Source organism: Halodesulfovibrio oceani subsp. galateae, from assembly GCF_055397225.1.
This window is the reverse complement of the sequence record NZ_AP042453.1, coordinates 1671071-1786413: the sequence shown is the minus strand read 5'-3', so window position 1 is coordinate 1786413 and position 115343 is coordinate 1671071. Positions and strand designations below refer to the sequence as shown.

97 protein-coding genes, 2 tRNA genes, 1 other RNA gene and 1 riboswitch (2 of these 101 running past the window's edge) are annotated in these 115343 nt (G+C 43.6%); of the genes, 62 read left to right on the top strand and 38 right to left on the bottom strand.

Translation table 11 applies throughout. The features are described from left to right. The 3 genes in view from ACZ5V1_RS07880 to ACZ5V1_RS07870 are tightly spaced (at most 57 nt apart) and all read right to left on the bottom strand, a layout consistent with a single transcriptional unit that may run on beyond the window. Positions 1 to 486 carry the 5' portion of a type II secretion system protein GspJ gene (locus ACZ5V1_RS07880; RefSeq protein ID WP_464391390.1) on the bottom strand. Its footprint begins 195 nt before the window's first position, so the window shows 486 of its 681 coding nt (coding positions 1-486); it begins with the start codon at positions 484 to 486; its stop codon lies off the left edge, out of view. After that, positions 455 to 856 carry a prepilin-type N-terminal cleavage/methylation domain-containing protein gene (locus ACZ5V1_RS07875; RefSeq protein WP_464391389.1) on the bottom strand — a complete coding sequence of 134 codons (402 nt, stop codon included), beginning with the start codon at positions 854 to 856 and terminating at the stop codon, positions 455 to 457. Before ACZ5V1_RS07875 ends, ACZ5V1_RS07880 begins: the two co-directional genes overlap by 32 nt. A 57-nt stretch (positions 857 to 913) precedes the next feature. Continuing rightward, positions 914 to 2011 carry a glycosyltransferase gene (locus ACZ5V1_RS07870; protein ID WP_464391388.1) on the bottom strand — a complete coding sequence of 366 codons (1098 nt, stop codon included), beginning with the start codon at positions 2009 to 2011 and terminating at the stop codon, positions 914 to 916. Between the two features lie 173 nt (positions 2012 to 2184). On the opposite strand from ACZ5V1_RS07870, the gene ACZ5V1_RS07865 reads away from it, so the two are divergent. From ACZ5V1_RS07865 to gspN, 4 genes are read left to right on the top strand one after another with little or no spacing between them, the layout of a single operon-like run. Further along, positions 2185 to 3015, top strand: a complete 831-nt coding sequence (locus ACZ5V1_RS07865; RefSeq protein WP_464391387.1) for a type II secretion system protein N — start codon at positions 2185 to 2187, stop codon at positions 3013 to 3015. A gap of 20 nt (positions 3016 to 3035) precedes the next feature. Next, positions 3036 to 4976 (top strand): type II secretion system secretin GspD, encoded by a 1941-nt coding sequence (gene gspD, locus ACZ5V1_RS07860; protein ID WP_464391386.1) that lies wholly within the window; start codon positions 3036 to 3038, stop codon positions 4974 to 4976. 10 nt (positions 4977 to 4986) lie between these two features. Beyond that, positions 4987 to 6675: a type II secretion system ATPase GspE gene (gene gspE / locus ACZ5V1_RS07855; RefSeq protein ID WP_464391385.1), complete on the top strand. Its 1689-nt coding sequence runs from the start codon at positions 4987 to 4989 to the stop codon at positions 6673 to 6675. Positions 6676 to 6691: 16 nt separating this feature from the next. Next, positions 6692 to 7633 (top strand): type II secretion system protein GspN, encoded by a 942-nt coding sequence (gspN, locus tag ACZ5V1_RS07850; RefSeq protein WP_464391384.1) that lies wholly within the window; start codon positions 6692 to 6694, stop codon positions 7631 to 7633. Between the two features lie 68 nt (positions 7634 to 7701). Here the strand turns inward: gspN and ACZ5V1_RS07845 are convergent, their stop codons facing one another. The 12 genes from ACZ5V1_RS07845 to ACZ5V1_RS07790 all read right to left on the bottom strand — a co-directional run bounded on the left by ACZ5V1_RS07845 (position 7702) and on the right by ACZ5V1_RS07790 (position 21155). Further along, on the bottom strand, positions 7702 to 8862 hold the full coding sequence (locus ACZ5V1_RS07845; RefSeq protein WP_464391383.1) for a glycosyltransferase: 1161 nt from the start codon (positions 8860 to 8862) through the stop codon (positions 7702 to 7704). Between the two features lie 8 nt (positions 8863 to 8870). Beyond that, positions 8871 to 10109 (bottom strand): type II secretion system F family protein, encoded by a 1239-nt coding sequence (locus ACZ5V1_RS07840; RefSeq protein ID WP_464391382.1) that lies wholly within the window; start codon positions 10107 to 10109, stop codon positions 8871 to 8873. Positions 10110 to 10140: 31 nt separating this feature from the next. Next, positions 10141 to 10506, bottom strand: a complete 366-nt coding sequence (locus ACZ5V1_RS07835) for a DUF2304 domain-containing protein (RefSeq protein WP_464391381.1) — start codon at positions 10504 to 10506, stop codon at positions 10141 to 10143. After that, complete coding sequence (locus ACZ5V1_RS07830; protein ID WP_464391380.1) at positions 10503 to 11216, bottom strand: glycosyltransferase family 2 protein; 714 nt, start codon at positions 11214 to 11216, stop codon at positions 10503 to 10505. Before ACZ5V1_RS07830 ends, ACZ5V1_RS07835 begins: the two co-directional genes overlap by 4 nt. Further along, positions 11206 to 13071, bottom strand: a complete 1866-nt coding sequence (locus ACZ5V1_RS07825; RefSeq protein ID WP_464391379.1) for a glycosyltransferase family protein — start codon at positions 13069 to 13071, stop codon at positions 11206 to 11208. Before ACZ5V1_RS07825 ends, ACZ5V1_RS07830 begins: the two co-directional genes overlap by 11 nt. A gap of 275 nt (positions 13072 to 13346) precedes the next feature. After that, the gene (locus tag ACZ5V1_RS07820) at positions 13347 to 15377 is read right to left on the bottom strand and encodes a hypothetical protein (protein ID WP_464391378.1); all 2031 of its coding nucleotides are present in this window, start codon (positions 15375 to 15377) and stop codon (positions 13347 to 13349) included. 233 nt (positions 15378 to 15610) lie between these two features. Next, positions 15611 to 16558 (bottom strand): tetratricopeptide repeat protein, encoded by a 948-nt coding sequence (locus ACZ5V1_RS07815; RefSeq protein ID WP_464391377.1) that lies wholly within the window; start codon positions 16556 to 16558, stop codon positions 15611 to 15613. A gap of 68 nt (positions 16559 to 16626) precedes the next feature. Beyond that, positions 16627 to 17091 (bottom strand): pilus assembly FimT family protein, encoded by a 465-nt coding sequence (locus tag ACZ5V1_RS07810; RefSeq protein ID WP_464391376.1) that lies wholly within the window; start codon positions 17089 to 17091, stop codon positions 16627 to 16629. Continuing rightward, positions 17054 to 17512 (bottom strand): type II secretion system major pseudopilin GspG, encoded by a 459-nt coding sequence (gene gspG, locus ACZ5V1_RS07805; RefSeq protein WP_464391375.1) that lies wholly within the window; start codon positions 17510 to 17512, stop codon positions 17054 to 17056. Before gspG ends, ACZ5V1_RS07810 begins: the two co-directional genes overlap by 38 nt. Positions 17513 to 17522: 10 nt before the next feature. Then, the gene (locus tag ACZ5V1_RS07800; protein ID WP_464391374.1) at positions 17523 to 18932 is read right to left on the bottom strand and encodes an AAA family ATPase; all 1410 of its coding nucleotides are present in this window, start codon (positions 18930 to 18932) and stop codon (positions 17523 to 17525) included. A gap of 152 nt (positions 18933 to 19084) precedes the next feature. Then, positions 19085 to 19588 carry a hypothetical protein gene (locus ACZ5V1_RS07795; protein WP_464391373.1) on the bottom strand — a complete coding sequence of 168 codons (504 nt, stop codon included), beginning with the start codon at positions 19586 to 19588 and terminating at the stop codon, positions 19085 to 19087. Position 19589: 1 nt separating this feature from the next. Beyond that, positions 19590 to 21155 carry a PilN domain-containing protein gene (locus tag ACZ5V1_RS07790; protein WP_464391372.1) on the bottom strand — a complete coding sequence of 522 codons (1566 nt, stop codon included), beginning with the start codon at positions 21153 to 21155 and terminating at the stop codon, positions 19590 to 19592. Positions 21156 to 23801: 2646 nt separating this feature from the next. On the opposite strand from ACZ5V1_RS07790, the gene ACZ5V1_RS07785 reads away from it, so the two are divergent. The 8 genes from ACZ5V1_RS07785 (at position 23802) to ACZ5V1_RS07750 (ending at position 34047) form a co-directional block, all read left to right on the top strand. Further along, positions 23802 to 24986 (top strand): UTP--glucose-1-phosphate uridylyltransferase, encoded by a 1185-nt coding sequence (locus tag ACZ5V1_RS07785; protein ID WP_464391371.1) that lies wholly within the window; start codon positions 23802 to 23804, stop codon positions 24984 to 24986. Between the two features lie 131 nt (positions 24987 to 25117). After that, entirely contained in the window at positions 25118 to 26263 is a 1146-nt protein-coding gene (gene glf, locus ACZ5V1_RS07780; RefSeq protein ID WP_464391611.1) for a UDP-galactopyranose mutase, read from the top strand. An 82-nt stretch (positions 26264 to 26345) separates the two neighbouring features. Next, the gene (locus tag ACZ5V1_RS07775) at positions 26346 to 28649 is read left to right on the top strand and encodes a glycosyltransferase family 2 protein (protein ID WP_464391370.1); all 2304 of its coding nucleotides are present in this window, start codon (positions 26346 to 26348) and stop codon (positions 28647 to 28649) included. Positions 28650 to 29272: 623 nt separating this feature from the next. Continuing rightward, entirely contained in the window at positions 29273 to 30274 is a 1002-nt protein-coding gene (locus ACZ5V1_RS07770) for a glycosyltransferase family 2 protein (RefSeq protein ID WP_464391369.1), read from the top strand. Positions 30275 to 30288: 14 nt separating this feature from the next. Then, complete coding sequence (locus tag ACZ5V1_RS07765) at positions 30289 to 31059, top strand: ABC transporter permease (RefSeq protein ID WP_464391368.1); 771 nt, start codon at positions 30289 to 30291, stop codon at positions 31057 to 31059. Continuing rightward, complete coding sequence (locus tag ACZ5V1_RS07760; RefSeq protein ID WP_464391367.1) at positions 31056 to 31757, top strand: ABC transporter ATP-binding protein; 702 nt, start codon at positions 31056 to 31058, stop codon at positions 31755 to 31757. Before ACZ5V1_RS07765 ends, ACZ5V1_RS07760 begins: the two co-directional genes overlap by 4 nt. Before the next feature lie 137 nt (positions 31758 to 31894). Next, on the top strand, positions 31895 to 32959 hold the full coding sequence (locus ACZ5V1_RS07755) for a capsular polysaccharide export protein, LipB/KpsS family (RefSeq protein ID WP_464391366.1): 1065 nt from the start codon (positions 31895 to 31897) through the stop codon (positions 32957 to 32959). A gap of 59 nt (positions 32960 to 33018) precedes the next feature. Continuing rightward, a complete protein-coding gene (locus ACZ5V1_RS07750; RefSeq protein WP_464391365.1) occupies positions 33019 to 34047 on the top strand; it encodes a glycosyltransferase family 8 protein in 1029 nt (342 codons plus the stop codon). A gap of 148 nt (positions 34048 to 34195) precedes the next feature. On the opposite strand, the gene ACZ5V1_RS07745 is transcribed toward ACZ5V1_RS07750, so the two are convergent. From ACZ5V1_RS07745 to ACZ5V1_RS07735, 3 genes are all read right to left on the bottom strand, one after another. Continuing rightward, positions 34196 to 34272, bottom strand: a tRNA-Met gene (locus ACZ5V1_RS07745). Positions 34273 to 34296: 24 nt separating this feature from the next. Next, a tRNA-Met gene (locus ACZ5V1_RS07740) sits at positions 34297 to 34373 on the bottom strand. 103 nt (positions 34374 to 34476) lie between these two features. Next, on the bottom strand, positions 34477 to 35286 hold the full coding sequence (locus ACZ5V1_RS07735) for an undecaprenyl-diphosphate phosphatase (protein WP_464391364.1): 810 nt from the start codon (positions 35284 to 35286) through the stop codon (positions 34477 to 34479). A 157-nt stretch (positions 35287 to 35443) separates the two neighbouring features. Between ACZ5V1_RS07735 and ACZ5V1_RS07730 the strand changes: the two genes are divergently transcribed. The 36 genes from ACZ5V1_RS07730 (at position 35444) to ACZ5V1_RS07555 (ending at position 77720) form a co-directional block, all read left to right on the top strand. Beyond that, entirely contained in the window at positions 35444 to 35629 is a 186-nt protein-coding gene (locus ACZ5V1_RS07730) for a hypothetical protein (RefSeq protein ID WP_464386566.1), read from the top strand. Positions 35630 to 35704: 75 nt separating this feature from the next. Next, positions 35705 to 36832: an LptF/LptG family permease gene (locus tag ACZ5V1_RS07725; protein WP_464391363.1), complete on the top strand. Its 1128-nt coding sequence runs from the start codon at positions 35705 to 35707 to the stop codon at positions 36830 to 36832. Then, positions 36820 to 37935, top strand: coding sequence for an LptF/LptG family permease (locus ACZ5V1_RS07720; protein ID WP_464391362.1), 1116 nt, complete (start codon positions 36820 to 36822; stop codon positions 37933 to 37935). The genes ACZ5V1_RS07725 and ACZ5V1_RS07720 overlap by 13 nt, the downstream gene beginning before the upstream one ends. A gap of 59 nt (positions 37936 to 37994) precedes the next feature. Further along, positions 37995 to 38819 (top strand): hypothetical protein, encoded by an 825-nt coding sequence (locus ACZ5V1_RS07715; RefSeq protein ID WP_464391361.1) that lies wholly within the window; start codon positions 37995 to 37997, stop codon positions 38817 to 38819. Between the two features lie 27 nt (positions 38820 to 38846). Then, positions 38847 to 40886 carry an elongation factor G gene (gene fusA, locus ACZ5V1_RS07710; RefSeq protein WP_464391360.1) on the top strand — a complete coding sequence of 680 codons (2040 nt, stop codon included), beginning with the start codon at positions 38847 to 38849 and terminating at the stop codon, positions 40884 to 40886. Positions 40887 to 40909: 23 nt separating this feature from the next. Then, positions 40910 to 41431 (top strand): DUF2062 domain-containing protein, encoded by a 522-nt coding sequence (locus ACZ5V1_RS07705; protein WP_464391359.1) that lies wholly within the window; start codon positions 40910 to 40912, stop codon positions 41429 to 41431. After that, entirely contained in the window at positions 41409 to 42203 is a 795-nt protein-coding gene (otsB, locus tag ACZ5V1_RS07700) for a trehalose-phosphatase (protein WP_464391358.1), read from the top strand. Before ACZ5V1_RS07705 ends, otsB begins: the two co-directional genes overlap by 23 nt. A gap of 138 nt (positions 42204 to 42341) precedes the next feature. Further along, the gene (locus tag ACZ5V1_RS07695) at positions 42342 to 43772 is read left to right on the top strand and encodes an alpha,alpha-trehalose-phosphate synthase (UDP-forming) (RefSeq protein WP_464391357.1); all 1431 of its coding nucleotides are present in this window, start codon (positions 42342 to 42344) and stop codon (positions 43770 to 43772) included. A gap of 24 nt (positions 43773 to 43796) precedes the next feature. After that, positions 43797 to 44615, top strand: a complete 819-nt coding sequence (rsmA, locus tag ACZ5V1_RS07690; RefSeq protein WP_464391356.1) for a 16S rRNA (adenine(1518)-N(6)/adenine(1519)-N(6))-dimethyltransferase RsmA — start codon at positions 43797 to 43799, stop codon at positions 44613 to 44615. Positions 44616 to 44790: 175 nt separating this feature from the next. Beyond that, on the top strand, positions 44791 to 45063 hold the full coding sequence (locus ACZ5V1_RS07685; protein ID WP_160711562.1) for an HU family DNA-binding protein: 273 nt from the start codon (positions 44791 to 44793) through the stop codon (positions 45061 to 45063). A 15-nt stretch (positions 45064 to 45078) separates the two neighbouring features. Next, a complete protein-coding gene (locus ACZ5V1_RS07680; RefSeq protein WP_160710985.1) occupies positions 45079 to 45261 on the top strand; it encodes an RnfABCDGE type electron transport complex subunit D in 183 nt (60 codons plus the stop codon). 159 nt (positions 45262 to 45420) lie between these two features. After that, a complete protein-coding gene (rpsU, locus tag ACZ5V1_RS07675; RefSeq protein WP_020001651.1) occupies positions 45421 to 45624 on the top strand; it encodes a 30S ribosomal protein S21 in 204 nt (67 codons plus the stop codon). 105 nt (positions 45625 to 45729) lie between these two features. Further along, the gene (locus ACZ5V1_RS07670; RefSeq protein ID WP_464391355.1) at positions 45730 to 46173 is read left to right on the top strand and encodes a GatB/YqeY domain-containing protein; all 444 of its coding nucleotides are present in this window, start codon (positions 45730 to 45732) and stop codon (positions 46171 to 46173) included. A 4-nt stretch (positions 46174 to 46177) separates the two neighbouring features. Beyond that, complete coding sequence (locus ACZ5V1_RS07665; RefSeq protein WP_464391354.1) at positions 46178 to 48478, top strand: endonuclease MutS2; 2301 nt, start codon at positions 46178 to 46180, stop codon at positions 48476 to 48478. Between the two features lie 35 nt (positions 48479 to 48513). Continuing rightward, a complete protein-coding gene (gene dnaG, locus ACZ5V1_RS07660; RefSeq protein WP_464391353.1) occupies positions 48514 to 50301 on the top strand; it encodes a DNA primase in 1788 nt (595 codons plus the stop codon). Beyond that, complete coding sequence (rpoD, locus tag ACZ5V1_RS07655; protein ID WP_464386555.1) at positions 50288 to 52060, top strand: RNA polymerase sigma factor RpoD; 1773 nt, start codon at positions 50288 to 50290, stop codon at positions 52058 to 52060. Before dnaG ends, rpoD begins: the two co-directional genes overlap by 14 nt. 57 nt (positions 52061 to 52117) lie before the next feature. Then, positions 52118 to 52783: a thermonuclease family protein gene (locus tag ACZ5V1_RS07650; RefSeq protein WP_464391352.1), complete on the top strand. Its 666-nt coding sequence runs from the start codon at positions 52118 to 52120 to the stop codon at positions 52781 to 52783. Positions 52784 to 52851: 68 nt separating this feature from the next. Beyond that, the gene (locus ACZ5V1_RS07645) at positions 52852 to 53934 is read left to right on the top strand and encodes a GGDEF domain-containing protein (protein ID WP_464391351.1); all 1083 of its coding nucleotides are present in this window, start codon (positions 52852 to 52854) and stop codon (positions 53932 to 53934) included. Between the two features lie 70 nt (positions 53935 to 54004). Beyond that, a riboswitch (FMN riboswitch) is annotated at positions 54005 to 54146 on the top strand. Between the two features lie 106 nt (positions 54147 to 54252). Further along, the gene (ribB, locus tag ACZ5V1_RS07640) at positions 54253 to 54897 is read left to right on the top strand and encodes a 3,4-dihydroxy-2-butanone-4-phosphate synthase (RefSeq protein WP_464386552.1); all 645 of its coding nucleotides are present in this window, start codon (positions 54253 to 54255) and stop codon (positions 54895 to 54897) included. A 284-nt stretch (positions 54898 to 55181) separates the two neighbouring features. Next, on the top strand, positions 55182 to 55640 hold the full coding sequence (locus ACZ5V1_RS07635; RefSeq protein ID WP_464391350.1) for a C-GCAxxG-C-C family protein: 459 nt from the start codon (positions 55182 to 55184) through the stop codon (positions 55638 to 55640). After that, positions 55637 to 56251, top strand: a complete 615-nt coding sequence (locus ACZ5V1_RS07630; RefSeq protein ID WP_464391349.1) for a TetR/AcrR family transcriptional regulator — start codon at positions 55637 to 55639, stop codon at positions 56249 to 56251. The genes ACZ5V1_RS07635 and ACZ5V1_RS07630 overlap by 4 nt, the downstream gene beginning before the upstream one ends. A gap of 940 nt (positions 56252 to 57191) precedes the next feature. Further along, a complete protein-coding gene (tssB, locus tag ACZ5V1_RS07625; protein WP_464391348.1) occupies positions 57192 to 57746 on the top strand; it encodes a type VI secretion system contractile sheath small subunit in 555 nt (184 codons plus the stop codon). A 39-nt stretch (positions 57747 to 57785) separates the two neighbouring features. Next, entirely contained in the window at positions 57786 to 59261 is a 1476-nt protein-coding gene (tssC, locus tag ACZ5V1_RS07620; RefSeq protein WP_464391347.1) for a type VI secretion system contractile sheath large subunit, read from the top strand. Between the two features lie 2 nt (positions 59262 to 59263). Next, positions 59264 to 59698: a type VI secretion system baseplate subunit TssE gene (tssE, locus tag ACZ5V1_RS07615; protein WP_464391346.1), complete on the top strand. Its 435-nt coding sequence runs from the start codon at positions 59264 to 59266 to the stop codon at positions 59696 to 59698. Next, positions 59698 to 61461 (top strand): type VI secretion system baseplate subunit TssF, encoded by a 1764-nt coding sequence (gene tssF / locus ACZ5V1_RS07610; protein ID WP_464391345.1) that lies wholly within the window; start codon positions 59698 to 59700, stop codon positions 61459 to 61461. The genes tssE and tssF overlap by 1 nt, the downstream gene beginning before the upstream one ends. Beyond that, positions 61425 to 62429, top strand: a complete 1005-nt coding sequence (gene tssG / locus ACZ5V1_RS07605) for a type VI secretion system baseplate subunit TssG (RefSeq protein WP_464391344.1) — start codon at positions 61425 to 61427, stop codon at positions 62427 to 62429. The genes tssF and tssG overlap by 37 nt, the downstream gene beginning before the upstream one ends. Before the next feature lie 11 nt (positions 62430 to 62440). Continuing rightward, positions 62441 to 63790, top strand: coding sequence for a type VI secretion system-associated FHA domain protein TagH (tagH, locus tag ACZ5V1_RS07600; RefSeq protein ID WP_464391343.1), 1350 nt, complete (start codon positions 62441 to 62443; stop codon positions 63788 to 63790). 1 nt (position 63791) lies between these two features. Beyond that, on the top strand, positions 63792 to 64277 hold the full coding sequence (gene tssJ / locus ACZ5V1_RS07595; RefSeq protein ID WP_464391342.1) for a type VI secretion system lipoprotein TssJ: 486 nt from the start codon (positions 63792 to 63794) through the stop codon (positions 64275 to 64277). Between the two features lie 4 nt (positions 64278 to 64281). Continuing rightward, positions 64282 to 65616, top strand: coding sequence for a type VI secretion system baseplate subunit TssK (tssK, locus tag ACZ5V1_RS07590; protein ID WP_160711038.1), 1335 nt, complete (start codon positions 64282 to 64284; stop codon positions 65614 to 65616). Positions 65617 to 65618: 2 nt separating this feature from the next. Further along, positions 65619 to 66410, top strand: a complete 792-nt coding sequence (icmH, locus tag ACZ5V1_RS07585) for a type IVB secretion system protein IcmH/DotU (RefSeq protein WP_464391341.1) — start codon at positions 65619 to 65621, stop codon at positions 66408 to 66410. A 10-nt stretch (positions 66411 to 66420) separates the two neighbouring features. Continuing rightward, on the top strand, positions 66421 to 69189 hold the full coding sequence (tssH, locus tag ACZ5V1_RS07580; RefSeq protein WP_464391340.1) for a type VI secretion system ATPase TssH: 2769 nt from the start codon (positions 66421 to 66423) through the stop codon (positions 69187 to 69189). A gap of 5 nt (positions 69190 to 69194) precedes the next feature. Next, on the top strand, positions 69195 to 70736 hold the full coding sequence (locus ACZ5V1_RS07575; RefSeq protein WP_464391339.1) for a sigma-54 interaction domain-containing protein: 1542 nt from the start codon (positions 69195 to 69197) through the stop codon (positions 70734 to 70736). Positions 70737 to 70738: 2 nt separating this feature from the next. Beyond that, the gene (gene vasI, locus ACZ5V1_RS07570; protein WP_464391338.1) at positions 70739 to 71458 is read left to right on the top strand and encodes a type VI secretion system-associated protein VasI; all 720 of its coding nucleotides are present in this window, start codon (positions 70739 to 70741) and stop codon (positions 71456 to 71458) included. 9 nt (positions 71459 to 71467) lie between these two features. Further along, complete coding sequence (gene tssA / locus ACZ5V1_RS07565; RefSeq protein WP_464391337.1) at positions 71468 to 72874, top strand: type VI secretion system protein TssA; 1407 nt, start codon at positions 71468 to 71470, stop codon at positions 72872 to 72874. 16 nt (positions 72875 to 72890) lie between these two features. Beyond that, positions 72891 to 76436: a type VI secretion system membrane subunit TssM gene (gene tssM / locus ACZ5V1_RS07560; protein ID WP_464391336.1), complete on the top strand. Its 3546-nt coding sequence runs from the start codon at positions 72891 to 72893 to the stop codon at positions 76434 to 76436. Positions 76437 to 76484: 48 nt separating this feature from the next. Continuing rightward, entirely contained in the window at positions 76485 to 77720 is a 1236-nt protein-coding gene (locus ACZ5V1_RS07555; RefSeq protein WP_464391335.1) for a type VI secretion system ImpA family N-terminal domain-containing protein, read from the top strand. Between the two features lie 135 nt (positions 77721 to 77855). Here ACZ5V1_RS07555 and cimA read toward each other — a convergent pair whose 3' ends face one another. Genes cimA through ACZ5V1_RS07520 form a run of 7 tightly spaced genes read right to left on the bottom strand, consistent with a single transcriptional unit; the run spans position 77856 to position 84425 of the window. Then, complete coding sequence (gene cimA, locus ACZ5V1_RS07550; RefSeq protein WP_464391334.1) at positions 77856 to 79475, bottom strand: citramalate synthase; 1620 nt, start codon at positions 79473 to 79475, stop codon at positions 77856 to 77858. Between the two features lie 16 nt (positions 79476 to 79491). Further along, entirely contained in the window at positions 79492 to 80706 is a 1215-nt protein-coding gene (locus ACZ5V1_RS07545; protein WP_464391333.1) for an aspartate kinase, read from the bottom strand. A 58-nt stretch (positions 80707 to 80764) separates the two neighbouring features. Next, a complete protein-coding gene (gene tsaE, locus ACZ5V1_RS07540) occupies positions 80765 to 81256 on the bottom strand; it encodes a tRNA (adenosine(37)-N6)-threonylcarbamoyltransferase complex ATPase subunit type 1 TsaE (protein ID WP_464391332.1) in 492 nt (163 codons plus the stop codon). Between the two features lie 7 nt (positions 81257 to 81263). Beyond that, the gene (locus ACZ5V1_RS07535; protein WP_464391331.1) at positions 81264 to 81731 is read right to left on the bottom strand and encodes a CBS domain-containing protein; all 468 of its coding nucleotides are present in this window, start codon (positions 81729 to 81731) and stop codon (positions 81264 to 81266) included. Next, positions 81725 to 83275, bottom strand: a complete 1551-nt coding sequence (locus ACZ5V1_RS07530) for an NAD(P)H-hydrate dehydratase (protein WP_464391330.1) — start codon at positions 83273 to 83275, stop codon at positions 81725 to 81727. The genes ACZ5V1_RS07535 and ACZ5V1_RS07530 overlap by 7 nt, the downstream gene beginning before the upstream one ends. Positions 83276 to 83300: 25 nt before the next feature. Next, entirely contained in the window at positions 83301 to 83675 is a 375-nt protein-coding gene (locus tag ACZ5V1_RS07525) for a holo-[acyl-carrier-protein] synthase (RefSeq protein ID WP_464391329.1), read from the bottom strand. Between the two features lie 24 nt (positions 83676 to 83699). Further along, complete coding sequence (locus tag ACZ5V1_RS07520) at positions 83700 to 84425, bottom strand: pyridoxine 5'-phosphate synthase (protein WP_464391328.1); 726 nt, start codon at positions 84423 to 84425, stop codon at positions 83700 to 83702. A gap of 390 nt (positions 84426 to 84815) precedes the next feature. On the opposite strand from ACZ5V1_RS07520, the gene ACZ5V1_RS07515 reads away from it, so the two are divergent. After that, positions 84816 to 86150, top strand: coding sequence for a UDP-glucose dehydrogenase family protein (locus ACZ5V1_RS07515; RefSeq protein WP_464391327.1), 1335 nt, complete (start codon positions 84816 to 84818; stop codon positions 86148 to 86150). 260 nt (positions 86151 to 86410) lie between these two features. On the opposite strand, the gene ACZ5V1_RS07510 is transcribed toward ACZ5V1_RS07515, so the two are convergent. Then, positions 86411 to 86638: a hypothetical protein gene (locus ACZ5V1_RS07510; protein ID WP_160711063.1), complete on the bottom strand. Its 228-nt coding sequence runs from the start codon at positions 86636 to 86638 to the stop codon at positions 86411 to 86413. 201 nt (positions 86639 to 86839) lie between these two features. Between ACZ5V1_RS07510 and ACZ5V1_RS07505 the strand changes: the two genes are divergently transcribed. The 11 genes from ACZ5V1_RS07505 to ACZ5V1_RS07455 all read left to right on the top strand — a co-directional run bounded on the left by ACZ5V1_RS07505 (position 86840) and on the right by ACZ5V1_RS07455 (position 101603). After that, positions 86840 to 87316 carry a chemotaxis protein CheW gene (locus ACZ5V1_RS07505; RefSeq protein ID WP_160711065.1) on the top strand — a complete coding sequence of 159 codons (477 nt, stop codon included), beginning with the start codon at positions 86840 to 86842 and terminating at the stop codon, positions 87314 to 87316. 122 nt (positions 87317 to 87438) lie between these two features. Next, positions 87439 to 90900, top strand: a complete 3462-nt coding sequence (gene mfd, locus ACZ5V1_RS07500; RefSeq protein WP_464391326.1) for a transcription-repair coupling factor — start codon at positions 87439 to 87441, stop codon at positions 90898 to 90900. 9 nt (positions 90901 to 90909) lie between these two features. Next, entirely contained in the window at positions 90910 to 91938 is a 1029-nt protein-coding gene (locus ACZ5V1_RS07495; protein WP_464391325.1) for a peptidylprolyl isomerase, read from the top strand. A gap of 175 nt (positions 91939 to 92113) precedes the next feature. Further along, positions 92114 to 93046, top strand: coding sequence for a peptidyl-prolyl cis-trans isomerase (locus tag ACZ5V1_RS07490; RefSeq protein ID WP_464391324.1), 933 nt, complete (start codon positions 92114 to 92116; stop codon positions 93044 to 93046). A 12-nt stretch (positions 93047 to 93058) separates the two neighbouring features. Next, complete coding sequence (locus ACZ5V1_RS07485; protein WP_464391323.1) at positions 93059 to 93997, top strand: helix-turn-helix domain-containing protein; 939 nt, start codon at positions 93059 to 93061, stop codon at positions 93995 to 93997. Positions 93998 to 94002: 5 nt separating this feature from the next. Next, entirely contained in the window at positions 94003 to 94740 is a 738-nt protein-coding gene (gene recO, locus ACZ5V1_RS07480) for a DNA repair protein RecO (protein WP_464391322.1), read from the top strand. Positions 94741 to 94808: 68 nt separating this feature from the next. Beyond that, positions 94809 to 95690: a glycine--tRNA ligase subunit alpha gene (gene glyQ / locus ACZ5V1_RS07475; protein WP_464391321.1), complete on the top strand. Its 882-nt coding sequence runs from the start codon at positions 94809 to 94811 to the stop codon at positions 95688 to 95690. An 18-nt stretch (positions 95691 to 95708) separates the two neighbouring features. Continuing rightward, positions 95709 to 97799 carry a glycine--tRNA ligase subunit beta gene (gene glyS, locus ACZ5V1_RS07470; RefSeq protein WP_464391320.1) on the top strand — a complete coding sequence of 697 codons (2091 nt, stop codon included), beginning with the start codon at positions 95709 to 95711 and terminating at the stop codon, positions 97797 to 97799. Between the two features lie 144 nt (positions 97800 to 97943). Then, the gene (gene rpsT / locus ACZ5V1_RS07465) at positions 97944 to 98210 is read left to right on the top strand and encodes a 30S ribosomal protein S20 (RefSeq protein ID WP_160711079.1); all 267 of its coding nucleotides are present in this window, start codon (positions 97944 to 97946) and stop codon (positions 98208 to 98210) included. Between the two features lie 539 nt (positions 98211 to 98749). Continuing rightward, complete coding sequence (gene trkA, locus ACZ5V1_RS07460; RefSeq protein ID WP_464391319.1) at positions 98750 to 100147, top strand: Trk system potassium transporter TrkA; 1398 nt, start codon at positions 98750 to 98752, stop codon at positions 100145 to 100147. A gap of 7 nt (positions 100148 to 100154) precedes the next feature. After that, positions 100155 to 101603 carry a TrkH family potassium uptake protein gene (locus ACZ5V1_RS07455; RefSeq protein WP_464391318.1) on the top strand — a complete coding sequence of 483 codons (1449 nt, stop codon included), beginning with the start codon at positions 100155 to 100157 and terminating at the stop codon, positions 101601 to 101603. A gap of 120 nt (positions 101604 to 101723) precedes the next feature. Here ACZ5V1_RS07455 and ACZ5V1_RS07450 read toward each other — a convergent pair whose 3' ends face one another. The 7 genes from ACZ5V1_RS07450 to ACZ5V1_RS07420 all read right to left on the bottom strand — a co-directional run bounded on the left by ACZ5V1_RS07450 (position 101724) and on the right by ACZ5V1_RS07420 (position 108827). Then, positions 101724 to 103670 (bottom strand): mechanosensitive ion channel family protein, encoded by a 1947-nt coding sequence (locus ACZ5V1_RS07450; protein ID WP_464391317.1) that lies wholly within the window; start codon positions 103668 to 103670, stop codon positions 101724 to 101726. Positions 103671 to 103833: 163 nt separating this feature from the next. After that, on the bottom strand, positions 103834 to 104508 hold the full coding sequence (locus ACZ5V1_RS07445; RefSeq protein WP_464391316.1) for an adenylate kinase: 675 nt from the start codon (positions 104506 to 104508) through the stop codon (positions 103834 to 103836). A gap of 83 nt (positions 104509 to 104591) precedes the next feature. Next, entirely contained in the window at positions 104592 to 105611 is a 1020-nt protein-coding gene (gene tilS, locus ACZ5V1_RS07440) for a tRNA lysidine(34) synthetase TilS (RefSeq protein ID WP_464391315.1), read from the bottom strand. 24 nt (positions 105612 to 105635) lie between these two features. Further along, the gene (locus tag ACZ5V1_RS07435) at positions 105636 to 105971 is read right to left on the bottom strand and encodes a hypothetical protein (RefSeq protein ID WP_160711091.1); all 336 of its coding nucleotides are present in this window, start codon (positions 105969 to 105971) and stop codon (positions 105636 to 105638) included. A 48-nt stretch (positions 105972 to 106019) separates the two neighbouring features. Beyond that, complete coding sequence (gene hemA, locus ACZ5V1_RS07430; RefSeq protein WP_464391314.1) at positions 106020 to 107327, bottom strand: glutamyl-tRNA reductase; 1308 nt, start codon at positions 107325 to 107327, stop codon at positions 106020 to 106022. A gap of 5 nt (positions 107328 to 107332) precedes the next feature. Next, positions 107333 to 108151 (bottom strand): cytochrome C assembly family protein, encoded by an 819-nt coding sequence (locus tag ACZ5V1_RS07425; RefSeq protein WP_373793556.1) that lies wholly within the window; start codon positions 108149 to 108151, stop codon positions 107333 to 107335. After that, positions 108138 to 108827 carry a precorrin-2 dehydrogenase/sirohydrochlorin ferrochelatase family protein gene (locus ACZ5V1_RS07420; RefSeq protein ID WP_464391313.1) on the bottom strand — a complete coding sequence of 230 codons (690 nt, stop codon included), beginning with the start codon at positions 108825 to 108827 and terminating at the stop codon, positions 108138 to 108140. Before ACZ5V1_RS07420 ends, ACZ5V1_RS07425 begins: the two co-directional genes overlap by 14 nt. 190 nt (positions 108828 to 109017) lie before the next feature. Between ACZ5V1_RS07420 and ACZ5V1_RS07415 the strand changes: the two genes are divergently transcribed. Both ACZ5V1_RS07415 and ACZ5V1_RS07410 read left to right on the top strand, forming a co-directional pair. Beyond that, positions 109018 to 110238, top strand: coding sequence for a glycosyltransferase family 9 protein (locus ACZ5V1_RS07415; protein WP_464391312.1), 1221 nt, complete (start codon positions 109018 to 109020; stop codon positions 110236 to 110238). Further along, positions 110228 to 111256: a CgeB family protein gene (locus ACZ5V1_RS07410; protein ID WP_464391311.1), complete on the top strand. Its 1029-nt coding sequence runs from the start codon at positions 110228 to 110230 to the stop codon at positions 111254 to 111256. Before ACZ5V1_RS07415 ends, ACZ5V1_RS07410 begins: the two co-directional genes overlap by 11 nt. Before the next feature lie 92 nt (positions 111257 to 111348). On the opposite strand, the gene ispD is transcribed toward ACZ5V1_RS07410, so the two are convergent. From ispD to ACZ5V1_RS07385, 5 genes are all read right to left on the bottom strand, one after another. Next, complete coding sequence (ispD, locus tag ACZ5V1_RS07405) at positions 111349 to 112530, bottom strand: 2-C-methyl-D-erythritol 4-phosphate cytidylyltransferase (protein WP_464391310.1); 1182 nt, start codon at positions 112528 to 112530, stop codon at positions 111349 to 111351. Between the two features lie 84 nt (positions 112531 to 112614). Beyond that, positions 112615 to 112982: RNase P RNA component class A (gene rnpB, locus ACZ5V1_RS07400), an RNA gene on the bottom strand. 10 nt (positions 112983 to 112992) lie between these two features. Next, the gene (locus ACZ5V1_RS07395) at positions 112993 to 113754 is read right to left on the bottom strand and encodes a zinc ribbon domain-containing protein (RefSeq protein ID WP_464391309.1); all 762 of its coding nucleotides are present in this window, start codon (positions 113752 to 113754) and stop codon (positions 112993 to 112995) included. 54 nt (positions 113755 to 113808) lie between these two features. Beyond that, complete coding sequence (locus ACZ5V1_RS07390) at positions 113809 to 114813, bottom strand: Nif3-like dinuclear metal center hexameric protein (RefSeq protein WP_464391308.1); 1005 nt, start codon at positions 114811 to 114813, stop codon at positions 113809 to 113811. 398 nt (positions 114814 to 115211) lie between these two features. Continuing rightward, a protein-coding gene (locus ACZ5V1_RS07385; protein WP_160711107.1) for a hypothetical protein crosses the window boundary here: on the bottom strand, positions 115212 to 115343 show its 3' portion. 54 nt of this gene lie beyond the right edge of the window; the window shows 132 of its 186 coding nt (coding positions 55-186); the start codon falls outside the window, past its right edge — the gene reads right to left on this strand; it ends in the stop codon at positions 115212 to 115214.

Genomic DNA, 115343 nt, shown 5'->3' with positions numbered 1-115343 from the left:
TTTCAGTTCCTTAAAGTCCCCTGTAACTGTGGGGTTTGGGCGTTCTGTTCTGAGAAGTGTGAAGAGGTCGTTGTCTTGTTCTTTGAGGGAGTAGGTAACATATTGTAGCGAGCGGGTATGTTCATGAGTATGAAATGCGAGAGAAGACGTGCTGGCAAATCCAAGCAAGTCTTGTTCGCTAAATGTGTCGCTATCAAGGGTCGCATCAAACTTTAGTCCGCTAGTCTTCATATCAGGAAGCATATAGCGAAAATCATCCTCAACAATGCTTAAAATTGTTCTGCCGGCTTGATCGTAAGCCATACGCTTTCGAGCATGTTGTGATGCGTCTATTACATTGCCGAACAGTGCAAAAAGAGTTGTGATAATGGTCGCCATAAGCGTCATGGCGATGAGTAGTTCAAATAAGGTAAAGCCTGCCTGACCGTTCGATGGGGGAACCTGAATAGGCATCCTATTCTTTGAATAGTTTTTCAATGGTAACATCTCTGTCTTCCTCATCTCCCCATGAAACAGTCAATAGTAATCGATAGATCGCCGCTTTGTTTGTTGCATGCGCTGAAGCATTCCACGTAAACTCCGGATGTTCCGGACGAAAATCGCCAGACTTTCCTGTGCTTGCCGAAAAGCCGTCGTTTTCCAGTTCGAAGAGCTTTTCTCGTGCAAGAACAATTGCAGTGTCCTGCGAACGGGTCTGGGCAAGGTTGTCCTGATTTTGTGTGGTCAGGTTCACTGTCATCATGACTGCTACCCCTAGCAGTACTAAGGCAACCAAAACTTCAACGATGGTGAAACCTTCATTGCCGGAGGATTGTTTAGTGACGAAGTGAGCTTTGGCAGGCTGAATGCAGGGCATTTAATTCTCTTTTTCAAATAGTGCTGAGAACGTGATTAGAGCGTTCGGTTAGCGTTCTCAGATAAGACGCTTCATGGCATTAACGAATACCGAAGTGTCGAACTGTGCTGCCCGACCAAGACATGCTGTTTTCATGGATTTTGCTTTGCTGACTGAGAGTGAGTTTACGGCTTCAATAATGTCCCTGTCGTGAGGGTTTTTTGGTGTAAATACACCAGTCTCTCCATCGGTAACAGTTTCGAGAAGCCCACCCTCAGCAGCCACAATTACCGGTTTGCCAGCCGCCATTGATTCGATAGCGCACATGCCAAAATCTTCTTGCTTGGGAATGTAGATAGTTGCAATCGATTCTGCAATAGCTTTCTGAAGTTGTGTTTCGGATAGCTGCCCAGCAAATTTGATATTATCGCAGTTTGATGCAAGTTTTTTTAATTGTTCTTCAGAAGGTCCCGAAGAGGTGATCACTAATTTTTTCGTCGGCATTTCTTTAAATGCATTAATGATGACATCGATCCGTTTAAGAGGATCTAGCCTTCCCATTGAGAGGTAGTACCCTTGCGATTCTGCGTTATGATACTGTTCGGTATCACAAGGCGGATATACAATTGTCGAATCTTTGTGCAAAAATTTCTTGATGCGTTCTTGAACATTTTTTGAATTCGCTACAAATGTATGAATATGCGGTAGTGCATTTTCAAACTGTGGGGCATACCAGTTTATAAAACTGTTAAGAAGAGGTCTTGCAACAGCAGGAACTGTAGAAAGAAAAAAGTCACGTTCACCGTACACAAAACGGGGTGGAGTGTGACAATAGTAAATTCCACGCTGTCCCTCGAGGTGCTGTGCCGCGAGGGGGGCATAAAATCCGCTGAAAATGGTGGTGGGATATTTACGTATAAATTGAGTGTGCTTGCTGAAAGTGCGCGTAAGAATATATTGGCGCAGTAAAGGGATGTTAACTGCGCGCATTAGCGCTTGTTCTGCCCCAGATCCGTAAGGAGTTGCAAAGAAGGGGTGATCAGTACGGCGGAAACCATAATATAAGTCTGCACCAAGCTGTTTGCCCAGAATTGTGCAGAGCCTGCTGCCCCCGTCTGTATGCTCAATGTAGTCATGAAGTATGGCGAGTTGAGCTGTTATTTTATGTGTGTACATTGAGAGTTGTATTGAATTGTGTTTAAAAAGGCTGTATTTACTTTAGTCCGCTAATATCATTCACGTCTTGCCTTGTCATCGCAGCTATTTTATAGCCGTTGACAAGCATGGATTATACAGAATTTATTGGTTATTACTTGAAATATTTACAATTTTCAATTGACGAGAGCTAGATGACAGGCATTTTGACAGATAAAGTGAAAATTTTTATTGAATTGCTGGTAGTTACAGCAATTTCATATTTTATGGCTGATGCTTGTTATGCTCTCTTTTTTGTAGAACAGGACATAGCTCCCAAGTATGTGAGGCGCAATGTTGCTACTAAAAAAATATTAGAGAAACAGGTTGCATTAAGTTCTTTTAAACTTATTGAGCAACGAAATCTTCTTAAAGTAAAAAATGCTCCACCAGTTCCAAAGAAAAGAAAGTCTAAGAAAAAAACTACACCGCAGGCTCTTTCTATTAGTAAGCGTGGGTTTCATCTGCTCGGAACAATATTTGCTGAAAAGCCATCTGAAAGTTGGGCAATTGTTTTATATAAAAACAAACAATCACTGTATAGGAATGGCTCAAAAATCAGTGGCTGGAAAGTTGTAGAGATAAAGAGACGTGAGATAATTTTACAACGAGGAAAAGCCAAAGAGCGCCTTCTGATAGACGGAAAAAAAGCTACAGATTCTCGCGGAAGCTATGGGGGGCGTGTTGTTGCAAGAAGTTACATTAAAAAACAATTGAAAGATTTAAGTAAGGTCGCGAGCAGTATTAATATCATTCCTCAGACTAAGGGGGGAAGGAAAGGGCTGCATGTGCAGGCGTTACAGTCTGGAAGTTTCTTATATAATATGGGGTTGCGTAAAGGCGATTTGCTTGTAAAGGCAAATGGCAAGTCTTTAACATCCTTTGGTGATGCGGCTTCTTTAATGTCCATGTTAGATAAGAATAATATTTCTTTAAATATTATTCGGAAAGGAAAAAGCCAAACCTTGACGTTCAGGCTGAAGTAAAAATGATGATAGCGAATAAAATGATGCGTATACTTGGCGTAGTTTTGGTTGTCTGCATGCTTTCTGGTACCGCAGTCTGTCTTGGCAGTGCATCACAGCATGCATATATCAGTATGGATTTTAAAAAAGTTGAAATTCATGTACTGATTAAATTTATTAGCGAATTGACCGGAAAGAATTTCATCGTCGATAACCGTGTGGGGGGGAGGGTAACTATTTATTCTCCTTCAAAGGTAAGTGTGGAAGAAGCGTATCGTGTGTTTGAATCTGTTTTACAGGTGAACAACTTCACAATTGTTCCAAGTGGAAAAGTGTATAAAATTATGCCACTTGCCGTTGGTCGTAGTGAAGGAGTTCCTACTCTTACCACAGACTCTTCTTTAAAACAGCATAAGCCTACAGGTGATGAACTTGTTACCCTGCTCATTTCTTTGAAGCATTCTAGTGCGTCAGAGCTTGGAAAGGTTATTCCAAAGCTTATAGGTAAAAACGGGCTTGTAACCGTGTACCCACCTACAAACTCACTCATTATTACTGCGCCATTTGCTCGTATTCAAGAAGCTCAAAAAGTCATTAATGAGATAGACAAATCACAGTACGCACCACAGTTTAGACAGTTCCCATTAAAATTTGGTGACTCAAAAAGTGTGGCAGCAAATTTGAGTAAAATTTTAACTACACAAGTTAAAGAGCAGGAAAAATTTGGCAAAAAAGCCATGGCACTCGTGCAGGCAGACGAGAGAACAAACGTGGTGCTTGTGCTTGCTGATCCTGAAACTATGATGACTATCAAAACTATGATTAGAACATTGGACATCCCTACTCCAGCAGGTAAGGGTGATATTCATTTTATTTCGCTGGAAAATGCTAAAGCAGAAGATGTCGCTAAGGTTATTAATACGTTAGTCGAGCGTCAGGGGAGCACGAAGGAAGAGAAAGTTCTTTCTCGTGAGGTAAAAATTGTAGCTGATAAAGCTACAAACAGCCTTGTGATTACTGCACGTCCAGATGACTTTATGATTTTGAAGTCGACCATTGAAAAATTAGATGTTGAACGAAAACAAGTGTTCATTGAAGCTTTGCTTATGGAAGCCTCCAGTGATTCGAATTTTTCTTTCGGTGTAAACTGGGCTGCTGGGCAAACAGCTGGGAAAGTTTTCCTTTTTGGTTCTTCTAATCAAGGTGGTGGCACTGTTACGCTGCCATCGTCAAGCGATTCTGGCTTTCCGGCTTTTCCAGCTGGCGGTTCCATTGGTGCGATTATAGAAAATGCATTTTCCATTGGTGGGACAGAATACAGTATCCAGTCTATCTTGAGTGCCGTGAAAGGTGACAATGATTACACCATTCTTGCCACTCCACAGTTGCTTACTCTTGATAATGAAGAAGCACGTGTAGATGTTGTTGATAACATCCCTTTTGTAAAAGAGACTGTTGTTACTACTGCAACCGCCATTAATACTCAAAGTGTTGATTACAAAGACGTTGGTGTTAAGCTGAAAATTACACCGCGAATTGGACAGAACCAGACTCTTCAGCTTGACGTATTGCAGGAGGTAAGCCGAGTGCTTAACTCACTTGTAGCTGTTGGGGATGGACAGAGCCTTGTAGCACCGACAACCCGTAAACGTGTTGTAGAGACGACTATTCGTATGAAGGATGGGCAAACGGTTGTAATTGCAGGTTTGTTGAGTGAGGACGGTACGAAGAACAATAGTTCGACTCCAGGATTAGGTGATATTCCTTTGTTTGGTTGGTTGTTTAAGCAGAGGAAAAAAACTAATGCAAAGAGTAATTTATACATTTTTATTACGCCACATATCATCAACAGCTTTGATGAAGCTGAAAAACTTGCCGAGAACAAACGTTTGAGTGTCCATACGACCCGCGTAGGTAAGGATGGTTTAGGTTTACCTATGATGAGTGATCCAAGTCTGTTACCGCCTATTATCTTTCAGTAGGGCTTTGCATATGAGAACGTTAGAACATGCTCTTGTAGCAAAGCACCTAATTACAGCAGACGATATTGTATGGCTGGAACAAGAAGCTTCTGAGCAAGGAAAAACTTTTGAAGAAGTTGTACTAGAAAATGAAGTGCTCACAGAGGTTCAGTTTAAAAGTGCACAGGCTGATTTTTACGGGCTGGAAGTGCTTACTGCTGTTCCAGAGCAAATGGTTGATACGGAACTTATTTGCCGATTTACCATTACCTATTTAAAAAAACACCAGATTGTTCCGCTTAGAGGGGCAGATGGTGTTGTTGTAGGAATGGCCGATCCATATTCATTGAAGGTTCTTAACGATTTTTCTTTGCTGCTAGGTGGCGGAACTCCTTCACCTGTTCTTTTGCCTCGCAATGTGATCACCGGTTTAATCAACCGCGCTTTTGGTGACTTTCAAGAAGATGCCAATGTCAGTGATGTGTTGAGTGATGCGAATGACCTTGGCTTGGACGAAATTGATGAGGATACACTAAACGACTTGCTTGATGACACGAGTGATGCACCATTGATTAAGCTTGTTAACATGGTATTAACACAAGCAGTCCGAGCTGGGGCAAGTGATGTACACATCGAACCCTTTAAGGATTTTTTGCGTGTACGCTTTCGTCTGGATGGTGTTCTGTATAACAAACATAGTTTTGATAAGCGGTTTAGTGCAGCAATTGTTTCTCGTATTAAGATTCTCGCAAAGCTGAATATCGCAGAGAAAAGACTGCCACAGGATGGCCGTATTGCTCTAATTCTTGGCGGCCGAGAGGTCGATCTGCGTGTATCAACGTTGCCGACATCCCATGGGGAACGAGTGGTAATGCGTCTGCTGGAAAAGACATCGCGTGTGTTGAACCTGACGGAGCTTGGCCTCGGTTCTGCTGATCTGGACATTATGAAAAAAGTTACACGTATTGCCCACGGTATTATTCTTGTAACTGGTCCTACAGGTAGTGGTAAAACTACTTCTCTTTATGCAGCACTGAGTGACATTAATTCGCCGGATAAGAATATTATGACCATTGAAGATCCAGTTGAATATCAGCTGGAAGGGGTTGGTCAGATACAGGTGAATCAAAAGACAGGACTTACCTTTGCTGCAGGTTTGCGTTCAATTGTGCGTCAGGACCCTGATGTTATTCTTATTGGTGAGATCCGCGATAAAGAAACTGCAGATATTGCTATTCAGTCGGCACTTACCGGCCATTTGGTTTTTTCAACATTACATACAAACGATGCTGCCAGTGCTGTGACACGTCTTATTGATATGGGCGTAGAGCCATTTTTGCTTTCGTCCGTACTGCGAGCGGTGGTTGCCCAGCGTCTTGTGCGTATTCTTTGCCCGCATTGTAAAGAAGCATATACAGCTGCTCCCGAGGTTGTCGCGGAGTGTGGTGAAATGGCGAGCCAAATGGAAAATCAGACCTTACACCGTGCTGCGGGCTGTCCACACTGCATGGATACTGGGTATAAGGGACGACAGGCTGTGTATGAAATTATGCAGATTAGTGATCCTATAAAAAGCATGATTTTAAAGAACGCAGATTCAAACCAAATTCGTCGCGAATCAATTGTAGATGGTATGCGCACGCTGAAAGGTGATGGCTGCTTGAAAGTGTTGAGCGGAGTCACTTCTGTAGCGGAAGTGCTACGAGTTTCCAATTTATAAAAACTGTTGAGACTGTATGCGTTTTCTATCCGGCATAAGTGCTTTTTTTTCATTGGGGCTTGATTCAATTCGATCGGGATTGGAACGTAGCGGTATTACCAAAGTGGTTTGCTATGTTTTTTTTGGTTGCCTCACTTTTAGTTTGTTTTTAGGTGTGCATGTTGCTGAAGATGCACTTGAAATATCTTTTAATGAAGGTGTGCGCAGTATAAAGGCTGTTAAGATAGAGACAGAAGGCGTTTCTCTATCACTTCTTCCGCCGCGTATGAAATTAGACACGCTGCTCATAAGCGACGCCAAAAGTAAAAATCTTTTGTATGAGATGCAGCGAGTCGTTATTACCCCAAAATTTTCTGCATTACTGACAGGAACAGCTGAATTGAGTCTTACCTCTGCTTCGTATGGTGGGGGAGTGAGGCTTGATGTTTCTTCAGGCTCTTTTTTTGATTTTGAAACAATCGATGTTGATTTAAAAATAATGCAGCAATCGTTAGAGCGGATTCCTTTTGTTGCTGCGCTTGATTCCCGTGTTGGCGGAACTGGTGATCTTCACTTAGTATACTCTGGCTCTCCACAGAAGATAGAGCAAGGGCAGGGGACACTAAACGTTACTGGAAAAAACCTTCGAGTAACTAATCCTGTGCCATTAGTGAAAATTTCAGTTTTTGAAAAAATAGGTCTCACCGGAACCTTGGCTTACAACAAGGGCAACCTGAATATTAAATCAGTAAAGATAGCAGGAAAGCCCGTAAACGGTGAATTGCAGGGAACAGCAAAATTGAATTTGAAGAATCTCTACCGTTCAAATGTTGCGCTTCGCACCAGCCTTTTTGTACAGCCTAATAAGTTGGTACAAACACTTGTTGATAAAAAGTCATTGAATAAATTAAAGGCGGGTAAACGTGTGAAGATTGCTATAAACGGGCAAGTAACGAACCCCCGTTTTGCACTGAAGTAAAAAAACTACATAGAAGATATTATGAAGCTGCGCAGCGTATAGTTGCGCAGCTTTTTTTATATGCGGAGTTATGAAGGGGGGAGAAGTGAATTTTTGTATAGTTCTGCAATCTGTTTTGCAGTTGTGCTTATATGAAAATGGGAGAGAAGACGCTTTTTAGCGTTTTCTCCGAGTTCTGCTCTGAGAGTGGGGGCTTGTATAAGGCTGTTTATGGCGTTTGTAAGCTCTGAAACATTGTCAGGTGGAACCACAAGGCCACTGTTCATATGTTCGTTGACCCAACCTGTTGCAGAGCCTTTTAAGTCTGTACTGATGCATGGGGTTGAGTGGTGCATTGCTTCAAGTAAGACCATGCCGAATGCTTCAGTTCGCTCGATTGATGATAGGCAAAAGATATCTGCAGCAGCGAAAAGAGTATGGAGGTCCTGTATGCTTAGGCGGCCTGCAAGTGTTACTTTACTTTCAAGACGGCAAGCTTCTATTTGCTGCGATATGTTGTCAAATTCCTCTCCGTCCCCAACGATAACGAGACGCGCGTTCTGCACCAGCTTCATAGCTTCCACAAGGTTATGAAAACCCTTGTAATAAGAAAAACGTCCAACACTTATGATAAGTGTTTCATCGTTATTACAGTAGGCTTTGCGTAATTTTTCTATTTCCGCGTTGGAAGGTGCTGGAAGCGTGCTCGGATTAATTCCCAAAGGAATAATGTGGCATTTATGCTGATAGGCAGAAAGAGTCTGGCTATATTTTGCATATTCTTTTGAGGTCGTGATCACGCTTCGTGCTTTGCGCAGGAGCATGTTCTCGAAGGGGCGATAAAATACATACAGAAGATTATGGAGTTTTTTTTCTGGTGGGAAGGTTGTGTCTGCATGCCAGTGTATAACGATTGGGAGTGAACATGACGTGAGGATGTTCCACAATCCAGATGCATTGGGCATATGAATATGAATACAATCCGGCTTAAACTTGCGAATTGCACGCATCAAATAAAATAAGAAAGCTGGAGCAATCGGAACGTAACAAACTTGTCCGTAGGTTGGTACTCGTTCCACCGTGACGTTGGCTGATGTTTGCGCCACAGTCGGTTCTGAAGAATCCCATCTGTGGGCAAGAACGTAGGAAGTGACTCCTTCTTTTTCTAATGCGGATACGAGTTCGCCAAGATAGCTTTCCATGCCACCCGATGCGGGTGGAAAATATTTACCGATGTGAAGGACTCGCATAAAGTTGTTTACCCGACAAGGCTACTCATTTCAAAGATAGGAAGGATAATCGCCATAACAACAAACCCGACGAGGCCGCCCAGAATAAGGATCATGACTGGTTCCATAAGAGAAGTTAGCATCTGAAGTTTGGCGTTTACCTGATTGTCACAATCATCCGCGACTACAAGTAACATGTGCGCGAGTTGTCCACTTTTTTCACCTGCTGCTACCATCTGCACAGCAGTAGTTGGAAATACATCTGAGTGCCCCATAAATTCTGCAAGGCTCTTTCCTTCTTGTACTCCCTTGTTCATGTCTACGATGTTCTGCTCAAGAATGACGTTGCCCGCAACATTTCGGACGATTTTAAGTGACTCTACAAGAGTTACGCCGTTCTTCAGCAACATACCAAGAGTTCTGCATACTCGGCCAACAACCATCATACGAAGTAAACTCCCAAGAATGGGTACCCGCAAGATTTGAGCATGGTGAATTTTTTTGCCCTTAGGTGTGTTAATGAAGCGCTTGTATGACGTGACGAATAGCCCGATACCTCCTGCAATATACATCCAGTTATAACGCAGAGTATGACTTATCGTTAGCAAAATTTGTGTTGGGGTTGGTAAGGCGCGATCAAGATCCAGAAAAATTTGTGTAACTTTTGGGATAACAAAGGTCAGCAAGAAGACAACAACACCAAGCCCCACGATAAGCATGAGTGTAGGGTATGCCAACGTTCCTTGAACCTTACGGTTAAGAGCAATTTGTTGCTCGGCATGCTCTGCAAGTCGTTCCATAACAATTTCAAGCGTGCCAGAGGACTCGGCAGCCTTGATCATTGTGATAAATGTAGGGGTGAATATATGGGGAAATTCGGAGAACGCGGTGGCAAGGCCGGAACCTTCACGGATTTTGTCTCTAACCTGTGAAAGAACACTTCGTATTGGAGACTTACCGCCTTGCTCAATCATCGTGTTCAAGCAAATTTCAAGAGGAAGCCCTGCATTCAAAAGTGTCGCAAGTTGCCTAATGGTACTGGCAACAGTGCTTTTGGGGATACGTTGAAAGAATCGTGAAAAATCAAGGTTGAAAGAAGACTTTTGCTTTTTGTTAGTTGAGCTGCGTTTTCCTAGAGATTTCACTTCGAGAGGATATAGCCCCTTGTTGCGAAGTTTTCTCGCGGCGTGGGTGTCGTTGTCTGCCTCGAGAACGCCTTTAGTGTTACGACCGGAGGTGTTGACGGCTTTATATTTAAATGAAGGCATTGCTGGCAGTCCTTTTCAATCTGAAATGAGCCTAGCTATCTTGCACAGCTTGCTTTTCTTTTGTTTTTTCTAATTGAGTTTCGAGAATGGCGTTACGCTGTATAAGACGTCTAAAGCGAGATTCCTGACGTGAACGGTCAATGTCCATGAGAAGCACTTTTACAAAGAGAAGTGCAACTGCGCCTGTAAGAATAAGTGTTGGAGGATAGTTTACGCCTGCATATTTAGCTAAAATATCAGATGATTCCGGGAATGCTCCAAGAATAAGAATAATGACAGCAAGCCAGACCCACCAGAGCGCATAGCGGATATAAAGCATATTCTTTCTAATAAGTAAAAATATGCTTCCTGCAGTAACGATACCGAGAACAAGAGTCGTAAATTTGTAGGTGATCATTGGGTAGGCATCTTGGGTAAAGTTATTCTCTTATGACAGAGTACTAAAATGGTTGTCAGCACCATGTATTCTGCAACCTTATTCCACGAATTGAAGATTCTGGATTTGTCATTCAGTCGTTCGTTAATTGTTACTGAAATTTCAGACATCTTCATGCCTGCATTATGTAAAAGAAGCAATATGCCAAGGTCTTGATAGTCAATTAAACTTGCTTTTGAACTTGTAAGTATTGCATAGCTTTTGCGATTGTAAGCGCGAAATCCAGATGTAAGGTCTTTAATCTTAAGTCCAGATAGTTTGCGAAATAATGCCCATGCAATATGGCGTAAGGTTGTTCCCCGTCCTACACACGAACCAATTGCAACGTCACAGTTATCGTTGATGCAGTTCACTAATGTGCAGATACTTTCTGCTGGATGTTGGTTGTCTGCATCAAATGTAACAACTATCTCCACCTCTTCTTGCTGAGCATATCGCATTCCAGCTTGCATAGCCCCCCAGGCTCCAAGCTGAACTGGAAGGTCGATAACAATAGCGCCAGCATATTCTGCCAAACTTTTTGTTTCATCGATACTTGCATCGTTAACGACAATCACAATAGCGTCTGTATGTTTTTTAATCGTACAGATAACATTTGTGATTGTTGCCGCTTCATTGTGAGCAGGGATTATGATTGCAATTTTGCTTTCAGCCATGGTGTTAATCGACACGCCACACTCCTCCAATGAACGGGTTGTACTTTACAAGCGTAAAGCCGGGAGTTTTAGACGGATAAACAAAAAGTAATTTAAACGCTGTTGCATCAAAATATTTTTCTTGAATTGCGAAACCCTCAACGCTGTTCTGTACAAAGATACTGACGAATCCATGATGTTTGAATCTATCGTGACTGAGTGAAGAAGGAGTAACGTAATACATTCGAGAGCAGGGGAGATATTTTTTAGCTGAAAAAGCGACAATGCCTTGTTTTTGGTCAACCTGAACGCTTTGCAGTGGGATTGAAATAATTGGTGCACTTGGAGAACGTTGTGTCTTGGGATTCCACAATCCAATTGGAAGCCATGTGTTTTTTACAAGCATATCGCTGTAGAGCGAAAGATATACTTCTGGGTTTGGGAACAACCAGCTTTGCCAATTAATAGTGTCCGGTAGCTTATACCGCAGCGCTAAAGTAGGAACACTTTCGGGGTTACTAAGAGCCTGTTTTAAGAAAGCAACAGCTTTGGGCTTTGAATGCAAATAGGTTGTAATTTTACGTAACGCATACGGCTTGTCAGAAAAGAGTTTAATCCAGTTTCTGGCCAGTACAGGATTGCTCGTTGCAAGCGGTAAAGCAGAAATAAATGTTCGTTCTGGGGCTTGAAGTCCGCCGTCAATTTGAGTGGGCCGCTGTGCGTAATATTGTAAAAAGTACCCCGGGCTCCACCAGTTCCAAACTTTGGCGTTAGTAGAAGCATTTCTGTCAATTAATTTAGCAAGAAGAGCATCATTATGATTATAGGTTGGACGAAGTGTTTTATTAACATCAAGCCGTATCGGAATGATGAGCAAGCAGATAAATAGAGCGGCAATAATTTTAGTTGTAACAGCTGGTAATTTTTTAATTTTAGTTGAGATTTCGAATTCCATGAGTCCGACGATGAATGTTGCACAGAAAAAGCCGAATGCTGGTGCGGCAAACATTAAAAATCTGTTTCCAATAGTCACAGAGGCAAAAATAAAAAAAAGAAACGGCAAGGTGAAATAGAATGCTAATAATGCATTCTTTCGCCATGCTGCTGCTATACCAAATGGGATTGCGCAGAGAATGATCCAGTGCCCTGTAAGTCGTGATGGAAGTTTGCTGAATGTTAGTGGGGTAAGTTCAGCAATAGTGCTGCCAGTCCCTGTAAACATAGAGCTTTGCGTTTTCGCGCTTAATGCTAAATGTGAACGCAGACTGGACATGATTTCTTTTAGTGGAGATGGGATCAGGTCAAGTGCTCCAAAGAGAGTCCAGCCAACAAACAGTGCGCCACAAGCCAGAAGAACAAGCTTAAGAATTCGTGCTCGCTTATTAGACGGAATGCAGATACTGGCGGCATATATTCCCCACCATACTCCGGCGAAAGGCAGGCCTGCTTGTGGCCACCAGTAGTGGAGAAGAAGCGTGTTTAGCGCTGCTGCCCCCATCCAGACGGGGTATGTTTTTTTTGAAGAAGTATCCGCTTTATATAGGCATAGAGCAATTAACCAAAAAATACTGAGGTTGAGGCTGTCCGTATCAAAATACCCAAGCCTCGTGCGTGCATACCAAACCGGTGAAACGGCAGTGAATGCGGAGCAAGCAATAGCAGGAATAACGCCACTGTTAAGGACAATTCCTGACCATATTGTAATTATAAAAATGGTACATGCGAGTATAGGCGTGAGGTAAAATGCAACTTTTTCAAGTGAAATGTTGCTCATTGAAGATATTGCTCCAGCAATGATCGATAATGGCGGAACATGTGCTGGACGTGGTGCAAGTCGTAATTCGGGGGTACTTACATATGCTTCCTGTTGCCATTCCCGAGCGTACCGCATGAAAAAATACCCATCAGGAGTCGTGAGTAACGGTTCTCCTGCATACGTATTTAAACGGGATTCCGTGTATGCTGTATTATTTGCAATATGCAGATACGCTTGGAAAGCCAAAACAAGGCAGATCGCAAAGGTAATATTGCGAAAAGAAAGTGGAAAATAGTGAAATGATGATTGAGCTTGCATGGCGATAGTTCATTGTAATGAGTAAGAGTGGGCAATAGAAAAAAGGGCCATGCCGTAAGGCACAGCCCTTGAATTGGTCAGTCTATAAAAGACTAAGGTGCTTCAAAACGCAGTTTGAGAAGTGTTGGTGATTCGATGTTGTTGTCAGGATCGGAAGGATCCAACATGAATACCATTTTGATGTCATCGTTAGCGTTGTTGTAGTTGTAAATAAAGTTAGTTACGGTTGAGGTGAATTCAAAGTCTTCAGTCAAAGTAACTGGGATTTCAATGCGGTCAACAAGTACGTCGGATGCAGTGAAGAACACTTTATTACCAGTTTTGCTCATAAGAATGACTTTGCTATCTGTAGGAAGTGCAGTAATTCCGCCAGTTGTTGCTTTCGGATCTGCTTCTTTGACCCAGGTTTTGTAGGTACCAGTAAGGTCAATGCTTGGAATTATGTACTTTCCAGCTGCAGGTATCTCTTTTGAGAGAGTCAGAGGAGCAGTCAAGTTTACACCAGTAAGGTCATCTTTCTGGTCTTCCGGAACAAAGACAATGTCTTTAGTTGTCCGAGCGATTGTCTCACCGTCCTGATCAAGAACCTGAATACGAACTGTTTTAAAGCCTGCTTCTACATTCTCTTTAGCTATGAAGTTGGAGCCAACAGGAAGTGCTGCAGTGTAAGTTTTATCAGATTGAGTGAAGGACTTAACGGTTACTATATCTGCATTTTCAGATAAGTCGGTGAAAGTAAGTCCTAACGGTGCGATAAAACGAACATCCATATTACCTTCAGCTAAAGACAAATCAATAGAGTTAATGAGCTCTACGTCTGCAGCAAAAGTGTCGGCGGTAATAGCCGCAGTAGCGCCTTTAGCGATTTTTCCATCAGCAGTGCTAGGGGTGGCAAAAGCAAATAAGTCATCACCATCGTATACTACTTCTTTAACCGCAAATTCGCCTTCACCAATAAAGGTGATAGTGTAGGTGCGGCTAAAGGTAGGCATAGTGACGTCCCGTTCAACAGTTTTCAGTGTGAATGCTGCTGTGTATGGGAAAGTAGCATCTACTGGAATGTCAACAGTAAATGTCATATCTCGAGTTGCTGGCACATCTGAGTCTACGCCAACTTCCATATCATCTGAACCATCATTTAACGTACCATTCGCGATGGAAGTTAAATGAAGAGTCTGGGTTGCCACAGGAGAACCGTCACCTTTGGTGACTACTGCCTTAAAGGTTCTAGTAACAGTACTATCTGGGGTTCCTGGTGCATTTTCAGTGCTGCTTAAACCTGCAAAGTTTAATGCAGCAGGGTATTCTGACGTAATAGCTGGGATAGCATTTGCTTCAAGTTGAGCAAGGTCACCTAACTCACCAAGAGAATCCTTAGCTTCTTTAGCGATGGTCTTAGCTTCAGCAAAGACACAAGTGCAAAGGGAGCCACTATTGTAAGAGGAGTATGGACTTTCAGGCATTTTTTTAAGAACTTGAGAAAAAGTCATACCTGTACTCATCATCTCAGCAACAGTATTGATTTTTGCGGAAAATAACTTCATCGCCGTGCCGTCATTCTCATCGCCAGCACCAAGGAAGTGCATCAGGGCTTTTGCAACAATTTCAGACTGGTTAAGGTCGGTAAGAGGGTTGCCCAATAGATCTGGCATCTTGAGCCCCATTTCATATTTAAGCAAGCTTTCAACCTGTTGCTGTGCTTCGGAGAGATTACCTGATCTTTCAAAGAAAGCAGCGACAAGGGAGTTTGCAGGCGTAAGATAAACGGCGCTGTCAGCAGACTCCATTACGCTTTTAAGTGTTCCTTTAAATTCCTTGTTGGGATCAGCTGGGTCGTCATTGACGTTACAACCACCAACAGACCAGACGACTGCTGGGAATTGTAGTTTTGAAGTGTTCCTGTTTGCAGTAAAGACACCACGATTGTTTGTTGTGCCAATAAGCACGTTTTCACCATCAGTGGAGAGACCATACACTTTTGCCAATTGCATTGGTGCCGCAGCAACAGCGCTTTTAGCACCACTACTACTGCTACTGCTACTGCTACCACTTGAACCATCACACGCGGTCAAAGCGAGAACGAGTACCAATAAGGAAAGAATTCCTAATAATCTAGATTTCACAACTACCTCCGTAAACGGGTAACATTAATTAATACTCGTTCTTACAGTGGTTTTTTTGTCAGGGGCATTATAAAAAAGTCTGTTTTAACAGTATGTTAGTTTATTTTTTTTGGTATTGTATAATTTGAAGAAAAGGCTTTTGTAATAGGAAAGATAAGTTGGTATGTGCTTACAGATGCGGCTACTTGAAAAAAAAAGTAAAGCCGGCTTAGCCGACTTTACTTTTTTTTATGTTAATCTGTACATGTGTTTATGTTTCTATAGGCTTCAAGTTTTTCACAGAGCCCCATGTCACATGCTTTTTTAAGATCTCTGCATCCTTTTTTCTTTTCATCAAGAAGAAAGTAGGTGTCCCCTCTGTTTACATAGCTGGCACTATTGTCAGGAGTGTATGCAATAGCTCGGGTGTAATCTTTTACTGCATCAGTATAGTTGAGTTGCTTTTGCCACAACAACCCTCTGTTGTAGTAAAATTTTCCAGCTGTTGGTTCTAGTGCAATTGCCTTGTTGAAGTCTTGAGCGGATGCGGCATATTTTTCCAGCTTTAATCTCGTGACTCCTCGCCCGTTAAAAGCCTTGGCATCTTTAGGAGCTATTTTGATATACTGTGTAAATATTTTTTCTGCATCTTCTAGCAGTCCTGCTGCTTCAAAGGCGATGGCCGTGTTGTATATAATGTAGGCATTGTTAGGAGCAGCTTTTCTAGCTTGAAGAAAAAGTACTAATGCTGATTCGTAATTCTTCTTGTAAAGTTGCACGAGGGCTTTGCCGTTAAGAGCTTCGGCATGTGATGGGTTATATGAAAGCGCCTTGTCAAAAGAAGAATGAGCATCATCATATTCTTTAAGAAGGTACAACGCGGTACCTCTGTTGGCGAGGAGGTCCGGTGAGGACGGGGTAAAGGTAAGTGCACGATCAAACTCTTTTAGTGCTGCTTCAGTGGAGCCAGTAGAAAGTAATGCTGCACCTGCTCCATTACGTAATTGCGGAGTTTCTGCAATCTTCAATGCTTGAGCGTACCAGACTAGGCTTTCTTGAAAGCTGCCTTCCTTTTGCAAAGTTATAGCCTTAGTAGTTGCTTCTTTAAGCTCTGGTACTTCCTGCGTAGCTGTCTTCTTCTTTGCACAACCAGACAGTAGTACAAGGCTGATGAGTATTGTGTATAAGGTATTACGAATCATAAGTGGCTCACTCAATCATTGGATGATTAGAAATGGTTACAAAACAACCAAACCTATTGAAGCTATTTCTAATAGGAAATACCTTGAATGGGTTTGATGAATAACGTGCGAATTCCTGATTGTGACTTAATCTCAACTGTAGCAGTTTGCGTTACTCCCTTTGGAGTAAACAACAACGTGCGCTGATTTTTTTCGTCTACAATTACACGGGAAATAGTTACCGTAGTTGGAAGGGCTGATTTTCCTAGCTGTTGCTTTCCATTGCGCTGAACGAGAAGTATGTGTTTAGGCTCAAGGTGTAATTCGAGTGCCTCTCGTTTAAGCAACGCGCGTGAACGAGCTTCTGAAACTGCTCCAGCTAGCCGTCTCACAACAGTGTCCATGTCACGTTCAGGATCTGAGAAGTTGATGCTTGGAATAGTAAGTCCAAGTACTATTCCAAGAATGGCAACAACTACAATTAATTCGAATAAGGTAAAGCCTGATTCGTGATTCTTATTCAAGATTCCAGCTTTGGATGTCAGAACCATCATCTATGCCACCTTCTTCGCCGTCTGCCCCAAAGGAGATAAGATCAAAGGATTCGTGGGATCCTGGTGAAATGTACACATAATCATTATCCCAAGGGTCTTTTGGTATTTTTCCAATGTAGCCATTTTTCGGGAATTGTTTAGGAACACGTCCTGTAGTGGGCTTATTTACAAGCGCTTGTAGTCCCTGTTCGGTACTAGGGTAGTAGCCGTTATCAAGGTAGAAACGTTTGGCAGCTGTGGAAAAACCTTGAATTTGCATTTTTACTTTTACGACACGCGCTTTGTGCGGCTCATCAAGAAATCTTGGAACAACGATAGAAGCAAGGATACCGAGAATAACAATAACTACCATCAGCTCCATTAAGGTGAAGCCTGCTTCTTTTGACTGTTTTTTTTGTTTCATTTGTCTACTCTGAGTCATTATGTACTCCTTACGATCTACCATTTTTCTTAAAGTCTATTCCGTTTAATGAGAAGATGAGGTGGTCACGCCCGATAGTTTTGAGCACAAAAGTTCCAACCTGATCTCCTTCATGCAAAACTTGATTACCGATAACCACCATTCGTGTGGAAGGATCTTTTGACCATGCAAGTGCGTCAATCTGTAAAGCTTCGAGTGCAGGGTGGGATGGCTCGTCCAGTACCTCATTGGAAGGTTGTGTAGAATTATCTTTTGATGTGGCTTCTAGTTGTATGCTTTTTAGTGCTTGCGAAATAATAGCGCTGTTTTCTTGTTGTGTTCTTGTCTCTCTAGACGCTACAGAAAAAGTTTCTTTTTCAGGGGCGTCATAGACAGTTACGGAAACAGCGCTGTTCTTCGTTGGTATGGTCAGTCGTCTTTCAGCCGTGGTGTCTTTAGTGATTTTTGAATCCAGCTCTGTAAGCTCCGGTGCCTCAGGCAGTGGTGGGAGTATTGCCAGAATGTTAGTTTCAATTTTGGGTGAAAGTGGTGCTGATGAGGGAGCCGTTGTCTTAGAGCTTGTTTCTGGACGAGCGTTTATTTCGCTTTGTGTAATTTCTTTATGAAAAAGCGTTTGCTCTGCGTACGTTTTTAGAAGTGCAGAAACATTTAATTGATATGCCGACCATCCAAGCAGCGCACTTATAAGAGCCAGCGTAATGAACATTCCATACTTACGTTGTTGTTTTATTGTACGGATTGTAAATAAGCCTTGATACATGGGGTCAGATGCAACTTTATCTATCAGCGCAGAAGAAATTTTTGAAGTTCCGGAAAACGTTATCGTGTCTAATGCGTGAGACGATATGTGGTTGATAAGACGGGGTAGTCCACCTGTTACATTCCAAATTCGGGTGAGTGCTTTTTTATCGAAGATTGAAAGATCTGAAAAATCTGCATTAATAAGTTTGAATTGCACATAATTTTCTGTTTCCTCCATATTCATTGGAAACAATTCACAGCGTACACCTATCCGTTGATTTAGCGCCTCTAATCCCGGTTGTTTTAGTCTGTCCATAATCTCGACCTGACCGATGAGAATAATTTGGACAAGTGGAATGGCGCCAAGTCGCATGTTGTATAAGGCCAAAAGTAAAGAAAAATGCTCTTCGCCTAGCAGATGGCTTTCATCAATAATGATGACAGGCTTTTTACCTAATTCAGCCTGTTGCATGAAAAAATCATACAACCCTTCAGTTAAATCACTAATGGAGTTACGGCTTGTAGTATCGATGCCGTATTGCTTACAGAAATTATAGAGCTGTTCTGAGGGCTTGAAGAAGGGATTTCCGCTTTCTGCAAAAATATATTTATCCCCGAAGGACTGCATAATATGCCTGCAGACCGAGGTCTTGCCGATGCCAATTTCTCCGGTAAGCAAAATAAGCCCACAGTTACATTCAAGTCCTCGAGTAATTCTGTGGACTACTTTCTTGTGACTTTCGGACGGGTAAAATTGGAACGTACGGAATTGTTCCCCAAATGGGTTTACCTGTGCTGTTTCCTGTGAAGATACCTGCATGGCGTGGCCTGCTATTTTACTGAAGTGACCATAGTAAGTGCAATGTCAACATCCAGCATCTTTGCTTTTGTTTGTTTTATGTTCAGGTTTTTGACAGTAATACCCTGAAGATTCTTTTCTATTTTATATAGAAAACTCACGAGGTGTCTTTGGTATAACCCTTTGAATCGAAGCGTAACTTCTTCCTCTACTAGATTATTTTTAAGGTCATGCTTTTTTGGGCGCACAGCATCAATATTGCGGTTAATACGCAGATCACGGGCAACTTTTTCGACAATTGCAAATAGTGTCCCTTTGTTTTTGTCTAAGCCCTTAGACAGTGCTTTTCGCTTTTGTAGCTGCAGAGAGTATTCTTTTGTAAGAATTTCAAGTTTTCCTATCGCGTTAGTGTTCTGGATAACTTGTCGCTCCATGTCTTCTTTATAGTCCATGGCTGGTAAAAGTATGAACTGGAGAATGCTCAACAAAAGAACACCGCAGATGCCAAGAATAAGGGTGCGATGATTCTGTCTCATGCTAGCCTGCCTTTTCTATTTCTAACTCGAAACGAATACGTTTTTGTTTTTTTTGGTTTGTAGCACCGCGAATAGTTACAGCTTTAAAATATGAGCTTTTTGCTAATTGAGAGCGTAACTTTTCAAGTGTGTTGTAACTGTTTGTGGTTCCTACTAATCCAATGTTTTTTTCTGTAATCCTAATAGCTTCCATGGAAATATCAAGCGACTTAGGTGTGTTTTTATGTAAGGCTAATAGCAGGTCTAATGAGTCAATTCCTGCCTTGTTGCCGTTTGCATTTGGTTTGCCGTGTAGCTGAGCAAGGCGTGATTTTAGAATGCTTGTGTACTGAATGGTGCCGAATGATTTGTTTACCTTAGGTAAAGTTTTTTCCAGCGTTTTCTTAAGGTTAGCATTAAGGTCTGCGGCACGTAAATCATTCTGGTGTCCCTGAGCAAAAAGAGAAAGAGAGAACGTAATCATAAGGATACAGGCAAGGACAGTCGTATAAGTAGTTATGTGGACTAGTGGGTCACGTTTTTTTGAAAATGAAAATTCATCTTTTCGGAAGTTGATGGTTTTTTGCTGCTGAAAATTCGTGTTCTTTGCAGGTGCTAATGCAAGCGCAGGCAGACACTCAAGCCAGTCTGTTTTATCTTCGATTGAAAATAATTTGGAAGCATTTGGGTGGTTGTGAATTGCTGTGGTTGGAAGACCAAGCTCTTCTGTGAAGAAATTTTCAATTCCTTGTAGCCGTGCCAGATCTCCACAAATTAATAAGAAATCTGCGGAAGGCATGTCTGCATTTGCACTCAGCAAAATTTGTTTAGCAAGATGTCGCAGTTGTGAGATTAACGCTTCTTTAAATGTCTGCTCGTCTGATGGAACAGTGTCGTCTAGCGTTGATATGTCAGAAAAGAATAAGAGTCTTTCTATGGCATCCGGGGTTGCACTAAGCTGAAGCTGCAAGGCTTTCTGAATGTTTTGTATACCGTAAGGAATCTGGGAAACAGCGCATGGAACGTTGTTTTCAAGGCACACTAACTGCGTGCTTCGGGCATCAATGTTTATGAGAAGCGTTGGTGCCTTTGTGCAAATATCTCCTGCTATCTTTGCAAGTGAAAAAGCATCAATGGTTATATGTTGAGGGTCTATGCCGCAGGTTTGTAATTCCTGTACTATTGTTGAAAGGAATTCTTTATGAACTGTTGCAGATACTGCTTTGCGCCCCTGAGGGGTTTTTGCACCAAATTGTAAGTCAGTAATTACTTCTTCTGAGGTGAAAGGAATTTCCTGCTCGAGCTCAAATTCAAGAGCTTGGGCAATTTGTTTCGGAGTGGTGAATGGAAAATCCCAATTACGAAGAATGGCAGTGTGTGCAGGGAAAGATATACTATATTGATTTGACCACAGGTTATGACGATCAATAGCGGCAGTAAGTTCTTTAGCAAATCTTTGAGAATCTTCCAAAGTACTTATAGGAATAATCTGGTGATCCAGCAATTGAGAGCCTCGCCAATTCGTAGTAAACTGGCAAAGTGCTATCCGTTCCTCTGAGCAGGCAATACAAAGAAGTTTTTTGAGCATAGTTATTGAAATTGACCCGACAGTAGGGTGAACGAACTGTTAATGTAAAATTACAATAAGTAGGGCTAGTAACGCGGATTCTTGAAATACTCCTCTATTAAAAAACAAATTATTTCAAGCTGAAATTACTTTTGACGTTATTTATGCGTTGATATTTATTACAGTTATAAAGTTTTGGAATTCGTTTTTATGAATAGATGGCTTGAGTACATTGATGTCACTTTCGTGCATTATTTTTTTGTGGTTGTTTACTCAACTTGATTTATAGATGTTTTTTTTACAATCTTTAACGATCTTGCAAAGCGTTGTGTTGGCCTGATGAGGAACGGCTCATGCTTGTTGAGAGAAGTGCTCGCCATTAAGTTTTTCTATGGGATATCCTGCTTACGGGTTAAAAAATAGAAATAATGAAAACTGTTATGGCATTTTTTAGCTTAAAATTCTTGAGGGACACATATGTGCTTTGTATTTGGTTGGAAGTGGAAAATTAATTGTAGTCAGTGTTATCCCAATATCAATTCGTATTGAATGATCCTACAACGAAAATGTGGAACCAAATTAAGCCACAAGCATACTGTTCATAGCGATGCTCAAAGTAAGCAGGGGGAAACTAGTCATTACTTGAATATCGCTATGTTTATTCAAATAGTTTCAGGAATCTTTGTTTGTATATTGCACGTCTTTGTCACTGTGGAGCAGAAGGCCGGAAGGTGGTTTTCAACGTGCTAAGCCTTCTTGAATGCATGGAGAACGGAATACCGCTCTAACGATCACTTAAATCCCAACCAAAAACCATTCTGAAATATATGTCAAAGACCACGGCCAGGTAATGTCACTTTTCTCCAATCTTGATGAACGTAATATCTGTGACCCACGCCATATTTGAAGCAGGCGCAATAAAATTACGGTCGAACAAATTAGAAGCAATAGGCTCTGTGTGGGTTGAATCAGTTGTAGGAACAAATCTTTTTGCGTGTTTACAGCGGAATCCCGGTACTCGCATGTACTTGGCAACACAAGGCTGGCTTACATTCTAGAATAACGGCTTATCACGTAGTTCAGAAGTGAACATGGGGCCATTCTATTCTGTTCGTTGTATCTTCCTGATGTGCCTTGCGAAGTCAGAAAGTTACCGGTGAGATGTGGCTCTGGATGCTTGCGCCCAGTATATAGGGTCTGGCATATTTTCTTCATTGAAAACATAGAGTGGTTTGACTTTACAAACTTGAACCTCACTTCGATGCTCTGCGAAAAATATCCCAAGCTTTTTAACAGATCACGCTCCACCTCAGTACATTGAAGCCTCTTCCGTAATCTTTTGAACTCTCGTTGTTCATTGTCAAAGCTTTATTTCTTCTTTCGTGAAGAGCAGTTTGGCTTTGTATTGAAGGCTTCCTACGCCAACAGTAAAGCATGTCAGTGGGGATTTCCCAACTTATCTAGTTACATCAGCAACGATAGCTCCGGTTCTTTAGTTAGCTATACAGCATTCCTTCTGAGATCAGCATCATATGATCTACATTTTCGAACCCCCATCTCCATTTCTTCTTTTATTCAATATAATGGCTAAACTATGTGTTCACAAGTTTGGAGCAAGATCGAAGTATGTAAAAAATAATTTGGATAGTGATACGGGAAACCTCACTGGATTCTGTTGAGCTTTAATTTCGTAGCTGTACGAAGAATGATTTTATTACGCTTTAGGCGCGTGTTTACTGGTTTGTTTCAAGGTGCATGACATTCGTTTGAAGGAGGAATTCGTTTTTTGTATTAGCCTGAAAAGGGGTAGTTCGAAGGGGGTACTTTTATTTCCTATTTCTGTGGGGAGCACTATAGGGTCGGTTGAAATACACTATGATGTGGAACAAGAACATATCATTACTAAAAAGTGTTTATTATCTAAATAATTGTTTTTTAGTTTATTTATTGATTGTTCTTTGGCGGTGTAGCCTTATGGAACAGGTTGGCCAATTAGAACTTGATTAGTCTTGGGACGAAAAGCTTGCAAAAAAAAAATAAATAATGATAGTTGGTTAGCTGGCAGAGAGCGTTGGTGCCTTCATAGAAGCTAAGAGATCACACTCAAGCTGAATCTTTTGAAACTAACTCTTCATGTGAAATATTTTGATTGTTATTCAACCTTGCCTGCTGCTTGACTGGCTTCCTTAGTTCTAGGTGCTCAGTCAGAGTCCTCCAAATTGCTTTCTGGGGATACGAATCCATAAAGAATGGATAGTTGGTGCTTGTTTGGTTCAGTTGTTTTCCACTGTTAGCAAGTTTGGAGATTGGCTTTTTCAGTTGTGGTCAAAAAGCCTAGGGAAGAACGATTGTGGTAGTATGCTTCTTTCTGCTGTTGCGTAACGGGGCAACATTCACTGCAGCAAGTATTTTAGATGCCCTAAAAGATGGCATTGGTATTTTTCTTAATCAAGCTCACTACAAGAAGGTCAGAACTTTTTTTAGAAGTGCCAATGGAGTTAGTTAGTTAGTTAGTTAGTGCCTTGTCTAGCGTCGAATATGAAGTTGAAAAGTTGATTTCGATAATGGAACTGGTCACTGTTTTTAGCGGGTGGATGTTAGAGGTCAATCCGTTTGATCAGCCGCATGTTGAACATAATAAAAATTATCCTTTGGAAGTTTTAACAAATGCAAGCAGCTAATTTGATGGCTTTTGATGAGGCGATGTTGGAATGCAAAACAAAGATGCGCATAGCGAATGTTTCGGAGTTACATATTTCTTTGTTCGAAGCGATGTATACAAAAGCTTTGATTGAAGGACAGGCTTTGATACGTGAAGAAGATATCACCCCAGTATTATATGAAGAAGTTTGCTCGCATTCTGAACTTTTTTGTTACGAAGCAGTCGGTAAGAGCTTACTATCTTCACTTGCTGTTATTAAGCTAAATGGTGGGCTAGGTACTACCATGGGATTACAAAAAGCCAAATCACTTCTTCACGTGAAAGATGGTTTTTCTTTTCTAGATATCATTGTTAGGCAAATTGCTTTTGCAAGAGATAACTTCCTGTGTATTTTACCTTTATTGTTTATGAACAGCTTTAATACGAATGACGACACGAGAGCAATGTTAGAGGAGTTCTCTAACGGTTCTACCGGAATTCCAACTTCTTTTTTGCAAGGAACATTTCCCAAAATAGATACCGAAACCTGGAAACCTGTATCTTATTCATCACGCCCTGGAGCCGAATGGAATCCCCCAGGACATGGTGATATTTATTTCACGCTAGCATCTTCGGGCTTATTAGACTTGTTGTTATCGAAAGGTATTAAATATGCGTTCATTTCAAATGCAGATAACCTAGGTGCTACCGTTGCTCCAGAGCTGTTGGGGTATATGGAAAAAGAAAACATTCCATTTTTAATGGAGGTTACTGAACGTACCAAACTTGATTCTAAGGGAGGTCATCTTGCTAAGAACAAACATGGGCGGTTCATATTGAGAGAGATTGCTCATTGCAGTCGATCAGATCTTAAACACTTTCAAGATATTAAAAAATATGGAGTTTTTAACACGAACTCTCTGTGGGTCAATCTTGAGATTTTGAAAGAAAAAATATCCATGGGAATCTGTCTTGAGCCTATATGCAATAAGAAAAAATGTGATCCAAATGATCTAACTTCACCTGATGTTATTCAACTAGAGAGTGCTATGGGAAACTTAATATCCAATTTTTCAGATGCACAGATTGTGAATGTTTCAAGGTCACGTTTTTTACCTGTAAAAAAGAATGACGACCTTATTAGAATTCGTTCTAACCAATTCGCTTTAGATAAAAAGTGGCATTTGATTGAACAAACATGCCAGAGGTGAATCAAGCTTATGTGTTTCTAAAGAATGAATATTTTGGTGGCGATTAAAGGTGACTATCCTTGAGTTTTTTTCTGCGTATTTACTTCTATTCAACTCCTAATGGTAATTGAAAAAAGGAATAAAAAGTGTCTATGAATGTTCTTGTAGTTGGGGCAGGCCTTTCAGGCGCTGTGATAGCACATTTATTAGCAAAAAAAGGTGCTTCTGTGTCAGTGGTTGATTCGAGGAGCCATGTGGGTGGGAATTGTTATTGTGAGCGGGATAAGAAAACAGGCGTTATGGTTCATAAGTTTGGGCCGCATATCTTTCACACTGATGATGTTGAAGTATGGGACTTTATAAGAAAGTTCGGGGATTTTAGGCCTTTTATAAATCGTGTTAAAACAACTAGTAAAGGGCGTATATATTCTTTGCCGATTAATCTGCATACAATTAATCAATTTTATGGACAATGCCTCGCTCCATTGGAAGCAAGAGAGTGGATCCAAGCTCAAGCAGATAATTCGATTAGTGAACCAGCTAATTTTGAAGAGCAAGCTTTAAAGTTTGTAGGCAAAGAAATCTATGATGCTTTTTTTAAAGGGTATACGATTAAACAGTGGGGGATTGACCCAAAAGACCTTCCAGCAAGTATACTAAAGCGATTACCTGTACGATTTTCTTACGATGATAACTATTTTTTTCACAAGTATCAGGGAATCCCTACTAATGGGTATACGGAACTTGTTGCAAAAATGTTAAGTCATTCAAATATAACCGTTCAACTTGATACGAACTTTTCCAGAAGTGATGCAGAAAATTATGACCATGTGTTTTATTCTGGAGCAATAGATGGTTTTTATAATTATGAGTTGGGACGGTTAAAATATCGCACTCTTGAATTCGAACGTATTGAACTAGATGGTGATTATCAGGGGTGTGCAGTAATGAATTATGCAGATGAAAATGTTTCATATACACGTATTGCTGAGCATAAGCATTTTGCACCTTGGGAAGTTCACTCTCAAAGTGTTGCTTTTCGTGAGTATAGCAAAGAGTGCAAAGAGAGTGAGATACCTTATTACCCAATCAGGTTGTCAGCAAAGAATAACTTGTTAGAAAAATATATTGCAAAAGCGACGAATGAGACAAACGTAACTTTTGTTGGACGGCTAGGGACGTATAGATATTTAGATATGGATGTCAGTATCCGCGAAGCCATGAATACAGCTCGTGCTTTTTCTCATGAATTCGAAATTGGAGCAAAGCATAAAATTTTTTACGTAGATGTTGATTAGGGGCTTGTAACGCTCACTGCACTCTTCCAGCGAATGTTACTTACAGTGGATTGTTTAGTAAAAAAATGTAGACATGGAAAAAATGGAAAATTCAATGGGTTGTACGACGGTCAAGAAAGCTTCCGCAGGTGTTGAGCTAGAGGATAATTCCTCTAGTTGTTTTATCAGTATCATTATTCCGTGCTTTAATCTTGAAGATCATATTGATAAGTGTCTATATTCTATATTTAACCAAGATTTTGTAGATTACGAAATAATTCTTGTAGATGACAAATCTACAGATAATACCCTTAGTATATTAAAGAAATATGAACGAATTTACGACCATGTAACAGTCTTGGAAACAGAAGGAAGAAACGCTGGGGTTGCAAGGAACTATGGACTGAAACATGCAAGGGGTAGATTTTTATGGTTTGTCGATGGGGATGATTACCTAGAGATAGATGCACTGAAAAATTTGAAAAAAGATTTGGGTGGAATAGAACCAGATGTCTATCTAATAGGAAGTTCTTACTATGATGAAAAGACACGTAAATCTTCATTTATTGGGGGGAAAGATCTAACATTGTTTTCCCGATATGGGAATGGGGAAGTTTTAGGCGACGAAGATAGAATTAAATTATTGTATCTTGCTGGATTTCCATGGAATAAAATTTTTAGCCATAAATTCATTAGGAATAATAATATTAAATTTCAAGATGTTTATATTCATAATGATTTGAGATTTTATATTGAGGCTATGTTAACAGCCCAACATGTTGTTATTGATGAGAAGTGGCATTCCCAACCATACTATGTGCATGTTAAGCGAAAAGTTCCTAGTGATTCTCTCACTCATGTATTTGATAAAAGATCATTTATAGTTTTTGATGTGCTACGATCAACTTTATCGATTTCAGATTCTGAAAAAACATCCGAGGATGCAAAAGTTGCTTTGTTAGCAATGGCTGTAAGTAATATAAAGCATCGTGTAAGATTTTTAAAAAGAGATGAGCAAGTTATCCGTTTCGAAAGAGAAGCAGCGGACTTGTTGTGTACTTTTTTCTCTAATGAAATTTTTTATCAGTATTTTAGATATGATGATGCCGAGTATTCTTGCAGAGAATATTGCTTCAATCTTTTGTACGAAAAAAGACCAGAACTTTTCAATTCTATTTATGAGAAAGATGAATTGTGGTTAAGTGTGATCGTTACAACTTATAATCTTGAAGATTATTTAGATGAAGCGATGTCCTTTATAAAGCCACTTTCAGTTAAGCTGCCACATTCCAAGTACGAAGTTATTATTGTCGATGATGCATCAACGGATAGCACTCAAGAAATAATAAGCAAATGGTGTGCTAAATCTGATCATGTAAAATCAGTCATGCTAAATGAAAATAGTATAGGAGGAGTCTCTACTGTTGCTAACATTGGCATAAAAGAAGCTAAAGGTAGCTATTTGGCTTTTCTTGATGGTGATGATTTACTTAATGTTGATGTTCTGTTCGAAGGTCTTACAAAAGCCATATGTTTTGATTCAGATATATTACTTGCTGATTTTCAAAAATTATTTATGCAAAGTAAATCAGTCTCTGGGGCAAAAGAAGACGATTCTTGGAACTTTATACTTAATCGAATACGATCTAACCGTAATGATATTTATTCAATGCAGAAACTATCTTTGGAAATGAACCCAGTTCCTTGGAGAAAGATTTATAAGACTTCTTTTTTGCACGATAATAAAATATTTTTTCCTGAGGTTGATTTTTTTCATGAAGACAATCCGTTTCATTGGTATTGTATTACTCAAGCCTCAACAATAACTTTTCTAAAAAAACAGCTTGTCATTCATCGGTATGAACGTCAGGGGCAAACGATGTCTTCGTTTAAAGAAAAAAAAGGTGCGTTGGCAATGCACAATCATCTGATGGATATTTCTCTTTTTCTAAGAACTAATGAGATATATGAAGTTTTTGAAAACGCATATTCAAATACAGTTAGGAGATATATTGGTATTTATAGGGGGATCATAAATGATCATCCTGATGTTTATACTAAGTATAGAGGACTAGCTATTTCTACAACAGCCATTTTGTCTTTTGTGGATGTCTTGTTGCCTATAGGCTTTTCATCCGGCGGTAAAAGAAGCAGCATTCCAAAACCAAAACCAAAACCAAAACCAAAACTTGTTAGTGCTAAGAGTCCTGTAATTGGTGGTAGTTTATCTAGATTGCCAATTTCCGATCTGGTGTATCAACTGGAATGTTATATTGACGAGTATGCCCTAAACTTTAAGTCCAAGCATGCACTGTTTGGAAAATTCATTTCTCCTTTTTGGGTTATAACGCGCAATATGTACTTTTTTGTAAAGCATAAAAGAAGAAAAATACTTAAAGCCAGATAGATTTCTAATATCTAAGGTCGTCCAGACTTTTTAAGGTGTGGACGACCTTGTTTAATTACGAGGTCTCTAAGCTGAACAAGGTTTTTGACATATCTTCTATACATTGATGAGGTAATAGTGGGGAGGTGGAGCAGGATAATCTATTTGGGCTTACTGGGCTGTCATAAAATACGTTGTTTTAACAGCCTGATTGCAGATACCTAACTAGACAGAATAGCAATATTTTTCAGATCGTACCCGAAAGAATCTAAGCTAACATTTAGTACAAATGGTGTGTAAAGCTCGGTGAACTGGACGCCAGTAATTATCAGGCTAAGAAAGTCACTAGAAAAAGAATATGTACCCGCTATAATATTGGGGTAAATTTTTTCAGGTGGTGGAAAAATAAAAATGGTCATTTTGCCGTTGTGAGATGTTAAAGTTTTATTGCTAGATCGAACATTAACCATACAGCAGATGAACTTTCTTTGTAAGAACTAGCTTAGGGTTATCTTTTTTGATGATTCTTAACAGGTGGAACTATTGAAATTTAAGTAGAAAACAATGGCGTTATTCTCAATTCTTCAAAAATTCCGATATCGGTATGGTGATTATTTTAGTTTTAGCAAATATGGTATGTTATAATGATAAGATTGTCTGTAGTTGTTCCCACATACAACCAGGAACATTATTTAAGGGTTGCCCTCCAGTCAGTATTAGCCCAAACGTATGAACAGCTTGAAATTATTGTTGTTAACGATGGTTCAAGCGATTCTAGTTTTGACATTATTACTGAATTTGCCCAAAAGGATTCGAGGTTTATTGTAATAGATCAAGCAAATAAAGGCTATGGAGCAAGTTGTAATACTGGGATAAAGTATGCGTCTGGGGATTATATAGCTATTTTTGAACCAGATGATATGCTGGACTCTTTATTTTACGAAAAATTAGTCATTGAAGCAGAACAATCTTTAGCAGATATTGTAAAGTGTGAAAGGTTTTATAAACTAGATAATGAAAGGGGTGGTGGAACTACTCGTTTGTGTCCCGAAGAGACGAATGGCAATGTAGAGGAGCGAATTTCTTTGATGTGGCGGTCACATCCTGCACTTTGGAATGGGATTTATCGACGGAGATTTTTGTTAGAGAATCATGTTGTTTTTCCAGAAAGCTCTGGTGCATCGTTTCAAGATGCACAATTTATTGTTAGTCTGTATTACTGTAATCCAAAAATATCTTTTGTTAAATATGCAGGGTATTATTATCGTCAACATGCCGCTCAATCAATAGCTTTAGCTGATGAAAAAGTAGATGCTGTTATTTTTAATTGGAATCAGCAATATGACTGGCTGCGTGAAAAGAATGTGCCCAATTATGATTTTTTTATGTTCATAACTTTTTCGCAATTTTATTCATTAGTGGGTCTTCGCCTTGCTAAGCCATTTAATAAGGAGAAGCTGCTTTTTGAAGTGAAAAGAATAAAAAAACTATTAGAAGTAGATAAGCTGCCTTCTCAATATGCCCACCGCGATATTTGTTTTTTGTATACCTGCTTACGCTGGTTTAAAGTAGCTGAATTTATTGTGGCAACAGTTTCTAATATTAGCGCTTTTAAAAGATTTTTATTTCATAAAATTTATCCTTAGTGGTGATGTCACAGATGCTAAACCGGAATTTTTTTCCTTTATTAAAGGTCAAAGCGCTCGCTAATTTGCGTACAGAAGTATCGCGCTATTATTTGAATTATTTTTGGTGGGTTCTAGAGCCAGTTCTCACTATGCTAGTCTTTTATATTGTTTTTGGGATTTTTTTAAATAGTGGTACTCCTCATTATGTAGCATTTTTGTTGACAGGTCTTGTACCGTGGCAATGGTTTGCGAATGGAGTTACACAATCTTCGAATAGTATTCTCGCAAATAAGGGCTTAATGCTACAAGTAGACATTCCGAAGATGTTTTTTCCTCTTGAAGTTATTTTACGGGGAACATTTAAACATCTTTTTGTCTTAACTTTGTTACTTGTTTTTTTAATTTTTTATCCAACTCCAGTTTCTTGGACTTGGCTTGCTTTACCACTATTGATGGCTATACAGTTGCTTTATATTATAGGTGTTGGGGCTTTTTGCTCTGCAATTGTTCCTTTTGTGCCTGATTTACAATTTATAGTTTCGACAGTTGTGCGTCTTGGTATGTACGCAAGTGGTATTTTTTATAATATTGACTCAGTAGTGCTGTCACAGCATCGCTTCATTATGTATTTGAATCCGATTGCAGGGTTAATAAAGAGTTACCGTGATATTTTGATGTATGGAAAATGGCCTGATTGGGCATATCTTGGCTATCTGACGATCACAGGTTTCATATTGCTTCTTATTTCTGCGGTTGTCCTACGAAAACTTGACCACATTTATCCTCGGATCTGTCAGCAATGATCACAACACCTATCATTAGTCTTGAAAACGTTGGTTGCACCTATTCGGTTCGCAAGGGTTTCTTAAGGGTTGGGAAGTATGAGGCACTAAATGATGTTTCATTTTCTATTAACCGAGGGGAAACTATAGGTATTATTGGGCGGAATGGAGCTGGCAAGTCAACATTGCTCCGCCTTGTAGCTGGTGTGATTCAACCTGATGCTGGCAATGTTATTCGGCACACTCCCGTCTCTATCTCTCTTCTTACGCTTCAGCTTGGTTTTTCGACAGAGTTGACTGGCCGGGATAATGCAATTCTAGGCGCAATGTTCTTGGGGCATTCGCGAAAAGATGCACTTGCGAGTCTTGATGGCATCAACGACTTCGCCGAGCTTGGTCATTGGTTTGAGGAACCTTTGAAATCGTATTCTTCAGGCATGAAAGCACGACTTGGTTTTGCTGTTGCTATGGAAATGTCTCCAGACGTTTTGCTCGTGGATGAAGTCCTCGGAGTAGGGGATGAATCTTTTAGAAAAAAATCAACTGCTGCAATGAAAGAAAAAATGCTTTCTGGACAGACTGTTCTCTTTGTTTCGCATAACGCAAATACTATTCGGGAGCTATGTTCCTCCGTTGTTTGGATTGAAAATGGCGTAACCAAGATGGTTGGCGAGACTAAAGAAGTGCTTGCTGCCTATGCAGCCTCTCTTAAAAACTAGCCACATGGTCGAGGTAGTATTTGCGAATTCTTTTTTATGAACCTATACCGGATATTAATAGAGCCTTATTTTGCAAGCGTCTTCGTAGTCATTTGAGAAGCCTTGGGCATGAGGTTTTTTGTCTCGTGGATGAACGAGTGCGTTGTCGACTAAATGGCGGACAAGGCGAGTTCGGCTGGGTAAACTGTTCCGGTCCTATGGCAGAACTTGTGAGAGGGAATAGGGCTTCGACATCTGTGTATTGTCCAGAAGATGCAGAATTAGGCTTTGCTCAGTTAGTGAGACGGAAGAAAGAATATCACGACTACCTGACAGCTCTTACTCCTGATAGAATCCTCATCTGGAATGGGCTGGATGAATTTCATCAGGACTTCATAAGCGTGGTCGGTGAACTGGATCTGCATGCCCAACTTTATCATCTGGAACTGGGGTGGCTTCTCCAGCGTGACTATTTTTATTGTGATCCCTCGGGAGTGAATGGAAACAGCTCCATTTCACAAACATCATATTCCAAGACACTGGTTCCTGCTCAGGAAAAGCAGCTTCAAAGTGCCCTTGCAGAGATACGGGCAGGCAGAGAGCTTACCAAAAAATCTAACCTTGTGCTGGTTCCATTACAGATCGAGAGCGACACCAGCGTACAATGCTTTTCTCCCTATAAATCGAATCAAGAGTTTGTGGGTATGCTTGAATGTTGGATTCCTGAAGGATACAATGTTGTTATCCGTCCACACCCTCTGAGTATTGCAGAATGCCCAAAGTTTAGCCGTACCGACTTTCGAATAGATGGAACGGCTCCGTTGCATGATTGTCTGGCAGAAGCGGCTGTTGTGATAGGCTTAAACAGTACAACGCTTGTTGAAGCGTTGGTGTATGATTGTCATGTGATGGCTTTCGGCAAGGGAATCTTTTCTTCATTAAAGGGAATGCGTTATGTAGAGGGCGATTCTTTTGGAAGTAAGAGTCTTTCTGCTGATGAAGTTGGGTGTTTTTTGTATGATTTGTTATTCAATCGACAAATATCCAACAAAACCATGTTGGGTATAGATGTACATTTGGGTATCGAGGGTATGGTCTCAAAAAGGAATTACGTGGGTGGTGAGTTAGAGACTTTTCCGAAATATCCATTGCATAAGTTGATGTTCGGGCTTTCACGATTCTGGGCAGGACGAATATTAAAAAGAATAGGACTTCTTTCCTGATTTGTTTGCACCTCATCTGGTTGCTTTTTTTAATTTTACTATGTTGATTGAAGGAAACAATGCTTTCACCAGCTTTTATAGAAAATAACGTTGCCATTTGTCTTTCTACAGATCCACAGTATGTGCCTTATTTGTGTGTGACTATCCAATCTATTATTCAACAGGCTTCTGATGAGCATAACTACGATTTTGTCGTACTACATCAGGAACTGTCTTCGAGCGCGCGAAAGAGTATACTTTCTATGGGAGCAGAGAATGTTTCCATACGGCTATTCAATGTTAACGAATTTATGGAGCAGCGGTTTCATGTTTTGTTTGTGACAAAAGCCTATTATACTCTCCCTACATACTTTAGATTTTTCATCCCTGAAATTTTTAGCGACTATGATAAGGTCCTTTATCTTGATTGTGACATTGTTGCCCTTAGAGATGTTCAGGAACTGTATGTCATAAATTTGAAGGATTCGTTGATCGGTGCGGTGCGGGATTTGGGTGTGACTCAGCAGATAAATTCTATACGAGGTTGGAAAGAGTATTTTCTGGATGAGTTGAAAATTTTGGACCTGGATGGCATTTTTCAGGCAGGGGTTTTGCTATTTAATACTGAGGAGATGCGACGTTGTGACTTGTTGCAAAGATGCATTGAAGTTCTTGAAGAGCTACCTCAGCCAAGAGTTCTTGACCAGTGCGTGTTAAATGCAGTGTGTCAGGGGCGAGTGCATTATTTGGATTACCAATGGAATGTGATGTGGAATCTTCCTTTTTTAGCAGATGACTTGCAAAAAGAGTTGGGAAAAGAATTGTATGAGTTGTATCTGTTGGGATGTGATTCACCGTTTTTACTCCACTATGCCTCTTCAATTAAGCCATGGCGTGAACCTCAGCGTGAATTGGCGACATATTTTTGGCAATACGCCAGACAGACTCCATATTACGAGGCTATGCTATACTCTGAGATTATTCACTTTAAGCATACGCTGAGAGAGCGTTTTTTTGATTTTAAGAGTTTTCATTACCTGTACAAAAAACTTCCTGACCATTTTCAAGAGAAGCTGACCAAAGTAAAATATTTTATGTTGGGACGCTGAATTCATTTGCTCATAATGAAATGTTCCCTCGAATGAGGTAGGCAACATTGCGTCTAGTTAGGAGCTCTAATTAGTTGTTAATAGTCATTAAGTTCGTAAAAACGAAAAAAGGGTCGTAGATTTTCATCTACGACCCTTGTCTTTTCTTTGGTAGCGAGAGAGAGAATTGAACTCCCGACACTGCGGATATGAGCCGCATGCTCTAACCAACTGAGCTATCTCGCCATCAAAATATATAGGAACAAGAGGTGGTAGCGAGGGAGAGAATTGAACTCCCGACACTGCGGATATGAGCCGCATGCTCTAACCAACTGAGCTACCTCGCCATCTCTTGTGCGTCGCAGTTTGTTGCGACGGGAGAGTGTTTAAGGAAATCTCAAGCACAATGCAAGCATTTTTTGAAAAAAGTTAAGTTAGAAACAAAAAAGTCTAAGTCCAGAAAAGGTATACTAGCGGTGCGATAATTAATCGGTACCACGCGAAAGGTCTGAACGTCATCTTGCCAACAAGTGTGATGAATGTCTTAACTGCAATTAATGCTGAAAGAAATGAGACTATGAATCCTACAGCAAAAAAAGGAATATCGGCAGTAGTAAAGAGTTGATAATTTTTCAATACGTCATAGCCGGTTGCAGCGAACATAATAGGCACGGCAGCTAGAAAAGAATATTCCGCGGCAAGAGTACGGCGTGCTCCGAGGAGCATACCGCCCATAATGGTTGCTGCAGAGCGGGAAAAGCCGGGCCAGAGGGCAAGGCACTGAAAGCAGCCGATACCGAAGGCAAGCTTAGGCGTAATTTCATCCAGTGTGTGGAATGTTGCTTTTTCCAGATCATGTGAGGGAGCATGCTTTTCGACACAGAGAATAAAGATTGCACCGACAGCTAAGGCAAAGGAAACCGTTACAGGGTTAAACAAGTATGTTTTAATATACCCGCTAAGAAGCAATCCAAGAATGCTGGCGGGAAGCGATGTGAGAAAAAGCATCCATAAGCCGCGTATGCCCGAAAAAGGAATTTCCGGTGTGTTTTTCAGTAACCCCAAAAATCTGTTAAGGTAGAGTATGACAACGGCAAGAATGGCACCAAGTTGAATAAAAACTTCAAACACTTCCGCTTTAGGGCCTGTGTAGTCGAGAAGATGTCCTGCGATGATGAGGTGTCCGGATGAAGATACCGGCAGGAATTCTGTTAAGCCTTCAATAATGCCGAGAATAACGGCGGAAAAGAGTTCTGTCATATATATGTCGTATGTGTGTTAGGGTTAATGGCAACAATTGCAGAAAAATACAGTATAGTAGAGCTAGTTGCAAGGTGTTGGTTAGTAAGTTAGATTGCCATGTTTTTCCATGTTAAAGGATTAGGTTGTATCTACCACCAATAACGGGGAGTCGCAGATGACTACAATTATGCCGCAGAGTGAGCTTGTTAGGAAAGCTGCCGCGTATATAGAAGAGCACCGTAAAGAGTATCCGAAAAATTTAAACAAATTGTTGGATGAAGCGGGAATGCGATTTAACCTGAGTCCTAAGGAAGCAGAAATGCTTAAAGATTTTTTTAAACAATCAGAAAGTGACCACTAGGGGGCTGTTCTGTTTAGAGTCAGTTTAGTTCACAGGCAGATTTTTAAGGAGCATATATCCATTTTCTGTCTGGCTATGTTTTCTTTGGTTTTTCTAATCGTAATCGGAAAGGTATTACAGCTTAGAGAGCTGTTTTTAGGACTTGATGTCGGGATACTCGAAATGCTTAAGCTCTTCGGGTTCTTGATTCCTGCCGTTCTCCTTATGATTATTCCCATAGCAACTATGCTATCTGTGTTTCTTACGTTCTTGCGTATGAGTTCAGATAGAGAGCTTGTCGCGTTGAAAGCCAGCGGCGTAAGCTTATACCAACTTTTACCTGCACCTGTTGTGTTCGGGTCACTTTGCACGTTGCTTACGCTTTGGGTTTCTATGTTTGGCATTTCTTGGGGGATGGATAATTTTCGAACATCCGTCTTGGAATTGGCCCAAACTCGCGCAAAAGTTGTTTTGCAGCCGGGTGTGTTCAATAAGTCTATCCCGAATTTGATGATTTATTCACGCAGCTCAAGCCTTGCCACAGGTGAACTGGAACACGTATTAGTTCAGGATACCAGTAGGGACTCCGGAGGTGTAACTATTGTTGCTCCGACTGGTAAGATTATTTCTGATACAAAGATGGGTGAAATCCGTTTTGTATTGAATAACGGAAAGCTTTATCGTCAGGATAATAACGAGATTAGTGTGCTCGGCTTTAATCGGTACACTGTTCGTTTAGCCTTGTCGCAACTTGTAAAAGGTGTGCACTTGGGCAAGCTTCGTCCTTCAGGTATGTCATATCCTCAACTTCAAGCTATCAAAAATGACCCGTCTCTTGCAGAGAGTCAGTCCTTTATTCGTAAAACAGACGTAGAGATACCAAAGCGCTGGGCAATGCCTTTTGCCTGCATTGTGCTTGGCTTATTTGCTATGCCGCTTGCCTGTGCTTTTGAAGGCATGCGTCAGCAGATGGGGGTAGTTATGGCTCTCGGTAACTTCCTTGTTTATTACAGCCTGCTTTCTATCAGCATGAAAAGTGGTGAAGGGGGAAGTGGTATTTCTCCATCGATCAGCCTTTGGATTCCGAACGTCCTTTTTGCCGGTCTGGCTATTGCCGGGCTGTATTTTACTGCAAAAGAGCGAACTATAAATATTACAGCTATGATCACACATGTGATGTTTTTCCGACGCAAGGATAAAGGGGGCGGAACATGTCGCTCTTAACTCGCTATATGCTTAAGCAGAATCTTTTTTTGATGCTGCTTATTCTGGGTATTGGCACAGCGGTATACTTGCTGACAGATTTGTTTGAAAAATTGGATGACTTTCTTGAAGTGGGGCTTGGTTTTTCTACTGTCGCTCTGTACTTCATCTGTAAGCTTCCACTTATTGTTTCGCAAATTCTTCCTGCGGTGTTTTTGCTTTCCTGCACTGTCCAGTTATGCGTTATGTCCCGTAACAAAGAACTTGTTGCATTGCAGGCTGGTGGCGTTTCTTTTATCTCGCTTGCCCGTTTTATCGTGTACATGGGGTTATTCTGGGCTGTACTTCAGCTTGGATTCTCACAGTATCTCGGAGTAATGGGTGATGTTGAGTCTCGTCGTATATGGAATGAAGAAGTACGAGGTAAATCTTCTACCAATGCAACAGTTCGCGATATCTGGTTCCTTGAGGGCGAGTATGTCATTAACTTGGACGTAGCTCATCTGAATGCGGAAAAAGCTGAAGGTGTCACTATTCTGCGTATCTTGCCAGATGGCGACACTATTCAGGAAGTTATTAAAGCGCAGAGTATGAAAGTACAGCCTGAAGGCTGGCTATTGACCTCCGTTCTTCGCACAGAACCAGGCAGTTATAGTGAGACAACAATGCCAGAGTTGGTATTGCCTATAGAGCAGAGATTGGGTGTGTTTAAGACTGTATCCGCGGATGCAGATTTGAATAGGCTGGCTTTATGGGAACTTGGTGCAGCGATTGATCGATTGGAAAAATCCGGTTCCAACGTTGAAGCTTTGCAAACAGCATATCAGCAAAAAATTGCTTATGCGGCTGCGGTATTGTTAATGGGACTGATAGCCTTGATGCTCCTTACTTGGAGAGACAGTCTTTATCTTAATATCTCCATCGGACTTATTATTACCTTTGCATTTTATGCACTCTTTACATGGTTTGGTGCTCTCGGTGAACGTGGTTTTGTTAACCCTGTGTTTGGTGCATGGTTTGCGAATATCTTGTTTGGCGTGATCACTCTTGGACGTGTTCTCTGGTATACCCGTTCCCGTGTGAAGAAAACGTCCTCCATGACGCTTTCCGGTAGTACCTCGTAATTCTTTTATTACCGTAATAATATTTGTCATACGCTTAAAAATGGGTGTATGGAGTTTATATGTTTGAAAATAGCTTTTATCCTGAATGGTTAGAAGTGTTTGTTGTTGATGATGAACGCTTTGGAGCCGCATATGATGCTGTGCCGGATAACCGCCGTGCATGGCTTAAGACTACAATTGCACGATTGCACGCGTTGCATGGAACTCCTCAGGTCATGTGGGGAAGACAGGAAAACCATTGGCGGCAAGGACATATATCCATTGCGGAAAGTCGTCCTGTAGATTGGACTGCCGTGGTTGTAGATTCTGCGTATGCGTCAGGCGTGCGCCTTCTTGCTGCAGCAATGATGCCGTTGCTTAGTGGTGTAGAAGATATCCTTGTTGTCTTTTCTGGTGATGCACCAGTGGCAGCGGAATGCCTTGCTGCCCTTGAGCTGGCAGGTATTGAAATGGCTGTACAGCTTGATGCTGAGAACACTGCTTTGTTTATGGCAGAACTGTCCGCATCGGGAACTAGCGGCCGAATTCTTGCCCTTGGCGAAACAGCCAGGCAAGCAGTACATCATGTTGGCGTACTAAGTAATGGTCTTTCAGCATGGTTTGAGCCTCAGCATACGAGTCTTGGTGTCCTGTCTGGTGCTTCTTTTGATAGAGATTTGCTTGCATGGGCTCATCCGGATTTAAATATCGTTGATGTCGCGGCTGATGATCTTGCTTCGCCTTCTTCTTTTGCCGCCATTTGCTGCGAGGCTGATGTTGTGGATACTGTGGCAGATACTGTTCCTGTGTCATTAGGCGCTGGACAGGAGGGCTGTTGGGTCTGGCCGGATTTATTGCCCCAGTGGTTTACGCATCGTCGCTTTTCTCTTCTTTCCGAAGTGTAACATCGCATTTGAGTGAAGGTAAAATCAATGAGCAAGAGCGCAAATTCCTATCTGGACAACTTGAGAAATATTGGCATCATTGCGCATATTGATGCCGGTAAAACGACACTTACTGAACGAATTCTGTTTTACACCGACAAGATTTACCGCATGGGTGAAGTGCATGATGGCACTGCAACTATGGATTTTATGCCGGAAGAGCAGGAAAGAGGCATTACGATCGCTTCAGCGTGCACTTCATGCGAATGGAACGATGGTGTAATTAACATCATCGACACCCCGGGACATGTAGACTTTACCATTGAAGTTGAGCGCTCATTACGTGTGCTTGATGGCGCTGTGGGTGTTTTTTGTGCCGTAGGCGGTGTCGAGCCGCAATCAGAAACTGTCTGGCGGCAGTCTGAAAAATTTAAAGTTCCCAAAATTGCTTTGATCAACAAGATGGATAGACTCGGTGCTGATTTTAACTCAGTGCTTGAATCTATGCGTGAACGTTTGAACGCTTCTCCATTAGTGCTTGTAGCTCCGATTGGTGAAGGTGATGAGTTCGCCGGTCTTGTTGATGTCTTAACGCTTGAGCGTCTGGACTTTGATCAGGAAACAGAAGGGCGAGAGTACACTCGTACGCCTCTTAAAGGCGATGAATTAGCCTTTGCTGAAGAATGGCGTGAAAAGGTACTTGAAACCATTTCTGATTTTGATGATGAGATTATGGAGTTGTATCTTGGCGGGGAAGAAGTTCCGCTTGATTTGATCAAGGAATGCATCCGTAAAGCTACACTCAATCTGTCCATCACACCTGTTTTTTGTGGATCTGCATTGAAGAATGTAGGAGTACAATGTGTGCTGGATGGTGTGTTTGATTACCTACCGGCACCACTCAATGTTCCTGCACCTAAAGCAATCAGACCTGCAACTGGAAAAGCAGAACAGCTTGTCGTTTCACCTGAAAGTCCGCTAGGTGCACTTGCTTTTAAAGTGTACATGGATGAAGGACGTAAGATGGTGCTGGCTCGTATTTATTCCGGTACACTGCGATCTGGTGATTCTGTGCAGAACATTACGCAGGGTAAAAAAGAGAAACCTGCCCGTCTCTACCGTTTGCATGCAAGCCATAGAGAGCAAGTTGAAGAAGCACGCGCAGGTGAGATTGTTGCTTTGGCTGGGATGAAGTTTGCAAAAACTGGTGATTCTCTTGCGACTGAAGAGAATCCATACCTGCTTGAAAACATTACAGGGTACCAACCTGTTATTTCCCGTGCTTTGGAGCCTGCTAATTCTGAAGATGCTGAAAAGCTTGATGAAGTGTTGGAAAAACTGCTGTTGGAAGATCCTACATTGCAGTATGAGCAAAGTCCTGAAACAGGACAGCGTGTAATTTCCGGCATGGGTGAGCTTCATTTAGAAGTGATCGTAGATCGTCTTAATCGTGAGTATCATGTTACACCGCGTGTTGGGAATCCTCAGGTTGTGTATCAGGAGACAATCAGCGGTAAGGGCTCCGCTGTGGAAGAATTTGATCGTGAACTCGGAGATAGACGCCATTATGGGTATGCAGCCCTGACGGTTTCTCCCCGTGAACGCGATGCTGGTAATATGGTGCGGTTCACTTTTGATATTTCAGAATGGCCGGAGGCATGGGTAGATGCTGTTGAGCAGGGCGTTAAGGACGGCTTGCAATGCGGTGTGATAAAGGGCTACCCTGTGCAGGACGTAGAAGTTGCTATTACAGAAATAAAACGCAACGATTGTTCATCTGAACCGGGATATCGAATGGCTGCGGGCATGGCTTTGAAGGCTGCGCTGAGAAATGCAAAGCCAGAGTTGCTTGAGCCGATAATGGACGTAGAGATTTCTGTTCCTGATGAAAATGTCGGGGACGCTATCAGCTTGCTTGGCGCAAAGGGCGCAAAAGTTGAAAACCTCTTTGACCGCGCTGGGGTGAAAATGGTGAAAGCCTTAGCTCCTATGTGTAGTCTTTTTGGTTTTTCAACAGAATTGCGTTCTGCAACACAGGGGCGCGCTGGGCTGGTAATTCAGTTTTTGCGATTTGATACATTGTCGTAGAAATTAGAAACGAGGAGTTTTTGGTGCGGTTCTGGGAATCATTTAAGCGAGCTATTAGATATAACTACTTACGTGTAATGCGTTTGAAAGTTTCAACGCATTCTATTGCGTTAGGTGTGGCTGCCGGTGTGTTTACGGGTTGTCTGCCTGTGCTGCCATTCCAAACCGTTGTGGCTGTTGCACTGGCGTTTGTGTTACGATGCAGTAAAATTGCAGCGGCAGCGGGAACATGGGTTTCTAACCCGTTAAACTGGGTTCCTTTTTACACTGCTTGTTTCTTCATCGGTAATTGGATTATTCCTATTGATGTAACCTTTGATCCTCACCATATGGAACTGAAAGAGCTGTTCGAACAAGGTGGTGGGATCGTGATCGTAATGATGACAGGTGGCTTGGTGATGGCTGTGCCATGCTCCATCCTATCGTATTTTATTACGTTCAGAGCCGTTACTCGTTTTCGTCAACGCCGCATGATACGACTTATTAATCAATATAAGAGTAGGCACGGAGACCAGAGCAGTAATGATAAAAACTTGGACAGCTGAGGAACAGGCTGATTTTGGACAACAGTTGGCTGCCTGTCGCAGGGCAGTTATCTTTCTGGACTACGATGGCACGTTAGCGCCTTTGGTGCCGGATAGAGATAATGCTCGACCATTTCCCGGTGTTCGTGAGGCGCTGGAACGACTTCTGGCTATTAAGCATTGCCGCACTGTACTCGTGAGTGGGCGAATGGTGATGGAGCTTCAACCACTGTTGCAAAGTCGTTTGCCTTTTGAAGCGTGGGGCTCGCATGGTGGTGAACACTTGCGGGTAACCGGACAGATGGAGCTGGCTACTATTTCTGATGAAGCCCGTGAAGGACTACGCATTGCTGTCGAAAAGATTACAGGCTTGTTGGATGAAAATGCTATTGAACGTAAGCCTAGCAGTGTGGCAGCTCACGTAAGCGGCGTTAATGCAGAACTTGTTCCGCAGTATCTCACAGAGATTGATGAGCTGTGGGAGCCTGTTGCCGAAGAATTTGGTTTAGAGCTTCTGGACTTTCATGAAGGGATGGAAATGCGTGTGCCTGGAATGAATAAGTCTCGCGCTATTTATTCTGTTCTTTCAGAAGAGCCTAAAGATGCTGTAACGGTATATATTGGTGATGATGTGACAGATGAAGATGCGTTCCGTGCTCTTGATGACCGAAGTCACACCATCCTGATAGGGCGAGAGAAACGTCCTTCTGCCGCAAAATGGTTATTACCTGAAAGGCCTTATGGGCGACATATTATTGATTTTTTAAACGCGACTGCATCTGCTCTTTCATAGCGGTCGTAATTTGACTTTTTGCCCCGTTCTGCATTTTGCAGTGCGGGGCTTTTTTCTTTCCATGTATTGGTAACTCTCATTGTTTCGTTTGATTAAGCTGGGTATTCTAATATGCTGAATAATCGTAAAGGAGTTCCCATGCCCCATAATTTTAAAGACGATCAAGGTCTTATTGTAGTTTCAAACAGGTTACCCGTTTCGTTGGAATGTGCTGATGGAACGTGCCACTCTTCTGTGGTTTCTGGTGGCTTGGTCACGGCATTGTCGCCAGTATTGACTGCAAGTAAAGGCACCTGGATAGGCTGGGCCGGAACACCGGACGCTGAAGGGGTTGATGAAGCCTTGCGTCTTTTTTCCGAAGAAACAGGCTACAGATTATTGCAAGTTGGATTGACGACGGAACAAATAGACGATTTTTATTTTGGATTTACTAATCAAATAATCTGGCCGCTGTTCCATGCTTCTCAGTTCGAATGTGATTTTAAGGCAGATTACTGGCGGACGTATCTGGATGTGAATGAGCTATTTGCGTTCCGTACTGTTGAGACTGGTAACGAAGGCGACTATATCTGGGTGCATGATTACCATTTGATGCATGTAGCAAAATATATGCGTGAGGCCGGAGACTGCCGGCGTACGGGGTTTTTCCTTCATATTCCGTTTCCTTCTGTTGATAGATTTAAGCATCTGCCTTGGCGTACTGAATTGCTACAGGCTTTATTGGAATACGATCAGATAGGGTTTCAAACTTTGCATGACAGGCGAAATTTCATTCAAGCTATTTCGGTACTGGTTCCCAAAGTCCGTGTGTCCGGTCGCGGGCAGGTCGTGCATGCAAGGGTAGGGTCGCGCGTGGTTAAAATTGGTGCGTTCCCTATCAGTATCGATTACAAAAATTTTTACCAGACAGCTCGATCTACTGGTGTTCGAAAAGCTACGCAGCAGGTGCATAAAGCGTTGCCGAACAGAAAGATAATTCTGGGTGTAGATCGTCTTGATTATACCAAAGGTATTCCGCTTCGGCTCAAGGCAATGCATAGGTTGCTAACAATGTATCCTGAGTTGCAAGGGCAGGTGAGCTTGCTTCAGGTTGTTGTCCCCAGCAGGGCGACTATTCCATTGTATGCAGAGCTGAAAAGGGAAATTGAAAGGCTTGTGGGGCGAATTAACGGTGAGTTTTCTGTGCCGGGGTACGTGGCAATTCATTATCAGTATCGTAATTTGTCTTTTGAAGAGTTGCTTGGGTACTATCGAGCCAGCAGTATCGCCTTAGTAACCCCGCTTCGTGACGGGATGAACCTTGTGGCCAAGGAATACTGTGCGGCAAATGTTGAACGCACAGGTGTGTTGGTGTTAAGTGAGTTTGCCGGTGCCGCAGCACAGCTTAGAAATGGGGCTATACTGGTCAATCCTTTTGATGTAGAAGGTGTTGCTGCTGCTATTCGTCAAGCATATATGATGGATAAAAAAGAGCGACAGGGACGGATGGATAGAATGCGGGAATCAATCCGCAAAAATGACATTTTTAAATGGGTCGACAGCTTTTTTGCATCTGCTTTTGCAAAGTAGCGTTGCCTGTCTGGATATACACACATGGCATTGGATATTAAGCAAGGACCTCGCGCAAAGAAAAGTTTGGGTCAGAACTTTTTGCAGGATAAAAATACGGCTAACCGTATCGTTGATGCGCTTCGCATAGAAGCTGAAGATCATGTTATTGAAATCGGCCCGGGGCCGGGTGCGTTGACGCATCTTATTCATAATCGCAAGCCGGCTTGGTTTACGATTCTTGAAAAAGATCACCATTGGGCTCATGAGCATAAGCGTTTGCCGCCTGCTGGTGATCCTGAATTGCAGGTTGTGCTGACAGATGCCTTGCTGTTCCCGTGGGAGAATTTGACTCCTGAAAAGCCATGGAAAGTTATTGGCAACCTTCCATACAACGTTGCATCTCCACTGATGTGGGATATTTTAAGTAAGTCTACCGGCTTGAAACGTGCTGTTTTTATGATTCAGAAAGAAGTGGGGGACAGAATTGTTGCTGCTCCATCTTCCAAACAGTACGGGGCGCTGTCAGTCTGGTTGCAGAGCTATAGCAAGCCAAAGCGTGAATTTATTGTTCCTCCAGGGGTATTCCTTCCACGTCCTAAGGTTGATTCAGCAGTGCTGAGTTTTGTGCCGACTCCTGCCGAAGAACGTGATTTTGACCCTGACGCCCTTTCATGGTTACTAAAAGTAACTTTTCAGCAACGCAGAAAGCAATTGCAGAAGATTTTAAAAGGTTGCGTTGCTTCCGGAGCTGGTGAAGCTCTTGAAAAAGCTGGCGTGCAAGGCTCTGCAAGGCCTGAGACGCTTACCACTCGCCAATTTCAAATATTGGCTGATGCGTTGAAAAGCTGTCCTAAAAAGTAGAAAACCCCTGTTTACAAGGGGCTAAGAGTGTATAAACCGTTGCATATGCTGAATGCATCTGGTATCGACTAACAAGTTTGGGCTTATATCTCAAATAACAGTAATATTTTTTTCTAGCTAGAGTGTGTGCGCTTTGGCGAAAATTATTGCAACCCCCAGAGAGGAGGACGTGACCGTGACCAAGGCGGAACTCGTAGAACGAATTGCTGAAAAAGCAAATCTCACTAAAGCAAATGCAGAACGCTCCCTGAACGCATTCCTTGAATCTGTACAGGATGTTCTTGTGGCTGAAGGTAAATTAACTCTTACAGGCTTTGGCACCTTCGTTGTCGAAGAGCGTAAAGAACGTTTGGGCCGCAACCCTCAGAGTGGTGATCCAATTATCATTCCAGAAACTAAAGTAGTAAAATTCCGTCCGGGAAAACTGCTTAAAGAAGCTGTTAAGTAGTAGGAGGAGGCTCTTATGCTGCACGGTGAAACTCTTCAGAGCGCATTGCCTCAGGATATTCCCTGGTGGATGCCTGATCATTTCGTATTTTTCGGAGCACTCTACGCTGTTCTGTTCGTAATTCTTGGTGGACTGGGTTACGTAATTCTTAAGTCCATTCTTCATGCGAAGCATGAAAATCACGGACACAGTCACTAATTTTTGTTTGTTAGAAAAAGCCTACTGCTTGCAGTAGGCTTTTTTTATGCGCAAGATATAAAAAATAACTTGCAAAAAAACAAATCAGACCGTAAATTACGCTCTTGTCTTGGACGCGTTTGCGTTTGAGGTATTAAGTAATGAAGGTGGTGATATTTCATGCCAGGCGTATATCTCGATGATGGTGATTACAACTTCGACATCGCGCTTCGACGCTTTAAAAAGCAGGTTGAAAAGGCAGGCATTCTTTCAGAAATGAAAAAACGTCAGCATTTCGAAAAACCTAGCGTAATGCGTAAGAAGAAGAAAGCAGCTGCCCGTAAACGTCTTCTTAAGAAGATGAGAAAGATGAACCAGTACTAGTACTAGTTCACCGCTACGGCGGGTGCATCTATAGATGCTTCTTGGCGGGGATTCGTTATCGGATCCCCGCATTATTCTATGCAAAAATTACATAAGAGTGACAGCATGAGCCTTATTCAGCAGATCGATAAAGATTACATTACTGCCTATAAAGCCAAGGAGCAAGTTGCACTTGGTGTACTGCGTCATCTGAAAACTGCTGCGAAAAACATGCAGATTGACCTCAAGCGTGAACTTACCGATGAAGAAATGCTTGATGTTATGATGAAGCAGGCTAAACAGCGTCAGGACTCTATTGAACAGTTCCGCGCGGCGAATCGTGAAGACCTTGTTGCAATTGAAGCCGCAGAACTTGAAGTTTTGCAGACTTACTTGCCAAGCCAGCTTTCCGACGTTGAACTTGAAGAACTTGTTACCAAAACCGTAGCAGAAACCGGCGCAGCCGGCATGAAAGATATGGGTAAGGTAATGAATGCCATTATGGCAGAGTACAAAGGTCGCGTAGACGGTAAGAAACTGAGTGCATCAGTTCGCGCAAAGCTCGCATAATTTTATGGAGCAGCGTACCATACACAATTTAGAGTTCCGTAAGGTGCTTGAGCGCCTTGCGGACTTTGCCGTTTCGGAAGCAGGCACCAATGCGTGTTTGTCAATTGCTCCCGTGTCCAATAGAGACGACGCACAAAAGGCTGCACAGTTTTTTAGACAAGGGCAGGAATGGACTCGTACCGTTACTGTAAAACTCTCTTCTTTTCCTGATCTTGCAGGAATGTTCCGCTTTATAGATACCCCGACTGCTGTGCTTGATCTCGACGATCTATGTGCACTGCGTCAGGTGCTTGTTCAGGCACGGGATCTGCGGGCTTCTATTCGTGTAAGCACAGACTACTCACCATGGCCGCTCCTGCTGGAGATGGTGGATAAATTTCCTTGGCCGGAGCAGTGCGCTTCCGGACTTTCCCGCTGTGTTGGGGATGATGGTCTTATCCGTGATAACAGTACCCCTGAGCTTTTGTTGATACGTCAGGAGATTCGTCGAATCCACCAGACGTGTACACGTAAAGCAAAGGATTTTGTTAATTCACACGGCATCCTACAATATCTTCAAGATGAATACATCACACTTGCGAGTGATCGTTATGTATTGCCGCTTAAAAGCAATTTTAAGGGCAGAGTACAAGGGATCATTCACGACTACTCTCAAACTGGCGAAACTTGCTATTTTGAGCCGATGTTCCTTGTTGATCTCAACAACGAACTTGCAGAGCTGAAAAAGCAAGAACGCGAAGAAGAACATAAGGTTTTTGAATTTCTGACAGGTCTTGTCCGTGCCAACTTTGGCGCGTTGCATGGCGTGTACGACCTTATGGTTCAAGTGGATGTTCTGCTTGCAAAATGTGCCTTAGCTTCCAAGTTTAATGGTGTTGCACTGGACTTTAGTAACGAAGGTAATCTGCATCTTGTTAATGCCTTACATCCGTTGCTTGCTCTGGCTGAAGGCGGCGCGCTGCCTGTTACGTTAGAGCTTCAGAAAGAACAGTTTGCTTTGCTTATTAGTGGCGGTAACGCGGGTGGTAAGACTGTATGTCTTAAAACCATCGGTCTTATTGCGATCATGGCAATGAGCGGCTTACCTGTTCCTGTGAAAGAAGGCAGCTCCATACCTTTCTGGAAAAATATTTTTGCTTTTATCGGTGACGAACAAAGTCTTGAAGAAAATGTATCTACATTTACTGCTCAAATTACAAATTTGGGTGCTATTTGGGATACCGCAGACGACAGCACGCTTGTAATTCTTGATGAATTCGGTGCAGGTACTGATCCTGCCCAGGGTGCAGCGCTTGCTCAGGCTGTTATCGATGAACTACTTGAGCGCGGGGCGTATATTTGTGCAGCGACACATTTCCCTGCGTTAAAGGCATACGCACTTTCGAACGATAAGGTTCGTGCAGCGTCTGTTCTTTTTGATCCAAGCACAAAGAAACCATTGTATACTCTTGCATACGATCAGGTCGGTGCATCTCAGGCACTTGATGTGGCGCGAGAGCACGGTATGCCGGATTATGTATTACGTCGTGCAGAGCAATATCTGCTTATGGATGGCGAAGATACTTCCGCGCTGATTGATCGTCTCAATACTTTGGCTGTTGAGCGTGAACGCGAAGTGAACAAGCTTGATGCAGAACGTGAACGTTTTGAAGAGCGTCGCAAAAAGCTTAGTGTTCGCTATGAGCGGGAACGTGATCAGTTGTTTGGAGACATCAAAAAAGAAGCACAGAGTGTTCTTAATGATTTAAAAACACAAAAAATTACCCATAAGCAAGCTTTGAAAGAGTTAGCAAAAACTCGTCAAAAACTTGTTGAAGCTGACAAGACTGAGCGTCCTAAGGCGGAGGCATTAGCTCCGCAGGAAATTCAGCCTGGTCAAACATTAAAATATAATCCTTGGAAAAAATCAGGGGTTGTTGAAGAAATTGATGATAAACGTGGAAAGGTCAAAATCAATCTTTCCGGCGTTGCTATGTGGGTTAATTTACATGATGTTTCTTTTGCCGAAGATGGAACTACAAAAGTTCAGACCTCTCAGGTTACCGTAAAAGCAGAACGCAAAACATCTTTTAGGGTTGACTTACGTGGAAAGCGTGCTGATGTAGCTATAAGTGAACTTGACTCTTTTATCGATAAGGCTCTTTTGAGTAATACCGAAGAGCTTGAAGTTGTGCACGGAAAGGGTACTGGTGCGTTGCGCCGTGAGATTCATTCTTACCTTAAGAATGCCCCAGCCGTTGCATCATTCCGCCTTGCTCCTGCCGATTTAGGTGGTGACGGAATGACAATTGTTGAATTGCGATAATGTCTTCTGGGTATCGTAACGATTCTGGATCAGCCATGACAAATAGCGGTTTTTCTGCTGTAAAAGAAATTAAAGCTCGTCTGAATATTGCCGATGTTGCAAGGCGCTACATGGAGTTGCGTCATGCCGGAGGCAGGTGGATGGGGCTTTGTCCTTTTCATCAGGAGAAGACTCCATCATTTTCTATTAATGAAGATGAAGGTTTTTACTACTGCTTTGGTTGTCAGGCTGCAGGCGATGTTATTGACTTTTTTTGCAAAGTTAATGGTTTAGAATTTCGAGAAGGTCTGCAACAGCTTGCAGAAGAGACCGGAGTTCAACTTACTGAATATAAAGCAGACCCGCGTGCGAAAGAAGAGCGTGATTTTAAGAAACAATGTTATACTATGTATGATGTTGCAAAAAATCACTTTCGACAAAATCTTTCGAAACACGATGCACGGGAATGCAGAGACTATATTAAAGGGCGTAAACTTACGCCTGAGATTGTAGAGCGCTTTGAACTGGGCTGGGCTCCTGATTCGTGGCAATCCCTTTCTGACGCATTGGTTGCGAAGGGAGTGACACAAAAGCAGGCTGCTGAGGCTGGTCTTTTGTCACGCAATGATCGTGGTCGTATGTATGACCGCTTTCGTGGCAGATTTATCTTCCCGATCAAGAACCTTTCCGGACAAGTTATCGCTTTTGGCGGTAGAATAATTGGAAAAAGCGATCAAGCGAAGTATATCAACAGTAGCGATTCTGTAATCTATAAAAAAGGTGAGCATCTTTACGGACTTTTTCAAGCTCGTAGAGCTATTTCCGCTACCAAAAGTGCCTTCTTAACCGAAGGGTACATGGATGTATTAACATTACATCAGTTTGGTTTTGAAAATGCCTGTGGAGTGCTCGGTACAGCTCTTACTCCGGATCAAGTCAAACGACTTGGCGGTTTCTGTTCTTCTGTTGACCTCATCTTTGATGGTGATGAAGCAGGGCGCAAGGCTGCATTAAAAAGTTGTGAGATGATTCTGACCAAAGGTATGAAGTGTCGAGTTGTTCTTTTACCGGACGGTGAAGACATCGACAGCTTTTTACATGAGCGGGGCGTTGAAGCGTTTGAAAAGCTTCTTGCCCAATCTCCTGATGGACTATCCTATTGCACTGCAACGGTTAGCATGTACGCACCGCGCGATGTAATGGATTGGACTACCCGTTTTTTAAGCAGCATGGAACAGCCTGAACTCTGTTCATTTTACGTGTCTCGAATCGCATCCGGACTGGGTCTGGATGAAAAGGAATTACGTCAGACTGTTGCTCCCAAAAAAGCCGCTCAGACTAAACCGCGCTCCTCCTTTCAGCAGCGAGGAAAACGGGATAAGTCCGGTGGTTGGAAGAAAAAACAGGATGTATTGCAGGTTGCTGCACCGCGTCCTGTGTTAGCTGCTTCATTAGAAGAGCGAGTGTTGCAGTTTGTAGTATGTTACCCTCATCATGTGTCCACGTTGGAACAATATGGAGGGATAGAACTTTTACAGTCCTCATGGGCTGAGTCGCTCTGGAACAAAATTTCTGCTTACGGCAATGATGCCGCTGAGTACCTTGAAGGTAAAGAAAAAGTATTTTGGATTAAGCACCGTATTGTAGATACGGCTGCGATGCAAAAAGAACAGGAAGAATTGAACGATGTCTGTATGTTCCTGGAAAGAACTCGCCGCCAACAGCAAGGGCAATCCCTAGTCGCCGCAATGCGGCACATTACAGAGGGGGGCGAACAGGATGCAGAGATGGATTTTCTTCTGGCCTTAAAAGAATCCTTGGGGAGGTCCAATGGGGAATATTAAGGACATCCAGCAAATCAAGTCCTTGATTGCGAAGGGCAAGGTTAACGGGTTCCTGACCTTTGAAGAGGTCAACAAAGCGTTACCGGCTGAAGTGAATACTCCCGAACAGGTTGAAGAGATCATCGGGATTTTTGATCAGTTGAATATTGCTATTGTTGACAACGACAAAGCCAAGGATGAAGTTCCCGTTGCCGATGCTGACAACGATGACGACCTGCCTTCTGAAACCGTTATTGAATTTAACGAAGAAGAAGAAACTACTGATTACGCATCACGTAGCACAGACCCTGTGCGTATGTATTTGCGAGAAATGGGCGCAGTTCCGTTACTCGATCGTGATGGCGAAGTAGTTATCGCTAAGAAGATCGAAATTGGTGAGCAGGATGTATTATATGCACTCGTAGAAGTGCCTGTGGCTGTTGAAGAGCTCGTAAGCGTTGGTGAAGACCTTAGAGAGAACCGTGTTAAGCTGAAGGACGTTGTTAAGACCATCGAAGAAGATGATCCTAGCGAAGACGAACTTAACCAGCGTGAACGCGTTATCAAGCTTCTGGACGAGATTCGTAACATCTACAAAAAGAAAAGAAAGATTTACGACAAGCTCGATGATTGTTGTACTCTCGATCGCAGAGTATACGGTTTGCAAAAAGAGATTATCCAGTACAAAGAAGATGTTGTAATTCGTCTTCGTGATATTAAACTGGAAAAAACTCTTATCGACCGTGTTATTGAGACTGTTGAAGACTACGTGCGACAGATGCATAACTGTCAACGTGATCTTTCTGCATATATTCTTTCAACCGGTAAAACACAGGCTGAAATTCAGATTCTGTTCAAGCAGCTTGATGATCGCGAAGTGAATCCAGTTGTGGCAGCGGATGAACTCGGACTTACTGTTGATGAGTTATTTTCCTTTAAGGAAATGATTCTCGGTAAGATCGAAATTTTGAAGCGCCTGCAAGAAAAATGTTGTCATAACGTTACAGATCTTGAAGAAGTTCTTTGGCGTATTAAATATGGTAACACCGCAGCAATGCGCGCAAAGCAGGAGCTTATCCGTTCCAACTTGCGTCTTGTTGTAAGTATTGCAAAAAAATACACAAACCGTGGTTTGCAGTTCCTTGATCTTATTCAGGAAGGTAACATCGGTCTGATGAAGGCTGTTGATAAGTTCGAATATCAGCGTGGTTACAAGTTCTCTACCTATGCAACCTGGTGGATTCGCCAGGCCATTACTCGCGCTATCGCGGATCAGGCTCGTACTATCCGTATTCCAGTGCACATGATAGAGACTATTAACAAACTGATCAGAACTTCTCGTTATCTTGTTCAGGAGCTTGGACGTGATCCAACACCTGAAGAAATTGCAGAACGCATGGACTATCCGATCGATAAAGTGAAGAAAGTCCTGAAAATTGCAAAAGAGCCTATTTCTCTTGAAACTCCGATTGGCGATGAAGAAGATTCTAGCCTTGGTGATTTCATTGAAGATAAAAAAGCAGTTGCTCCAGCTGAAGAAGTGGTAAACACTAAACTTGGTGAGCAGATTGCGGGCGTTCTCGCTGACCTTACTCCTCGTGAGGAGCAGGTGTTGCGTAAACGTTTTGGTATCGGTGAAAAATCCGACCACACCCTCGAAGAGGTTGGTAAGTTGTTTAACGTTACTCGTGAACGTATTCGACAGATCGAAGCAAAGGCGCTTCGAAAATTACGCCATCCGGTTCGAAGTCAGACTCTCAAGTCTTACTACGAAAACTAGAAAAAAGGCGGCTTCAACTGAAGCCGCCTTTTTTTTTAGCTTTTTATTGGAGTTCCTATGATAAATCGGACAATATGTCTTTTAGCAATTCTATGTTTGATTTGTATTACAGTTTCAACGTCTTTTGCCGACACAGTTCACACTGTTGCTACTATTATTGATGGTGATACTGTAATTCTTAACGATGGAAGAAAGGTACGAATAGCATTTATCGATACTCCAGAACTGGAATATAAAAAAAGAAAGCAACAGTACTTTTCAATTAACGCTAAAAAATTTATAGTTGATACAGTTTTGGGACAGACCGTTATGTTACAAAAAATTACTACTAAAGATAGATATAAAAGATTAGTAGCAATTGTTACGTTGCGTGACGGTCGAGACCTAGGAGCCTTACTTGTTCAAAAAGGCATGGCTTTTGTGTATCCCCATGGTGCAAAGCATCAATCATATATAGATGAACTTGGGAAAATGCAGAGAAAGGCTATGAATGCAAGAACAGGAATGTGGGACAAAGTGATTACTTACTTTAAAAGTGCTGGGAACGTTGTTGGTAATAGACGAAGTAAACGTTTCTTTGCATTGGATTGCAAGTTTGTTAAAGACATTGCAACTAAGAACAAAGTTCATTTTATGTCTGCTGTTGATGCACTTTATAATGGCTATGCACCAGCACGAATTTGTAAGCTATGGCCTCTAGATACAGATATTTTAGACAAATAAAATTCGTATAGAGTTCCATACTTTTTATTATAAGAAAAAAATTGCTGAACTGTATTTGTAAGGGGGCGATGTTGCATTCTGATAACCCTTCAGAAAGAATTTGCCGTTTCGAAGTGGGTCATAAATATTGTGATCTGTTTGAGCGCTTGGGCGTACCACGCGATGATCGCTGGCGTTCATTGCTTTCATGTCTGCGCAGCACCCAGAAATATTCATACTATTCTCAAGCACAAAAGAAGTCTGTTGCAGATTTGTTAATCAAAACTCTTGAGAATGCAGAGTTTTCAGAGGAAACCTATTGCTCGGTCTTGCGGGAATATAAAGCTATTTTAGCAAGTTCCTATGCAAAAAAATTAGAAGAGGCGCTAAAAGAGTCTGCCGATTTGGCCGATGATTTCCGACGCAATGTCTATACTCACAAAGGTGCTGTTGAAGGCTTGGAAGAACAGAGTGTTGAAGCGGTTCGCAGTGGAGCAGATCCCGAAGATATTGTTGCTCAGCTGAGAAGCACTTTTCAGGAAGTTATCTCTGTTATGAAAGAGGATGCTGAGCGCCTTGATCATATCTGTAAGACAGATGGCCTTACAGGGCTCTTCAATCGCCGTGCTTTTGATGAAAGCTTGAAAGAGGGCATTAGTGCATGGGAAAGCAATAATGCGCCGCTCTGCCTGCTTTTGTTAGACATTGACAACTTGAAGAATTTTAATGACCGTTTTGGTCATCGTATCGGTGATCAGGCATTGCAGACTTTTTCTCAAATTATGCAGGAAGTCGCGCATAGGCGTCATGATGATGAAGACATCTGTTGTTGTAGATTTGGCGGCGATGAGTTTGCTATTTTGTTGTTTGGTGATGCAGCGGCAGACGTTATCGAAATAGCACAATCTATTAGGTCACGCCTTGAAACCTATGACTTTGTGATTCGGGACAATCAAGGACGTATCATTAAGCGCAATGTGCAGATGACTGTTTCGTGCGGGTTTGCATATTCACGTGACTTTGAGTTGGAAAATTTAGCTGCCCTTATGTTGGATGCTGCAGATTCTGCTCTTTACGAAGCAAAAGATCTCGGGCGGAATCGAATTGTTGAATACACAAAAAAAGACAATAGTTGCACATTTACCGTCATCAGCGGCGGTGAGGTTGCATAAAATTTGATAAAAATGGTTCCGGTCATGTTGACACAACGACTGGAACCATATAGCAATTTTCTTAACGCGAATTTATTCTCAGGGCAGGGTGTAATTCCCTACCGGCGGTAATCCTCATTAGGAAAGCCCGCGAGCGCTTCGTTGTACGAAGGTCAGCAGATCTGGTGTGATTCCAGAGCCGACGGTTAGAGTCCGGATGAAAGAGACTAAATGCAGCCTGCATTCCTTTTTTGGCAGCGTATATATGCTGCTCTATTCTTTTGCACTGCTTTTTACTTGCCCTGATTCTTGCGATTCTTAAACTTTTTGGAGAATTCAATGAATCAGTCATTACTTGATCAGTTTGGTACCTCAGAGGAACGTGTAAAAAGAGCTCTTGCTGCTTTGCAGCAGGGATCTGGTGTTATTGTTACTGACGATGAAGATCGTGAGAACGAAGGTGATATGATCTTTTCATCAGAACACCTTACATCTGCACAGATGGCTTTACTCATTCGTGAATGTAGCGGCATTGTTTGTCTCTGCATGACTGATGATAAAATTAAGCAACTCGATTTACCTATGATGGTTGATGAAAACCACAGCCAGTTCCAGACTGCATTTACAGTATCTATTGAAGCCGCTGAAGGCGTAACCACCGGTGTTTCTGCAGCAGACCGTGTTCGCACCGTTAAAGCAGCATCCTGTGGTAGCGCTGGTTCTTCAGATCTTAATAGCCCAGGTCACGTATTTCCGCTTCGTGCCCGTGAAGGTGGCGTTTTAGAGCGCCGAGGTCATACTGAAGCTACTGTTGACCTTATGCGCCTTTCCGGTCTTGGAAATTGTGGTGTGCTTTGTGAAGTAACAAATCCAGACGGTACTATGGCTCGTATGCCAGAGCTTGTTGAGATCTCAAAAAAATATGAGATGCCAATGCTTACCATCGAAGATCTGGTTGCCTACAGAAAAGAAAATAGCCTTTAGGGTGCAGCGCTAATCCCTACGACACAACGAGAAAGACCGGACATTGTCCGGTCTTTTTTTTGCACATTCACAAATACGATGAAGCTAACTTTTTCTGCTAGATTACCTCAGCCACTAAAAATTTCAATATCTTGAGATGTCACGGATGGTTTTGCTCGCAAAGTCGTAAATTATTGACATGAGTTTTGAGTTTTGCAATATTTGTCACCAGTGGTGACTTTTTTGATACACTTTAGAGTGGAGCACCATTGTTGGTATTAATTGCAGACTGCGAGGAGCCGAGAATGTCTAAAACTCAAACAGAAAAATCTATTGCTTGTCTTAATGATGGATTGATGTGTTCAGAGGCCGTGATTGCGCCATATGCAAAAGAATTTGGTCTTTCTAAGGATGTTGTCTTAAAAATATCAAGTGGCTTCGCGGGGGGAATGGCTCAGGCTCTAACCTGCGGGGCAGTTTCCGGGGCTTTTATGGTCATTGGTTTAAGGCACGGGGCGGGTGTTTCAAGAGATCAATTTTCAAGGGACCTTTGTTTTCAACTCGTTCAGGAGTTTTCTCATCGTTTCGAAAAAAGAAGAGAAACCATAGAGTGTCGGAAAATTCTTGGAATGAACGGCATAAGTCCTGATAATTCTGAAGATATGAACCGATTAAGATCTACAGGGATATGTGAAGGAGTTGTCCGCGATGCAAGTGATATTTTAGAAGAATTACTTTTTGAAAATAGGGTGGAGGGAAAATGACTAAGCTAGTCAAGCCAATAGGACGCAAGGAGCAGACTAAGGAACAGTTAGTCAGTTCTGTTGGTAAAGTTCTTGCGAGAGATGGATTTAAAGGTCTCGGGGTAAATAAGGTTGCAAGAGAAGCTGGTGTAGATAAGGTCTTGATCTATAGGTACTTTGATGGACTCCCAAACCTTGTGCTTGAATATAGTACTACCTGTGACTTTTGGCCAACAGCTAAGGAGCTACTTGGCTCCGAACCTGAGAGAATGAAAGCACTTTCACCCGACAGGCAAGTCGCAGAATTCTTTAAATCATTTGTTGTGGCGCTTCGAAATCGCCCTGTAACCTTGGATATTCTTGCATGGGAAGTGCTTGAAAGAAATGAGCTTACAAAACAACTTGAAGATATCAGGATTAGAACCGTTCTAGAGTATTTTGAATTTCTTGAGGATGTTCCGGATGATGAAAATTTGACCGCAATTATCGCTATCATGAGCGGAGCCATAACTCATCTTCTCATTAAGTCGCGAATAACGGGCAGTGTTGGCGGTATTGATATTGAAAAAGATGACGGTTGGGAAAGAATAAACAGAGCAATAGAGTTGTTACTAAAGGGAATATTTGACTAAACTTGTTTTTATCGAGTGGATAAGGGCTAAAGCAGGTAGATAATGGTGCATATGTTCTTGTTTTTTTAATATGTATGTGTCTTGAATGACAATGAACGGATGTCATCCTGAATTTTTATATTCAGGTGTTGTAATTTACCTATCTGTTTTCTTTTTCAGCAAATTTATACAGTATCATATAAATAACAAAAAACATGCCAAGGTATAACTCGATATTGTTTTGCGTTTTTGAAAACTGAAAACATATAGTTAGCAAGTTCTTGCTTAAAAGCAGGCAACTTTTTGCTCATTGAGCAAGAAGTTGCCTGCTTTTTTGTTTTTATGGAATAGAATCGCTGATTTACAATTTTCAAGAAATTATGTCCAAAAAGAAGAGGCATTTTTTCATGAAAATATACTAATTATTCAGATGGTTATGCATTGATTTGAAGTTTTATTTAGAACTGAATTTTTCATTAAAAAAGCGTGGAAAAAACGTTTTTCCGAATAGGTTTTCTGAAAAAAATTAAAGATTTATCGAAGTTTCTATTGATGTTTGATTTTTTTAAATGTAGAGGGCAGTTGTTGCTTCGATATAGAAGTTTAAATATCGATGTGGATGTTTTTTTAGTGCAGAAAATAGGAATAGCATTTTTTTGAAAAAGTAAGACTTATTTTTTCTGTAGCTCAGAACCAAGTAAAATATTCCAAAACGGTGTTGTAACTTTTTCTATGTCTCATGCAATAGAAATTTAGATTGTACATCGTAATTACAACTATTCATTTTTTGACATGCAGAACGTTAGTTCTTCGTCGTTTAATGAGCCAGACTGTTTATACGTACTTATTGCAGTTTGGTATTTGGTTTTTATGATGATGGTCTCTTAATAACAACATGTTGTGACCTTGAAAGTGCAAGTGCATCTTTCAATCACAAAACTATGTCGATGGAGAACTTAATATGGCTAAAGAGGGAAGTGTAGCTCCAAAAGAGCGAATAAATATTAAATACGTTCCCGCCACTGGCGACCAACAAGAAGAAGTCGAATTACCATTAAAAATGGTTATTATGGGCGACTTTAAGGGGCATCCTGAAGATACTCCTATTGAAGAAAGACAGACTGTATCTGTAGATAAGAACACATTTTCTTCCGTAATGGCTGAAAGTGACCTCTCTTTAAGTGCATCAGTGCCTAACTTGATGGTTGAAGAAGAAGGCGTGGACTTACCAGTTAATCTATCTTTTCGCTCATTAAGCGATTTTACACCTGATTCAATCGCAAATCAGGTTCCAGAGCTGAAGCAGTTGATTGAATTACGTGAAGCGCTTGTCGCTTTGAAAGGCCCACTCGGCAACATCCCTGCCTTCCGTACCAGAATGCAAGACTTGCTTTCCTCGCAGGAATCTCGCGAGAAATTGCTGGCTGAATTGCAGTTAGTTGGTGGTGGTGATGAAGCAGCTTCTAAAGCTGAACCTGCTCCGAAAGATGAGCCTGCTCCTAAGAAAGACAAGTAGCCCGTACTGTAAGAAGATCAGTGCGAAGAGGATTATTCTATGTCCGCTCAAGTACAAACTGCTGCAGTAGAAAATGCTGCACCGGTAGGCCTTCTCGATGAAATTATGGCGCAGACAAAAATTGCGCCGAATGAAGAAGGCTATGATGTTGCTAAGAAAGGTGTAGCAGCATTTATTGAAAACCTTATCGGTACTAATAAGACAGAAGAGCCGGTAAACAAAACTCTCGTAGACCAGATGCTTGTTGAACTTGATAAAAAGATCAGCTCGCAGATGGATGCAATTCTTCACGAAGCCAGCGTGCAGGAGATGGAATCTTCATGGCGTGGTCTTAAGCTTTTAGTCGATAGAACTGACTTTCGTGAGAACATCAAGCTCGAATTGCTTCATGTTACGAAAAAAGAATTGCTTGATGACTTCGAATTTGCACCGGAAACCGTGCAGTCTGGTTTATACAAGCACGTATACTCTTCCGGTTACGGCCAGTTCGGTGGTGAACCAATCGGCGCAATGATTGGTAACTACTCGTTCTCTCCAAGTACACCGGATATGAAGCTTCTTCAGTACGTAGCTGCTGTTGGTGCTATGGCCCACGCGCCGTTTATCTCCAGCGTTGCTCCGGACTTCTTCGGTATCGACTCTTATGAAGAATTACCGAACTTGAAAGATCTTAATACAATCTTTGAAAGCCCGCGTTACACCAAATGGCGTTCCCTGCGTGAGTCTGAAGATTCCCGCTACCTTGGCCTTACTGCGCCACGCTTTTTGCTGCGCGTTCCTTACGACCCAGTAGAGAACCCGATCAAATCATTCAATTACCGCGAAACCGTTAGCGACTCTCACGAGAGCTACCTTTGGGGTAACACTGCATTTGCAATGGCATCTCGTCTTACAGACAGTTTTGCAAAATTCCGCTGGTGCCCGAATATTATCGGCCCTCAGAGCGGTGGTGCTGTGGAAGATTTGCCAGTGCATGTATATGAAGCACTCGGTTCTCTTCAGGCAAAAATTCCAACTGAAGTTCTTATTACTGATCGTAAAGAATTTGAACTTGCAGAAGAAGGTTTCATTTCCCTTACCATGAGAAAAGGCAGCGACAATGCAGCATTTTTCTCTGCTAACTCTATTCAGAAACCAAAAGTGTTTCAGAATACCAAAGAAGGTAAGGAAGCAGAAACTAACTACAAGCTTGGTACTCAGCTTCCATACATGATGATCATCAACCGCCTTGCGCACTACATTAAAGTGCTCCAGCGCGAACAGATTGGTTCATGGAAAGAACGCCAGGATCTTGAGCGCGATCTTAATACATGGATCCGTCAGTATGTTGCAGATCAGGAAAACCCACCTTCCGATGTACGTAGCCGTCGTCCGCTTCGCGCTGCAAAAATCGAAGTTTCCGATATCGAAGGCGATCCAGGCTGGTATCAGGTTTCTCTCGCAGTACGTCCTCACTTCAAATACATGGGTGCGAATTTTGAATTGTCCTTGGTAGGCCGACTCGATCAGGCATAGCAATGTCTCATCTTCACGCTAAGAGCAATTCTTACGGAAGCTTCTTTGAACGACTAGAAGCAGATGCATCAACTCGGTCGGTGACGCAATGTCCCGACCCCGTTGATGTGGTCGATTCCGTAAAACGAAATATCGCACAGCTTCTTAACACCCGTATGGGCGAATCGCTCAGTGCACCCGATCTCGGGTTGATGGATTTTAATGACGCAACTCTCGGTAGTCAGGATTTGGCTGTACAGATTCGTCGGGCAATCCGTCATTGCATAGAGCGGTACGAACCGCGGGTGGAAGATATCGATATCAGAGTGTTACCGGACGCAACAACGCCGCTGAAGCTAAAATTTCATATTGTAGCAACAGTACGTTCTGGCGCTATGCACGACAAAGTGCAGATAGACCTCTTCTTGGATAGTAACAGATCATACAGAGTAAAGTAGTGCGTGACAGATATTTCAGAGATGAACTCGCTTTCTTGCGAGAGCAAGGTGCCGCTTTTTCAGAAGTGTATCCTCAGCTTTCCCGTTTTCTTAATGCCCGTACAACAGACCCTGATGTTGAGCGGTTGTTGGAAGGCTTTGCTTTTCTAACAGGACGCTTACGGGAAAAGGTGGAAGACGAGTTCCCTGAGCTTACGCATTCAATCATTAACATGCTCTGGCCTAACTACCTGAGGCCTGTTCCTAGCATCAGTATTGTACAGTTTACTCCTGATGAAAAAGCAATCAGCGAGCGGCAGACTGTGGCAAAGGGAACCAGATTGAACAGTGTGCCTGTGTTCGGAACGACTTGTCAGTTCCGAACCTGTCACGAACTGGATATCTACCCGATAGTACGTGAAAAGGTAACAACAACCACAACTCGTGAATCTTCACATATTGATGTGGACTTACGAATTTTGGGCGATCTCAATGCTGAGAGCGTGGATTTTAATTCGTTACGCTTTTATTTAAGCGGTCAAACGTACAGTGCTCAAATGCTCTTTTTGTGGCTCAGCCACTATTTAGAGCGGGTTGAAATTATTGCTGGAGACAATGTGTATTCATTGCCATCAAGCAGTTTCAGAGCTGTAGGGTTTGATCCTGCTCACTCCATTTTGCCGTATCCGAAGAACGTGTACGAAGGGTACCGTATCCTTCAAGAATATCTTGCTTTTCAGGAAGCGTTCTTATTCTTTGATGTACACAACTTCGGCAAAACGTTGCCGCCGGAAACAACCGGTAACGTAACAGTACGTTTTTGTTTTTCTAAAACACTTCCAGCAGATGTTCGTGTGCGTGATGAAAGTTTTGAGCTGCATTGCACGCCTGTCATTAACCTGTTTACACATGATGCAGACCCTATCGACCTGAATGGTAAGAGTGCTGAGTATAAAATCGTCCCTTCCAGCAGATTCTCTTCTCACTATGAAATCTTCAGTATCGATAAGGTTCGGGGATGGCAGGAAAATCAAACAGGCCGCGTTCGCGGTCAGGCGCGTATTTATACGCCATTTGAAAGCTTTCAGCACGAAATTGAACGCGCACAGGATCGAAACACACTCTATTACCGCGTACGAGTGAGAGATAGCATCCGTAACGACGGATTTGAACACTACCTGTCATTCGTACGTGGTGATGAGTCTGCTTGTATGAATTTTAGTGAAGCAGTGTCACTGGAGTTGACGTGTACAAACAGGCAACTCCCGCTTGAATTGGGAAAAGGGGACATCTGTGTGCCCACGGATAGTTCACCGTCCTATGCTGAGTTTTCCAATATTACAGAACCAACCGCACCTTTACGCCCAGTGCTGGATGGCAGTCTTTTATGGACACTTATTTCCAACCTTTCTTTGAACTATATGTCGCTACTGTCTAAAGACGCCTTGTGTTCTGTTTTGCAAGCGTATGACTTTCGAGCTTTAGTCGATAGACAGGCAGAGCGCATTTCCCGTCATAGATTGGATGGTATTGTGACCATTAATTCTTCGCCGGTGGATAAGATTTTACGAGGGCTTCCAGTTCGAGGTTTGCGTTCGGAAATAACGCTTAACCAGTCTGCATTCGGGTCAGAAGGTGATTTGTATCTGTTCGGTACAATTCTCAGCCGATTCTTTGCACTCTATGCAAGCATCAATTCATTCCACGAATTGGTGGTGATCAACTCGGATAATCAGGAGACCTACACATGGGACACTCAGACGGGAATGCAGCCGTTGATTTAGATGCAAGCCCAGTGTGTGCCTTGCCGGAAAATGTCCGGTCATACAACTTTTACCAGCTTGTGGAGCTGCTGCACAAGCTGGATGGTTCTGATCCAGAAAGCGAAGAGTGGGAATCCACATGTCGCTTGCTGTTCAGTTCGAGTACCAGTCTGGGGTTTGCAGCTAGTGATGTGCAGGGGATTGAACGAATAAAGGGTGGGGCATGCCGTCTGGAAACAACGTTTCTTGGATTAAACGGGGCGCAGTCACCATTACCGGGATATTATCTCGAAGAAATTTTAACGGAAGGGGACGAGGGGCTTCGCAAAGAGTTTCTCAACTTCTTTAACCACCGACTTGTGTCGCTGGTGTACCGTATTTGGCGAAAATATAGGTACTATATCCGGTTTAAGGATAATGCCTCGGATGCATTCTCTGGCCAGTTATTTGCGCTGGTTGGATTGGCCGACAAGGGCATGCGAAGTGGAACTTCGATCAACTGGTGCAAAATGCTCGCGTATGCGGGGATGCTTGCAGGACGGAGCCGCTCTCCACAGGTTGTTTCCGGTATTGTAGGGCATTGTTTCGATTTACCGGATGTATCCATCTTGCAGTGGCAGGTGCGTAATGTGCCTATTCCTGCAGAGCAGCGGTTGCTGCTTGGAAGAAAGAACACCCAGCTGGGGCAGGATACCGTTATTGGCAATTATGTGCGCGACTGCACAGGAAAATTTGTTATTTGTTTGAAAGACTTAACTATGGAGCGGTTTAGGGATTTTCTTCCCATTGGGAAAGATTTTCAGCCGCTCTGTACATTGATTGAATTTATTCTACGGGAACAGATGGCGTATGATTTGGAGCTTGAACTTAAACCGGACGAAGCGTTCCCGATTTGTCTCGATAAAAAGTACGGCGCGTTATTAGGCTGGTCTTCATTTATGGGTGACATAACGAAGAATCGGCGCGTGCGAATCCAGATTAGGCTTTAGAGGAACATATGATGTCAGAGCAACAATGTATCACATTAGTAGTCACGAATACTCAGGTGCTTGAAGCTGGGTTGTCCGCAACAAAAACATTTTACGCTAAGGGCGGCTCTATTGGTGCCAGTCCTGGTGATGATTGGAATCTGCGTGACAGGAAAGGGAAAGTTCGCCTTTCACATTGCAAAATTTCAGTTATTGATGGCGAATTCTGTATCACCGATACCAGTGATGCAACTTACGTAAACGGTGCTTCTATGCCTGTCGGCTGGGGTAAACATGCCCAGTTGAACGATAACGACACCGTTGCAATCGGCCCGTACGAAATGCGGGTGCATTTTGCCGATGAAGATGAAATTTTCGCTGGTAAAACTCGGTCTTTGAAGCAGGTTTTTGATGATTCCGATAACTCATCACTTTTAGCAGACGGCGTTGCGCAAACTTCGTTTGATTCAACGTTAAGTGATGATAGCGGGGCGGTGGATGATCCATTAGCAGCGCTGGATGAATTAGAGGGAATGCTTGCTACGGATTTAGATGATTTTTCATTGGATGAGCCGAAAGCAGAAGACGATTCTGCGTTTCTTCTCGCAAAAGATCAGCAGTGGCAAGGTCATTCTGTGACTGTGCAGGCTGATAGCGATTATGAAACAAGTTCTGCCATTTCATTGCAACAGCAGGCATCACCAAAGGGGCGTGAAATGGATGAAAGTGCACTTGAATCAATAGAACAGGCTGTTGCCGGAAACGGGTATGGCACTGATGCTGGTTCATCACACTTTGTGGCCGGTCCTATGCTTCGCGGTTTGGGAGTATCCATCGGCAAAAGCGAAAATCTTGCCGACATGCAAGTGCTTTCAGAAGAGATTGGGCTTTCATTACAGTCTGCTGTGAAAGGGCTTTTAAATCTGCACCAACAGGTTGAAGACAGCCGTTACGGTGTGATGAATAAAAACCTTCAGCCTATTGAAGATAACCCGCTCCGCCTTGGTCTTCCGTACGATGAAACTATTAAGACTATGTATGACGGCAAACGCAGTCTTGTACATCTTGCCGCTCCTGCCGCGATTGAAGAGAGCCTTGGCACAGTAAAGAATCATAATGAGGCTGTGCAGATTGCTACAGCAGAAGCGCTATCTCAAGTGCTCCGAGCTTTTTCTCCGGAAGTGCTGATGAAGCGCTTCACCAGCTATCGCCGCACTAGTTTGCATGAAAGTGAATCGCAGGAAGCATGGGCATGGAGCATGTACAACAGCTACTATGCTGAGCTTATTTCAGAACGACAGAAAGGGTTTGAAAAGCTTTTCTGGGAAATTTTTGATCAAGCGTACGATAAAAAATTACGCGAAATGCAGATGGAGTCATAATATGAAATTACGACTTGTACTTATCATCTGCCTGCTCACTCAGCTGACAGGTTGTGGTTGGTTTTTCGGTGATGATGACGAATTGCCGCAGCTTCCTTCACAAATTTCGTACTGCGTTTTTGCAGATACAGAAGTGAACCAGAACGTCAGTGGTGAGCCGACTCCAATTGGAGTGCAGATTTTCCAGCTGGAAGATGACTCGTTGTTTTTGGACGTCAGTTACGACGAACTGGTTGAAGAAGAGGACGATGCTCTCGGCAGCAGTTACGTTGATGATTCTGACTATCTGCTGGCTCCCGGACAGTTCAAGCATACAGAGTTTATTGAGATAGATGACGATACTCGTTTTATCGCTGTATTCGGCAAATATGCAGAGCCGAACAAAGTGCAGTGGAAGAAGATTATTCCTGTCCAGCCTATCAATAAACTGTACCGCTTGATGGTGTATCTGGGACCTGACGAAGTAAAACTGAGCATAGTGGAATAATTATATGTCTGCACGAAATCGCGTTGTCTGGAACGAAGGGCTCTTTATTAAGCCTCAACATTTTCAGCAACAACAACGCTATAACGAATATTTACTCGATGCACGTGTTACTGCAGCAAGCCGTTATCTCTATGGTATTTCTGAGCTGTCGTTGAACCCTGAATATTTAAGTTTCGGTCGCATCGCTCTTGAAAGCGCATCTGGCATTATGCCGGATGGTACACCGTTTCGTATTCCTCAGGAAGATACTCTGCCGGAAGCGTTGGAAATTGCATCCAGCGATGTGGCAAGCCAGATTGTGTACCTGACTATCCCTCTCCGCAGTGACTCGATTACAGAGTTAACGTGGCCGGAAAGTAAAGGTGCCAGCCGCTTTGAAGTTCAAAAACACGAATCCCGCGATATTCATACTCCCCAAGGTGACTTAACAGTCATCGATGTAAGTCCAGTTCGACTACGGTTGATGCTGGAACAGGAAGATCGCAGTGCGTATGCCTCAATCGCAATCGCAAGAATTTTAGAAAAACGACCGGACGGCAGCGTCTATCTCGATCCGGATTTTATTCCGTGCCATCTGGATGTATGCGCAGTCGCTATGCTGCATCGCTTCATTAGTGAAGTGGCAGGGCTTATGCGGGAAAGAGCACGCAACATAGCTCAGCGTATTGGTTCTCCTAGTCAGGGCGGTGTTGCAGATGTTTCAGACTTTATGCTGTTGCAGGCCCTTAACCGTATTCAGCCTCAGTTACAGCATCTTGCGAAACTGCGCAGTCTGCATCCAGAGCGACTGTACGAAGTGCTTTCTTCATTTTGTGGAGAGTTTGCAACGTTTACAGATGAAAGCAGAATGCCGCCTGAGTTTCCCGGGTACAATCACGATATGCCGGTAAGCTCTTTTGCTCCGGTAATGTCTATGCTCAGACAGGCATTGAGCATTGTGCTTGAGCCGCGTGCCGTTTCATTGCAGCTGCAAAAGCGCAAATTCGGCCTCATGGTTGCTCCTGTGCAGGACCCGTCTCTTATCAGCAAAGCCGATTTTATTCTGGCAGTACGTGCGCGTATGCCGCTTGATGAATTGCGTAAGCAGTTTATTCAGCAAACAAAAGTGGCTTCTGTGGAGAAAATTCGAGAGCTTATTTCTCTTCAGCTTCCGGGCATTCCGGTTACACCGTTGCCGGTTGCTCCTCGCCAGTTACCTTACCATGCAGGATACACATACTATCAGCTTGATAAAAGTAACGAAGCTTGGAACATGCTGAATAATTCAAGTGGCTTTGCTCTGCATGTCGCTGGTGATTTTCCAGACCTTGACCTGCAGTTCTGGGCTATCAGGAGTTAGTTATGAGTGAAGTGTCTGTAGAAAATCCAGAACAGCAAAAGCATTACGATAGTTTGCTGTTCGATGAAGTGAAAAATATTGATGCAGATCAGGACTACTGGTTTCAGTTGCGCGGGGAAAATATCAACCCGCTGATTGATGCTGCAACACCGCTTATCGGAATGGCATTACGAGTTCGCCGGATGTCCAGTTGTGATGATATCGGTGAAATTTATAAGCATACTGTCGGAGAAGTGAAAGCCATTGAGGTGGAGCTGACGGAAGCAGGGTATGAGCATGCAGTTATTTTGGCGTACCGCTACATTTTCTGCTCATTCCTTGATGAGACTGTGATGAGCACCTGCTGGGGCGCGGAAAGCGTTTGGGCAGAACACTCACTGCTTACCCGATTCCATAATGAGACATGGGGCGGCGAAAAAGTCTTTACGATCTTGTCTCGTTTAGAAAACGAGCCTGCCCGCTACAAAGATTTACTCGAATTTATTTATTTATGTCTGAATCTTGGGTTTGAAGGACGATACAGGGTTATGCCTCATGGTCGCGAAGAATATGAAAAGATCATCAACAGATTATTTCTTATGCTTCAGCGTCTTGAGGACAAGGAACCTCAGGATCTCACCAATGCAACAAACCATGTTGTGAGCATAAAATATCGGTTGAAAAAGCAAATGCCTATCTGGGTTTTGTTCGGTGGTTTTGTGCTGGCGTGGGGTGCTATCTTCGTCGCCTATTCCGTTCTGCTTCATGCAAAGTCTATGAACGTAATAGAGCAGTTAACTCAGGTTTTGAAGTAAGGAGTTGGTCGTGATACGAGTTGAGTTAAATACACTAATTAGTAAGTTAAATGCTCAGACAAAATTAGCTCTTGAGCAGGCTGCTTCTCTTGCCATTAGTCGTCAGAATCCAGAAGTTACTATTGAGCACTTTATGACAACCTTGCTCGATAATCCTCTTTCAGATTTACGTATTCTTCTTTTGCAGTTTGAACTGGAGCATGAAGTAATTCGGCAGAAAATTGCTGACAGCATGAGCAGAGAAGTAAGCAACGATACGTATCCTGCTTTTTCTCCGTTACTTGTTGAGCTGTTGCAGGATGCTTGGATGCTTTGTTCAACGGAATTGAATGTTACTGAAATTCGTTCCGGAGCAATCTTTCTGGCTGCTCTCATGCGTCCTGACCGCTACCTTCCATACAGCCTTATCGCTGCTCTCGATTCGATTAACCGCGAGGCGTTACGCAAACATTTTGCCCAGCTGACTGCTGACTCATCAGAAACTGATGTTGTTTCAGACGGTAAGAAATCTGCGCCGATTATGGATGCAGATGCAACAGCTCTTGGTAAGTATTGCGTTAACTTTACAGAACTTGCTCGTAATGACGAACTTGACCCGGTGCTTGCCCGTGATGATGAAATTAGCCTGATGATCGACATCTTGTGCCGCCGTCGCAAAAACAACCCGATTATCGTTGGTGATGCCGGTGTTGGTAAAAGTGCGGTTGTAGAAGGCTTAGCATTACGAATTGTAGCTGAAAAAGTACCGGCATCTTTGCGCGGCGTAGAGCTTCTGTGCCTTGATTTAGGCAGATTGCAAGCTGGAGCCGCTGTTAAGGGTGAGTTTGAAAAACGCCTTAAGAATATTATCGATGAAGTAAAAGACTCAGTTACTCCGATCATTTTGTTTATTGATGAAGCCCATACTCTTATTGGCGCAGGCAATCAGGAAGGCGGCGGTGATGCTGCTAACTTGCTTAAACCGTCACTTGCTCGCGGTGAGCTGCGTACCGTAGCTGCGACCACATGGAAAGAGTACAAAAAATATTTCGAAAAAGATCCGGCGTTATCCCGTCGTTTCCAGCTGATTAAACTTGATGAGCCATCTGTCCCGCAGAGCATTGACATTATGCGTGGTCTACATGGCGTATACGAAAAGGCACATAAAGTGCTGATTAACGATGAGGCACTCCGCGCCGCTGTTGAACTGTCTGCACGGTACGTTTCCGGTAGACAGCTTCCTGATAAAGCAATTGACGTGCTTGATACAGCGTGTGCTCGTATCGCCATTAACTTGAGTGCACCTCCTCGTCGTTTATCTGAGATTGAAACTCGCAGTTATCAGCGTCAGCTGGAAATTGATATGTTGAACAGGCAGGCATTGCTTGGACAGCCGGTTGATGAAGAACATTTAGAAGGCTTGATTCAAGCAGGTCAAGCCGACCTCGCGGAGCAGCAATCCCTAACAGCAGCATGGGAAAAACAGCGTGCTTTGATTGAAAAAGTCATTGAGGTGCGTCAGGCAATTCTTGAGACAGATAGTGTTGAACGAAGCTCACAGACGATGCGGAAGCCCCATCTCGATCTTGTGAGTAACTCCGACATTACAAGCGTGTCTGATGCACCAAATGACGAAGCTGTGGGTGACACAACGATCTGTGAGAATAGTACAATTTTACCGGAAGAGTTGGAAATGCTCCTGCCGGATGAAGATACTCCTTCTCCAACAATGTTGGAGCTGCGTGCAGAATTAGATGAGTTGTATGTAGAGCTTGAAACACTCTCACATAAAGATCGTATGGTGCATCAGGAAGTAGATGCTCAGCAGATTGCAGAAGTTATTGCAGACTGGACAGGCGTGCCAGTTGATCAGATGAATACAGACGAACTCTCCCGTATCACGAACTTGCCGGACATGCTTGGCGAGGTGATTAAAGGGCAGGATGTAGCGATTGAACGTATTCATCGCCATATGTTGACAGCACGTGCTGATTTACGTCGCCCAGGTCGTCCTAAAGGTGCATTCCTTCTGGTTGGCCCAAGTGGTGTAGGTAAGACTGAAACCGTGTTGCAGATTGCAGAACAGCTCTATGGTGGCAAGCAATTCCTTACTACCATCAACATGTCTGAGTATCAGGAGAAACACACTGTTTCCCGTCTTATCGGTTCGCCTCCGGGCTATGTCGGATACGGCGAAGGTGGTGTACTTACAGAAGCAATTCGCAAGATGCCGTATTCTGTAGTTTTGCTGGATGAAGTTGAAAAAGCGCATCCGGAAGTGCTGAACCTGTTCTATCAAGCGTTTGACAAAGGTGAGCTTGCAGATGGTGAAGGTCGCTTCATTGACTGCCAGAACATCATCTTCTTCCTCACGTCGAACTTAGGGTTCCAGACCATTGTCGATTATGCAGAATCACCTAATCTGCTTGAAGAAAAATTATATCCTGAGCTTGCAGGGTTCTTTAAACCTGCATTGCTTGCTCGAATGGAAACTGTGCCCTACCTGCCGCTTGGCAAAGAGGTACTTGAACAGATTATTCGCGGCAAATTGTCCCGTCTCGAAAATGTTCTTACCACTCGTTACAAAGCAGAAGTGTTTATTGATGATGCGTTGATCAGTGAAATTATGCGACTGGCAACCCGTTCTGAAAATGGTGCCCGAATTTTAGAGGCAATCATCGAAGGACAGGTTCTGCCTCCATTATCACTCGAACTGCTGAACAAGCTTGCTGCCAGAGAAGAAGTACAAACGGTACGTCTGACAGTTAAAGACGGCGTGTTTGTTGGTGAAGTGGAGTAGTGAACATGAATCAGTGGTTAGCAAGAGCCGTGAATCTGGCTGCTATTCGCGACACTGAAGAACTCGTTGAAAAATATGCAGCAGAGCTACGCGAAGAGCTGGGCTTACATGCTGTTTGTGTGTTGCTCCCCAGTGCAGACGGGCGAAGGCTTGTTACGCAATACGAGGGAAATGAACTATCATGGGCGGTTGATGATTTTGAAAATCCATTTGCCCATGTTCTTCAGAATCCCGAGCCCAAATTGCTTGATGAGAAAAATCGTTTGTACTGGTTGAGTGACGCGGCATTCTGCACGCTTATTAAAGACATAGGACACGGCGAAAGTGTCCTTATTCAACCGCTTTCACCGGATGCCCCGTCAGTGCACCTTATCGTTGTGTTGATGGGAAAAACGGCAGAACTGAGCAGTTTGATGCAGTCGGACACTTGGTTGGAATTCAGCAAGTTTTTTGCCTTGCAATGGCAGGTTGCCTCGGGAATTGAGCGACAGTTGGATAAAGAGTCAGTTCTTACTGAGTCAATAGCTCGTATCCGTGAGGAAGAGCGTGCCCGTGAAATGTCAGTACGGCTCCGTACTCAATTAATCGGGAACAGCGAAGTTATGCAGCAAGTGCGAGAGCAGGTCATTACCGCAGCCCAATCCGGACTCACAGTGTTGATTCAAGGAGAGACGGGAACAGGTAAAGAACTTGCTGCGCAGGCTGTTCATAATATGTCTTCTCGTAGCAGCAAACCTTTTGTTGCCATCAACTGCGCAGCCATTCCTGAAAATCTTCTGGAAAGTGAACTGTTCGGGTACGAGCGGGGCGCCTTTTCCGGTGCTGACAAAGCTAAAAAAGGGCTGTTAGCAGAAGCGGATGGCGGCACATTGTTCCTTGATGAAATTGGTGACATGTCCGTGATGTTGCAAGCTAAGCTGCTGCGGATGCTAGAGACTCGAAAGTTCCGCCCTGTTGGTGCTAAAGATGAAATTCATTCAGATTTTCGTCTGGTAGCAGCAACACATGTTCATCTGCGCGAACAGGTGGAAAAGGATCAGTTCCGATCTGATCTGTATTACAGACTTAATCAATATCCATTAGACCTTCCTTCTTTGGCTGAACGAAAAGAAGATCTTTCCGAACTCACGTTGCATTTCATTGATGCTTACAACAAAAGCCGCGGCACAGAAGTTACTGGCATACGGTATGCTGCGTTGAAATTTTTACGTGAGTACGATTTTCCCGGAAACGTACGAGAGCTGCGCAATTTGATTGAATTTTCATGCGCGCAGACAAACTCCGGTGAAGAGATAGATATCATGAGTTTCGGGAAACGTACGTTTCATAAGAAAACACGGGGTGGGAAAAATTCTTCTTCTAAGATTGAGAAAGAACATCCGTTTTCGCAAATAAAAAATCTACGACAAGCGTTGCTCAACTATGAAGCAGCGATAATTAAGTCACGATTAGAACTGTACGACGGTAACAAGACCAAGACAGCGGTAAGCTTGAATTTACCAAAGCGGACGCTGGCGCACAAATGCCGAAAGTTGGAGATTCAGTAACTATGAAAACGAAATCAATTTGGACTTGGGGGCTTGTAGGCGGGGCGTTTGTGCTCATGCTGGCGCTCGCAGTTAATCAGAAAAAGGCTCCTGTAGACGATACGGTAATTGCTTCCGTGGAGAATCAGGAGAAAGTCACAACAGCGCTGCTTTGTGTCCCGATTAAGGCTCGTCTTGCCCGTCTTGCATGTTTTGACAACGTATTTCCTGCAACAATCGATGAGCTGTTGGAAAAAGAAGAAGTTGTAATGAACGAGAAGCCGCAAGAATGGTTGCGTGCGGAGGCCAGTGAAGCGCTGAGAAAGAAAGAAGAAGGGTTTCGCTCTAACAAAAAAGAAACTGAAGATGCCGAACCCAGTATATGGTTCACAGCTCGCGCCCAGAAAAGAGAAGGAAAGGAAGGCAAGCAGCCGATTTTGCAGCTTGGTTGTATTGACAAAATTAGCCGCGCTGAAATTCTCCTCGACAAGCCGATAAAAGATGGGCGCATGTTCATTACTGTGATGGGTGAAGAACCTTTCACGCAGCAATGGACAAGTGACGAATCCGGCTTGGTATTGCGTCCTGGACGCGGAATTCCTGCCATTCGTGCCATGAAAGCTATGCTGGAATCAAAACCGATAATTATTCGCTCCGACGTTACAGAGGTAGACGAACTTGCATTCGATAACCGTGGTTTGAGTGAAGCAATTGAACCTATGCGTAATATTTGCGGTTGGTAAGGTGTCAGTATGGATATCAAAAAGTACCGTGAACAAATAACAAAGGCGATAGAGGGTGAAAGCCCTGTTGGAGACCGGCTGCTCGATGATACCCTTTTAGATTTTGTTGAAAACCAGATGATGAAGATTGGGTCTCTTTCTCATGCTGATGTGCAATGGGAAGAGGCTGAAAAGGGTGCCCTTACATTACTGGAGAATAAGACCAAGGACGTAAAAATCCTCACGTATCTCCTGCAATGTTTGCAACACCAGACCACACCGGAAAGATTTACACTTTCTGTGTATGTGCTGGCAGATTTTATGGATGCGTATTGGGATACATGCCATCCAGCTCCGGGGCCGCGCGGTGCGTTGCCACGAAGAAAATTCTACGGGCAGATTATACAGCGGACAGTGAAAGCTGCTGAAAGTCTGGATGGCAACAGTTTTGATTTCGATCAGAAAGAAGAGCTGGAAAAAGCCATTGTTGTTCTTACACAAGCTGTAAAAAAGTATGAGCTTCCCGAAGATGGAGTAGAAGGTGTTGAGGCTGCTGTGCGGCGAAAGCTGTCGGGTGTTAGCCGGCAAGACTCCAAATCTAACGTTACAGAAGGACAGTCGACTGCCATTGTAGAGCCTGCGTTTGGCGGCCCTTCAAAAGTGGAGATCGACAGAAGCAGCGATAAAGCTGTCAGGCAGACCTTTTTTAAGGTTGCAGATCTTCTTGCTGATTTGGATGGCGGACAGGCGTTAAGTTTGCGGTTACGTCGGTTTGCAATTTGGTTCTCCATAGGTGCAGCACCGGATGCAGACAGTAGTGGCGAAACGCAGCTGATGCCGGTTTCTGTTGATCGTGTGACAGAATACGAAGATCAGTTACAGCGTGGTGCTGATCTTGCGCTTTGGCGTAATGTTGAGAAGAGCCTTACCGTTGCCCCCTTTTGGTTAGATGGTCACTATTTGAGTTTTCGAGTTGCTAGTAAGCTGGGTAAAGAAGACTGGGCTGAAGCGATTCAGTCTGAGGCGCGAGCCTTTGTTTCCAGACTTCCATCACTCCTGCATCTTTCTTTTAAGGGCGGCAGTCCTTTTGCTGGAGTAGACGCGGCTCACTGGTTAACAGCTACCTCTGAAAAAAGCAGTGGTGGAGAATCTTCCGGCGGCTGGGAAGCAATGCGTAGTAATGCATTGGAACTGGCTAAGGAAGGCGGTGTATCTGTTGCATTGGCTCAATTGAATGAAGGGTTGGCTACTGCACGCGAACCACGGGATAAATTTTATTGGCGCATGTTATCTGCTGATGTGATGCACTCACATCAACTCTCTGCCATTGCCCGTCAGGAATACGAAACATTGCTGGATCAAGTTAGCAAGGTTTCTGTATCTGACTGGGAACCATCACTTATTCAGCGTTTAAAAACAGGTGCTGACGCAGTATAAGGTTAGGAAGTACGTTATGTTAGGTAAGATTTTTAAATTTTTGAAGAAAGCTGTCCCGGGGATAAAGTCTGCGATTCCAGTATTGCTTGTGTTGATTGTAATACTGCTCATTATTGCAATATGGTGGGCTGGTCCGTGGCTTCAATATAATGAAGAGAATCCTCTACAGTCTGTTTTTGCACGGTCGGTAACAACAATCATATTTGTACTGTCCTGCTCAGCTGTCTGGGGTCTAGTTCAGTGGCGTAAGCTTGCCGGTTACAAAGATGAGCAGGAACGTGAATTGGAGCTTCAGGAAGATCCAATTCAGCGATACGAAGAACGGCAGGAAGAAGAACTGGATATGGTTATGAAGGGGCTTAAAGATAGCCTTAATAAACGTAACTATATGTATGCGCTGCCGTGGTATCTTGTTATGGGGCTTGAAAATGCCGGTAAAACGAGCCTTATCAACCGCTCTGGACATAACTTTGTATTTTCATCAGTCATGCGCGCCTCCGGCAAAAAGACTGAAAATCCATATTCCTTTGATTGGTGGATTGGTGACGATTCTGTTCTGATTGATCCGGATGGCGAACTGCTTACACAGAACGCGACCAGTGAAGGGCAAAACGGAGAGATGGAACGTCGTCTCTGGATGAACTTTCTTCAGTGGCTTGAAAAGACACGTAGTCGCCGTCCTCTTAACGGTGTCGTGCTGACACTGGATGTGGCACACCTTATTTCTGCAACTAACTCTGAACGACGGGCGTATGCGAGCTTGCTTCGTGCAAGAATTCGAGAGCTTATGGAAACATTATCCATCCGTCTTCCAGTGTATATTTGTTTGACTAAGCTCGATCTATTGTACGGCTTTGAACCTTTCTTCCGCCACTATACTCGAGTGCAGCGTGAAGAGGTAATGGGCTTTACCTTTACTATGAATTCAGTGGAAGACCTTGATAGCTGGTTACAAGAATTTGATACTGACTATCAGGAATTTATTACACGAATTAACGATATGCTCCCGGGAGCGCTGCTCAAGTGCTACGAATCAGAAGACAGTATTGCAATCTACAGCTTCTGCCGTCAGATGGCAGGACTCCATGATGTGCTGAAACGATTCCTTGAAGAAACTCTCGGAAGTGATCAGTTCTCAACATCAGCCTTGGTTCGAGGTGTATACTTCTCCTCAGTATATCAACAAGGGGTGCCTACAAACGCGTATGTGGATGCAGCATCACGAAGATACGGTTTAGAGCACACCATTCATAGCGCTCAGCAAGCCAAGAACTCGACGACCTTTTTTACACAAAATTTGTTTGAACGTATTATCTATCCTGAAGCAGGGATTGCGTCGGATAACTTTAGAGTAGCTAAAAAGAAACGTCAGGTGATGCTTCTTTCTACCGTAATGTGCATCATTGTATCTGTGTTACTTGTTGGCAGTTGGCAGCGTTACTACATGAAAAACGTTGAACATGCTGATGCTGTGCTCGAGAAGGTAAAAGATTACAACGAGAAGTTCTCCCATGAAATCTTAATTGATAGTGGTCAAAATATTCTTGGCCCTCTGAACGCAATCCGTGAAGCAACGTTGAAGTTTGGCTTCTTCCGAGACAAGCCTCACTACATTTCTGATATGGGTTTGTATCAGGGGCATACAATCGGACCAGAAGTTGAACAGACTTACTTGAGCCTCTTGGAAAGCCGTTACCTTCCGGCACTTATGAAACGATCTGCTGAAGACTTGGCAGTAGCCGATACAGACGAAGGTAAGCTGGCATCCTTGCGCGTCTTCCGTATGCTTACGGATAAAAGTGGACGTTACAAGGGATTTGTAGAGAACTACTTTGCCCGTAAGTGGCAGAAGACCTATCCGGGTAACAAAGAGACGCAGGATAAGCTGATGGAGCACTTGCAGTATGCGATGAAGCATACTGATCTGCAAAAGAAGCGTGATGCAGGTAATAAAGCAGCTGAAGCTGTGTTAAAACCATACGACACGTTAGTTGCAGATGTTCAGAGTGCATTAAATAAAATGCCTGTTGAGCAGCGCGTTTACCGAAATCTTAAGCAAAATGCTTCAGCAGTACTTGGTGCACCGCTTAACCTTGCGACCTCAATTGGCCCAATTTACGACGTTGTATTCTCAACTCGCGGAAGTGATAATTCAGCATTGCAAATTCCTCGTTTACTAACTCGAAAAGGATATGAAACGTACTTTATTCCTAAGTCCGATTCTGTTTCCGAGTTAGCACTTGTGGATAGCTGGGTACTCGGACAGACCGCGACAATTAACTTCAGTGAAGAAGACAAACGCGCGCTGCGAGAAAAAATTAGAGATCAATATGTTTCTGACTACGTAAACACATGGCGTACAGCCATGAACAATATTGATACTAAGATTTTCCGAGACATTAACAGTGCGGCGTTAGTACTCGAAAATATTACAGGTAACTCCAACCCGTTTGCTCGTCTGCTGAATGTGCTGACGGAAAACACAAACTTGTTCCCGCCATTACCTGATGATGATCGGGCACGTGAAGAGATGATGACATCTCCACGATACAAAGTTGCAGCTATGATCGACAAACAGTTTGCTGGTGTGAACGGTTTGATTGTGAAAGATGACAGCAAACCTGCGTACATTGATGAAGTACTCGAGGCTGTGACTCAGCTTCAGTCTTACCTTAAATCAATCGCAGATGCGCCGGATATCGGTAAAGCAGCACTTGAGGCAACTAAGTCTCGCGTAAACTTGAATAGTGTTGATCCGATTTATGTGTTGCAGCGTATCGCAAGTGGTCTTCCACAACCGTTCGATACTATGATTACAAAAATGGCTGACGAAAGTTGGTTTGTGGTGAAACAGGAAGCTATTAAGCATCTGGAAGTACGCTGGTCTAACGACGTATACAAAGAGTACGTACAGAAGTTTGCAGATCGCTATCCGTTTAACCCTACAGCGCCAAAAGACGTAGCCTTAATTGACTTTGAAAGCTTCTTTGGTCCTTCAGGTACCTTGAGCCAGTTCTATGAAAACAACCTGAAGCTGTTCCTTGATGAGAATATTATCTCTAAGGATACAGAAGGTGGTTCATCTCTCATTAGGTCTGATGTTCTGGATCAGCTTGCAACTGCTCAGCGGATTCAACGTGCGTTCTTTAACAATAAAGGTGTACTTGATGTTGAATTTACGCTTGAACCGGTCGAACTTAGTCCTACAAAACGCCGAAGCATCATTAACGTTGATGGGCAGTTTGTAGAATACAGTCATGGTCCTCGTAAGTCAGTTGAACTTATCTGGCCGAACACGCTGCGCGCAGCATCAGCAAGTAAATTAACGCTGATTCCTGCGGAGGTTAACAAGTCTCCACGCAGTATTAATATTCAGGGACCATGGGCGTTCTTCCGTCTTCTCGATAAGGGTGAGATTGTGGGTACAAGTGTTACCAGTGTCGACTACAGATTCACCATTGATGGTGGAGCCGTTCGATACCGTCTGTACTCAGAAGCGGATAGCAACCCGTTCACATCGGCGTTGTTCAGATCATTCCGTCTTTCACCGACACTTTACTAAATCATTACACGGGGGCTTTATGCCCCCGTCTACATTTGCGAGTATGATGTGAGCAGGTTGTTTTTTTCTGAACTTAAAAAGTTCAAACTGGCTGATGATGAAGAGAGCCTTAGAGACACCTCTGCGTACCAGCAGGTACGTGGCGAAATTAACCGCAGGGTGAATCCGCTGACTGGCGGCATTGACTGGTCGATGGTATTCAACTTGTGTGAAGAAATCGGGAAGCGTGAAGGGTTTGATTTACTCCTCGCTGTTTATTACACGGTCGCGGCTGTTAAAATTCACGGGCTGCGTGGTTTATCAAACGGTTTAGAAATTCAAGCCGCAGTATTAACGCATCAGGGCTTGAATTCAACGTTTCCTGCTGCCAAAAGAATTGATCTTTTTAACTGGATGATAGGGCAGATAGGCAAAGAAATTCGCGCCGTAAAGCCCGGTATTACCCAGCTACGGGAGCTGTACCGTTGTGAGCGTGCGTGCACGGCTTTGTACGATCTTTTAAAAGAAATTCAGCCGGATAATGTGCCGGATTTGGAAGCTGTGGCTTTCAATGTATTTGAGCATATTGATCGTTTGGAACATCCGGTTGTTCCTGCTCCGCAAATCATTAAGGTGTTTGCAGTTAAGAAACTGGCACTTTTTTCCGCACTATTGCTTGGTGTAGGAGTAGGCATTCTTTCCTTGCATTTCTGGCTTACAATGCCTCGACTTATGGAGTCTGTCGTTGTCACTCAGCAGACACCAAGGATATTGACTAAGGAAGAAGGCGATAAGCTCATTCTGGAGTTTGGTTCTAATATTATTTCGGAAAAACGTGATGAATTGGCCACTCTCTATTCCGGTGCTACGCAGGGTATAATGGAACGTCCTGTCGGTGAAGAAGTTTTGGAGACATTGGAGCGTAGTGAAAGTCTTCGATACCTCTTTCCAGAAGACGTAGACGTTATCGTACAAAGCCTTGAGGTTGCGAGCTGGCAGCAGGTTTTGGAAGAAGATTTTCAAGCTCAGATGGCACGTTTTCGTGCCGCACGCACTCGTGCTGCGAATTTGGCTCGATCTGTTAAGCTTGGTAAGCTGAACAAGGCGCGCAGACAGAGTAAAGAGTTAGAGAAATACGCTGTCAGCTTATCTCCTTTGTATGGCAGAACGCTTTACGTTGAGGAGCTGTTAAACCAAAATGACTATAGCGGTGCAGAAGGGGAATTGAAAAAATTATCTCGAAGCATGAACGCACTGTCTCTCAAAATTGCACGGCTTGAACGTCAGCTTTCAAATGCATTATAACCGTCTTGTTTAACACTTTTATGTATCCTGCAAATAGGCAGCGAATGTGAAGTGATTGTTACGAGAACTTGGTAAGCAAATAAAAAGGGCAGTCTCCTTAAGGAGGCTGCCCTTTTCTATGTAATCAAAGCTTACTTACTGTTCAATATGAGCACGCTGTTCATGTTCATCCTTGTAAAGCTTGTAGGTGATGGAATCAGCTACAGCCTGCCAGCTAGCCTCTATGATGTTGTAGGATACACCTACAGTCACCCAGCGCGAAAGATGGTCACCGGATTCAATAAGAACGCGTACAAAGGAAGCTGTACCACCGCCTTCAGGAGCTTCTGCTGTCATGACTCGAACTTTGAAGTCGAGCAGCTTCATCTCGGAAAGGCGCGGGTAGAAGTTGCAAAGCGCTTTACGCAGTGCATTATCCAAGGAGTTAACAGGACCACGCCCAGTTGCGGCGGTATGTTCTGTAACACCTTCAACTTCAACTATTACAGAAGCTTCAGAAATAGGATCTAGATCCTGAGCTTCTTTAAGTTCGAGCACACGGAATTGGTTGAGTTTAAAGAACTCCCTTACTCCACGACGACCAAGCTTTTTGAGTAAAAGCAACTCTACAGAAGCTTCTGCTGCGGCATAGTCGTAGCCCATGCTGGAACGTTTTTTTAATTCATTGAGCAATCCTTTGACAACCGGCTCATCTTTATCCAAATGGAATCCGAATTTTTTAGCCATGTTGACAATGTTAGCTCGTCCGGCAAGTTCTGTGAGCAGTACTCGCTGTCTGTTGCCGACAATTTCTGGATCAATGTGTTCGTACAGTGCTGAGTTTCGGTTAACCGCACTTGCGTGAACACCACCTTTATGCGCAAACGCTGACCTGCCGACAAACGGCTGGCGATCGAATGGCATTACGTTGGCTACATCTGTAACAAATGCTGATGTACTTGTTAACAGTGCCAACTTGTCCTTACCAAGAGTTGAGTATTCGTCGTTGAATTTCAACTCAAGCGTAGGAATGATAGAGCAGAGGTTCGCATTACCACATCGTTCACCGATGCCGTTAATGGTTCCCTGAATATGAGTAGCGCCTGCCTGCACCGCAGCAATGGAGTTTGCCACTGCCAGCTCACAGTCATTGTGAGCATGGATGCCAAGCTGTGCATCAGGGAGCGCTTTAGCAATAGTCTGTACAATGCGATATATTTCGTGAGGCAATGTGCCACCGTTTGTATCGCACAAACTTAGCGTTTGAGCGCCTGCTCTGTGTGCTTCTGTAATAGCAGCAAGAGCGTATTCCTGATTCGCTTTGAAGCCGTCAAAGAAATGTTCGGCATCAAAGACCACATCGCGACCCATAGAACTGAGGAACGCAACAGAGTCATGAATAATTTTCAGGTTTTGTTCTAACGGAATTCGTAGCGCTTCGGTTGCGTGGATGTCCCACGTTTTACCGAAAATGGTACACACATCTGATCCGGAACTAAGTAAGTTACGTAGGTTCGGGTCGTTTTCCGCAGTAAAGCCTGGGTGATGGGTGCTCCCGAAAGCAGCAATTTTTGCATGCTTTAAGGATGTGCGCTTAATTTCATTAAAGAACGCCATGTCCACAGGGTTAGACCCTGGCCAGCCGCCTTCAATAAAATCTATACCAAGTTCGTCAAGCTTAAGAGCAATCTTAATTTTGTCGTCATTGGTAAGGCTGATGTCTTCTGATTGAGTTCCATCACGCAAACTTGTGTCGTAGATCTGAATTTTTTTCATGGCCCTTTCAACTTTGTTATTCTTTGCCGAGCCCGAAGGCATCGTGCAGCGTTCTTACTGCGAGCTCCGTGTACTTCTCCTCGATAAGGCAGGTAATTTTAATTTCTGAGGTGCTAATCATGAGAATGTTAATGTTCTCTCTACGCAGAGCATCAAAAGCCTGTGCAGCAACGCCGGTATGGTTACGCATTCCAACGCCGATTGCAGACACTTTACAAACATGTAAATCGTGCAGAACTTCTGCAGCATTTGTTTGCTGTTGAATCTCAGCCATAAGTTCGAGAGTTTTGTCCAGATCACCGCGCGGAACAGTAAAGGTCATATCTGTTTTGTTATCACGGCTTGGGTTCTGAACGATCATATCAACAACAACACCGCCCTCTGCAAGCGGACCAAACAAGTTGGAAGCGATACCCGGCACGTCCGGAACATCGCGCAAGGTAACGCGCGCCTGATCCTTGTCATATGCGATACCTGAAACTAAAACGGCTTCCATGCGTGAATCCTCCTGAGTGACTAATGTGCCTGGGGCGTCTGTAAATGTTGAACGAACAAGCACTGGTACTTTATACTTTTTTGCAAATTCTACAGAACGAATCTGTAAAACTTTGGCGCCCATGGAGGCCATTTCTAGCATCTCATCATAGGAAACGCGGTCCATTTTACGAGCTGTACTTACGATATTAGGGTCGGTGGTGTATACGCCGTCTACATCTGTGTAAATTTCGCACTCACAGCCAAGGGCTGCGGCAAAAGCTACTGCGGATGTATCAGAACCGCCACGACCAAGTGTTGTTACGCGGGTTTCGTCGGTACAACCCTGAAACCCAGCAACAGCGAGAACATCGTGCTTTTCAAGTAAAGCCTGAAGCTTTTCCTGATTTATCCCTAAAATACGAGCGTTTCCGTGTGCACAGTCTGTGCTTACAGGAACCTGAAATCCGAGTAGGGAGCGAGTGTTAGCTCCGGCATCATTCATTAGCATTGAAAATAGTGCTACTGATACCTGTTCTCCAGTGGAGACAAGAACATCGATTTCCGCCGGGTCAGGGGAGGTGGACCATTCTTTTGCTAGTCCTAAAAGCCGGTTGGTTTCTCCTGACATTGCAGAAAGAACAACCACTACTTTGAATCCCTTGGCACGAGCGGCAAGAACTTTATCACGTACTTTTTTCATGCACTCTAAAGTGGCAACGGAAGTTCCGCCGAACTTCTGAACCAGAATACGCATACTGATTCCTTTGTCGTTAGAAAGAGAATGAGAAGGGTAGAACAAGTCTACTAAATAATTATGGTGCTACTTGCATCGAGGTCACAAGTGGTTTTAATGCCTCGATTACACGGGTAGCTCCTGCCCCTTTTACCAAAATGTCAATTTGTCGTCCTTCTTCGCATGGAATCCAACTGAATTGCAACCATTCATTCGGGTATTCCCGCTCAGGAAGGTGCTCCGCCCATTCAACAAGCATGAGGGTCTGCTCTTCATCCAGCAGTTCATAAAACGACTCGTCAACACATCCACCCGCTAGTCTGTAAAGATCATAGTGAGCGGTTTCGGGAATGGTTGGGTACAGGTTATATACATTAAAACTTGGGCTGCTTACTTCAGCTTCGTCCCCACCGGGGAGATGCTGAACAAGAGAGCGAACAAGGGTTGTCTTGCCCGAGCCCAGTGTACCTTTAAACAATAAAGTTTGCACAGGATTCGTCGAAACGAGAGCCTGTGCAAGATATTTTCCCAGAAGTTCGGTTTCTTCTGTGTTTTTTACATAAAGAAGCACAGTTTGGTTACTCTTTGGGTTCTTCCTTAGGGAGGAGGGTGCGTAGAATATCTTCTTTTCCGACAATTCCTACCAATTTGCCATTTTTGACAACTGGCAGTGAATGGTAATTACTATCCACCATAAGTGTGGCGATTTCATCAATAGGCGCTTCTTCTGTCACAGACGTCGGAGCCGGCGTCATGGCCTCTACAACTTTGCTGGCAGATATCTTTCTCATTTCCGCATCCATATCAGAATTGGAACGTAAAGGAATGATGCCGTCCAGTACCGTAAACAGTGAAGGAAGGTTAAGGCGCTTGTGTTGATTGATAAGATCGCTCTGGCAGATAATTCCAATAAGCGTTCCATCAGCTTCTACAACAGGAAGTCCGTTATACCGTTTTTCAACCATTATACGTGCTGCAGTTACAATATCATCGTCCGGGGCAATCGTCTGTGGATTCTCTGTCATCAGATCGTAGGCTGTTAACATATGTACTTCCTTACGGCTTTTGGCAAAGCATGAGCGATTTCTTGTGGCAGATTTCCCCTGTGTGGGAATTCTTCTTCAAGAAACTCTCCAGCAAGCCCGTGTTCATAGACTCCAAGGCAGGCGGCTTCTCGTGCTGGAACTCCCTGTGCGAGGTGAGTTCCTAAAATTCCGGAAAGAACATCTCCAGATCCGGCAACTGCAAGGGCAGGTGTGCTGAATGGAGAAATAACAGTCGGATTTCCTTGCTGCGCGACACAGCTGGCTGCTCCTTTCAGAATAACAGCGCCTTTGAATGTGTCGTCGAGAAGTCTTGCAGATGTGAGCCTGTCTGCTTGAATTTCACTAATCGTTTTCCATGTTAGTCTTGCCATTTCACCCGGGTGAGGGGTGAGAATGTCACTGTCAGACAGTGAGTATAAAAGAATTTTATCTTCAGCAAGATGATAGAGAGCATCTGCATCAAACACAGTTGGTGGTCGACGTAATGCAATCAGTTCTCGTAAAAAATTAGCTGCTTCGTCTGAGCGTCCCATACCGGGGCCGATGATAAGACTGTCTGAATGTTGTATTGCCCGAATAAGTAACTCTGGGACATGAATAGGCCATTCATCAGATGTCCCAATATCAAGAGTTAATATTTCAGGCTGTTCTGCTTTAATTTCCTGAGTCAACAGTGCGGGCGAAGCAATCGTTGCGTATCCAGCGCCGGAGCGCATGGCTCCTAGTGCAGATAAATGAGGTGCGCCGGTAAGTCCTTTTGAACCACCTATAATAAGCACCTTGCCTGCGGAGCCTTTATGCATTGCTTCAGACAGAGGTCTGCGAAAAGCAAGCACGTTGTCGGTCATTCCTACGTGAGAAGCTGGGTGCGTGGTTTGTACCTGTGCAGGGATTCCAATGGAGCGTACATGTAAGTTGCCAACCCATTGGTCGGTTTCCGGCATGACAAGTCCGCATTTAGCTGCTTCAAATGTGACCGTGGAGTTTGCTCGTACTGCTACAGGATCAACGGTACCTAACGTTCCGTTTAAACCGGATGGGATATCTAAAGCAAGCACGAAGGCCTTTTTACCCAGCGAATTTATGTGTTCGATGAGGGAGGTTTTATCAGAAGATAATGTACCACGAAGCCCCGTGCCGAGTAATCCGTCTATAATAATGTCCGGTTGTTCGGCACGCAAAAGGCGTGAAGCATTCTTGGGCGTAAGTAACGTGTGAGGTGTACCAATGGTTCTGGCAAGTTTGAAATGATAGCCAGTTGTTTTGTGATACTCTCGCACAGGTTTTGTATGAAGGAGTAGAACGTCGGCACCAAGGTTATGTAGGTGTCTGGCAACAGCAGCAGCATCGCCGCCGTTGTTTCCGCTTCCCATAAATGCAAGAACACGTTTGCCTGTTACGGAACCCGTCAGCTCAAGAAGCACATGAAGTGCTTCCCGGCTGGCGTTTTCCATAAGAATTTCTTCACGGATACCGAAAGCAGAAATTGCTTGAGTATCCCAGCTGTTCATTTCCGCCGGTGTCGGCAAGGGAATGTATGCCATTGAGCCTCCGTTAAACGGATGGTGACTATAAGGACTCGAGAATGACAACAGCAGATGCTGTATCCCTGCCGTGCGTTAAGCTGACATGGTACCGCGTTGCAGATAAAGCGTCTGCAACTTCTGCTGCTTTGTTATGTAGAACTAGTGTTGGTTTGCCGGAAGGTTCCGATTGTATTTCGATATCCTGAAACTGAATGCCTTGCGTAAAACCTGTTCCAAGCGCTTTAACTGCTGCTTCTTTTGCAGCAAAACGAGCCGCAAGAAAGGCTACAGGGTGCTTGGGCAGTGCAGCTTGTTCATTCGGGTGAAGGATTCTCGAAGTGAACCGGTCGCCATGTCGTTCAAACGATTTCTGGATGCGGTCCAGTTCTGTTGTATCAATGCCAAGTCCGACAATCACCAAAAGCCCCACAGAATAGAATTGTTATTCAGCAAAATTGCTGACGATATCATTCATTTCACGCACAGCGCGATCCATGCCTACAAGAACTGCACGGGAAACAATGGAATGACCGATAGAGTATTCAGTGATACCCGGAACATTCGCAAATTCGTACACGTTGGTGTAGTTAAGACCATGGCCGAGGTTAACCTTAAGGCCGAGGCGTTTAGCATACGCTACGCCTTTAATGATCTTGTCGCGTTCGAGCTGCATTTTTTCCGGAGTTTTTGCATCTGCAAAATGACCGGTATGAAGTTCGATGTATTCAGCACCACAAGCGTGAGAAGCATCAATCTGCTTTTCACTTGCTTCGATGAACAGGCTGGATTTAACGCCTGCTGCATGGAATGGTGCTAAGTATTCGCGGAAAAATTCTTCACGTCCTGCGACTACGAGGCCGCCTTCAGTGGTGAGTTCTTCGCGTTTTTCCGGTACAAGACAAATCATGTAAGGATTAATGCGAAGTGCAATTTCATGCATTTCTTCAGTGGCCGCCATTTCAAAATGGAAGCGGGTGTTCAGACAGCGGGATACCAATTCGACATCGCGATCCTGAACATGACGACGGTCTTCACGAAGGTGCATAATGATGCCACGTGCGCCAGCAAGCTCTGCAAAATGTGCAGCAGTTACTGGTTCTGGCTCAACACCGCCACGCTGTTGCCTAAGAGTTGCAACATGATCAACATTAACTACTAAAACGGGCATATCTTCTCCTCATATAAGTAAACCCATATGTATCTAATCACTTTATATAAAGTCTCGAGCAAAGAAAACATAGTTTTGCGGACTCTACAGATTTTATACACTCTTTTACAATAAACTTCATGCATAAAGTGCAATGAATCTACGTGAAAAATTTGTACGAGCATTGGTTTGACGGCAAGTACGTAATCGACCTCGAATCCATTTACAAAAGTAAATAGTTATTCGATGGGCGTAGGTACTGTGTCGGAAGCTTTTATGTATTGCACAATTCTTTCCTGCACATAATTGACTGTTGAGATACAACTCAGTAAAGAGAGTGTCCATATTTACATGAAAATCTGAATTTGTATGAAATCTGACATCTCAGCAGGGATGAACTGGAGTTCGTTTATGAACGTTTGTATTGTTGGCACTGGTTACGTTGGTCTTGTAAGCGCAGCATGCTTTGCAGAAATGGGTAATGCCATCACATGTGTTGATGTAAACCCTGAAGTTGTTAAGATGCTTTCCAATGGCCAGGTTCATATTTGGGAACCAGGTTTGGAAGAGCTAGTACAGCGTAACTATGCTGAAGAGCGACTCACTTTTACAACAAGCCTTGAAGAAGGTATTGAGAAGTGTGATGTTGTATTTATTACCGTTGGCACCCCGTCCAGCGACGACGGTTCATGTGACCTTTGCTATGTTGAGCAGGTTGCACGCCAGATTGGCGCGGTAATGACTTCCCCAAAAGTTATTGTTGATAAATCTACAGTGCCTGTGGGTACTGCCGATTTCGTTACTTCCCTTGTACAGGAAGAACTTGATAAGCGTGGAGAATCCATTGGTTTTGCAGTTGTTTCTAATCCTGAGTTCTTGAAAGAGGGCGACGCGGTTAGTGACTTTATGAAACCGGATCGTGTTATTGTTGGTACAGACGATGAAAATGCTGCTGCTGTTCTTGGCGAACTGTATGCTCCATTTGCCCGCAGTCGTGAAAAACTGATTGTTATGGGTGTTCGCAGTGCTGAAATGACCAAGTATGCAGCAAACTGCATGCTCGCGACAAAAATTTCTTTCATCAATGAAGTAGCAAATATTTGTGAACGTGTTGGCGCGGATGTTCGTGACGTTCGTACCGGCATTGGTTCTGATCATCGCATCGGGTATGAATTTATTTATCCGGGTGTAGGCTATGGTGGTTCTTGTTTCCCTAAAGACGTTAAAGCGCTGATCCACACTGCACACCAGTACGAGTACACTCCAGAGTTGCTCGAAGCTGTAGATAATGTGAACAAGCGTCAGAAAAAACGTATGGCAGAGCGTCTCATTGAATACTTTGAGCCACAGGGTGGCGTTGAAGGAAAAACGTTGGCTCTGTGGGGCATCGCGTTTAAAGCAAACACAGACGACACCCGTGAAGCTGCTTCCTTAGCTATTATTGAAGAGCTTACCGCAAAAGGCATGCGCATTCGTGCTTTTGACCCTGTAGCGGGCGACAAAGTAAAAGAGCGCTTTGCAGATAATGACTTAGTAGAAATCGTAGATGAGCAGTATACAGCACTTGATGGTGCACAGGCTCTGATGGTTGTTACTGAGTGGCACCAGTTCCGTACACCTGATTTTGATCGTGTGAAGGAACAGCTTACAGCACCTATTTTGTTTGATGGACGTAACCTGTACAATGCCGCAACAATGGCAGAGAAAGGGTTTGCGTACTTCTGCGTAGGTCGTAAAGCAGATTAAAACAAATTCGCACTTTGTTGCTTTTTTGAAAAGATCAGATGCTCACAGATAAAATCGAGCGTTTAGTTTTGATTTTTTCTCGCGTAACTGTGCAATCTTTATTCGTAAAGCCGTTGCTAACGGCCAAAGATTACATTGCATACATTTGTTTTAGCACTAAGAAGTGCCCACCACCTATAGTGTGGTGACGATAAAGCCTTAAGAAAAGAAAAACCCTGCCGATGAGGAATCATCGGCAGGGTTTTTCTTTAGGAAAAATCTTATAGTTGAGCAGTAGCGGCACAGCGCCTGCAAGATCTCAATTGAAGTTCCTGTAGAATCAATTTTTCGTATTGCAACGAATCTTGATTATGAACAGGGGTGCCTTCTTTCAGAAAGCGTTCAAGAAATTGTGTTTCTTCCCAGAAATCAAGAAGTTCCTCGTCGCCAAGCGATTTAATCTGCATGGCAAGCGGCGTTTCTTCAGGGAATGGTAAGATGTTCGCCATCAATTTGGTACTCCTCGCGGATAGCGTTACACTCAATTGCTTTTGAGCGAGGTTATATTATCTAACACTCTGTTTTTTTACAACCGCTTTTATGGACGGTGGTATCTTGCTGTAGTTGCTTTGAATTGTGAGAAAAGGTATGTGTCGATTTACTAAATTTTTCCCGTAATCGCTGCTCGGGAAAGTAAGGAGTTGTTCTGTATGAATGAGCCTCAGAAGAAGCAGGATGACGAGCTGATGCAACTTGTCACCTTTAGTATAGGTGAAGAGGAATTTGGTGTTGATATCCTTAAAGTACAGGAAATTATCCGTACTATGGAAATCACTAAAGTGCCCAAAGCTCCAGTTTTTGTTGAGGGGGTAATTAACCTTCGAGGAAAAGTGATTCCAATCATTGACCTAAGAAGGCGTTTCGGGCTTAGCTCCAAAGAGCATGACAAACACACCCGAATCATTGTAATCGAAATCAACAACATGATTGTCGGGTTTGTAGTTGATTCCGTGTCAGAAGTTCTGCGAATTCCAGCAGGCACGGTAGAACCGCCTCCGGCTGTTGTTGCAGGTATGGAATCTGAGTACATCAGTGGTGTTGGTAAGCTTCAGGATCGTTTGCTTATTTTGCTTGATCTTGACCGTCTGCTTTCTAACGATGATCTTGACGTGCTTGGACAGATTTAGTTTTTCCTTTGGGTTTTTTCGTTAAGGCGAATAACCTCTCTTGAAAAGCAAAAGCCGCCTGCCTTCCTTAGGGCTGGCGGCTTTTTCAGTTTATATATTCAATAATCCGGGAGCAGTGACGAGTGCTGTTTTCTGAAATCGTCAGAAAAATCCAGAATGAGAAAGATGCCGTTGTTCATGTTGCGCGAAGTGGTCCTGCCAGTCAGGCCAGATTAGCGCGCGTTTTACGTGACAGGGGCGAAAATGTGGTAGTGGTCGCACGTGATGCCAAAGAGTTTGCAGAACTGAATGGGCTGTTGCGTCTCTTTACACCGAATTGTTCCCGAGGACCTGCTGCACTGGCAACTCCGCAGTGGGATGATGAGTGGATTACTATTCCTCAGCATCCGGCAGGTACGTATGGTAAATCACGCTGGGCAGCACGAATGGCAAGTCTCTATGGACTTGGTCTGAAACGCTCTGCACAGGGTGTGTTGCTTTCTATAGACAACTTCCTGCCTGCACTGCCTCCCGAAGATATCTTTTCTCATAATGAGCTTTTACTTGTTGTCAGTGACGAAACAGGTCCTGATCTCATTATCGAACAGGCCATAGAATGGGGATACACACGTGTCCCGCTGGTAACTCAGCCGGGTGAAATTGCGTTGCGTGGTGATATTCTGGACATTTTTTGTCCCGGCTTCACGCTTCCTATCCGCATGGAATTTTTTGGCGATATTCTGGAAGAAATTCGACTTTTTGAACCTACCTCCCAGCGTTCCCGCGGGAATATTCAAGAGCTTGTTTTACTGCCGGCTGCTCCGGTTGTTCTTAACGACTCCAATGTTGCGCAAGCTTCTGTTTGGTGGAAGCAGTTAGAAGCAGACGGTACGCTGGCTAATGGTCAATCATCTGCATTGCAGCATGCTGCTGAAAATGGTGACTACACATTTCTCCCGGGGTGCTTCTATAAGAACGCAAGTTTCCTCGAAAGCTGGCTTCCAAAAGATGCTGTCTATGTTCTTCCTTCAGAAGGTGGCTTAAGCGAGGCGCTGGAGGAATCAGAACGTTCATGGGTGTCTTTCCTTGATGAGCAGGCGGAAGAATACGGAGTCCGTCAGCCTGTAAGTAACGTGCTTCGTTCCGCTGATCTTGCCGGTACCGTGTGGCACAAGTCCCGACGAGCCCACTTTGAAGAATTGAAGATGGGAGTAGAGATACAAGGCTCCTCATTACAGGAGCGCAGCTACGGTGCGTTTCAGGATATTTTTCAGAAGCCGGAAGATGCAGAGCGCCCTTGGCATACGTTAGTAGCCCGCCTGCGTGAATGGATGAAAGAGAAACGACAGGTTGTGTTGAGCTTTGCCACAGATCGTAGTCGAACAAAATTTTTAACGCTTGCAGAACAAGACGGCCTCATGCCGCATATGTGCTACGACCCGAGAGAACGGGGACTGTTTGCACTGGTATCTTCTTTCAGGCGCGGTATTGATCTTGAGTGGGATAATATTCTTCTGCTCGGTGAAGATGTATTGCAGCCAAAAGTGGAGCGTCAGGCTCGTGCTCGTTCCGGTGCGTTTTCCGGTCTTAAAGATTACGACGACCTAAAAGTCGGCGCGCATCTTGTTCACAGAGATTATGGTATTGCTACATTTGGAGGACTTCTTCGTCTTGATTTAGGGGATGTGTCTAACGACTTCTTACTCCTAAAATATGCTGGCGAAGATAAACTCTATCTCCCTGTAGACAGACTGTCTCTAATTCAGCTCTTTAAAGGGCCGGATGGTGCGTCACCAGCTTTGGATAAGCTTGGCGGTGCTGGATGGCAGGCAAGCAAGTCTAAGGCGCGAAAAGCTATTGAGAAGATTGCCCATGACATCATGGAGATGTATGCATGGCGCAGGCTTGCAAAAGGTTTTACCTATGGGCCTGTGGATGAGCTGTATCGAGAGTTTGAAGCTTCTTTCGGGTTTGAAGAAACACCGGATCAAGCTAGAGCCATTCAGGATGTTCTGGATGATATGCAAAAGCCGGAACCAATGGACAGACTTGTTTGTGGTGACGTTGGGTTCGGTAAAACTGAAGTTGCCATACGTGCCGCATTCCGTGCTGCATGCGAAGGCAAACAGGTTGCGCTGCTTTGTCCAACAACCGTTCTTGCGGAACAGCACTATCAGACATTTAAAAGTCGTCTTTCCCGATTCCCTGTACATATTGGCTTATTAAGCCGCTTTGTTACCCGTACTCGCCAGAAAGAAGTTCTTTCTGCTGCGGCACGTGGTCAGGTAGATATTTTGATAGGCACGCATCGCTTGTTATCAGATGATGTTGATTTGCCGAACTTGAGTCTGCTTGTTCTGGATGAAGAGCAGCGTTTTGGTGTTCGCCATAAAGAGAAGCTTAAGAAACTGAAACGTAATGTAGATGTACTAACTCTTACAGCGACACCTATTCCGCGAACACTTCAGCTCTCCATGTCCGGTGTGCGAGAACTTTCTGTTATTGAAACAGCACCGGTCGGGCGTAAGCCCGTTCAAACGGCTCTTATTGAGCGAGAAGCTCCGGAACTGAAAAGAGTGCTTGAGCGGGAAATTGCTCGTGAAGGCCAAGTCTTCTGGGTATACAATCGCGTAGAAGGTTTGGAACGTGTCGCCGAATACGTGCGGGAACTGGTTCCTAATGCTCGTATTGGAATGGCACATGGCAGAATGTCTGAAAAGAACCTTGAAGAAACCATGCACCAATTCTGGCATGGGGAGCTTGATGTCCTGGTATGTACTTCAATCGTTGAATCCGGCCTTGATTTCCCTCGGGCGAATACGCTTATTGTCGACCAGGCTCAAATGTTCGGACTCGGACAGCTCTACCAGTTGCGTGGACGTGTAGGACGTTCTGACAGACAGGCGTATGCGGTGTTTGTCGTTAATAATTTGGACAAACTGCCAACGCCTGCTCGAAAACGATTACGTATCATTCTGGAGCTGGATTACCTTGGTGCCGGTTTCAGAGTTGCTATGGAAGATTTGCGTCTTCGTGGTGCTGGTAATATTTTGGGTGAGGCACAATCCGGTCAGATGGCTAAGGTTGGTCTGGATATGTATCTTGAAATGCTCGAAACGGAAGTAAAACGCCTGAAGGGTGAAAAAGAAAGTGTTGTGGTTGAGACAGAAATTAACCTCGGCATAAACGCTCATATCCCAGAATCATATATTCCTGATGGCAGAGAGCGCTTGAAGTTCTACAAAGCTCTCTCTTCTGCGACTGATGCTGTCCACATGCAGGACGTTGAACTTGAAATACGCGACCGTTTCGGAGCGTTGCCGCCAGAGCTTGTGAGCTTCCTTGGTGTACTTGAGTTTAAACGCTTCCTTATGTCTATTCAGGTAGAACGGGCAGATATTTTACGAGATAAAGTACGTCTTACATGGTCAGAGAATGCAGACGTTATTTCGCCTGCACTGCTTGTAGGGTGGGTAAACGATAATATAGACAGAGCTAAACTGACTCCACCTGCAACGCTTGAACTGCGCTTGAAAGGAAATGATGATTTGCGTACACGTCTAGCTAAGTTGAAAAAAGAACTTGAACCTCTTGTAACTGCATAAAGGTAACGAATGCGCCGACTCATATTATTGCTGACTCTCTTATTCGCTATTGCTGGCTGTACGCAGCACCCTGAAGAGAAGGGAATTGTGGCACGGGTGAATGGTAAGCCAATCTACTTGAAAGAGTTGGAAGCTCGCTATGACCTGAATAATCTTGGCTGGGTTTCTGGAGTTGTTCCGTCTGTTGAAGCAATGAGTGCAGAATACGGGAACGTTCTTTCGGAGCTTATTGTTTATAAGCTTGTGGGCTTTGCTTTAGAAAAAGAAGGTCTGAGTGTTTCCTCGGAAGATGTGCAAAAAGAAGAAGCATCTATCAGGGCGGATTATCCAGATGACCTTTTTGAAAGAACGTTAACTGAAGAGTACATTGATATTGCTGTATGGCGATTGTTTTTAAAACGTCATATGGAAATGAAGTTGTTCTTTAATGATGTATTACGCCCGACGGTATCTCTGACATATCAGGAAGCTGAAGGATACTACAAAGACAATTTGTCAGAATTCTATATTCCGGAACGGGTACATGTGTTGCTCGTGCGCGGTAATGACAGAACAAGCGTACAGCGATCTTCTCTTTTATTAGAAAAAGCTGAGGATTGGAAAGTAGCCGCTAAGACATTGCCGGAAGAAATTACAGTGCGTGAACTAAAACTGAAAAAAGACCGTTTGCCAGTTCAGTGGGCATCTACTTTGCAGCAGCTTCGTCCTAAAAGCAGCAGTAATATTTCCACAACTGCATACGGTTTTGAACAGCTAGTGTCCCTTGCTGTTATTCCGGAGAAATTACTTGGACCGTCTCAGGCATATTCAGTCATTGAACGTGTCTTGATTGACCAGAAAATGAATGAAGCATTCAGTGATTGGCTGGAAGGCCAGCTTGCTTCTGCTGATATTAAAGTAACTCCGCTGTTATCAAAAAAGCTTGGTGGAAAAAATAATCAGGATGCTCTTTCTAACTCTTCGCAAAAACAGGAAGAAGTTCAGGAAGAACCAGACAGAGAACCTGAGTCTGAGGTTGGTAAAAGTTCCGACCCATAATGTTGAAATGAAATACAAAATTATTTTAATAGTTTTAGTTTGAATTAGAGGGTCTGATTTTTCTCATTATTGCATAATTGCTTAAAAGGTAATACAGACCCAATGAGTAAGAACTCGCGCACCATGAGGGGAGCTGTGGTGTGTGAATGTTTATCACCTATATCGGGAGAATAGTATGGCCTCCAGATTTTTAATTGCGCTGGCAGCTGTTGTTATGTTTGCTGCACCTGTTCATGCTGAGCAGTTGGTTAATAAGATTGCGGCGGTTGTGAACGGTGACATTGTAACGTTATATGATTTGAAACAACTGGCAATTCCGGAACTGAAAAAAGCCGGAGTGCTCGGTCCTAAATACGCTGACAGCCCAAAAGTAAAATCTATTCTGAGCGACGTTCTTGATAACGTAGTTGCAGAAAAACTTTTTTTACAGGATGCAGAGCGTCGCGGTATTACCGTGAAAGAGGCCGAAATTGAAAACGAGTTGCGCAAAATTGCGCAGCAGCGCGGCATGACTCTCGAGAAGGCTAAAGAGCAGATCTTAAGCGAAGGTCTTACTATTGAATCTGTGAAAGAGCGAGTAAGAGCATCTATTATTCGCCAGCGTCTCCTTGGACTTATGGTAGGACGTAAAGTCGTTATCACTAAAGAAGAGGTTCAACGTTTTTACGATGAACATAAATCTGAATTTGCAGCAGACGGAAAAGTGGAAGTAAGCTTGCTTGTTTTTGCACCGACAGCTGATATTAAAGACGTTCACAGAGAGCTTTCTGCTGGTAAGATTTCATTTGAAGAAGCAGTTCAAAAATATTCTGTTGGCCCAGGCAAAGAGCAAGGTGGTTACCTTGGCGAGCTTGGTGTTAAAGATGTATCACCACAGATGATGGCTGTTGTTCAAGATATGAAAAATGGTTCTGTTTCTGATGTGCTGTCTCTTGGGTCTTCAAAGGCACTTATTAAATTGCACAGTAAGACCAAAGGTTCACTGCGTCCGCTTGAAGAAGTAGCGCAGGAAATTGAAGCTAAGCTGAGAGCGCCTCGCCTTGAAGCAAGCTTTAAAGACTACGCTGAAAAACTGCGTAACAATGCCGTCGTAGACGTTCGGCTGTAAGTGGAGGTACAGATGTCTGAAATGCTGGAGCTCGGAACCCTGTTGCGTGAGGAACGTGAAAGAAAAGGTTTATCTCTTGAGGAACTTTCTGAACGCATAAAATTGGCACCGCGCACACTTGCATTTATAGAATCAGGTACTAAATCAGAACTGCCTCATGCAGTGTATGTGAAAGGATTTGTTAAAAGTTACGCAATGATTTTGGGACTTGATCCTGAAGAACTTGGTGCAATAGTTGATGTTGCATACAAGGATGAGCTTGAAGAAGATATGGCAGAGCCTGTGTTAGCTCGTAGAGATAAAAAAGGATGCCCTGTTAAGCTCATCATCATTGTAGTGATTATTGCTGGTCTCGTTGCGGCGGGCTACTTCTATATGCAGTCTGGTACTGCTACGCTTGGTAATGAAGAAGCAACAGTAGAAGTACCTGTTCAACAGTCTCCTGCACAGCAGGAACAGGCTGAACAACCAGTAGGGCAGCAGAATGCTGCTGAGGTTGTTGTGGTTGAACCAGCAGCTCCTTCCGTTCAAGTGGAAGAAGTTAGCCCGGAAGCAAATAATGAAGCGACTAAGGAAACTGAAGTCGCTCCTGAGCCAGTAGTTGTTCACGAAACACCGGCTCCTGTTGTTGTAGCTCCTTCTGATGTCTTAGCACAAAAGGCAGAAGAAAAAGCCGTGGCACCAGAGCAGGCAGATAAAAAAGCAGACGTTGCAATGCGTTCCTTACGTGTTGAAGCAACTGCGGACTGCTGGGTTGAAGCAACTGGTGATGGATTTACCCGTAAAGAGTTTTTACTTCGTAACGGACAGGGGTACACTGTTATCTTCCCGAATAATCTGTCTTTACGCTTAGGAAACTCCGGCGGAATTTCACTGACACTTGATGGTGCTCCATATTATTTCAATGGTGCGGACGGTAAGGTGCGTACAGTACATATTGCCGCTTCATAGTTCTGATGGAATTTACCGAAAAAGTTATCATCCTCCGTATTGGAAGATTTAAAGAAGCGGACCTTTGGGTCCGCTTTTTGTCTCCAACGCGAGGAATAATGAACGCTTTTGCTTTTGGCGGGTGCCGAAGCAGAAGGCGTTTTTGTGGTTGTTTGGACCATTTGAACCGCGTGCTGTTTCGGGTAAAGGGCAGCAAGCTTGCGACCTACTTTTCGCTTGAAGAGGGAACCTTGATGGATTCCCCTGAGAATCTTCGTGTTAGTCACGAAAGACTTGGGCTCGCAGTAAACTGTCAAAAATTTTTAGAAGCAATGGGTATATCTTTTGAAGGTGCACCTGCTGCGTATAGCCTTTTTTCCGAAATGCTGGTGTTATTGAATGAAGCAGAAGCGTTGGATAAGCTTTGGCCTATTTTTTTTCGTGCTCGTTTTGCATTCGATCAAGGCTACAGTCCAGAGCTAACTATCTGCCAAGTTTGTGCTAACGACTTGAAATATCCAGTGTTTCATGTTCAAGAAGGTGTGCTTACATGTGCGGCTTGTGCTCGGTCGCAAGGGCCAAGGTTCAGATTAAGTAAGGAATCTCTTGACGCTTTGCGATTTGTACAGGAAAATTCTCCGCTTCGTTGGTCAGAGCTGAACCTTTCTGTGAAGGCACGTAAAGAGCTTTCAAGAGCTATTGACGGCTTTATCCAATATCATATAGGTCTTTCTTGGGAAAACGGAATGTTTAGACGCGTTTAGCGCTACATAAAGTTACCACAACAACTCGGCATAGGCCGTGTAGAGAATATAGTATTCAGGGGAAAAACATGAACTTCCAAGACGTTATCCTCACCCTGCAGGACTTTTGGTCCAAACAGGGCTGTGTATTGCAGCAGCCGTTCGACATCGAATGTGGTGCCGGCACGTTTAACCCCGCAACTTTTTTGCGTGTTATCGGTCCGGAGCCATGGAAGGCTGCATATGTAGAACCTTCCCGTCGCCCTACAGATGGTCGTTACGGTGAAAACCCGAACCGTTTGCAGCATTACTTCCAGTTTCAGGCTGTTTTAAAGCCTTCTCCTGATAATATTCAGGAAATGTATCTCGACAGCTTGCGTGCCATCGGTATTGATCCGTCAGCGCACGACATTCGCTTTGTTGAAGATGACTGGGAATCTCCAACCCTCGGTGCTTGGGGACTTGGCTGGGAAGTTTGGCTGAATGGTATGGAAGTAACTCAGTTTACGTACTTCCAGCAGGTTGGCGGTATCGACCTGCATCCTACCAGCGTAGAAATTACCTATGGTCTTGAACGTATTTGCATGTACTTGCAGGAAAAAGAGTCTGTGTACGACCTTATGTACAACGACACTGTGACATACGGTCAGGTATACCATCAGAACGAAGTGGAAATGTCGAAGTATAACTTCGAACACAGTGATCCAAAGATGCTTCTTGAGCTGTTTAATATGTTTGAAAAAGAATGTAAGCAGCTTTGTGAAGCTGGCCTTCCGCTTCCAGCCTACGATTACTGTTTGAAGTGTTCTCATACCTTCAACATGCTTGACGCGCGCGGTGCGATTTCCATTACGGAACGTACCGGCTACATTGGCCGTGTGCGCGTTCTTGCTTCTGCTGTTGCTCGTTTGTATGCACAGCAGCGTGAAGAGCTTGGTTACCCGTTAATGCCTGCAAAAAACAACGATTAGTCCATAGGAAGAATTGAGATGTCCTTATTTATTTTGGAAATCGGCACCGAAGAGCTTCCCGCCCGTTTTCAAAAGGGGTTGGAAAAAGATTTAATTACCCGCCTTTCTAGCTTTCTCAAAGAATCCAATGTGGAATTTGATAAGGTAGAATCGCATGTAACCCCTCGTCGTGCTGCTGTAATGGTCTATGACATTGCAGGAGTTCAGAAAGAAAGCGAAGAAGTTGTTCCGGGCCCTCCTGTTCGTATTGCATATGATGCAGACGGCAACCCGACTAAAGCCGCCGCTGGTTTTGCAAAAACGCAGGGTGTTGACCTTGCTGATGCATTTCGTCTTGAAACTGATAAAGGTGAATACCTTGCAGTTCGCAAAAAGATGGGTGGCGCAAAGACTGCAGACCTGCTCGCAACATTTTGTCCAACTCTGATCGCACAGCTTCCTTTTGCTAAAAAAATGAAGTGGGGCGAGCAGGAGTTCACCTTTGCACGTCCAGTCCGCTGGGTGCTTGCAATGCTCGACGATGCTGTTGTTCCGTTTGAAGTTGCAGAATTGAATTCCGGCAGAGAAACATACGGTCACCGTGTGCATGCTGCCGGTCCGTTTGCGATTGCAAACGCTGCTGACTACTACTCAACCATCGAAGAAAAATGTGCCGTTGTTCTTTCTGCAGAAAAACGTCGCGCTAAAATTATTGAAGAAGGTAATGCGCTTGCTGAGAAAGCAGGCGGACGCATTATCTGGAAAGACAGCCTTCTTGACGAAGTGCAGGGTCTTGTAGAGCATCCTATCGCCTGTCTTGGTGATTTTGATGCTTCATTCCTTGAGCTTCCACGTCAGGCACTGCTTACAAGCATGCAGAGTCACCAGAAAAGCTTTGGTGTAGAAGATGCTGAAGGCAACTTGCTTCCTCACTTCCTTACTGTACTGAATACTACTCCAAACGAAATGGAAGTTGTTAAAGTAGGGTGGGAACGTGTGTTGCGTGCTCGTCTTGAAGATGGTCGCTTCTTCTGGAATACCGACCTCAAGGCTGATGTTGATACTTGGCTTGCAAAGCTCGATAATGTTATCTTCCTTGCTCCACTTGGTAGCATGGGTAACAAAACTCGTCGTATCTCCGGCCTGTGTGCTGATCTTGCAGCTAAAGTTGCTCCAGAGATTACAGCTGATGCAGAACGCGCAGGTCGCATCTGTAAGGCTGACCTTGTTGCAGAGATGGTTGGCGAATTTGACAGCCTTCAGGGCATTATGGGTGGTATTTACGCAGCGCGTAAAGGTGAGTCCGATGTAGTTGCGAAAGCGATTGCAGAACAGTACCTGCCAGCAGGTCCTGATTCTCCGGTACCATCTACTATGGGTGGCGCTCTGGTTTCCATGGCAGACAAAGCAGATACCCTTGCAGGTTGCTTTGGTCTTGGCATGATCCCAACCGGTGCTGCTGATCCATACGCATTACGCCGTTGCTGTTTAGGTATCGCACGTATTATTATTGAAAAACATCTTCGTATTTCTGCTGCGGAGCTTTTTGCTAGTGCACAGAACCGTTACGAGGGTATTACTTGGAAGCTGGATGAGCAGGAAGCTCTTACCAAGCTGAATGAGTTCTTTGCTCAGCGTCTTAAGAACTACTTTACCAGCAAGGGGTATGAAACTCTGCTGGTTGAAGCTGTACTTGGTGCAGACTCTGACGACGTTTGGGCAGCTGACGCCCGCTTAAAGGCTCTTTCTGCGTACAGCAAAGGTGAAGGTTTCAACCAGGCTGTACTCACCTTTAAACGTGCTGCAAATATTATTCGTAAGCAGGGTAGCGAAGCTGGCGTAGAGCTCAGCGGCGCATACGATGCTGCGTTATTTGAAAATGATGCAGAGAAGGCTTTTGCTAAAGCACTCGAGGACGTAGCTCCTAAGTTTGCTCAGCTTTGGGCTGAAGAAGATTTCGATGCTCTTTTCGCGTTGCTCGCAGAACTCCGTCCTGCAGTTGACGCATTCTTTGATAATGTAATGGTTATGTGCGACGACCAAAAGGTGCGCGCAAACCGGTTGAACTTGCTGAGTGCTCTTGTACAACAGCTTGGCCGCTTGGCTGATTTCTCAGCATTACAGATGTAGAGTTGTTTTTTTACTGGGATACGTTGATAAAAAAAGGGTAATTAGTTGACACCGCGTAGCGATGCGCGTAATGAGCTATTTCCCGTGTTCCAGTAAGGTCTTTATTTTGAATCTTACTACCATATAGTTTTGGAGGAAATTACCTTGGCTAACCATAAATCTGCCATCAAGAGACATCGTCAGTCCCTTAAACGTGCTGCACTTAACCGTGCTATGAAAACTCGCGTACGTAACGTTGTTAAAGACGTTCGCGCTGCAGTTGTTGAAGAAGATATGACGAAAGCTCAGGAAGCTCTCCGCGTAGCTAACGGTATCCTGGATAAAGCTGCCACTAAAGGCGTTATCCACTGGAAAACCGCTGGCCGCAGGATCTCCCGTCTGAGCAAGGCTGTTGCTGGCATTAAAGCCTAGCCTGTCCTGCTTGACATTTCAAAAAAAGCCCGCTTTTTAGCGGGCTTTTTTTCTTTCAAATGTTTCTATTACTTTGCTTGGTTGATGTTGTATCTTGAATCTGGTAACTTTTCGTAATGAACTAGATTTCTTCATGTAAAGAGTGTTGATGTAATTGTGGCATTACTGGCAACGTCATTTTCACAGATTGATACAACTTCGTTCAGTTCACTGCGCTTGAGAAGGCTAGGGGGAAGCATACATTTATGTATGTAGGATTTGTTTTTTTAAGACTAATCCAGCCGTAGGCAAGCCTTTAAGTCTTATGGTAATATTACCTGAGACGCGTTGTGCTGTGTGATTTGTACTCAATCTGAATTTGTTACGTCTGTTTCGATGCAGTTCAGTGGTAGATGTGATGTACATCTTTTGTTGTGCTGTTGAGAATTCAATTAGCTGTGAGACATATTTTAGTGACAGGTATTTTTACGTGTGGTCACTGAATTGGGGCATGTGCCCCTAACTTTTTATGTCTCACGTTTTTGGGAGTTACTCTCTATATGCGTTTATTCCATCGGGAACCTAAGGTTGACCAGCTTAAAGTTGTTGTCGTCGGAGCTGGTGAAGTTGGTTATCATATTTCACACAGGCTTGCTCAAGAACATAAACAAGTTGTTGTGATCGATCAGGATGAAAGTGCACTCAGAAGAATCTCAGAGGTTCTGGATGTGCAAACCATTCTTGGTTCTGGTTCCAGTCCAGAAGTTCTTAAAAATGCTGGTGCTGAAGATGCTGATATTTTTCTAGCAGTAACAGACAGCGATGAAGTCAATATTATCGCATGCTTATTTGCGAATATTATTGCTCCTAATGCAAAGAAACTCGCACGTATCCGTAATGAAGAATATGGCGGATACAGTAAAGAGCTTTCAGAAAATCTCCTCAATATTTCTGCTATCATCAATCCCGAAGTTGAAGTGATTAAGAGTATTGATCGGTTGTTATCTATGCCGGGTGCCGTGGACTATAATGAGTTTGCTGGTGGCAAGATTAAACTGATCGGTGTTCGAATGGGTCATGGTCCTTTGCTGGATCAAGCGCTTGTAAATTTTAGGAGCGTAGTTCCAGATACCAACGTAATTATCGCTGCGATTGTTCGCGATGATGCGCTCATTATTCCGGGTGGTAGCGATACTCTTCAAAAAGACGATATTGTTTACTTCGTATGTAAAGATACAAGTATTGAATCTGTGCGCAAGGCGTGCGGACGAAGTCTTGATCCGATAAAAAATGCATTCATTATCGGCGGTGGTAATATTGGTTTCCGACTTGCTTCATTGTTTGAAGAAAAGGGAATCCATACCAAAATTGTGGATTCGAATCCCGCCCGTTGTAGTGTTCTGGCTGAAAAACTTGATGCCCCCCTCGTTCTTTGTGGCGATGGTACTGATCAGGAGTTTTTGCAGGAAGAGAACATTGCCGAAATGGATGTAGTTATCTCTCTTACATCAGATGAAGAAACTAATATTCTCACTTCTCTGCTTGCCAAGAATCTTGGAGTAAAGAAAACTGTTACCCGTGTGAACAAGCTTGCGTACCAGCCGCTTATTAAAGCTGTTGGTATTGATCATTCTGTTTCACCGCGTCTTTCTGCTGTTAACTCTATTTTGCAGTATGTACGACAGGGCAAAGTGCTTTCTTCTGTCTCAATTAGTGGTGAAGGTGCTGAAGCTCTTGAAGCCATTGCTGAAAATAATTCTGAAATTGTCGGTAAACCGATTAAAGACCTTCCATTCCCTAAAGGAACGCTGGTTATCGGTATCTTGCGTGACACAGAAGTTATTATTCCAAGCGGCGATAGTGTCATTCATCCTGATGACCGCATTATTATTCTGACTACTCCGGAAAACGTTGCACGAGTCGAACAGGCTCTGCTTGTAACGTTACAGTCCGTGTAGGTACCGTATGCGAGTTAAGTATTGCCTTTACATCATCGGAGCATTACTCGGGGCTGTTGGCCTCACCATGTTCTTTCCTATTGGTTGGGCGCTATATTATCAGGATGAAGGTTTAGTTCCATTACTGCTATCCACAGTGGTTACATTGTGGAGTGGGGCCGCACTATTTCTGATGTTTCGTCCAAAGCAAAAGCTCGTGATGAATCACAGGGAAGGGATGGCTATTGTAGCCATAGGCTGGCTTGCTGCTGGTCTTGCAGGTGCGTTGCCGTTCTACTTCGGGGCAGTCTTCCCAACATGGACAGATTGCGTTTTTGAGTCTATTTCCGGCTTCACCACTACCGGCTCCAGTGTAATGACGGATATCGAATCTGTCGCGCAAAGCTTGCTCATGTGGCGTAGTTTAACGCACTGGCTTGGTGGTATGGGTATCATTGTGCTTTCCCTTGCCATCCTGCCATTTCTTGGCGTTGGTGGTATGCAGTTGTATAAAGCGGAAGTTCCGGGGCCGGTTCCTGATAAGCTTAAACCGCGCATAAAAGATACAGCAGCAGCATTGTGGAAAGTATATGTGTATTTTTCCATATTGCTTTGTGTGTTGCTCATGTTCGGTGGTATGAACCTGTTTGATGCCATTTGTCACACTTTCGGCACTATGGCGACAGGTGGCTTCTCCACCAAGAATACCTCTGCGGGATATTACAATAGCGCGTATATCGACTGGGTAATTACTATCTTTATGCTCATTGCGGGAGCTAACTTCTCTCTGCACTTTAGAGCGCTGGCAGGCGACTTTAAGTGCTTTTGGAAGGACTCTGAATTCAGGTTCTACATCGCAATTATCCTTGTGTTTACAGGGATAATCACCATTACAGTTTACGGATCAAACTACGACTCATTCGCAGCTTCTTTACAGTATGCAGCGTTTCAGGTTGTTTCAATTTGTACGACGACTGGGTTTGCCACAGCAGACTATGAACTGTGGGCACCACTTGCTCAGGCATTGTTGCTGTTCCTCATGTTCTTAGGTGGCTGTGCCGGTTCTACTGGTGGCGGCATGAAATGTATGCGTATACAGCTGCTGCTTAAGCAGGGGTACCATGAGCTATTTAGACTGGTTCACCCCCGCGCTGTTAAGCATATTAAACTTGGCGGACGAACTGTTCAGGCAAGTGTCATGTCCGGTGTGTTGGGCTTTTTTGTTATTTATCTGGCAGTATTTGTTATTTCCGGATTTTTACTTTCTGCAACGGGGCTGGATGTTCTCACGTCTTTTGCCGCAGTTGTTGCCTGTATCGGCAACATTGGCCCTGGGCTTGGCTCTGTTGGTCCTGCAGAAAACTTTGCCCATCTACCAGCGTTTGCAAAATGGGTGTTAACTCTTTGTATGCTGTTAGGGCGTTTGGAAATTTACACGGTATTTATTCTGTTCGTTCCTGAGTTCTGGAAAAAATAAAAATGAAGCCTGAGGAATTACTCCTCAGGCTTTTTTGTTTCTGGACTGCGATATTAATAGACATGAGTAGTTGATGTACGTTTTCTGTGTCAAAATTTGATGTAGAGGTTTGCTATCTTCTCATGACTTTAATGCTTTTTCTTCCTTATCTTTTTCATCTATTTTTTCTTTTTCTACCGTATCTTCTTCAATTTTGTCTTCAAGCGGCAAGCCTGCAAAATCTTCTTCGTTGGTTGGCGGGTATTTCATTCTGTCGGCGAGTTCATCGTACCGTTCTTCTGATGTGTCTGGATACGGATATTCGTTATCAGGACACCCCATGCCTTTGTCTACAGTGTCTGACGGGGCTATGTCTTTTTTGTCCCGTGTAAGATACACCGTCTGTGAAGGATAAGCAAAGTCGGTACCGGCATTGTGTATTATGTCGCTTATCCTGAAAAGAAGATCCTGACGAACATCGAGATAGTCTTCCCACTCCAATTCGCCGTTAATGAATGTGTATACTCGAATGATTTGTGCGTATTCGTTATACGAATCAAATTTTACGCGATGAAGATATTCGGAAAGCACTTTCGGGTGCGCAATGAGCATTTCCCGAATTTGTGCCAATATCCAACGTAGTTGTTTGCCGGTGGTTTCCTTTCGTAAGTGAAGGTACTCGCTGAAACGGTAGAGATCCCTCAGCGAAATATTTACAAGCTGCATTTGTGAGAAAACGGCGTTTGGGATTGATATCACTGTGCGGTCACCGGCACGTATACGCGTTGAGCGTAAGCCAATATGCAGTACTTTACCCCATTGATCTTCAAAGGCGCAGTACTCGCCAATGCGAACCGGTCGGTCAGCAAAAAGAGTTAATCCACCAATGATGTTTTCGATTGTAGGTTTGGCAGCTAATGATACCGCAAGACCAATGACGCCCAAGCCCGTTACAATAGGAATAAGTGGCAAGCCAAGGTTTGATCCACCGTAGAATAAAATGCATATTGCGAGAAAGATACTGCTCAAATAGGCCACAGTCCTGATGAGACTTGCATCAATAGATTGCGGGTTAACATTTGGGTTTGCAATAAAGATGTTTGCGGCAAGGCTTGCTCCGACGATAATTGCCCATGCTGCACTGAGCCATTTTATGACGTCTAGCAATCCTGTGGTATAGTGTAGAGTTGCACCGGAAAGGTTAACAACTTCTTCAAGGAAAAACATGAGCAGGTAGGCTAGGCCTGTAAGCATAAGTGGAAGCGTTAATTTATAAAAGTCAGAGCGAATAGGGTGTTCTGGATCAATTCTGCTACTGCATACCCTGTAAACAATTCCAACGAATGAAACTAAAAAGATGAAAGATAAAATCAGCATCATCCATTGAAAAATGGTTTCCCCGCAATAAACTTCTGCAGACATCCATGCTGGTATGTAGTGAAACCATTTTGGTGGAAGCAAACTACCCGGTGTTGATATGTAGAATTGAAAAAAGTCTTCAGTGTCGTGTGTCTTGTATGGAAGGCGCTTTGCCATTTCATATAACACAGGAATCTTGGAAACAGTTTCCGCACTGAACAAATATTCACCATTGCGAAAGCCATCGGTGATGAGCATCATTTCAATTGGTGTGCTAGGGATACGCCAAAATGGAATGTTCTTTGCCCCAAAATTACTTTCTGCTGGTACCATGCCGAGATCAGGAAGACTGATTCTGTCTAGAATCTCTTTCAGTTGAATTACAACTTCTTTCGAGTATTCGTCCCTATAAACGCTGGGAACTTTAGAAAGGTCTAAGCATTCGATCGCTTTTTGGAAATACAGATTAGCCTCTGCCTGTAGCTTAAGAATTTCAGGTGAGTGCGTGAATATGTTTTCCGATTTCATATCAAGCACAAAAGCCTCCTGAAGGACTGCAAAGGCTCTTGTCATGTTCGTAAGGTAGCTATGTAGCGTCGCTTGAGGGCTAAACGTATTTGGTGGCGTTAACGGGTTATCCATCATTTTGCTGGCACCACATGGAGATGCGATTGCTAGCGAAAGAATGAAGATACAAGATAGGAATATTCGATAAAATTTTAAGATCATTGATCGCCCCCTCATGCTGATAGTCAAAGATGACACCCTTAAGGGTAGCTAAGAGTGCTGTACAAGACACAGTATAAGATAAGTTTGTCCAATGATTCTAATACATAAAAAAGCCCTCTTACCTATGAAAGGTAAGAGGGCTTTATATACAAAAGTAGTATTACTAGGAGAGCTTTGAGATAAGGGTATCTTTGATAGATTCGATAGAACCTTCACCGTTGAGCTCAACGTATTTAGTTTCACCTTTTGCAGCAAGATCTTTGTAGAAGTATGCTGCAGCAAGAGTACCGTCACCGGTGTTGTAGTAGATATCATGACGTTTGTTGATTGCGTCTTCGTCCTGATCGTCTGCGCGAGCAGAAAGAGCGCCGCCACATACACGACAAACTTCACCTTTAGGTTTGATAGGCTCAATAAAGATGTTGTTAGGGTGGTTGTTGTCATTTTCACAAAGACGACGACCCATGATGCGGTTCTTAGCAACTTCGCGAGGAAGAAGGATTTCAACAACGTAGTCAAGCTTGATGTCTTCAGCTTTAAGAGCTTCGTACAATTTTTCAGCCTGAACCATGTTGCGTGGGAAACCGTCAAGCAGCCAGCCTTTTGCGCCATCTACTTTCAAAGTTTCGAGAACCATCGGAATGGTGATTTCGTCAGGAACGAGGTCACCGCGGTCAATGTATTCTTTAGCTTTTTTGCCAAGCTCAGTTCCGCCACCGATGTGTTTGCGGAAGATAGCACCGGACTCAATGTGAGCCATGCCATCGTACTTTGTCTTAATAAGAGCGCCCTGAGTACCTTTACCACTACCGTTTGGTCCAAAAATGAGAATGTTCACCTCATTCCTCCTTGTCATTTATTTCACAAATGAAATACAGCAGGCTGTAACGTCTGTCAATCGCAGAGAGATAAAATAAATAATCATCGGTAGCTAAAATAGATTACACCCTTTCGAATAGTGGCAATTTTATTACCGGGAAACTGCACGATCTTGCCGCCAACATTGGCTTGCCACGCTGTATCCAGCGCGAGCAGGTTTTGCTGGAGCGGCTGTCCTTTGCCCATACTAGTCAATACTGCTTTGTATACTCGCAGTCTTGTAGCTTGAGACATGGTACGAAGATCTTCTTTGAGCAATGTCGGGGTCTCAATGTCAGTGTTTTCGAGGTGTTGCTCAATAATAGCTGCCCAGTGATCAGTATCAATCTGTGCAAGTTCCCAAAGAGAAGTTATTGCATCCAGAAAAGCAGGATTCTCTTTGCATAACAATGGGATAACTTGTGATCTTACGCGGTTGCGTAGGAAATTTGTGTCTTCGTTCGATGCATCCTCACACCAGTTAAGGGAACATGCATTTGCAAACGAAATAAGTGTGTCTTTTGGGGTCGCAAGTAGAGGGCGTAATATCTTGCGATTATTACATCTTCCTTCCATACCACCCAGCGCAGGCCAGCCTGTTCCTCGAACAAGGCGCATGACAACGTCTTCTGCAAGGTCATTTGCGTGGTGCCCTGTAATAATCCAGTCTGCATTTATTGTGCGGCGCGTTGACGTTAAAAACTCATATCGTAGCAATCGGGCAGCTTCTTCAATACCTAATTTATGGAGGGATGCGTATGCTGCAACATCCTGAGAAGATACTGTTAATTCAATGTCTAGTGACGCACAAAGTTGACGGACATGTGCCTCTTCAACAACGGCTTCGGGACGAAGCTGATGGTTGAAATGAGCTGCATGAATGGTGCAGTCATTTCTTTTTGCAAGGCATGTGAGAATGATGAGTAGGGTGCTGGAATCGACCCCTCCCGAAAGTGCAACAAGCAAAACAGTGTTTTTAAGAGGAGCTTTCAGCTTGTTTGTGATAAAATTCTCAATCCCAAGACAGATGTGCGCTGTCTTGGGATTGAGGTCTTGTAAACTTATGGGGAGTTGTCTGTTCATGATCTGTTTTAACAACAGCCTTTGCTAAACATAAATGTCAAGCTCAGTGAGCATGTCATCAATGTACTTGATCATGTGTGCACGCAAGTCTTCAGAAGCGTAAGAAACGCATTCGCAGCGCAGTTTATTACGCGCACGTACGAGAAGCTCCAAGCGCAGCGTTTTGCCGTCAATTTCAAGAGCCATACAGTGTGGGCCACATTCGTCTGTGTGTTCCTTCTGCACGTCGGAAAGCAGGTCTTGCGGGCATGGGAGCCAGTAGATGCCTTCCATAGCACCAGTGAGTTCCATTTCGTTAAGTCGTCCGGCAATGGCTGCGATATTATCGCTAGTGAAATCTTCAAGCAGGTAGAGTCGCATGTGAGTATTCCTTTCTATTCGGCTGACAGCGTAAGTGCGGCAATAGGGCTAGCGTCTTCTGTGAGGGTGTGCCTTTTCAGTCACGTCATCTCTGTCCAGATTGAACATGCGGCGTGTGATATCAATGTATCGATCACCAGCTTCTTCTTCCTCATAACGACGTTTGAGGAAAGAAATAGGCTCGTGGTTCACCTTTTTAGAAATGGAATTGATCATTTCACGTAAATGCATTTCCATTTCAGGTGTTGCGTTAGGAATATGCTTGAGCGTTTTAGCAAGTTCATCTTCCATAATTGCATCTGTTCTGGAAATAAGGTCAACAATGGTCGGCTGAAGTTTTAGTGATTTTAGCCACTTATTAAACGTGGCGGTTTCACAGTCAACAATTGTGCGTGCCTTGTTGGCTTCTTCCTGACGCTGAGCAAGGTTTTCTTCAACCACTTCTTTGAGATCATCAATGTCATACAGGTACACGTTGTCCAGACCGTTAACGTCTGGATCAATGTCACGCGGTACAGCAATATCGATGAAGAACATGGAACGGTTTTTACGCTTTTTCAATACCTGACGTATATCTTTAGCGCGAATAACTGCTTCGTGAGCACCAGTGGAGGAGATGATGATATCAACTTTTTCCAGCTGGTCGAAAAGTTGGTCAAACGGAATTGCTTCACCGTTAAATTGTTCTGCAAGCGCTTGGCCACGTGCGAATGTGCGGTTAGCAACGTATACTTTGCTGATGCCGTTATTGAGCAGATGCGTTGCAGCAAGTTCTGCCATTTCACCAGCACCGATAAGCATCGCAGTGCGTTCGCTCATGTCGCCAAAAATGCGTTTTGCCAGTTCAACGGCAGCATATGAGATGGAGACAGCACTGGAAGCAACGCCAGTTTCTGTTCGTACTCGTTTGGCAACAGAGAATGCTTTGTGCAGCAGTCTGTTCAGCACAACACCAGTGGTGTCTTTGTCTACTGAGTCATGGTAGGCATCTTTGAGCTGCCCCAAAATTTGCGGCTCACCAATGACTAAAGAATCAAGGCTGGCAGCAACGGTAAACAAATGTGTTACCGCATCCAACCCTTTGTGCTTGTAAACATACGGAGCAAGTTCTTCAACCGGAAGGTTACATACTTTTGCCCAGCATTCTAATACGTGGTCAATGGCGTTTTCGCCATCTGCAACAACGAGTAATTCGACTCGGTTACAGGTAGAAAGCGTAAGCGCTTCTTTAATACATCCATCAACAGGCACAACGCCTTCTTCAAGATGTTTGCAGTCTGTAAGAGCGAATTTTTCGCGGACTTCAACACCGGCGGTCTTATGGTTAAGACCAATGAGATAAATATCGCGATCCATATTGATTACTGAAGAAAGCTATGATGTGTTGATGTAAAGATATTAATGCCAATTAATGAGAACATGCAGATACCAAATATCCAAATAGCTGCATGTGCGGCTTTACGGCCGCGCCATCCCATCACGAGTCGCTGGTGAAACAGCCACGCGTAGACAAACCAGACACCTAAGGAAACAACTTCTTTAGGGTCACCGCTGAGTATTCTACCCCATTCAATGCGCGCCCAGATAAATCCGGTGACAACGCCCACTGTGTACAAAGGAAAACCGGCAACTACAGCAAGTTGGTTTACTTTGTCAAAAGTGGTTAATGCAGGCAGTTCTTTTTCAAAATCACTAAGTGGTTCTTTTGATTTAATTTTTCTTTCAAGGCGCGTGAACAAAATTCCCGCACCGAAGGCCATTGCCAGTAAGCCAAAGCTTAAAAACAATGTGCCAATGTGCAACCCGAAAAACGCACCAGCCCATGCTTTTGGTAACTGTGATGCACCTTTAGCATGGAATGAACCAATAAAAAGTACTAGTGCAAGCGGAGATGCGGTGAGTGACAAAAACGAAAGCTTGAATCGCCACCACATAAAAAAGTAAATAAGTAGTAAGCTCCATGACAGCATGGAAATATAGTAACCGGAAGGCAATGCCCATCCGTTTATCGCCATGGCATACCCAAGCAGAACTGTGTGCAGTCCAAAACCGCAGATGGTCAGCGCGTTAGACAAGTGCTTAAGCTTTGGGTTTTTAACAATCGAACCGGTAAAAACGGAAAGAGCACCTAAACAATACAACGTAACGACGAGAATGGAGAATAGCTCAAATGAGCTCATGGAGTAACGCTCCTATGTTAGAATGCAATGTCTCCGGAAGGGTAGATCGTAAAATCGATTCAGCCGCAATCCGATCTTTTTTCTGAATGGCTTCTGCAATGTCAGATGAAACAAGGCTACGAAACATAGCTGTGTTCTGTGCAGTATCATTTGCCAGTTCAAGTATCAATGGACGAATCCGTCCCATAAGCGTGACAACAGGGGCGTATTTGTCGCCAACCTGTTCTTGAAGTTCTTTTTTTATCTTGCGGGAAAGTGCCGGACTTGCGCCGCCTGTGGAAAGCGTAATCAGCAAATCTCCCTTTTCTATATGTGCAGGCACGGTAAAAGTTCCCGCAGAAGGATCGTCAATGACGTTGCACAGGATTCCCTGTGTCGCACATACGCTTGAAACTTTTTCATTAACAGCCCGGTTACCGGTCGAAGCAAAAACAAGAGTTTTTCCTGTTACATCGCTTGCTTCAAAATCTCGCTGGGCGTAGGTAACGAGAGGGCTGTTAAGTAGTTGCAGCAATTCAGCATCATTCACTTCTTCAATTGCAAAGGTGTCCAGAATAGTCACCTGTGCTGGATTTGCTTTAAGAAGAGTGGCAAGCTTACGCTGGCCGACTTTGCCGAGCCCTACAATAAGGCAGTGCGTGCCATGAAGATCTAATAGAAGAGGATAATAGCGCATACATGTCTTATATATTGTGTGTAGCGTCTTGTAAAATGTTGCCTTCAGTAAGTTTACGATAAAAATATAGAATGCTTGCTCCAAAATACAAGAGTGCTGCGCTCTGGCGGGGCTTCTGCACTATTTACACTGTGCGTAAGGCACTATTAACAATAACTGAACGAAATAATTTTTACTGTAATAAATCATTATGAAAAAATACTGCGTTATTCAATCAGGTAGCCTTGCTGATTTACTTCAGACAAAACGGCTTATTCTTTCTTTGTGTCGAAAAGAAGCACAGGTGCATCTTTGTGTTGCCCCAGAACTGCAAGATGCAGCTGCCTTTTTGTATCCGGAAGTTGAACTCCATCCATTTCCGTTCAGTAAAGAATTTATGAACGTGATGGCCACTGATTCAGTTTCTAAGGATCTGGATTTTGAATCATTTGAAGCGGTGTACAACCTACACGGTTCTGCCGAGAATATGATGATGTCGACCCTTTTCCCTTCAGATATCATATGTGGCTATTGGCGACATAACGGGCGTGAACATCGCAGCCCGTGGCTGACTTGTTTGTCTCGCGTGCACGGTCGGCAGCGTTTTTTGAATACTATGGATATTTGGGCGCACCTTGTTCCGTCCCCAATTCCTTCCCATATGGTAAACCCCATAGCCATGCGTAAAGGTGGTGGAGTAGGAGTTGTTTTACGGGATTTGAACGGTAGAGCCTTACCGTTATCCGTTCTTGCAGGATGTATTAATGCCGTTTGTACTGCCAGTAGAGAAACAGACGTAGTTCTTTTTGGTGAGAAAGCAGACGAGCAGCTTGTTGCTGAACTGCTTCCACTGCTTAAAGAAAAGATTGCGGCAAAAACAGTAACCCGATGCTTTGAAACTTCTTTTGCAGAAGATGTCGAGATTCTTAGTACGTTGGATATGCTTGTTACGCCGGAATCCACTCTAATGCATGCTGCCGCGCATGTAGGGACACCTGTTAATGCATTTTTCCATTCATCAGCATGGTGTATGGAAAATGGTCCTTATGGCTTAGGCCATAGAGTCTGGCAGGCTGATACAGCATGCGCACCATGTGTCCCAAAAGACGATTGTGATGAAAATTTTGCGTGTATGCATGTTTTCGGTGAAGAAAAGCTTCAACGTTTTCTTGCTGGAAAAATCGACGATGATTACCCGCAAGGTGTGACCGGGTATGTTTCCATGCTGGATGAAGTTGGTGTGACGTATATGCCGGTTTTCGGAACAGAAGAGCATGCGGTGGAGCGTCTTGCACTACGTGGTATTGCTTCTGAGTTTGTCGGTATTACCAAAATCAGCAAAACAGTGCCGCAGGGTAGCAATAATTTTTATGCAGAGCAGGATTGGCTCATGCAAAGCTGCGCGAACGACGAGGAGATAGATGATGAATAAGATTCGCGAACATGTTTTGATAGTACCTCCTCTCGATAATCCGACCTCTTGTATTGTTACAGGCTGTAAGGAAGCTTTGGAAAAGCAAGGGCATCATGTTGACGTTTTTGATACAGAAGCATGGCTGCCTGTATGTTCAGCGCTCCAGCATTTACCTATAACGCTTGAGCATCAGGACGCACTAGCCGCACAGGGTTTCGATCTTATTGCCCGTGCTGTGAAAGCAGTGGCAGAATCAAAAGAGATAAAGATTGTACTCGGTTTTCCTCGGTCTCCCATGACCGCAGATGTTCGAAAAGGGTTACAGGCTCAGGCAATAACAACAGCGTGTTGGATGACTGAAGAATGCACTTCCTTCCCTTATTGGCGAAAAGTCATTGAAGGATACAATGTTGTCGCAACAATCCAGCATGAGCCGCTGATTAGTGAAATTTATGTGCTTGGTCATTCGGCCGTATATCTGCCGTTCGCCGCTAAAAGTGCATGTTGCACGCCTGTAAGCACGCATACAGCAGCTGAAGATATGATTGTAGTTCTTGGAGACGCTAGCGATGATATTGCTAATGCTTTAAGTTCATACATTGGCAGAGGAATGGTTCTCTGGGGTGACGGCTGGGAGCGTTACGAACAGTTTATGCCATATTATCAAGGCAAGCTTCAGTCTCTTACGCGGTCTGAACGTAAGGCTTTGTACAGAGATGCTGCCATTATCGTAAACATTCATTCAGCAAATACCGGCAATGGTGATGCCGTAAATATGGAGACATTTGCTATTGCCGCCTGTGGCGGGTTCCAGATTGTTGATAAACGGACACTCATGGAAGGCATGTTTTCTTACGATGAATTGGTCATGTTCGAGTCACCAGAAGAGCTGTCTGAGCAAATTTCTGAATTTATCGACGACCGTAATGCTCGTTTGGAATACGCACGAAATGCACAGCGGCTTGTGTTGGCAGAACACACCTATGAGCAAAGGATGCATACACTAATGAAAGCTATTGCAGATAGTTCGAAGTAGATTTTTGATGAACAAAAAAGGGGCTGTCCTAGTAAATAGGTCAGCCCCTTTTTGATTTTATGAAAGGTAAGCTAAGTTGCGGAAATAACGTATTAGCTGCGTAATGCCATAACGGCTGCTACGGCTTTTATGCCTTTTTTCTCACCGGTAAAGCCGAGCTTTTCTTCGGTGGTGGCTTTAACGTTCACTTGGTAATCGTTAAGCTTAAGCATCCGGCAGATGTTTTTCTTGATCTGCGGCTTCCAAGGCACAAGACGCGGAACCTGCGCAATGATTGTGAGGTCTACATTTGTGAGCTTGTAGCCTCGCTGGAGAAATTTGTCGTACACTTCGTTGAGGAGTACGCCGCTTGAAATATTGTCAAACTGTTCTGAAGAATCCGGAAAATGCTCTCCAATATCGCCGTCACCCATGCAACCGAGGAGTGCGTCACACAGAGCGTGAAGCAGAACATCACCATCAGAGTGAGCCACAACCTGAGGGCCACCTTGAATAGGAATGCCGCCAAGCTTCATAGGACGTCCTTCACCGTAACGGTGGACATCGTATCCCCAACCGGTAACAGGAACGGGCATGACAGCCTGTTTAGATTCGATCATGGTAAGGTCTTCCGGATTTGTGATTTTGCAGTTTTTTGTTTCGCCTTCCACTATGGCAACGGTGAATCCTGCCTGTTCGGCAATGGAAGCATCGTCTGTTACTTCCCAGCCTTCTTCGTCGCACTTGTCGTGCACATCGATGAGCATTTTTTTGTCAAAACCTTGCGGAGTCTGACAAGCTCGAAGAGTAGAGCGGTCAAGTGTGTGGCTGATGGCGTTGTTCTCGGTCACTTTAATGGTGTCTGTTACTGGAATTGCAGGAATTACAGCTTGAGAACCAGCTTTGAGAGAATCAAGCAGTGTGTTTGTGAGCGCTGTGGAGAAGAACGGGCGAGCTGCGTCATGCACTAGTACGTGTGTGCATTCTGAAGGCAGAGCCTGTAGTCCGTTGTAAACTGAATCTTGTCTACGTGCGCCACCTGCTACCACTTTCCAAGGCAGACCAAGTCTGCGTCCAAAATCAAGCTTTGTCAGTGTTTCTGTTGCTTCTTCAATATCTTCTTCAGGGAAAACAAAGAGGAGTCCACGCATACGTGTTGTATGAGAGAACGTGATTGCAGAATGCCAGAAGAGCGGAGCGCCTTTCCATTCCAAGAACTGCTTTTTAATGCCGTTAGTGGCTGCAGAGAGACGTGTGCCGGAACCGGCAGCAAGAATGATGGACCAACAATGCATGGGGAATTCCTTACATATTGTGCAGTGGTAGTAATAAAAAAGTATAGCATATAAAAAAAGGGTGCAAAGCACCCTTTTTTTAAAATATGGAGTCAGGACTATAAGCCGGGTTTTGTCTCCCCCTTGCGAGGGCGGTTATCATTCGTCTAGGGTTATGATTACTCATAACCTCAAGCAACCTACCCGAAAACAACGACCGGGCCGGTCGTAACTGTTTCCCTATTTGGTCTTGCTCTGAACGGGGTTTACCTAGCCTACCATGTCACCATGATACCTGGTGAGCTCTTACCTCACCGTTTCAACCTTACCGGCAGTAACCTGCTTAGGCGGTTTGCTTTCTGTGGCACTCTCCGAGGATCACTCCCCCTGGGCGTTACCCAGCGCTCTGCCCTTTAGAGCCCGGACTTTCCTCCCCGCACAAAAAAGTGCGCGACGATAACCTGTCCAACTCCAAAAATATGTTTACGCTTCTGCTGCTGCAGCTGCTGCTTTATCTGCTTCGCTTGCGAAGTGCTCTGACCAGTAGATCAGACGCTGGCAGTTAGGGCAGCTAAGGATCTGATGACCCTTCTGAAGCTCAATGTAGCTCTGTGGTGGAATCGCAATGTGACAACCGTTACATATCTGTTCTCTAACAGAAACGATAACTGGGTTGTCCAAACGAGAGCGGATAAATTCGTAACGGCTAAGGATAGGAGTCGGAACTTCTTTACCTGCAACGTTACGTTTTTTATCAAGCTTATCGAGAACTTTGCTTGCTTCTTCGACACGCTGTTTGAGGCTGGCTTTTTTCTCTTCCAAGTCCTCTTTGATGATGCCGTAGCGTTCATCCATGTCGGCAACTGCCATCTGCTGGCGCTCAAGTTCTTCAGAGAGAGCAAATTTTTCTTCTTCACGAAGACGGTTAAGCTTCTCAAGGTTGTCCATTTCACGCATCATTGCGTGATACTCTTTGGTGTTACCAACGAGCATGAGTTTGGACTTACTTTTTTTAACTTTGAGAGCGTCGTTTTCGATCTCAGAGTTAATGCGTTTTTCCTGTCCTTTGAGATGATCAATCTTCTCAAGGAAGTTATTGCGCTGGTTTTCAAGCGCATCAAAGCGTGTTTGAAGAGCTTCAACTTCTTTTGGAGCTTCATCAAGTTCACTTGTGATACCAAGGATTTCATCATCAACAAGCTGCAATGCAACGAGCTGTTCGATTTGCTTTAGATACAGGCTCAAGGTTTTTTCCTCCTGAAAACCATAGGGTTCGGACTTGCCGACACTGTGAAATTTCTATTCTGCGAATGGACCGATCAAACGCATTGGATCCTGCGCGGGCAGGAAAAATATTTCTATGTCATCCAGTTCTCCTGCAAGCTGCAAGGCAAACTGGCGCATCATTTCTTCTTCGAGACTGAAATGCCCAACATCAAGAATGCATCCGGTTGTATCCAGAGCAGAATGATATTTGACATCACCAGTAATAAACACATCCGCACCCATGGCAAACGCTTTAGGGGCAAAATCACTACCAGATCCTGTACAGTAAGCAACCTTAGATACTGTTTCAGGAATAGGGCCGCTCTTTACCCAATAATCACGATCCACCACTGAGGCAAGTTGCTCAGCGAATATGCCAAAAGATACAGGTTTTGGCAAAGTGCCAATGGTGCCAAAGCCGAGGCTTCGAGACTCTGTATCAGGTGTAGAAGGTATAAAAATTGGCAACTCGTCCAAATCAGCTGCAAGCTGAGCAAGGACTGTGCTTCTGTGCTCTTTACTATATGTTACATTGATCATTTGATCAATGTGCCGCACGCTATGAATTTTTGGGTTATTCTCCCATTCATAAAGCATAGAGCTTGCTGCGATGTCATGCGAAGGTGTAAATGCTATTGCTTCCGGTTCAACCGTACAGGAAGTGCCAAGCAGTTTACAATTTTGCAGTTCAAGCGCACGTGCCAGCCATCCCGCCGGTCCTTCGGGGTTTGCATCAAGCGACGTATGTGCACTGTAAAGGCACATATCATTCTCAATGAGCGCTGATACAATTGAAAAATGTGTATCAAGTTTGTTTAAGTACCGGGGCTTCATCAGCAAAGGATGATGCGTGAGTACAAAATCCGCTCCCTGTGCTATGGCTGTCTGAATAGTGTATTCAGTAGGATCAAGCGCAAGAGCAAGTCTATGTACTTTTTTTCTTCGATTGGGAATCTGCACGCCACAGTTATCCCACGAAGCCGCACCACAAAGTATAGCTGTATCTTCGATTTTTTTGATAAGGTCAGTTGTTTTCATGACTCTCTCTCAGCAAGTTAGAAAGGCGGTAAAATGTGTCGCCTGTAAAACAGCGTTAGTATCAACGAAAACTAAGAATAAATCCAGCAATAGGGAAAAAAAGCGGTGTTCTGCTTGCAGCAGCGGTTACGTCTTTTTTAGCAATGCTCTGACTTATTGTTGACTATATGCAATCGGCACTATTCTTTGCGTGTCGTAAAGCGGATGTGTGCTATGACATAACATATGAGGATGGTCAAGAAAAGTATGCAAACCGTGCTTTAAGGCCGGAATGAAAGTTGAAGATATTTATCGCGGAGAATGGGGTGCAGGGGGGAAATGCTTATGGATTGGAGGTGAGTGTTTTTATAAAAGTATTGATCCTCTCGAAAACTTTTTTTCAAGAGGATCAAAGAAAATTACTGTCTTTTTTTACTCGGCTGCCACATGTCCCAATCCATTGGCCTGTTTACAGCGCTTTCGTCTTTTGTCTCGTTCGCACAGTTAATGCGCTCAGCAGCTTTTTTAATCCAGCGATCTTTGTTTTGTGG

Bases quoted from the DNA above. Each gene is read 5' to 3' on its own strand.
- ACZ5V1_RS07875 (WP_464391389.1), bottom strand. From the start codon at position 856: ATGCCCTGCATTCAGCCTGCCAAAGCTCACTTCGTCACTAAACAATCC.
- ACZ5V1_RS07870 (WP_464391388.1), bottom strand. From the start codon at position 2,011: ATGTACACACATAAAATAACAGCTCAACTCGCCATACTTCATGACTAC.
- ACZ5V1_RS07865 (WP_464391387.1), top strand. From the start codon at position 2,185: ATGACAGGCATTTTGACAGATAAAGTGAAAATTTTTATTGAATTGCTG.
- gspD (WP_464391386.1), top strand. From the start codon at position 3,036: ATGATGCGTATACTTGGCGTAGTTTTGGTTGTCTGCATGCTTTCTGGT.
- gspE (WP_464391385.1), top strand. From the start codon at position 4,987: ATGAGAACGTTAGAACATGCTCTTGTAGCAAAGCACCTAATTACAGCA.
- gspN (WP_464391384.1), top strand. From the start codon at position 6,692: ATGCGTTTTCTATCCGGCATAAGTGCTTTTTTTTCATTGGGGCTTGAT.
- ACZ5V1_RS07845 (WP_464391383.1), bottom strand. From the start codon at position 8,862: ATGCGAGTCCTTCACATCGGTAAATATTTTCCACCCGCATCGGGTGGC.
- ACZ5V1_RS07840 (WP_464391382.1), bottom strand. From the start codon at position 10,109: ATGCCTTCATTTAAATATAAAGCCGTCAACACCTCCGGTCGTAACACT.
- ACZ5V1_RS07835 (WP_464391381.1), bottom strand. From the start codon at position 10,506: ATGATCACCTACAAATTTACGACTCTTGTTCTCGGTATCGTTACTGCA.
- ACZ5V1_RS07825 (WP_464391379.1), bottom strand. From the start codon at position 13,071: ATGCGGTACGCTCGGGAATGGCAACAGGAAGCATATGTAAGTACCCCC.
- ACZ5V1_RS07815 (WP_464391377.1), bottom strand. From the start codon at position 16,558: ATGATTCGTAATACCTTATACACAATACTCATCAGCCTTGTACTACTG.
- ACZ5V1_RS07810 (WP_464391376.1), bottom strand. From the start codon at position 17,091: ATGATGGTTCTGACATCCAAAGCTGGAATCTTGAATAAGAATCACGAA.
- gspG (WP_464391375.1), bottom strand. From the start codon at position 17,512: ATGACTCAGAGTAGACAAATGAAACAAAAAAAACAGTCAAAAGAAGCA.
- ACZ5V1_RS07795 (WP_464391373.1), bottom strand. From the start codon at position 19,588: ATGAGACAGAATCATCGCACCCTTATTCTTGGCATCTGCGGTGTTCTT.
- ACZ5V1_RS07790 (WP_464391372.1), bottom strand. From the start codon at position 21,155: ATGCTCAAAAAACTTCTTTGTATTGCCTGCTCAGAGGAACGGATAGCA.
- ACZ5V1_RS07785 (WP_464391371.1), top strand. From the start codon at position 23,802: ATGCAAGCAGCTAATTTGATGGCTTTTGATGAGGCGATGTTGGAATGC.
- glf (WP_464391611.1), top strand. From the start codon at position 25,118: ATGAATGTTCTTGTAGTTGGGGCAGGCCTTTCAGGCGCTGTGATAGCA.
- ACZ5V1_RS07775 (WP_464391370.1), top strand. From the start codon at position 26,346: ATGGAAAATTCAATGGGTTGTACGACGGTCAAGAAAGCTTCCGCAGGT.
- ACZ5V1_RS07770 (WP_464391369.1), top strand. From the start codon at position 29,273: ATGATAAGATTGTCTGTAGTTGTTCCCACATACAACCAGGAACATTAT.
- ACZ5V1_RS07765 (WP_464391368.1), top strand. From the start codon at position 30,289: ATGCTAAACCGGAATTTTTTTCCTTTATTAAAGGTCAAAGCGCTCGCT.
- ACZ5V1_RS07760 (WP_464391367.1), top strand. From the start codon at position 31,056: ATGATCACAACACCTATCATTAGTCTTGAAAACGTTGGTTGCACCTAT.
- ACZ5V1_RS07750 (WP_464391365.1), top strand. From the start codon at position 33,019: ATGCTTTCACCAGCTTTTATAGAAAATAACGTTGCCATTTGTCTTTCT.
- ACZ5V1_RS07735 (WP_464391364.1), bottom strand. From the start codon at position 35,286: ATGACAGAACTCTTTTCCGCCGTTATTCTCGGCATTATTGAAGGCTTA.
- ACZ5V1_RS07730 (WP_464386566.1), top strand. From the start codon at position 35,444: ATGACTACAATTATGCCGCAGAGTGAGCTTGTTAGGAAAGCTGCCGCG.
- ACZ5V1_RS07725 (WP_464391363.1), top strand. From the start codon at position 35,705: ATGTTTTCTTTGGTTTTTCTAATCGTAATCGGAAAGGTATTACAGCTT.
- ACZ5V1_RS07720 (WP_464391362.1), top strand. From the start codon at position 36,820: ATGTCGCTCTTAACTCGCTATATGCTTAAGCAGAATCTTTTTTTGATG.
- ACZ5V1_RS07715 (WP_464391361.1), top strand. From the start codon at position 37,995: ATGTTTGAAAATAGCTTTTATCCTGAATGGTTAGAAGTGTTTGTTGTT.
- fusA (WP_464391360.1), top strand. From the start codon at position 38,847: ATGAGCAAGAGCGCAAATTCCTATCTGGACAACTTGAGAAATATTGGC.
- otsB (WP_464391358.1), top strand. From the start codon at position 41,409: ATGATAAAAACTTGGACAGCTGAGGAACAGGCTGATTTTGGACAACAG.
- ACZ5V1_RS07695 (WP_464391357.1), top strand. From the start codon at position 42,342: ATGCCCCATAATTTTAAAGACGATCAAGGTCTTATTGTAGTTTCAAAC.
- rsmA (WP_464391356.1), top strand. From the start codon at position 43,797: ATGGCATTGGATATTAAGCAAGGACCTCGCGCAAAGAAAAGTTTGGGT.
- ACZ5V1_RS07680 (WP_160710985.1), top strand. From the start codon at position 45,079: ATGCTGCACGGTGAAACTCTTCAGAGCGCATTGCCTCAGGATATTCCC.
- rpsU (WP_020001651.1), top strand. From the start codon at position 45,421: ATGCCAGGCGTATATCTCGATGATGGTGATTACAACTTCGACATCGCG.
- ACZ5V1_RS07670 (WP_464391355.1), top strand. From the start codon at position 45,730: ATGAGCCTTATTCAGCAGATCGATAAAGATTACATTACTGCCTATAAA.
- ACZ5V1_RS07665 (WP_464391354.1), top strand. From the start codon at position 46,178: ATGGAGCAGCGTACCATACACAATTTAGAGTTCCGTAAGGTGCTTGAG.
- dnaG (WP_464391353.1), top strand. From the start codon at position 48,514: ATGACAAATAGCGGTTTTTCTGCTGTAAAAGAAATTAAAGCTCGTCTG.
- rpoD (WP_464386555.1), top strand. From the start codon at position 50,288: ATGGGGAATATTAAGGACATCCAGCAAATCAAGTCCTTGATTGCGAAG.
- ACZ5V1_RS07650 (WP_464391352.1), top strand. From the start codon at position 52,118: ATGATAAATCGGACAATATGTCTTTTAGCAATTCTATGTTTGATTTGT.
- ACZ5V1_RS07645 (WP_464391351.1), top strand. From the start codon at position 52,852: ATGTTGCATTCTGATAACCCTTCAGAAAGAATTTGCCGTTTCGAAGTG.
- ribB (WP_464386552.1), top strand. From the start codon at position 54,253: ATGAATCAGTCATTACTTGATCAGTTTGGTACCTCAGAGGAACGTGTA.
- ACZ5V1_RS07635 (WP_464391350.1), top strand. From the start codon at position 55,182: ATGTCTAAAACTCAAACAGAAAAATCTATTGCTTGTCTTAATGATGGA.
- ACZ5V1_RS07630 (WP_464391349.1), top strand. From the start codon at position 55,637: ATGACTAAGCTAGTCAAGCCAATAGGACGCAAGGAGCAGACTAAGGAA.
- tssB (WP_464391348.1), top strand. From the start codon at position 57,192: ATGGCTAAAGAGGGAAGTGTAGCTCCAAAAGAGCGAATAAATATTAAA.
- tssC (WP_464391347.1), top strand. From the start codon at position 57,786: ATGTCCGCTCAAGTACAAACTGCTGCAGTAGAAAATGCTGCACCGGTA.
- tssE (WP_464391346.1), top strand. From the start codon at position 59,264: ATGTCTCATCTTCACGCTAAGAGCAATTCTTACGGAAGCTTCTTTGAA.
- tssG (WP_464391344.1), top strand. From the start codon at position 61,425: ATGGGACACTCAGACGGGAATGCAGCCGTTGATTTAGATGCAAGCCCA.
- tagH (WP_464391343.1), top strand. From the start codon at position 62,441: ATGTCAGAGCAACAATGTATCACATTAGTAGTCACGAATACTCAGGTG.
- tssJ (WP_464391342.1), top strand. From the start codon at position 63,792: ATGAAATTACGACTTGTACTTATCATCTGCCTGCTCACTCAGCTGACA.
- tssK (WP_160711038.1), top strand. From the start codon at position 64,282: ATGTCTGCACGAAATCGCGTTGTCTGGAACGAAGGGCTCTTTATTAAG.
- icmH (WP_464391341.1), top strand. From the start codon at position 65,619: ATGAGTGAAGTGTCTGTAGAAAATCCAGAACAGCAAAAGCATTACGAT.
- ACZ5V1_RS07575 (WP_464391339.1), top strand. From the start codon at position 69,195: ATGAATCAGTGGTTAGCAAGAGCCGTGAATCTGGCTGCTATTCGCGAC.
- vasI (WP_464391338.1), top strand. From the start codon at position 70,739: ATGAAAACGAAATCAATTTGGACTTGGGGGCTTGTAGGCGGGGCGTTT.
- tssA (WP_464391337.1), top strand. From the start codon at position 71,468: ATGGATATCAAAAAGTACCGTGAACAAATAACAAAGGCGATAGAGGGT.
- tssM (WP_464391336.1), top strand. From the start codon at position 72,891: ATGTTAGGTAAGATTTTTAAATTTTTGAAGAAAGCTGTCCCGGGGATA.
- cimA (WP_464391334.1), bottom strand. From the start codon at position 79,475: ATGAAAAAAATTCAGATCTACGACACAAGTTTGCGTGATGGAACTCAA.
- ACZ5V1_RS07545 (WP_464391333.1), bottom strand. From the start codon at position 80,706: ATGCGTATTCTGGTTCAGAAGTTCGGCGGAACTTCCGTTGCCACTTTA.
- ACZ5V1_RS07535 (WP_464391331.1), bottom strand. From the start codon at position 81,731: ATGTTAACAGCCTACGATCTGATGACAGAGAATCCACAGACGATTGCC.
- ACZ5V1_RS07530 (WP_464391330.1), bottom strand. From the start codon at position 83,275: ATGGCATACATTCCCTTGCCGACACCGGCGGAAATGAACAGCTGGGAT.
- ACZ5V1_RS07520 (WP_464391328.1), bottom strand. From the start codon at position 84,425: ATGCCCGTTTTAGTAGTTAATGTTGATCATGTTGCAACTCTTAGGCAA.
- ACZ5V1_RS07515 (WP_464391327.1), top strand. From the start codon at position 84,816: ATGAACGTTTGTATTGTTGGCACTGGTTACGTTGGTCTTGTAAGCGCA.
- ACZ5V1_RS07510 (WP_160711063.1), bottom strand. From the start codon at position 86,638: ATGGCGAACATCTTACCATTCCCTGAAGAAACGCCGCTTGCCATGCAG.
- ACZ5V1_RS07505 (WP_160711065.1), top strand. From the start codon at position 86,840: ATGAATGAGCCTCAGAAGAAGCAGGATGACGAGCTGATGCAACTTGTC.
- ACZ5V1_RS07495 (WP_464391325.1), top strand. From the start codon at position 90,910: ATGCGCCGACTCATATTATTGCTGACTCTCTTATTCGCTATTGCTGGC.
- ACZ5V1_RS07490 (WP_464391324.1), top strand. From the start codon at position 92,114: ATGGCCTCCAGATTTTTAATTGCGCTGGCAGCTGTTGTTATGTTTGCT.
- ACZ5V1_RS07485 (WP_464391323.1), top strand. From the start codon at position 93,059: ATGTCTGAAATGCTGGAGCTCGGAACCCTGTTGCGTGAGGAACGTGAA.
- recO (WP_464391322.1), top strand. From the start codon at position 94,003: ATGGAATTTACCGAAAAAGTTATCATCCTCCGTATTGGAAGATTTAAA.
- glyQ (WP_464391321.1), top strand. From the start codon at position 94,809: ATGAACTTCCAAGACGTTATCCTCACCCTGCAGGACTTTTGGTCCAAA.
- glyS (WP_464391320.1), top strand. From the start codon at position 95,709: ATGTCCTTATTTATTTTGGAAATCGGCACCGAAGAGCTTCCCGCCCGT.
- trkA (WP_464391319.1), top strand. From the start codon at position 98,750: ATGCGTTTATTCCATCGGGAACCTAAGGTTGACCAGCTTAAAGTTGTT.
- ACZ5V1_RS07455 (WP_464391318.1), top strand. From the start codon at position 100,155: ATGCGAGTTAAGTATTGCCTTTACATCATCGGAGCATTACTCGGGGCT.
- ACZ5V1_RS07450 (WP_464391317.1), bottom strand. From the start codon at position 103,670: ATGATCTTAAAATTTTATCGAATATTCCTATCTTGTATCTTCATTCTT.
- tilS (WP_464391315.1), bottom strand. From the start codon at position 105,611: ATGAACAGACAACTCCCCATAAGTTTACAAGACCTCAATCCCAAGACA.
- ACZ5V1_RS07435 (WP_160711091.1), bottom strand. From the start codon at position 105,971: ATGCGACTCTACCTGCTTGAAGATTTCACTAGCGATAATATCGCAGCC.
- hemA (WP_464391314.1), bottom strand. From the start codon at position 107,327: ATGGATCGCGATATTTATCTCATTGGTCTTAACCATAAGACCGCCGGT.
- ACZ5V1_RS07425 (WP_373793556.1), bottom strand. From the start codon at position 108,151: ATGAGCTCATTTGAGCTATTCTCCATTCTCGTCGTTACGTTGTATTGT.
- ACZ5V1_RS07420 (WP_464391313.1), bottom strand. From the start codon at position 108,827: ATGCGCTATTATCCTCTTCTATTAGATCTTCATGGCACGCACTGCCTT.
- ACZ5V1_RS07415 (WP_464391312.1), top strand. From the start codon at position 109,018: ATGAAAAAATACTGCGTTATTCAATCAGGTAGCCTTGCTGATTTACTT.
- ACZ5V1_RS07410 (WP_464391311.1), top strand. From the start codon at position 110,228: ATGATGAATAAGATTCGCGAACATGTTTTGATAGTACCTCCTCTCGAT.
- ispD (WP_464391310.1), bottom strand. From the start codon at position 112,530: ATGCATTGTTGGTCCATCATTCTTGCTGCCGGTTCCGGCACACGTCTC.
- ACZ5V1_RS07390 (WP_464391308.1), bottom strand. From the start codon at position 114,813: ATGAAAACAACTGACCTTATCAAAAAAATCGAAGATACAGCTATACTT.